90 protein-coding genes and 2 pseudogenes are annotated in these 89,516 nt (G+C 62.9%); 40 read left to right on the top strand and 52 right to left on the bottom strand.

Translation table 11 applies throughout. The annotated features are described in order from the left end of the window. The first annotated feature begins 353 nt into the window (after positions 1-353). Both JQ567_RS26655 and JQ567_RS26660 read left to right on the top strand, forming a co-directional pair. Positions 354-800, top strand: a complete 447-nt coding sequence (locus JQ567_RS26655) for a hypothetical protein (protein ID WP_212441570.1) — start codon at positions 354-356, stop codon at positions 798-800. Next, positions 793-2,025: an HlyD family secretion protein gene (locus tag JQ567_RS26660; RefSeq protein ID WP_212441571.1), complete on the top strand. Its 1,233-nt coding sequence runs from the start codon at positions 793-795 to the stop codon at positions 2,023-2,025. The genes JQ567_RS26655 and JQ567_RS26660 overlap by 8 nt, the downstream gene beginning before the upstream one ends. A 65-nt stretch (positions 2,026-2,090) precedes the next feature. Here the strand turns inward: JQ567_RS26660 and JQ567_RS26665 are convergent, their stop codons facing one another. The 6 genes from JQ567_RS26665 to gatC all read right to left on the bottom strand — a co-directional run bounded on the left by JQ567_RS26665 (position 2,091) and on the right by gatC (position 7,641). Next, complete coding sequence (locus JQ567_RS26665; RefSeq protein WP_212441572.1) at positions 2,091-2,354, bottom strand: hypothetical protein; 264 nt, start codon at positions 2,352-2,354, stop codon at positions 2,091-2,093. A gap of 1,460 nt (positions 2,355-3,814) precedes the next feature. Then, the gene (gene gatB, locus JQ567_RS26670; RefSeq protein WP_212441573.1) at positions 3,815-5,299 is read right to left on the bottom strand and encodes an Asp-tRNA(Asn)/Glu-tRNA(Gln) amidotransferase subunit GatB; all 1,485 of its coding nucleotides are present in this window, start codon (positions 5,297-5,299) and stop codon (positions 3,815-3,817) included. Next, positions 5,296-5,589, bottom strand: a complete 294-nt coding sequence (locus tag JQ567_RS26675; RefSeq protein WP_249165738.1) for a hypothetical protein — start codon at positions 5,587-5,589, stop codon at positions 5,296-5,298. The genes gatB and JQ567_RS26675 overlap by 4 nt, the downstream gene beginning before the upstream one ends. A gap of 2 nt (positions 5,590-5,591) precedes the next feature. Beyond that, positions 5,592-7,067 carry an Asp-tRNA(Asn)/Glu-tRNA(Gln) amidotransferase subunit GatA gene (gatA, locus tag JQ567_RS26680; RefSeq protein WP_212441575.1) on the bottom strand — a complete coding sequence of 492 codons (1,476 nt, stop codon included), beginning with the start codon at positions 7,065-7,067 and terminating at the stop codon, positions 5,592-5,594. Next, a complete protein-coding gene (locus JQ567_RS26685) occupies positions 7,064-7,276 on the bottom strand; it encodes a hypothetical protein (RefSeq protein WP_212388221.1) in 213 nt (70 codons plus the stop codon). Before JQ567_RS26685 ends, gatA begins: the two co-directional genes overlap by 4 nt. Positions 7,277-7,353: 77 nt before the next feature. Next, on the bottom strand, positions 7,354-7,641 hold the full coding sequence (gatC, locus tag JQ567_RS26690; RefSeq protein WP_212441576.1) for an Asp-tRNA(Asn)/Glu-tRNA(Gln) amidotransferase subunit GatC: 288 nt from the start codon (positions 7,639-7,641) through the stop codon (positions 7,354-7,356). Positions 7,642-8,038: 397 nt separating this feature from the next. On the opposite strand from gatC, the gene JQ567_RS26695 reads away from it, so the two are divergent. After that, positions 8,039-8,206 (top strand): hypothetical protein, encoded by a 168-nt coding sequence (locus JQ567_RS26695; RefSeq protein WP_192733686.1) that lies wholly within the window; start codon positions 8,039-8,041, stop codon positions 8,204-8,206. Between the two features lie 105 nt (positions 8,207-8,311). On the opposite strand, the gene JQ567_RS26700 is transcribed toward JQ567_RS26695, so the two are convergent. Together JQ567_RS26700 and JQ567_RS26705 are read right to left on the bottom strand one after the other, a co-directional pair. Next, positions 8,312-8,884, bottom strand: a complete 573-nt coding sequence (locus JQ567_RS26700) for a carboxymuconolactone decarboxylase family protein (protein ID WP_212441577.1) — start codon at positions 8,882-8,884, stop codon at positions 8,312-8,314. A 208-nt stretch (positions 8,885-9,092) separates the two neighbouring features. Next, positions 9,093-10,076 carry a nitronate monooxygenase family protein gene (locus JQ567_RS26705; protein WP_212441578.1) on the bottom strand — a complete coding sequence of 328 codons (984 nt, stop codon included), beginning with the start codon at positions 10,074-10,076 and terminating at the stop codon, positions 9,093-9,095. A gap of 105 nt (positions 10,077-10,181) precedes the next feature. Here JQ567_RS26705 and JQ567_RS26710 point away from each other — a divergent pair, with 105 nt between their 5' ends. Then, positions 10,182-11,063 carry a LysR family transcriptional regulator gene (locus JQ567_RS26710; RefSeq protein WP_212441579.1) on the top strand — a complete coding sequence of 294 codons (882 nt, stop codon included), beginning with the start codon at positions 10,182-10,184 and terminating at the stop codon, positions 11,061-11,063. Here the strand turns inward: JQ567_RS26710 and JQ567_RS38325 are convergent. Next, a pseudogene (locus JQ567_RS38325) lies at positions 11,050-11,261 on the bottom strand (hypothetical protein). The gene JQ567_RS26710 and the pseudogene JQ567_RS38325 sit on opposite strands and share 14 nt — an antisense overlap. A gap of 202 nt (positions 11,262-11,463) precedes the next feature. On the opposite strand from JQ567_RS38325, the gene JQ567_RS26715 reads away from it, so the two are divergent. From JQ567_RS26715 to JQ567_RS26725, 3 genes and pseudogenes are all read left to right on the top strand, one after another. Continuing rightward, positions 11,464-12,399 carry a cyclase family protein gene (locus tag JQ567_RS26715; RefSeq protein ID WP_212441580.1) on the top strand — a complete coding sequence of 312 codons (936 nt, stop codon included), beginning with the start codon at positions 11,464-11,466 and terminating at the stop codon, positions 12,397-12,399. Between the two features lie 91 nt (positions 12,400-12,490). Continuing rightward, positions 12,491-12,973 (top strand): Holliday junction resolvase RuvX, encoded by a 483-nt coding sequence (ruvX, locus tag JQ567_RS26720; protein WP_212441581.1) that lies wholly within the window; start codon positions 12,491-12,493, stop codon positions 12,971-12,973. A 2-nt stretch (positions 12,974-12,975) separates the two neighbouring features. Further along, positions 12,976-13,897, top strand: a pseudogene (locus tag JQ567_RS26725) (AEC family transporter). Between the two features lie 2 nt (positions 13,898-13,899). Here JQ567_RS26725 and JQ567_RS26730 read toward each other — a convergent pair. The 5 genes from JQ567_RS26730 to JQ567_RS26750 all read right to left on the bottom strand — a co-directional run bounded on the left by JQ567_RS26730 (position 13,900) and on the right by JQ567_RS26750 (position 18,830). Beyond that, positions 13,900-14,673 (bottom strand): CPBP family intramembrane glutamic endopeptidase, encoded by a 774-nt coding sequence (locus JQ567_RS26730; protein ID WP_212441582.1) that lies wholly within the window; start codon positions 14,671-14,673, stop codon positions 13,900-13,902. Positions 14,674-14,845: 172 nt separating this feature from the next. Beyond that, positions 14,846-15,526 carry a CPBP family intramembrane glutamic endopeptidase gene (locus JQ567_RS26735; protein ID WP_212441583.1) on the bottom strand — a complete coding sequence of 227 codons (681 nt, stop codon included), beginning with the start codon at positions 15,524-15,526 and terminating at the stop codon, positions 14,846-14,848. A gap of 97 nt (positions 15,527-15,623) precedes the next feature. After that, a complete protein-coding gene (locus JQ567_RS26740; protein ID WP_212441584.1) occupies positions 15,624-16,391 on the bottom strand; it encodes a CPBP family intramembrane glutamic endopeptidase in 768 nt (255 codons plus the stop codon). Between the two features lie 10 nt (positions 16,392-16,401). Beyond that, entirely contained in the window at positions 16,402-18,045 is a 1,644-nt protein-coding gene (locus JQ567_RS26745) for an isovaleryl-CoA dehydrogenase (protein WP_212441585.1), read from the bottom strand. 20 nt (positions 18,046-18,065) lie between these two features. Further along, positions 18,066-18,830, bottom strand: coding sequence for a M15 family metallopeptidase (locus JQ567_RS26750; RefSeq protein WP_212441586.1), 765 nt, complete (start codon positions 18,828-18,830; stop codon positions 18,066-18,068). 141 nt (positions 18,831-18,971) lie between these two features. Between JQ567_RS26750 and JQ567_RS26755 the strand changes: the two genes are divergently transcribed. The 3 genes from JQ567_RS26755 to plsY all read left to right on the top strand — a co-directional run bounded on the left by JQ567_RS26755 (position 18,972) and on the right by plsY (position 21,917). Then, entirely contained in the window at positions 18,972-19,925 is a 954-nt protein-coding gene (locus JQ567_RS26755) for an aspartate carbamoyltransferase catalytic subunit (protein ID WP_192733697.1), read from the top strand. Position 19,926: 1 nt separating this feature from the next. Further along, positions 19,927-21,228, top strand: a complete 1,302-nt coding sequence (locus JQ567_RS26760) for a dihydroorotase (RefSeq protein ID WP_212415171.1) — start codon at positions 19,927-19,929, stop codon at positions 21,226-21,228. Between the two features lie 95 nt (positions 21,229-21,323). Then, a complete protein-coding gene (plsY, locus tag JQ567_RS26765) occupies positions 21,324-21,917 on the top strand; it encodes a glycerol-3-phosphate 1-O-acyltransferase PlsY (RefSeq protein WP_212441587.1) in 594 nt (197 codons plus the stop codon). Between the two features lie 2 nt (positions 21,918-21,919). On the opposite strand, the gene JQ567_RS26770 is transcribed toward plsY, so the two are convergent. Then, a complete protein-coding gene (locus JQ567_RS26770) occupies positions 21,920-23,161 on the bottom strand; it encodes an amidase (protein ID WP_212441588.1) in 1,242 nt (413 codons plus the stop codon). Between the two features lie 129 nt (positions 23,162-23,290). Here JQ567_RS26770 and dprA point away from each other — a divergent pair, with 129 nt between their 5' ends. Beyond that, entirely contained in the window at positions 23,291-24,409 is a 1,119-nt protein-coding gene (dprA, locus tag JQ567_RS26775) for a DNA-processing protein DprA (protein ID WP_212441589.1), read from the top strand. 107 nt (positions 24,410-24,516) lie between these two features. Here dprA and JQ567_RS26780 read toward each other — a convergent pair whose 3' ends face one another. Continuing rightward, positions 24,517-24,918: a helix-turn-helix domain-containing protein gene (locus JQ567_RS26780; RefSeq protein ID WP_212441590.1), complete on the bottom strand. Its 402-nt coding sequence runs from the start codon at positions 24,916-24,918 to the stop codon at positions 24,517-24,519. Between the two features lie 96 nt (positions 24,919-25,014). On the opposite strand from JQ567_RS26780, the gene JQ567_RS26785 reads away from it, so the two are divergent. Continuing rightward, positions 25,015-25,623, top strand: coding sequence for an FMN-dependent NADH-azoreductase (locus JQ567_RS26785; RefSeq protein ID WP_212441591.1), 609 nt, complete (start codon positions 25,015-25,017; stop codon positions 25,621-25,623). A gap of 52 nt (positions 25,624-25,675) precedes the next feature. Here the strand turns inward: JQ567_RS26785 and JQ567_RS26790 are convergent, their stop codons facing one another. Together JQ567_RS26790 and JQ567_RS26795 are read right to left on the bottom strand one after the other, a co-directional pair. Beyond that, positions 25,676-25,816 carry a hypothetical protein gene (locus JQ567_RS26790; RefSeq protein WP_212441645.1) on the bottom strand — a complete coding sequence of 47 codons (141 nt, stop codon included), beginning with the start codon at positions 25,814-25,816 and terminating at the stop codon, positions 25,676-25,678. A 163-nt stretch (positions 25,817-25,979) separates the two neighbouring features. After that, positions 25,980-26,753, bottom strand: coding sequence for a glucose 1-dehydrogenase (locus tag JQ567_RS26795; protein ID WP_212441592.1), 774 nt, complete (start codon positions 26,751-26,753; stop codon positions 25,980-25,982). Between the two features lie 100 nt (positions 26,754-26,853). Here JQ567_RS26795 and JQ567_RS26800 point away from each other — a divergent pair, with 100 nt between their 5' ends. After that, complete coding sequence (locus JQ567_RS26800; RefSeq protein WP_212441593.1) at positions 26,854-27,339, top strand: helix-turn-helix domain-containing protein; 486 nt, start codon at positions 26,854-26,856, stop codon at positions 27,337-27,339. 13 nt (positions 27,340-27,352) lie between these two features. Here JQ567_RS26800 and JQ567_RS26805 read toward each other — a convergent pair whose 3' ends face one another. After that, on the bottom strand, positions 27,353-27,496 hold the full coding sequence (locus JQ567_RS26805; protein ID WP_192733705.1) for a hypothetical protein: 144 nt from the start codon (positions 27,494-27,496) through the stop codon (positions 27,353-27,355). 339 nt (positions 27,497-27,835) lie between these two features. On the opposite strand from JQ567_RS26805, the gene topA reads away from it, so the two are divergent. The 6 genes from topA (at position 27,836) to rpmG (ending at position 36,042) form a co-directional block, all read left to right on the top strand. After that, positions 27,836-30,598, top strand: a complete 2,763-nt coding sequence (topA, locus tag JQ567_RS26810) for a type I DNA topoisomerase (RefSeq protein ID WP_212441594.1) — start codon at positions 27,836-27,838, stop codon at positions 30,596-30,598. Continuing rightward, positions 30,599-32,935 carry a ribonuclease R gene (gene rnr / locus JQ567_RS26815; RefSeq protein WP_212441595.1) on the top strand — a complete coding sequence of 779 codons (2,337 nt, stop codon included), beginning with the start codon at positions 30,599-30,601 and terminating at the stop codon, positions 32,933-32,935. Then, a complete protein-coding gene (locus tag JQ567_RS26820) occupies positions 32,923-33,363 on the top strand; it encodes a DUF983 domain-containing protein (protein ID WP_212415179.1) in 441 nt (146 codons plus the stop codon). The genes rnr and JQ567_RS26820 overlap by 13 nt, the downstream gene beginning before the upstream one ends. Before the next feature lie 100 nt (positions 33,364-33,463). Then, positions 33,464-34,201, top strand: a complete 738-nt coding sequence (locus JQ567_RS26825; protein WP_212441596.1) for an NUDIX domain-containing protein — start codon at positions 33,464-33,466, stop codon at positions 34,199-34,201. A gap of 221 nt (positions 34,202-34,422) precedes the next feature. Continuing rightward, positions 34,423-35,748 (top strand): LLM class flavin-dependent oxidoreductase, encoded by a 1,326-nt coding sequence (locus JQ567_RS26830; protein WP_212441597.1) that lies wholly within the window; start codon positions 34,423-34,425, stop codon positions 35,746-35,748. Between the two features lie 126 nt (positions 35,749-35,874). Next, positions 35,875-36,042: a 50S ribosomal protein L33 gene (rpmG, locus tag JQ567_RS26835; RefSeq protein WP_027537094.1), complete on the top strand. Its 168-nt coding sequence runs from the start codon at positions 35,875-35,877 to the stop codon at positions 36,040-36,042. A 70-nt stretch (positions 36,043-36,112) separates the two neighbouring features. Here the strand turns inward: rpmG and JQ567_RS26840 are convergent, their stop codons facing one another. Then, positions 36,113-37,345, bottom strand: a complete 1,233-nt coding sequence (locus JQ567_RS26840) for an MFS transporter (RefSeq protein WP_212441598.1) — start codon at positions 37,343-37,345, stop codon at positions 36,113-36,115. A 135-nt stretch (positions 37,346-37,480) separates the two neighbouring features. Between JQ567_RS26840 and JQ567_RS26845 the strand changes: the two genes are divergently transcribed. Both JQ567_RS26845 and JQ567_RS26850 read left to right on the top strand, forming a co-directional pair. Continuing rightward, on the top strand, positions 37,481-38,077 hold the full coding sequence (locus tag JQ567_RS26845) for a TetR/AcrR family transcriptional regulator (RefSeq protein WP_212441599.1): 597 nt from the start codon (positions 37,481-37,483) through the stop codon (positions 38,075-38,077). 232 nt (positions 38,078-38,309) lie between these two features. Further along, positions 38,310-39,515 (top strand): serine hydrolase, encoded by a 1,206-nt coding sequence (locus tag JQ567_RS26850; protein ID WP_249165740.1) that lies wholly within the window; start codon positions 38,310-38,312, stop codon positions 39,513-39,515. A gap of 152 nt (positions 39,516-39,667) precedes the next feature. On the opposite strand, the gene JQ567_RS26855 is transcribed toward JQ567_RS26850, so the two are convergent. Both JQ567_RS26855 and JQ567_RS26860 read right to left on the bottom strand, forming a co-directional pair. Further along, positions 39,668-41,044, bottom strand: a complete 1,377-nt coding sequence (locus tag JQ567_RS26855) for a PleD family two-component system response regulator (RefSeq protein WP_212441600.1) — start codon at positions 41,042-41,044, stop codon at positions 39,668-39,670. 15 nt (positions 41,045-41,059) lie between these two features. Continuing rightward, a complete protein-coding gene (locus tag JQ567_RS26860; protein ID WP_027538546.1) occupies positions 41,060-41,425 on the bottom strand; it encodes a response regulator in 366 nt (121 codons plus the stop codon). Positions 41,426-41,657: 232 nt separating this feature from the next. Here JQ567_RS26860 and JQ567_RS26865 point away from each other — a divergent pair, with 232 nt between their 5' ends. The 3 genes from JQ567_RS26865 to JQ567_RS26875 all read left to right on the top strand — a co-directional run bounded on the left by JQ567_RS26865 (position 41,658) and on the right by JQ567_RS26875 (position 43,907). Continuing rightward, positions 41,658-41,957, top strand: coding sequence for a DUF3572 domain-containing protein (locus JQ567_RS26865; RefSeq protein ID WP_212266336.1), 300 nt, complete (start codon positions 41,658-41,660; stop codon positions 41,955-41,957). A gap of 173 nt (positions 41,958-42,130) precedes the next feature. Further along, positions 42,131-43,417 (top strand): DNA polymerase IV, encoded by a 1,287-nt coding sequence (locus tag JQ567_RS26870; protein WP_212441601.1) that lies wholly within the window; start codon positions 42,131-42,133, stop codon positions 43,415-43,417. Between the two features lie 139 nt (positions 43,418-43,556). Continuing rightward, positions 43,557-43,907: a hypothetical protein gene (locus tag JQ567_RS26875; protein WP_212441602.1), complete on the top strand. Its 351-nt coding sequence runs from the start codon at positions 43,557-43,559 to the stop codon at positions 43,905-43,907. A 159-nt stretch (positions 43,908-44,066) separates the two neighbouring features. Here JQ567_RS26875 and JQ567_RS26880 read toward each other — a convergent pair whose 3' ends face one another. From JQ567_RS26880 to JQ567_RS26910, 7 genes are all read right to left on the bottom strand, one after another. Next, positions 44,067-44,360: a GYD domain-containing protein gene (locus JQ567_RS26880; protein WP_212441603.1), complete on the bottom strand. Its 294-nt coding sequence runs from the start codon at positions 44,358-44,360 to the stop codon at positions 44,067-44,069. A gap of 178 nt (positions 44,361-44,538) precedes the next feature. Further along, positions 44,539-45,303 carry a slipin family protein gene (locus JQ567_RS26885; RefSeq protein WP_212441604.1) on the bottom strand — a complete coding sequence of 255 codons (765 nt, stop codon included), beginning with the start codon at positions 45,301-45,303 and terminating at the stop codon, positions 44,539-44,541. Next, positions 45,300-46,706, bottom strand: a complete 1,407-nt coding sequence (locus tag JQ567_RS26890) for a nodulation protein NfeD (protein ID WP_212441605.1) — start codon at positions 46,704-46,706, stop codon at positions 45,300-45,302. Before JQ567_RS26890 ends, JQ567_RS26885 begins: the two co-directional genes overlap by 4 nt. A gap of 97 nt (positions 46,707-46,803) precedes the next feature. Continuing rightward, complete coding sequence (locus JQ567_RS26895) at positions 46,804-47,901, bottom strand: dihydrolipoamide acetyltransferase family protein (RefSeq protein ID WP_212441606.1); 1,098 nt, start codon at positions 47,899-47,901, stop codon at positions 46,804-46,806. 19 nt (positions 47,902-47,920) lie between these two features. Continuing rightward, a complete protein-coding gene (locus JQ567_RS26900) occupies positions 47,921-48,901 on the bottom strand; it encodes an alpha-ketoacid dehydrogenase subunit beta (RefSeq protein ID WP_212441607.1) in 981 nt (326 codons plus the stop codon). Next, the gene (pdhA, locus tag JQ567_RS26905; protein ID WP_212441644.1) at positions 48,894-49,979 is read right to left on the bottom strand and encodes a pyruvate dehydrogenase (acetyl-transferring) E1 component subunit alpha; all 1,086 of its coding nucleotides are present in this window, start codon (positions 49,977-49,979) and stop codon (positions 48,894-48,896) included. The genes JQ567_RS26900 and pdhA overlap by 8 nt, the downstream gene beginning before the upstream one ends. A 464-nt stretch (positions 49,980-50,443) precedes the next feature. Further along, positions 50,444-51,313, bottom strand: coding sequence for a cell envelope integrity EipB family protein (locus JQ567_RS26910; protein WP_212441608.1), 870 nt, complete (start codon positions 51,311-51,313; stop codon positions 50,444-50,446). Between the two features lie 250 nt (positions 51,314-51,563). On the opposite strand from JQ567_RS26910, the gene JQ567_RS26915 reads away from it, so the two are divergent. The 4 genes from JQ567_RS26915 (at position 51,564) to JQ567_RS26930 (ending at position 54,639) form a co-directional block, all read left to right on the top strand. Next, positions 51,564-52,031: a RidA family protein gene (locus JQ567_RS26915; protein ID WP_212441609.1), complete on the top strand. Its 468-nt coding sequence runs from the start codon at positions 51,564-51,566 to the stop codon at positions 52,029-52,031. A gap of 14 nt (positions 52,032-52,045) precedes the next feature. Further along, complete coding sequence (locus JQ567_RS26920; protein ID WP_212441610.1) at positions 52,046-52,792, top strand: glycerophosphodiester phosphodiesterase; 747 nt, start codon at positions 52,046-52,048, stop codon at positions 52,790-52,792. A gap of 126 nt (positions 52,793-52,918) precedes the next feature. Then, the gene (locus tag JQ567_RS26925) at positions 52,919-54,166 is read left to right on the top strand and encodes a GNAT family N-acetyltransferase (protein WP_212441611.1); all 1,248 of its coding nucleotides are present in this window, start codon (positions 52,919-52,921) and stop codon (positions 54,164-54,166) included. A 47-nt stretch (positions 54,167-54,213) separates the two neighbouring features. Further along, positions 54,214-54,639 carry an HIT domain-containing protein gene (locus JQ567_RS26930; RefSeq protein ID WP_212441612.1) on the top strand — a complete coding sequence of 142 codons (426 nt, stop codon included), beginning with the start codon at positions 54,214-54,216 and terminating at the stop codon, positions 54,637-54,639. A 106-nt stretch (positions 54,640-54,745) separates the two neighbouring features. Here the strand turns inward: JQ567_RS26930 and tsaA are convergent, their stop codons facing one another. The 7 genes from tsaA to JQ567_RS26965 all read right to left on the bottom strand — a co-directional run bounded on the left by tsaA (position 54,746) and on the right by JQ567_RS26965 (position 60,145). Next, positions 54,746-55,237 (bottom strand): tRNA (N6-threonylcarbamoyladenosine(37)-N6)-methyltransferase TrmO, encoded by a 492-nt coding sequence (gene tsaA / locus JQ567_RS26935; protein WP_212441613.1) that lies wholly within the window; start codon positions 55,235-55,237, stop codon positions 54,746-54,748. A gap of 3 nt (positions 55,238-55,240) precedes the next feature. Continuing rightward, on the bottom strand, positions 55,241-56,212 hold the full coding sequence (locus tag JQ567_RS26940) for a tripartite tricarboxylate transporter substrate binding protein (RefSeq protein ID WP_212441614.1): 972 nt from the start codon (positions 56,210-56,212) through the stop codon (positions 55,241-55,243). 58 nt (positions 56,213-56,270) lie between these two features. Continuing rightward, positions 56,271-56,627 (bottom strand): AzlD domain-containing protein, encoded by a 357-nt coding sequence (locus JQ567_RS26945; RefSeq protein WP_212441615.1) that lies wholly within the window; start codon positions 56,625-56,627, stop codon positions 56,271-56,273. After that, the gene (locus JQ567_RS26950) at positions 56,624-57,361 is read right to left on the bottom strand and encodes an AzlC family ABC transporter permease (protein ID WP_212441616.1); all 738 of its coding nucleotides are present in this window, start codon (positions 57,359-57,361) and stop codon (positions 56,624-56,626) included. The genes JQ567_RS26945 and JQ567_RS26950 overlap by 4 nt, the downstream gene beginning before the upstream one ends. A 266-nt stretch (positions 57,362-57,627) precedes the next feature. Beyond that, complete coding sequence (locus JQ567_RS26955) at positions 57,628-58,059, bottom strand: nuclear transport factor 2 family protein (protein ID WP_212441617.1); 432 nt, start codon at positions 58,057-58,059, stop codon at positions 57,628-57,630. Between the two features lie 104 nt (positions 58,060-58,163). Next, on the bottom strand, positions 58,164-59,165 hold the full coding sequence (locus tag JQ567_RS26960) for a phosphotransferase (RefSeq protein ID WP_212441618.1): 1,002 nt from the start codon (positions 59,163-59,165) through the stop codon (positions 58,164-58,166). A gap of 32 nt (positions 59,166-59,197) precedes the next feature. Further along, positions 59,198-60,145 (bottom strand): lytic transglycosylase domain-containing protein, encoded by a 948-nt coding sequence (locus tag JQ567_RS26965; RefSeq protein WP_249165744.1) that lies wholly within the window; start codon positions 60,143-60,145, stop codon positions 59,198-59,200. 252 nt (positions 60,146-60,397) lie between these two features. Here JQ567_RS26965 and JQ567_RS26970 point away from each other — a divergent pair, with 252 nt between their 5' ends. Continuing rightward, the gene (locus JQ567_RS26970; RefSeq protein WP_212441620.1) at positions 60,398-60,754 is read left to right on the top strand and encodes a PilZ domain-containing protein; all 357 of its coding nucleotides are present in this window, start codon (positions 60,398-60,400) and stop codon (positions 60,752-60,754) included. Positions 60,755-60,847: 93 nt separating this feature from the next. Here JQ567_RS26970 and clpA read toward each other — a convergent pair whose 3' ends face one another. Both clpA and clpS read right to left on the bottom strand, forming a co-directional pair. Continuing rightward, entirely contained in the window at positions 60,848-63,256 is a 2,409-nt protein-coding gene (gene clpA / locus JQ567_RS26975; RefSeq protein ID WP_212441621.1) for an ATP-dependent Clp protease ATP-binding subunit ClpA, read from the bottom strand. 271 nt (positions 63,257-63,527) lie between these two features. After that, positions 63,528-63,860 carry an ATP-dependent Clp protease adapter ClpS gene (gene clpS, locus JQ567_RS26980; RefSeq protein WP_192733729.1) on the bottom strand — a complete coding sequence of 111 codons (333 nt, stop codon included), beginning with the start codon at positions 63,858-63,860 and terminating at the stop codon, positions 63,528-63,530. A 497-nt stretch (positions 63,861-64,357) separates the two neighbouring features. On the opposite strand from clpS, the gene JQ567_RS26985 reads away from it, so the two are divergent. After that, positions 64,358-65,707, top strand: a complete 1,350-nt coding sequence (locus tag JQ567_RS26985; protein ID WP_212441622.1) for a pilus assembly protein — start codon at positions 64,358-64,360, stop codon at positions 65,705-65,707. Positions 65,708-65,796: 89 nt separating this feature from the next. Here the strand turns inward: JQ567_RS26985 and JQ567_RS26990 are convergent, their stop codons facing one another. Further along, the gene (locus tag JQ567_RS26990) at positions 65,797-66,135 is read right to left on the bottom strand and encodes a phasin family protein (protein WP_212212413.1); all 339 of its coding nucleotides are present in this window, start codon (positions 66,133-66,135) and stop codon (positions 65,797-65,799) included. 401 nt (positions 66,136-66,536) lie between these two features. Here JQ567_RS26990 and JQ567_RS26995 point away from each other — a divergent pair, with 401 nt between their 5' ends. Further along, a complete protein-coding gene (locus JQ567_RS26995) occupies positions 66,537-68,384 on the top strand; it encodes a D-alanyl-D-alanine carboxypeptidase (RefSeq protein WP_212441623.1) in 1,848 nt (615 codons plus the stop codon). A gap of 252 nt (positions 68,385-68,636) precedes the next feature. Here JQ567_RS26995 and JQ567_RS27000 read toward each other — a convergent pair whose 3' ends face one another. From JQ567_RS27000 to JQ567_RS27015, 4 genes are all read right to left on the bottom strand, one after another. Further along, a complete protein-coding gene (locus JQ567_RS27000; protein ID WP_212266224.1) occupies positions 68,637-69,365 on the bottom strand; it encodes a DnaJ domain-containing protein in 729 nt (242 codons plus the stop codon). Between the two features lie 67 nt (positions 69,366-69,432). Next, a complete protein-coding gene (locus tag JQ567_RS27005; protein ID WP_212034909.1) occupies positions 69,433-70,197 on the bottom strand; it encodes a VWA domain-containing protein in 765 nt (254 codons plus the stop codon). 109 nt (positions 70,198-70,306) lie between these two features. After that, complete coding sequence (locus JQ567_RS27010; protein WP_212441624.1) at positions 70,307-71,194, bottom strand: alpha/beta fold hydrolase; 888 nt, start codon at positions 71,192-71,194, stop codon at positions 70,307-70,309. Between the two features lie 318 nt (positions 71,195-71,512). Then, positions 71,513-72,283, bottom strand: coding sequence for a helix-turn-helix transcriptional regulator (locus JQ567_RS27015; RefSeq protein ID WP_212441625.1), 771 nt, complete (start codon positions 72,281-72,283; stop codon positions 71,513-71,515). A 112-nt stretch (positions 72,284-72,395) separates the two neighbouring features. On the opposite strand from JQ567_RS27015, the gene JQ567_RS27020 reads away from it, so the two are divergent. Then, entirely contained in the window at positions 72,396-73,487 is a 1,092-nt protein-coding gene (locus tag JQ567_RS27020) for a zinc-binding alcohol dehydrogenase family protein (protein ID WP_212441626.1), read from the top strand. Positions 73,488-73,525: 38 nt separating this feature from the next. Here the strand turns inward: JQ567_RS27020 and JQ567_RS27025 are convergent, their stop codons facing one another. Then, complete coding sequence (locus JQ567_RS27025) at positions 73,526-74,449, bottom strand: division plane positioning ATPase MipZ (RefSeq protein WP_212441627.1); 924 nt, start codon at positions 74,447-74,449, stop codon at positions 73,526-73,528. A gap of 314 nt (positions 74,450-74,763) precedes the next feature. Here JQ567_RS27025 and panC point away from each other — a divergent pair, with 314 nt between their 5' ends. Further along, positions 74,764-75,615 (top strand): pantoate--beta-alanine ligase, encoded by an 852-nt coding sequence (gene panC / locus JQ567_RS27030; protein ID WP_212441628.1) that lies wholly within the window; start codon positions 74,764-74,766, stop codon positions 75,613-75,615. Positions 75,616-75,619: 4 nt separating this feature from the next. On the opposite strand, the gene JQ567_RS27035 is transcribed toward panC, so the two are convergent. From JQ567_RS27035 to JQ567_RS27050, 4 genes are all read right to left on the bottom strand, one after another. Further along, on the bottom strand, positions 75,620-76,057 hold the full coding sequence (locus JQ567_RS27035; protein ID WP_212441629.1) for a DUF1489 family protein: 438 nt from the start codon (positions 76,055-76,057) through the stop codon (positions 75,620-75,622). Positions 76,058-76,096: 39 nt separating this feature from the next. Next, complete coding sequence (locus tag JQ567_RS27040) at positions 76,097-77,125, bottom strand: hypothetical protein (RefSeq protein ID WP_212441630.1); 1,029 nt, start codon at positions 77,123-77,125, stop codon at positions 76,097-76,099. Positions 77,126-77,348: 223 nt separating this feature from the next. Continuing rightward, a complete protein-coding gene (locus JQ567_RS27045) occupies positions 77,349-77,552 on the bottom strand; it encodes a hypothetical protein (RefSeq protein WP_212441631.1) in 204 nt (67 codons plus the stop codon). A gap of 276 nt (positions 77,553-77,828) precedes the next feature. Continuing rightward, on the bottom strand, positions 77,829-78,485 hold the full coding sequence (locus JQ567_RS27050) for a glutathione S-transferase family protein (protein ID WP_212441632.1): 657 nt from the start codon (positions 78,483-78,485) through the stop codon (positions 77,829-77,831). A 205-nt stretch (positions 78,486-78,690) separates the two neighbouring features. Here JQ567_RS27050 and JQ567_RS27055 point away from each other — a divergent pair, with 205 nt between their 5' ends. Continuing rightward, on the top strand, positions 78,691-79,368 hold the full coding sequence (locus tag JQ567_RS27055; protein WP_212441633.1) for a DUF599 domain-containing protein: 678 nt from the start codon (positions 78,691-78,693) through the stop codon (positions 79,366-79,368). Between the two features lie 923 nt (positions 79,369-80,291). Here JQ567_RS27055 and JQ567_RS27060 read toward each other — a convergent pair. Beyond that, on the bottom strand, positions 80,292-80,780 hold the full coding sequence (locus tag JQ567_RS27060) for a hypothetical protein (protein ID WP_212441634.1): 489 nt from the start codon (positions 80,778-80,780) through the stop codon (positions 80,292-80,294). 434 nt (positions 80,781-81,214) lie between these two features. Between JQ567_RS27060 and JQ567_RS27065 the strand changes: the two genes are divergently transcribed. The 3 genes from JQ567_RS27065 (at position 81,215) to JQ567_RS27075 (ending at position 83,404) form a co-directional block, all read left to right on the top strand. Beyond that, entirely contained in the window at positions 81,215-81,517 is a 303-nt protein-coding gene (locus JQ567_RS27065) for a hypothetical protein (protein WP_212441646.1), read from the top strand. 52 nt (positions 81,518-81,569) lie between these two features. After that, a complete protein-coding gene (locus JQ567_RS27070; RefSeq protein WP_212441635.1) occupies positions 81,570-82,352 on the top strand; it encodes a hypothetical protein in 783 nt (260 codons plus the stop codon). A gap of 125 nt (positions 82,353-82,477) precedes the next feature. Further along, entirely contained in the window at positions 82,478-83,404 is a 927-nt protein-coding gene (locus JQ567_RS27075; RefSeq protein WP_212441636.1) for a catalase family peroxidase, read from the top strand. Positions 83,405-83,428: 24 nt separating this feature from the next. Here JQ567_RS27075 and JQ567_RS27080 read toward each other — a convergent pair whose 3' ends face one another. Next, positions 83,429-84,361 (bottom strand): AraC family transcriptional regulator, encoded by a 933-nt coding sequence (locus JQ567_RS27080; protein WP_212441637.1) that lies wholly within the window; start codon positions 84,359-84,361, stop codon positions 83,429-83,431. Positions 84,362-84,724: 363 nt separating this feature from the next. Here JQ567_RS27080 and JQ567_RS27085 point away from each other — a divergent pair, with 363 nt between their 5' ends. From JQ567_RS27085 to JQ567_RS27095, 3 genes are all read left to right on the top strand, one after another. Continuing rightward, positions 84,725-85,678 carry a helix-turn-helix transcriptional regulator gene (locus tag JQ567_RS27085; RefSeq protein ID WP_212441638.1) on the top strand — a complete coding sequence of 318 codons (954 nt, stop codon included), beginning with the start codon at positions 84,725-84,727 and terminating at the stop codon, positions 85,676-85,678. Positions 85,679-85,764: 86 nt separating this feature from the next. Then, entirely contained in the window at positions 85,765-86,427 is a 663-nt protein-coding gene (locus tag JQ567_RS27090; protein ID WP_212441639.1) for an SDR family oxidoreductase, read from the top strand. A gap of 149 nt (positions 86,428-86,576) precedes the next feature. Then, a complete protein-coding gene (locus JQ567_RS27095; RefSeq protein ID WP_212441640.1) occupies positions 86,577-87,242 on the top strand; it encodes a hypothetical protein in 666 nt (221 codons plus the stop codon). Positions 87,243-87,251: 9 nt separating this feature from the next. Here the strand turns inward: JQ567_RS27095 and JQ567_RS27100 are convergent, their stop codons facing one another. Continuing rightward, positions 87,252-87,929, bottom strand: a complete 678-nt coding sequence (locus JQ567_RS27100; RefSeq protein ID WP_212441641.1) for a nitroreductase — start codon at positions 87,927-87,929, stop codon at positions 87,252-87,254. Positions 87,930-88,054: 125 nt separating this feature from the next. Next, positions 88,055-88,876: a universal stress protein gene (locus tag JQ567_RS27105; protein ID WP_212441642.1), complete on the bottom strand. Its 822-nt coding sequence runs from the start codon at positions 88,874-88,876 to the stop codon at positions 88,055-88,057. Positions 88,877-89,516: the final 640 nt, after the last annotated feature.

Below are 89,516 nucleotides of genomic sequence, written 5' to 3' on the forward strand. Positions count from 1 at the left end.
GCACTTTGTTTTGTGCAAACCGCACGCGAGACCGCGGGTGCAGCGCGCACCCGGTCTTCCCTGCGCCCTCTCATTTCCGAGGGTGAAATTGACGCAAAAACTCAGGCATCTCGTGCCGTGAGAATGTGGACCCATGCCTCACATTGTCTTGAAAGACGATTATTGCAAGTCGAGCGGCTAATTGCGCGTTGCGGAAGACAAGTCAGCATCGAAGCGCGCCACTCGAAACGACAACCCTGCTTGCCAAGTTCCCGCATTATGCAAAGATGGAGCGGCCTGGCCGGGCGCCTATCCATGCCTTCGTTGGTGCATTGCTTGCTATTTTGGCTTGCTCTTTCGGAATGGAGAGTTGCGTGAGCGAATCCCTTCACCCTGCCGCCCCCCATCATCTGCCAGGGTTCATCACGGCGCCGGGCGACACCGATGTCCTGATGGTCGTTGTCGGAATCATCCTGATCGGTGCCGTCGTCGGGGTCGGTAATTTCTATTTGCACCTGCACACGATGCCGGAGCGGATGGCCCACAAATCGCAGAAGCTGCAATTTGAAATCGTGGCCGTGCTGGGCCTGTTGGCGCTGTTTACGCACAACCACTTGTTCTGGGTGATCGGCCTGTTCCTCGCCATGATCGACCTGCCGGATTTCGGTACGCCGCTGCGCAGGATTGCCGGATCGGTCGAAAAGCTGGCCGGCGTTCCGCCTGAACCAGACCCGACCGAGCCGCCTCCTGAAACGGTGAGCCACGGCGCCGGCACGCACGGTGCCCCCGCCCCCAAGAGCGAGGCACAGAGTCATGCTTGAGATCCTCCTCTGCTCGCTCGTGACGATCTTGCCGGACTATCTCTATCGCCGCTACCGGCAGGGAAAGCGCTTCGGCCACGAAATCACGCTCTATTCGGTCTGGTTCGAACTGCGATTTGGCATCATCACCTGCCTGATGCTCACCGTCGCGCTGATCACGATGATCTTCTACTATCATCCGTCGACCACTTCGGCGACGTTGTACTATCGGACCGTCCCGATCATGTCCGAAGTAGCCGGCCGGGTCGCCGAGGTTCACATCGATGTCAGCGCGTCCGTCAAGCAAGGTGAGGTGATTTTCAGGCTTGACAGCTCCAAGCAGGAGGCCGCGCTGCTGACGGCCAAACGCAAGATCGCCGAAGTCGATGCCGCCATGCTGTCGGCGCAGGCCGATGTTCTCAAGGCCGAAGGGCAGATCCTGCAGGCTCAGGGCGATTATCAGCAGGCCACCGACGAGCTGAACACCAAGCGGGAGCTCCAGCAACGCAATCCCGGCATCGTCCCGCAGCGGGACATCGAAAAACTCACAGTGCTGCAGGCCGGCCGGCAGGGCGCGCTTGATGCCGCCAACGCTGCAAAACAATCCGCGGCGGTTCGCGTCACCGCCCTCCTGCCCGCCGAGAAAGCCAGCGCAGAGGCCGCGCTGGCCGAAGCGCAGGTCGATCTGGACAAGACCTTCATTCGTGCAGGGTTCAACGGGCGGGTCGAGCAGTTCGGGCTGAGGCCGGGCGATATCGTCAATCCAATGATACGGACGGCCGGCGTCCTGATTCCGGAGGGCGCGGGACGGATTGCTCTGTCGGCGGGGTTTGGGCAGATCGAGGCTCAGGTCATGAAGGTCGGAATGGTGGCCGAGGCCACCTGCATTTCCAAGCCGTGGACGATCATTCCGATGGTGGTGACCAATGTGCAGGACTACATCGCGGCGGGCCAGTTCAGGGGCGGAGAACAGCTGATCGATGCGCAGAGCACCGTGCGTCCTGGCACCATTCTCGTTTTCATGGAGCCGATCTACAAGGGCGGGCTGGAGGGCGTGACGCCCGGCAGCAGCTGTATCGCCAACGCCTATACCAGCAATCACGAACGGATCGCGTCAGGCAAGCTCAGCGCGTTCAAGAGCTTCGCGTTGCACGTCGTTGACGCCACCGGCCTCGTGCATGCGATTCTGTTGCGGATTCAGGCCCTGCTGCTGCCCATCAAGACGCTGGTGCTGAGCGGGCACTGAGGGTTTGTCCGGATGCTCCCGGTGTCGGGTTAACTGACACCAGGCACTCCAGGCGGCCCGCCGGCTTAGTGCGAGGTCATCCAGGCGCGGGCTTCGCGCTGCGCCGTCGCGATCTCGACATCCGACATCATCTCGGCGACTTCGCGGCGCATCGAGATTGCGTCAGTGCGGCCCTTCAGGGCGGCGAGATTGAACCATTTATGGGCGGCGACCAGGTTGACGACGCCGGAACGGCCGCTCGCCCAGTACAGGCCGCGCTCGAACAGCAGGTCGGGGATTGCGGTTTCCACCGGTGTCGCCGTCTCCAGATCGAAATGTCCCTGAAACATCGTAGTCTCCCCTTTTTATTGTTGCCGCCCTCCCCCGAGCGCGGCCCCTGTCCACTGTCTAACGTCCCGTTATTCCCAACACCGTTTGCCGGCTTGTTGGGATGATCATGGCCCATCAAATTTGAAGGGCAGTTTAAATATCGCGATGAACGGGGTGTAAACGCGAAGCGCCCCGGCGCCGGTGGGGAATCGCAGAAGTGCCTGTGCCGCAGCAACAAGTGAGGATTCGTGAAGACCGGTTTACCCTGCCGCTTCGCAGAACGATAACCATCGTGACGGCTCGAATCTCGCGCGCGCCGTCATCGGCGCGAACGGAGAACCTGGCAGCGCAAGAGTTCCGGTGATGGATCGGCGGGCGCATGGCGCAAACGGCGTGCGGAGGCGCATGACCGCGATCTGCGGCAGCCCGGCGCGGGCCGCGGGCGGTCGGGGCAGTCATGTAAAGGATTTGGAAAGATGGAATGCCGGGCGCCAGGGGCGCGGCGATCGGAACAGGAGGCGTTCCGGGGAACGAGGGCGTCGGCGAACACGTCAGGACCAGATTTCAGTCGGGCTTTGGGCCCGGTGAAATTGCGGAGCAAAGATTCCGCACCGAACGAAGAAAACCTGTTTCTTCTGCCGGACCGGTTTTGGGAAAGCGAACTCTCCCGAAAGTCGATCCAGCCGTTTGACCTGATGTCTCGCCGACACCCTCTTTCGTCGACCAGAGCCATCCGAGTTATGTTTGCCTAGAGAAGCAAACCGTCTGATGGCTCGTGTGACGTGCCGGCATCAAGCCGCCGGCAATTTTTTCAAGACGAAGTTACTTCTTCTTCTTGGCGACCTTGCGGGTCTTCTTCGCAGTCTTCTTCACTGCGCTCTTCGCCTTCTTTGCCTTCTTAGCTTTCTTGGCCATGTTGCCCTCCTAATGTAAGTGAGATGGCTTAGTTCGCTGCGTGCACTCGGGAATCGATGTGCACTACATCCCGAATACACCAACACATTCAAAAAAACAGCGTCCCGCTTAAGGAAGTGTTGACGCAGCAATGTGAGGGCGCGCGCGAAGCTGGTATCGGCGCCACCAAAACACGCCCGTACGACGATGCAAAAAGTGCAGCAACGACCGACATCGGCGTTTGTCAATATTGGAGGAAACGCTTGTATTGCAGATGTTTTCGCGATTCACGCATGTGATGATTAGTGCGCAAACGACGTTATCGCGACTCATCGAGACCGCCCAAAAGCCGCTTGCGCGGACTCTGAGTCGCAAATTTTGGCAATGAAAATATTTTCGTGGATTCAGCGTCCACGTCTCATCGCCGCTCGCCAGAACCGAATTTTTGGACGAATCGCTGCGACCGATTCGCAAGGCCCGTTGTCCGTCGTGACGATGATTTTTGATCCGCGAAGCGCGATCGATGCAAGCTTGTGCGCGTCGATCGCAACGTAGCGACGGCGGAAGCGTCCCGTTACGGGACGCTTCAGATGCCGAGCTTCGCCTTCAAGAGATCGTTGACGGCTTGCGGATTGGCCTTGCCGCCGGACGACTTCATCACCTGGCCGACGAACCAGCCGGCGAGTTGCGGCTTGGCTTTCGCCTGCGCGACCTTGTCCGGGTTGGCGGCGATGATGTCGTCGACGACCTTCTCGATCGCGCTTAAGTCAGTGACCTGCTTCATGCCGCGCGTCTCGACGAGCGCGCGCGGGTCGCCACCTTCCTGCCAGACGATCTCGAACAGGTCCTTTGCGATCTTTCCGGAGATCGTGCCCTCGCCGATCAGGTCGATGATCGCCGCGAGTTGCAGCGCCGACACCGGTGAGCCCGTAATATCACGGCCTTCCTTGTTGAGGCGTCCGAACAGCTCGTTGATCACCCAGTTGGCGGCAAGCTTGCCGTCGCGGGCCTTGTCGGTGAGCCCGGCCAGCACGGCTTCATAGAAGTCCGCGCTCTCGCGCTCGGCCACCAGCACGCTGGCATCATAGGGCGACAGTCCGAAACCTTCGATGAAGCGGATCTTCTTCTGGTCCGGCAATTCCGGCAGTTCGGCCTTCAGGCCGGCGACGTAGGCTTCGCTGAACTCGAGCGGCAGCAGGTCGGGATCGGGGAAGTACCGGTAGTCGTGCGCCTCTTCCTTGGAGCGCATCGAGCGCGTCTCGCCCTTGCCGGGATCGTACAGCCGGGTCTCCTGATCGATGACGCCGCCGTCCTCGATGATTTCGATCTGGCGCCGCGCCTCATACTCGATCGCCTGGCCGATGAAGTTGATCGAGTTCATGTTCTTGATTTCACAGCGGGTGCCGAGCGGCCCGCCGGGCCTGCGCACGGAGACGTTGACGTCGGCGCGCAATGAGCCCTTCTCCATGTCGCCGTCGCAGGTGCCGAGATAGCGCAGGATCGAACGCAGTTTTGTCACATAGGCCTTGGCTTGCTCGGCATCGCGGATGTCGGGTTTGGAGACGATCTCCATCAGCGCGACGCCGCAGCGGTTGAGATCGACAAAGGACTGCGACGGCGCCTGGTCGTGCAGCAACTTGCCGGCGTCCTGCTCCAAATGCAGTCGCTCGATGCCGATGGTGGCGGTCTTGCCGCCCTCGAGCTCGACGATCACCTCGCCCTCGCCGACCACGGGCGACTTGTACTGGCTGATCTGATAGCCCTGCGGCGAATCCGGATAGAAATAGTTCTTGCGGTCGAACACAGAGCGCAGATTGATCTGGGCGTTTAGCCCAAGCCCGGTCCGAACCGCCTGACGAACGCATTCCTCGTTGATGACAGGCAGCATGCCCGGCATCGCGGCATCGACCAGCGAGACATGGGTGTTCGGCTCGCCGCCGAACTCGGTCGAGGCGCCCGAGAACAGTTTTGACTGCGAGGTGACCTGGGCATGGACCTCCAGCCCGATCACCATTTCCCAATCGCCGGTGGCGCCCTTGATCAGTTTGGCCGGTTTGACTGACGCGTTCATGCTTTTCCACTCCCGAGCAGCGCGGACACGATCCGCTCCCATTCGGCTTCCAGAGAATCCTTGGCCACCGGCTGGCCCGCCTGCCGGTACCAATAGCCGGCATTGCCGAGATCACCTTCGACACGATGCAGATAGGCATGCACCCAGGCGGCGTCGCGCGTGTTTTCGTCCTGGACGATCTTGTGGGCCTCGTCCCATTGGCCCTTGGCTGCCCACCACAATGCCGCCAGCGGCGGTTCCAGGCTAGGTGTCGGGGACGTCCCCGACAGGCTGGCGCGGAAGTCGCCCATCGCTACCACCACCGCTCGGGCGTGAAGCGTCCGGCCGCCTGCTCGACCACTTCGCCGAGCGAGAACAGCGTCTCTTCGTCGAAAGGCCGGCCGATCAGTTGCAGGCCGAGCGGCAGCCCCTGCGCATCCTTGCCGGCGGGAACGGCGATGCCCGGCAGTCCCGCCATGTTCACGGTCACCGTGAAGATGTCGTTGAGATACATCTCGACCGGGTCGGCGCCGCCCTTCTCGCCGACGCCGAATGCCGCTGACGGCGTCGCCGGCGTCAGGATCGCGTTGACGCCCTTGGCAAAACAATCCTCAAAGTCCCTCTTGATCAGGGTGCGGACTTTTTGCGCGCGCAAATAATAGGCGTCGTAATAGCCGGCGGAGAGCACATAGGTGCCTATCATGACGCGGCGGCGCACTTCGTCGCCAAAACCTTCGGCGCGGGTGTTCTCGTACATTTCGCCGATGGAGCCGCCGGGCACGCGCAGGCCATAGCGCACGCCGTCGTAGCGCGCCAGGTTAGACGACGCCTCGGCAGGCGCCACGATGTAATAGGCCGGCAGCGCGTATTTGGTGTGCGGCAGCGATATCTCGACGAGCTCCGCGCCAGCCGCCTTCAACCAGGCCGCGCCTTCGGTCCAGAGCTTTTCGACTTCGGCCGGCATGCCGTCGAGGCGGTATTCCTTGGGAATACCGATTTTCATGCCTTTGACGGACTTGCCGATCGCGGCCTCGTAGTCCGGCACCGCGCGATCGACGGAGGTCGTGTCCTTGGGATCGTGACCGGCCATCGAGCGCATCAAGATCGCGCTGTCGCGCACGGTGCGCGCAATGGGCCCTGCCTGATCGAGCGAGGAGGCAAACGCGACGATGCCCCAGCGCGAACAACGGCCATAGGTCGGCTTGACACCGACGGTGGCAGTGAACGCCGCCGGCTGGCGGATCGAACCGCCGGTGTCGGTCGCGGTCGCGCCCATGCAAAGCAGCGCCGCCACCGCGGAAGCCGAGCCGCCCGACGAGCCGCCCGGCACCAGCGAGGTATTGGAGCCTTCGCGCCGCCACGGATTGACCACCGGGCCGAAGCACGAGGTCTCGTTCGAGGAGCCCATCGCGAACTCGTCGTTGTTGAGCTTGCCCAGCATCACGGCGCCGTCGCGCCAGAGCTGCGAAGTGACTGTCGACTCATAGGGCGGCACGAAATTGCCGAGGATTTTCGAGCACGCGGTGGTGCGCACGTCCTTGGTCGCGAACAGATCTTTGATGCCGAGCGGAATGCCGGCCAACGGACCGCCCTCGCCTTTGGCGATCTTGGCGTCGATCGCGCGCGCCATGGCGCGGGCCTTGTCCGGCGTTTCCAGCACGAAGGCATTGAGCGCGCGCGCCGCCTCGATCGCGGCAAGGTGCGCGTCGGTCAGTTCAAGCGAGGTGAAAGACTTGTTAGCGAGGCCATTCCTGGCCTCGGCGATCGTCATCGAAATCAAATCGGTCATTTATTGATCGGGCTGCAGAAGAACGGAGACAGGGTCTTGTCGCTCGCGGGGTCGTCTTGCTTGGGCCGCGTCAGCTCGGACGCCTCGAGCGCGTCGAGCACGGCGTCCATCGCCTTATCGGGATCGGCGACCTTGCCCTGCCGCTCCATCGCGTCGAGATAGTTCATGTAGGCCGCATAAGCCTTTTCATCGTCGCAGAGCATGCACATCGCGGGTCTCTAAGACTCTTTTGTTTGACGCGTTTTCTTCACGCGAACCGGTATCCACTTCGCTCGAAAACACGATGTTACTCGACGACCTTCGGCACCAGAAAGAAATGGTTCATGGTGTCAGGGGCGTTTTTGACCACGTCATCCGCGATCTCGCCGTCGTTGATCACATCAGGACGTTTCTTCATTTCCATCGGGGTCACCGAGGTCATTGGCTCGACGCCGTCGACGTTCACCTCCGAAAGCTGCTCTACGAACGCCAGCATGGCGTTCAGTTCGCCCTGCAGATGGGGAACTTCGGCCTCGGCGACCGCAATTCGCGCAAGATGCGCGATGCGGCGAACGGTAGCGGCATCAACGGACATTAATATAAGGCCTCAATCGGGGATCGCACCCGCCGTATAGCAGAGCCCGCTTTTGCGCCGCAACCACGGGGAACCGCCCCGCCGGCATTTTGGGGCCCAAATACCGCCAAACGGGGCTCAAAGGCCGCATCAAAGTGCCGCCATTGCGGCCCGCGCCGGGAGTCCGGGGTTTCGACAGGGAAAAGCCGCCGACGAAACCATTTAGCGGCCTGACGCAGTCGTTTTGAAACAGTCGCCGCGTGTACTCGGCCATCACCCTGGAGGCCGCGCCATGTGGACAACGGAACACGACAGTGTAACGGAAAGTTGGGATCCTGCTCTGTGGTCGATCGGTGGCGTGCTTGGCGTCGCGATCCTATATCTGGCGTGTCTGGCCTGACGAACGTGAGGCAACGCCATGTCCAAAGCGAAAGAACTTCAGGAAAAAGCCGAGATGTTCGAGCGGCGCGCAGAAAGCGCCACCGATCCCATCTCGCAACGTCACTACAAAGAGATGGCCGCGCATTATCGATCGCTCGCCGTCGAGCACCTGGACGTCGTCAAGCGCGACGAGCCGGCGCATTAGGCACAATAGGCACAATGACCCCGGTAGCCGCCGGACGCTAAGCCAGCGAACTCAGCCTAGCCAACGCCGCGCCCGCAAAACGAACGCCTGATCTGGCTCTCTCGCCTACAAGGGCAGCGTCGGCAGCGCGACCACGTCATCGGTTTCTTCCGGCGGCGTATGTGCGACGTTGAGCACCAACGATACGGTGAGGAAATAGCCGATCAGTCCGGTCAGGTCTACGACCCCGCGCTCGCCCAGCCGTCCCACGGCAATCGCATACGTCGTATCACAGACGCCGCTGTGCGCGAGCAGTTCGTGCGTGAAATCGTAAACCAGCGCTTCGTCCGCATGCATGTCGGTGGGCCTGCGCCCGCAGCGTACGGCCTCGATGGTTTCCGCACTGGTGCCGGCCTTCCGCGCTAGCGGCACGTGCACGAACCACTCGAACTGCTGGGTGCACGCCCGCGCCACTACCAGCATGGCGAATTCCGAAAGCCGGGGCGGAAGGCTGCTGTCGAAGCGAATGTACTCACCTACCCGCTGCAGGCGATCCATCAGAAGCGGGCTTCGCAGCAAGGCGATAAAAGGACCCTTGACCGCCTTCCGCGGTCCCGCGATCAGTGCCTGCGCGGCGGCTCGCTGGGCTTCATCCATCTGCTCCAGTGAAAGGGGCGGCATGCGGTCGGGGTGCAGCATTTTTATCTCGTTTTGAAGGTTGGATGATGTAGCACGAACGCGCGTCGCAAAACCAAGCGTGAGGTTGCTCAGCCCCAGCGCCCGCGCCCGCGCAGCGAGGAGGCTGGATACGGCAATTCACCGTTGAACAGGCTCATGGTCAAGGGTCCAATAATCTGTCCAAGGGTGAACGGTTGCCACACGGTTCTGCTCGCTGAACGTCCATCGATCAGGCACCTAAGGCGGTGGAAGAGTTGCGCCGACCGGCCAATATCTGCTCGGCCTCGGTGACGATCCTGTCAACGATCTCGGCCGCCGGCGGAACATCATGGATCAGTCCGACCGCCTCACCGGCGATGACGGCGGCGATATCGAAGTTTCCGGCGGCTCTCGCGGCGGCATATTCGGCCGCGACCGCGCTGACATTCTGCATCAGTTCGACCTCGCGCCCGATCCAGCGGCGCGCGTGATCATTGATCAGGCAGCGGCCGTTGAACGGCGCCGGCCAGACATTGTTCCGGGAGATATCGAAGATGATGCTCCTGATGCTGCTGCCGCTGGTCGCGTCACAGATACGCTTCTTGGCTTCATCTGCGCCGTCGCATTCCTGGCTGGCATAGAAGCGCGTGCCGAGCAGCACGCCGGACGCCCCCAGCATCATCATCGCCGCCAGCCCGCGGCCGTCACCGATGCCGCCCGCCGCCGCAACCGGCACCCGGCCCGCCACGAGATCGACAATCGCCGGCACGATGTCGATGGTGGTGCGGGAGGCACCGTGTCCGCCGGCCTCGCTGCCTTGCGCAATCAGCAGGTCGGCACCGGCGTCAAGCGCCTGCCGCGCCATGCCCTCGTCCTGCACCTGGCAGATCAGCAGGGCGCCGCTGGATTTGATCTTGGTCGCAAAGGGTTTTGGATCGCCGAACGAGAGCATGATCGCGCGCGGTCGCGGCGCGAGCGCGATGTCGAGCAGCTCAGGCTGCTTTGCCAAGCTCCAGGTGATGAAACCGACGCCGTAAGGAGCGGATATCCGTTTGAGCTTGGCCGTCTCCTGCTCCAGCCAGACCTTGTCGCCATAACCGCCGCCCAGAATGCCAAAGGCGCCGGCGGCGCTGACCGCCTCCGTCAGCCGTGCGCCTGCAATCACATCCATCGGCGCCGACAGGATCGGATGCTGAATACCTAGAAGCGCGGTCAATGACGTTTCGATCGACATAATATTCGCTCCTGATCTGGACAGTCACTGTAGACCTAGATAGCATTCTCGATAAATGATTTATTGAGAATTCTGCCATCTCTAAAATGAAACGGGGGCCGGTCCATGGAATTGAGCGATCTCGTGACGTTTTCGACGGTGGCGCGCCTCGGCGGCATCACCCGCGCCGCGGACGAACTCAACACCGTGCAATCCAACGTCACCCAGCGCGTCAAAGCGCTGGAGACCGAGATCGGCACCGCACTGTTCGAGCGGCATAGCCGCGGCATGACATTGACCGGCGCCGGCCGCCGCCTGCTTCCCTATGCGCAACGAATGGCCGCCTTGTCACGCGAAGCCGTGCTAGCCGCGCGCGACGATGGCGAGCCAAAGGGGCCGTTGTCGATCGGCTCGATGGAGACCACCGCGGCGGTACGGCTGCCTTCCCTGCTCGCCGAATTCCACCGCCGCTTTCCGGCGGTGCGCTTGAGCCTGCGCACCTCGCCGACCGCAGACCTGGTCGCGGCCGTGCTTGACGGATCGCTCGACGGCGCCTTTGTTGCCGGTCCGATCGATCACGCCGACCTCAGTTCGACAATCGCTTTCAGGGAAGAACTCGTGCTGGTGACGTCGAGGCGCTGGGCAAATCTGGCGGCCTTGCGTGCGGGCACGCCAGAATCGGGGCCGACCGCCCTGGTATTCCGCACCGGCTGCAGCTATCGGCAGCGGCTCGAACAGGTGTTTTCCGAGTTCGGCTGGCCGTCTTCGGCGCGGTTCGAGCTCGGCACGCTCGACGGCATGATCGGCTGCGTCGCCGCCGACATGGGCGTCACGCTGCTGCCCCGTGCCGTTGTCGGAAAAAACGAGACCGTCAACATCCACAAGCTGAAGGCCGTTCAGTCTGATGTCGACACCCTCTTCATCCAGCGCCGAAGCGCACATCAATATAGCGCGCTGCAAGGCTTTGCCGCCTGCCTGAACAATAGCGGCGAGGTCATCGCCGCCTGACGTTCCAGCGATGGAGTGCGACGACGGCCCAGATCGCCCCAGCCCGAACGGCCAGGCTCCCTGCAAAAATCCGTAGGCCGAACCGAGCGCACACGCAGCGGCGAAGCCGAAGATATACCAGTGGCTGCGCTCTTCCAGCGCGTAACAGACGAGCATCGCGGTCACGGCGAACAGCCCAAACAATTGCAGTGCATCCATGGCGTAGCCTCATCATGCGGACGTTCCGCTGAATGAAATTTCGTCGCCATATTTCTGCAACAAATCGATTTGCACCGCACACGTGCGGCTTTCCATCGCAGCGCGACCGCCGCTTCAAATATTTTTGGACGCCGCACCCTACTACGTTAGTATGAGGCGCTGACTACCAAAAACCATAACGTCAACTCTGGGAGGATCTGCGATGCGCCACGCATTCGTGCTGTGCTGTTCGGCTGCCTTGTTGGGAACGGTTGGAACGGCAAGCGCTCAAGACTGGACGAAATCGAAATGGGGACCGAACGACGAGATCGGCGCCGCCAATTACATGACCCCGGAGCTCGTTGTGAAGGCGGCCGGCCTCGTCAAGACCGGCAAGACCTACGCGCTTGGCATTCCCGTCGACTCCACAACGCCGGCCTACCCGCCGCGCGCCTTCAAGATCACCGTCGTTCAACCCGGTCAGGCCGGCATCCCGGGCCTCGGCCCCACCAAGACCACCTATAATGACGACATCATCGAAGGCTGGGTCGGCGTCGGCAGCCAACTCGACGGTCTCGGCCATATCGGCGTCGAGCACGTCTATTACAATGGCAACAAGCTCGCCGATTTCGCCGATCCCACTGGACTGAAGAAACTTGGCGTCGAAAAAATCCCGCCGATGGTGGCCCGTGGCGTGCTTCTCGACATGGCCGCTCACTACGGTACGGATGTGGTGAAGGAAGGCACCGCCTTCAACGTCAAGGAGATCGAGGAAGTCGCCAAGAAACAAGGCGTCGAAATCCGTCAGGGCGACGTCGTGATCTTCCACACCGGCTGGCTCAGCCTGATCGGCAAGGACGACAAGCGCTTTGGCGCCGGCGAACCCGGCCTTGGCGTCGAAGGTGCCAAGTACCTCACCGGCAAAGGCGTGGTCGCGGTCGGCGCCGATACCTGGGGGCTCGAAGCGGTCCCGTTCGAGACCAAGAACATCTTCGAGGTGCACCAGATCCTGCTGCCGATGAACGGCACCTACATTCTCGAAAACATGAACACCGCCGACCTCGCCAAGGACAAGGCCTACGAGTTCCTGTTCGTGCTGGGCCAGCCGCGCTTCAAGGGCGGCGTGCAGAGCATGATCAACCCCGTGGCGATCCGCTAACACGATCTCGACGGATGGCGTGGCGTTCCCGCATGGACGCCACGCCGCATCCGGCTTTGCATGTCAGACTAGCTGCGTGTTATGCGGGTCTATGCCCGCCCTCATCCTCCCTCTGATCGAAGCGGTCACGCACTGGCCCGAGCGCGGTGCGCTGATCGGCCTCGATCTCGGCACCAAGACCATCGGCGTCGCAGTTTCCAACGCCGATCGCAGGCTGGCGACCGGCGTTGAAACCATTCAGCGCAAGGCCTTCAAGGCCGACGCGGCGCGGCTGCTTTCCATTGCCGGCGAGCGCAACGCGATCGGCTTCGTGCTCGGTCTGCCCATCAACATGGACGGCAGCGAAGGTCCGCGCGCGCAATCGACCCGCGCCTTTGCGCGCAATTTTTCCAAACTCACAGATCTGGCGATCGGCCTGTGGGATGAACGGCTCTCAACAGCAGCCGTCGAGCGCGAACTGATCGGGATGGACGTCAGCCGGGCCCGCCGCGCCGAAGTGATCGACGAGCATGCCGCGATCTTCATCCTGCAGGGCGCGCTGGACCGGCTCGCGACACTGCGCGGCGAGCGCTGAAGATGGCGGTGGTGGTCGCGGCACTGCTGCCGGTGTTCTTGCTGATCGTGCTCGGCTTCATCCTGAAGCGGACCTTGATGCGGCTGGAGACGCAGTGGCACGGGCTGGAGCGGTTGACCTATTACGTGCTGTTTCCGGTGCTCTTGATCCAGACACTGGTGAAGGCCGACCTCAGCAAGGTCCCGGTCGCAGGTGTCGGCGGCGCGCTGATGCTGTCGGCGCTGCTGATGTCGCTGCTGTGCCTGGCGCTGCGGCCCCTGCTCGCCCGCGGCGCGGTCGACGGACCCGCCTTCACCTCGGTGTTCCAGGGCGCCATCCGCTGGCAGACCTATGTGGCGCTCGCCGTCTCGGGCAGCCTGTTCGGCGATGCCGGACTGGCGCTGGCCTCGGTCGCGATGGTCGCCATCATCCCCTTTCAACGTGTTCAGCGTCAGCGTGCTCGCGCAGTACGCCTCGACCGAAAAACAATCGGTCGGATCCATCGCCATGACGGTCGTGTGCAATCCCCTGATCTGGGCCTGCGCGATGGGGCTCCTGATCAACGTCACCCACCTCCCGCTGCCAAAGCTCTGGCATGACGTCGCCGACGCGCTGGGCCGCTCGTCGCTGGCGATCGGCCTGCTGGTGACCGGCGCCGGCCTGCATCTCAACGGCATGTTCCGCCCGAGCCTTGCGGCGTCGGTCGCGGTGTTCCTCAAGCTGGTGCTGATGCCGGTGATCGCCGTCGCGCTGGCGCTGTGGTTCGGCCTGTCAGGTTCGAACCTGGCGATCGTCACGGCGTGCGCGGCGGTGCCGGCCTCCTCCAGCGCCTATGTGCTGGCCCGGCAGATGGGCGGCGATGCGCCTTTGCTGGCGCAGATCATCACGCTGCAGACCATTTTGGCGGCGATCACGATGCCGATCGCCATCGCATTGGTCGGGTGAGATCAGAAGTACGCAAGTTTCAGGGCGACGTAAGCGAGGACTGCGAGGTTGAAAAAGCCGTGGGTGATCACGGTAAGCCAGGTCGAGCCGCTGCGGCGCCGCAGATGCCCGAAGATCAGACCGACGAGGAAGATCTGGCAAATATAGTACCAGCTATACTGCTGGTGCATCAGCGCCCACAGCGCCGACGACAGCACGATCGTGCCGATCGGACCGAGAAAAGACTGCGACCAGCCGCGATACAGCAGGCCGCGCACCACGAGTTCCTCCGTGACCGGCGCCGCGACGCAGAATCCGATCAACAACAGCCACAACAGCCCAGCGTCTTGCGCGGAGCGGTAGCTGTCGATCACGAATGCAGGCGTCGGGTGTCCCGCGAGAAACGAAAGCAGAAGCCATGCGAGCAGGAATGCCAAAGTTATTGCGAGACCGTGAAGGAGTTCGTCGCGGCTCGGCCAGCGAAGCGCAAGATAGTCCGCAAAGCCTTGCCTTGCGATCCGGATCGCGGCCCAGAGCACGGCAACGACCAAGGCACATGCGGCAATCGTCCCCGCGGCGATGTTGCCGCCTTGAGACGCCAACTCGACGATTTGCGCCTCGGTCATGTCCGGATCGCCGTGCCAGACGAACGCCACGACCATCATCGCCAAATGGCCGAGATTGAACGCGATATAGGCAAGCAACGCGACGACCGCCGAACCCAGGAAATACCAGGTACGGGGCTGACGCGGCGAAACAGGCAAAGCGGGCGGCGCGGAAATCTCGAGCGTTGACATAGGAACCTCCGCGCCTTGGTCGCACCGGCGCGGCGTCAGGTTCGAGGTCGCTATTGCCCGGCCAGCCAGAACGTCTGAATCGTCGTCGCGGTGTTGTTGAGCGCGTGGATCACGATGGTGAGTCAGATGAAGACCGCCTGCCGACCGTCATCGCGTTGGCAACACCCGGACTTTAACGTTGCAGTCCCTCCGCGAAAGAGACGATGGTGTTCAGGGCTGAATGAAGCATTACCGTTAGCCAGGTCGAGTTGCTGCGCCAGCGAATATAGCCGAGTGCGAGGCCCGTCACGAAAATCCAAAACTGGCCGAACCAATGGTATTGGGTGTGTGCTAACGCCCACAAGATTGACGACAGAAGAATGGCTCCGGTCGGACCGAGGATGGATTGCGACCATCCACGAAACATGAAACCACGGACAACAAGCTCTTCCATGACCGGCACTACGATGCAGCTGCCGATCAAGAAGGTCAACAATCCCCAGCCTGCTCGCAAGTAAGGATTTGGCGAAATTTCCGTTGGGCCGACGACAGAAATTGCTACGACCTCAATCACCATGACCGCGGTCATTATGAGCACAGCGCGTAGTGCTTCGTCTGAGCTCGGCCAGTTCAACGCGAGATATTCGCCGAAGTCCCTGTTAGCCAAGCGAATTGCAATCCAAAGCACGGCAGTTGGAAGCAGACCTGCTAGGATGAGTGCCGCCCCATAAGCTTGATACTGAACAGCCGACGTTGTGCCCACCGCATTGTAAGAGCCCAACACGAACCATGCTGTCAGACCGTAAACGGCGTAAGCTATAAGGCCGACTAGCGCCGTTTCCTTGAAATCCCAAGTCCGAAGCGGCGGTGACATGGCAGATCAGGCGCTTTCGAGGCGGGACATGTAGAGACTTTCTACGGCAATTGAGCAGCGAAATGTCAGCTTATGGCCTACCTAACACACGAAACAATTATCCCGCCAGCCAGAAGGTTTGAATTGTCGCCGCCGTGTTGTTGAGACCGTGCAGCACGATCGTCAGCCAGGTCGAACCGGTGCGATAGCGGAAATAGCCGAGCAGCAGGCCGATGGTGAACACTTCACCGAAGAAGAACCAGCTGTACTGCAGGTGCATCGAAGTCCAAACCAGCGACGACAGGAAGATGGCGCCGGGCACCCCCAGGGGCGATTCCGACCAGCCGCGGTAGAGAAAACCGCGCGCCATAACTTCCTCCGAGATCGGTGCTGCGACGCAGAATGCGATCACGAGCAGCCATAGCGCGCCGTCGGCCTGGGCCGATTTCAGCACATCGCCCATAAAGCCCGGCGTCACCTCGCGCCCGAGCGCCCGCGACAGCAAATCCCAGCCGCCGACCAGCACGGCCAGTGCGACGGCGCCGATCAGGAAATTCTGCCACGTGGTCCAGCGCAGCGCGAGATAGTCAACAAATGGCGTGCGCGAGGCGCGCGTCGCGACCCAGGCTGCGAGCAGCACCGCAGGCATTCCCATGATCACGGACAGCGAGATCGTCAGCCCGGCGCCGACGACATGGATCGCTGCCGCGAGATCCCACGAACCTTGCCGCAACACGAAGTAAGCGATGACCACGGCCTGGCCGACGAACATGCCGGCAAAGATGAACAGCCCCCACAGCGCCGTCCCCCAGAACTTCCAGATCCGGGGCGGACGCAGGGCGGGCGCAACGGGAGGGGGCGGTTGCGGGAGGCTGAGGGAATCCATCAACTGACTTTCAGGGCAGCGCCCGTTCCAGCAGACCAGCGACGTCGGCGCTGGCAAGATCGACCGCGCCGTACATGCTGGCGTGATTCCCGGCAAGGCGCGTGGCCGCGAACAATTCGGCATGCCGAGGCGACACCGCGTTGAGCGCCGCGGCGGCTGCGAGCAGCGCCAGTTTTTCGACCGCCAGCCGCGCCACGCGTTCGCTGTCGGGCCGGCGGAACGCTTTGCCGATAAAACCGACCGCCTCGCCGGCCCCCGGCAGGCCCAGCGTTTCACCGGTGAGTTCGTGCAACACGGCGGATGCCGCCTCGGCCTCGCGCGACAGCGCCCGGAGCACGTCGAGGCACATCACATTGCCTGACCCTTCCCAGATCGCGTTGACCGGCGACTCCCGGTAGTGCCGCGCCAAAATCCCCTCCTCGACGTAGCCGTTGCCGCCGAGGCATTCCATCGCCTCATAGAGAAAACCCGGTGCGCTCTTGCAGACCCAGTATTTGATCGCCGGCGTCAGCAGCCGCATATAGGCGGCCTCCTTGGCGTCTGACGGCGCCCGGTCGAACGCCCGGCACAGGCGCATGACCAGCGCGATCGAGGCTTCGACATGCAGCGCCATGTCCGACAGCACGGCCTGCATCAGCGGCTGGTCGGCGAGATGCTTCTGAAACACGCTGCGGTGCCTTGCGTGGTGCAGCGCATGCGCCAGGCCCGAGCGCATCAGGCCGGCGGAGGCAATCGCACAATCCTGCCGCGTCAGCTGCACCATCTGGATGATGGTGCGGATGCCTTTGCCCTCGTCACCGATACGCTCCGCATAGGCGCCCATGAATTCCACTTCTGATGAGGCGTTGGAGCGGTTGCCGAGCTTGTCCTTCAGCCGCTGGAAGCGGATCGCGTTGACGGAACCATCAGGCGCAAAGCGCGGCATGAAGAAACAGCTCAGGCCGCCGCCCGCCTGCGCCAGCACCAGAAACGCGTCGCACATCGGCGCCGACATGAACCATTTGTGGCCGGTGATGCGATAGGCATCGCCGTCGCGCTCGGCGCGCGTCATGTTGGAGCGCACATCCGTGCCGCCCTGCTTCTCGGTCATGCCCATGCCGACCGTCATGCCGCGCTTGGTCCACCACGGCGCAAAGCTCGGATCGTAGGAACGGCTCGCCAGCACCGGCATCACCTTCGCCAGCAGATCCGGCTGCTCGGCTAGCGCCGCCACGGAGGCGCGCGTCATCGTGATCGGGCAGAGATGCCCGGTCTCGACCTGCGCGGCGATGTAGAATTTGGCGGCGCGCACGACTTCCGAAGCACCGCCCGCCGGCCTGCCCTCGGCATTCCAGGTCGAATTGTGCACACCAGCATGGGCCGAGTGGGCCATCAGCTCGTGATAGGCCGGATGAAACTCGACCTCGTCGCGGCGGTTGCCGCGCGAGTCGAACGTCCGCAGCTTCGGGGCGTTCTCATTGGCGGCACGGCCTCGCGCCGCCATCGCCGCCGCCCCCCAATGCTTGCCGAAGTCGGATAGTTCACCGCTCGCCTCGCCACCGCCATTGGCGGCTACCGCCTCAGCCAGCGGCCGGTCGACCGCGAACAGGTCGACATCTTCGAACGGCGGCGACTGGTTGAAGACCTCGTGGGTCGAAAATGATGCCTGGCTCATGGCGGGTCTTGCTCCGGGAATCAATTCCGTCGCGCAATCGGGAAATCATAGGCCTGCCGGCCGACCCCCGGCAGCGAAAAGTGCCACCACTCCTTCGAATAGTTCACAAACCCTTGCCGGGCCATCGCGGCCACCAGCACATTCCGCCATTTCCGCTGCGCCGGCGTGATGGAGGGGGCGGCGGTATGCGATTTGACGTCCGAGCAATCATAGCCGGTACCCATATCGACGCTGCCTTCCGGCGCCCGCGCCTCGGCGGGCGCGGTGCAGTCGGCGTAGGCCTTGGTGGAATCGAACTTCGTGGAATTATCGGCAGTCAATTCGACCAGGGTCAGATCGAGCGCGGCGCCGGTCGAATGTCCGGACCGGGTCGCGATATAGCCCAGACGGAACAAATCGGCCTTGCGGAAGGCCGGGCTAAAGCGGCGTTCGGCTTGCGTCTCCTTGCCGTTCTTCGACCACGCCACCATGTCGGCGACCGCGCGTTCGGGCCGATAGCAGTCGAACATTTTCAACGACAGCTTTTGCCTGGCGAGTTCCTGCTGGATGTTCTTCAGCGCCAGGCCAACCTCGCGCTTCACGACGCATTCGGCGGCGTCATACCCCCTCAGCGGCTTGCCGACAAAGTTGTTCGAGGTGGCGTAGCGCATGTCCTGGATGATGCTGGGATCGATATCGCGCAGGTAGACGAAGCCGCCCGGCAGACCCTGCGCGTTTGCCGTCTGCGGCCCGGACAGGCCAAGACCGGTTAATCCGATCGCTAAAATAACGTGCCATTTATGCATTGGACGCCTTCCCCGCGCGCCGAACGCGGCGCAATTGCGGCAACCCTCTTTACCCTGCGCGGCGACTGACCGGGGGATAACTCGCAAGCCCCCTATTCGCGCTTGCCCCGCTTGGGAAGTCTGCCTATAGCTCTCGTTTTAATGACCCCTGCATCGAAATCGACCTTCGTCCTCGGTCACCGGCATCTGCTGGGAATCGAGGGGCTTTCCGCCGCCGATATTACCGGCCTGCTCGACCTTTCCGAGGAATATGTCGAGCTCAACCGCCAGGTAGACAAAAAGCGCACCAGCTTGCGCGGTCGCACCCAGGTGAACCTGTTCTTCGAGGCCTCGACCCGAACCCAATCCTCGTTCGAACTGGCCGGCAAACGGCTCGGCGCCGACGTCATGAACATGTCGGTATCCTCGTCCTCGATCCGCAAGGGCGAGACGCTGATGGATACCGCCGTCACGCTCAATGCCATGCATCCGGACATCCTGGTGGTGCGCCACCACGCCTCAGGTGCGGTGGAACTTTTGGCGCGCAAGGTTGACGGTTCCGTGATCAATGCCGGCGACGGCAGCCACGAGCATCCGACCCAGGCGCTGCTGGACGCGCTAACGATCCGCCGCAACAAAGGCCGGCTGGAAGGCCTCGTGATCGCGATCTGCGGCGACGTGATGCATTCCCGCGTCGCCCGCTCCAATATCCTGCTGCTCAACACCATGGGCGCCCGCGTCCGCGTGGTGGCGCCCTCCACGCTGTTGCCGCGCGGCATCGAGCGGATGGGCGTCGAGGTGGCGCGCGACATGCGCGAAGGCCTCAACGGCGCCGACATCGTCATGATGCTGCGGCTGCAGCGCGAGCGCATGAACGGCTCGTTCGTGCCGTCGTCCGGCGAATACTTCCACTATTTCGGCCTCGACCAGAAGAAGCTCGCTTACGCCAAACCCGACGCGCTGGTGATGCATCCGGGCCCGATGAACCGCGGCGTGGAGATTGATTCATTCGTGGCGGACGGCGCGCAATCACTGATCCGCGAGCAGGTCGAAATGGGAGTGGCGGTGCGCATGGCGGTGCTTGAAGCACTCGCCCGCAACCTGCCGAACGCCTGACATGCTGACCGATCGCCGCCCCATCCTCCTGGCCAACGCCCGCGTCGTCGACCCCTCGCGCGACTTCGACGGCCCCGGTGACGTCCTGATCGCCGACGGCGTGATCCGCGACTCAAAGCGCGGCATTGGCGCTGCCGGCGTTCCCGAAGGCACCGACATCGTCAATTGCGCCGGCAAGGTCGTCGCCCCCGGGCTGATCGACATGCGCGCCTTTGTCGGCGAGCCCGGCGCCAGCCACCGCGAAACCTTTGCTTCAGCCAGCCAGGCGGCGGCCGCCGGCGGCATCACCACCATCATCTGCCAGCCGGACACCTCGCCGGTGATCGACAATTCGGCCACCGTCGACTTCGTGCTGCGCCGGGCGCGCGACACCGCGATCGTCAATATCCACCCGATGGCGGCGCTGACCAAGGGCATGGGCGGCGAGGAAATGACCGAGATCGGCCTTTTGAAGGCCGCCGGCGCTGTCGCCTTTACCGATGGCGCCCACAGTGTCACCAATGCGCAGGTGATGCGGCGCGCACTGACCTATGCGCGCGATTTCGACGCGCTGATCGTGCACCACACCGAAGACCCCGATCTGGTCGGCGAAGGCGTGATGAACGAGGGCGAGTTCGCTGCAAGGCTCGGCCTGATCGGCATTCCCAATGCCGCCGAGGCGGTGATGCTGGAACGCGACATGCGCCTGGTGGCGCTGACCGGCGGCCGCTATCACGCAGCATCACTGAGCTGCATCGAGTCGCTCGAAATCCTCAAGCGCGCGCGAGACGCGGGACTTGCAGTTTCGGCGTCGGTTTCGATCAACCACGTCACGCTGAACGAAAACGACATCGGTCCCTACCGGACGTTCCTAAAACTGTCGCCGCCGCTGCGCACCGAGGACGACCGTCTGGCGCTGGTCGCGGCCGTGGCCTCCGGCCTGATCGACGTCGTGATGTCCGATCACAATCCGCAGGACGTCGAGGTGAAGCGGCTGCCGTTCGCGGAAGCCGCCGCCGGCGCGGTCGGGCTGCAGACCATGCTGCCGGCGGGCCTGCGGCTGATCCACAATGGCGAGATGGACTTCAAGACCCTGATCCGCGCGATGTCGACGCGCCCGGCCGAGATTTTGGGCCTCCCCGGCGGCTCGCTGCGCGCGGGTTCCCCTGCCGACGTCGTCGTGATCGATGCCGACGTACCCTGGGTGCTCGACCGCGACGACCTCAAATCGCAATGCAAAAATACGCCGTTCGACGAAGCCCGCTTCTCGGGCCGCGTCGTGCGTACTATCGTGGGCGGACGGACGGTCTATGAACATGTCTAATGGAGCGTTTTCAAGCGACGTGGGTACCGGTTCGCGTCAAGAAAACGCGTCAAAAAAAGACGTGCGCGAAATACTCCGCGGCGGGAGCAACGCCGATGTCGTTTGAACCATTCCTCGTTGTTGCGTTTTTCGTGGGCTATTTCTTCGGCTCGATTCCATTCGGGCTGTTGCTGACCAAGTTCGCCGGCACCGAGGATCTGCGCTCGATCGGCTCCGGCAGTATCGGCGCCACCAACGTGCTTCGCACCGGCCGCAAGAGCCTCGCCGCCGGGACGCTGATCGGCGACGCGCTCAAGGGCACGCTCGCGGTCGTCGTCTGCGGCTATTATGGCGGCCCCAACGCCGCGATGCTGGCCGCATTCGGCGCCTTTCTGGGCCATCTCTATCCGGTCTGGCTTAAGTTCAAAGGCGGCAAAGGCGTCGCGACCTATATCGGCGTGCTGATCGGCCTGTTCTGGCCTGCGGCCGTCGTGTTCTGCGTGATGTGGATCGCGACCGCCATCACCACGCGCTACTCGTCGCTGTCGGCATTGATCGCGGCCTTCGCGACGCCGCTGTTCCTGTGGTGGTTCCTCCACCCGGCGCTGGCTTCGCTGTTTGTGGTGATGACGCTATTGCTGTTCTACGCGCACCGCGAAAATATCAAGCGCTTGCAGACCGGAACTGAGAGCCGGATCGGCGCGAAATAATCCTACTTCTGCGCCAGCGCGTCCTCGACGAACCGCGCTGCCGCCAGCGCCTTCGCATCGTCGCCATAGCGCGCGATGACCTGCACGCCCACCGGCAATCCTCCGGCGGCGATGTGCGCGGGAATGTTGACGCAGGGCGTTCCCATCAGCGTCCACAGCCGGTTGTAGCGGGCGTCGCCGGTCGAGCCCAATCCCGCAGGTGCTGCACCCGGGGCTGATATGGCCAGCAGCACGTCGACGTCTTCGAAAACTTTTGCCAGCGCGATTCTGGCCTGACGTGCAACTTGCATCGCCCCGTCATAGGCGGCGGGCGTCATGTCCTTGCTTTCGTCGAGCCGTCCACGCAGGTTCGGCGCGACGGCGTCGTAATGTACGCGGTATTCAAAGGCGAGCGCCTGATGCGCTTCGAATTCCTGCACCGTCGGATGCTGACGCCATGCTTCGGCTACGATCTCCGGCATCGCCAGCATGCGCACGGATGCCCCTGCCCGTTCCGCAGCCTTGGCGGCGATCTGCAGTGCCTCGGCGCCTTCGGCCTCCGGTGCACCGGCAAAGTCCTGGGTCACGACGCCGATGCGCGGCGTCGGTACCGACGCCTGCGGCAGAAATTCATCCCGGCCGGTCATCGCCGCAAGCCCGTGCGCGACGTCACGGACTCCGGCGGCGAACAAACCAACGGTGTCCAGCGTCCACGAATAACACTTCACGCCGACGGTCGGCAGCAAGCGGTAGGACGGCTTGATCGCGGCACAGCCGCAGAACGAGGCCGGCCGGATCACCGAGCCACCGGTCTGCGTGCCCAGCGCCAGCGGGATCATGCCGGCCGCGACCGCCGCCGCCGAACCTGCCGATGATCCACCCGGCGTGTGCGCCGTGTTGCGCGGATTGAGCGTCGCGGTCGGATCTGACGATGCGAACGCCGTCGTCGTGGTCTTGCCGACGATGCTGGCTCCTGCCGCCTTCAGCGCCATCACGACAGCCGCATCCCCGCGCGATCGAAATCCCTTGTAGATCGACGAGCCCATCTCGGTCGGAAAATCAGCGGTATCCATGATGTCCTTGATGCCGACGGCGACGCCGCGCAACGGCCCGGCGTTCTCAGCGCGGATGTTCGGATCATGGCAGACGAAGGCGCCGATCTTGCTCTCCTGCGCGCCGATCGCCTCCAGCGACTGGGCAATCGCGGCATCCGCGGAAAGATCACCCTGCGCGATACGGCGTTGAAGGTCGGCGAGCGAGATCATGGACGTTACTCCTGCGGCGGACCAACGGGTTTTACGGAGCGGACCGGAGCGGGGCAACGCATCGGCGGGCATGGCAGCCGTGAGAACAGGTGTTGATTGCAATCTCCGGTTGGGCAAAGCTGCACCGACATGCACGACCGAACGCCCAGCACGCCCCACCTCACCGATTCCGAGCGGATCGACCGGTTGCGGCTCATTCGCTCCGACAATGTCGGCCCACGCACCTTCGCCTCCCTGCTCCGGCATTTCGGCAGCGCCCGTTCCGCGCTGGAGCGGCTGCCCGATCTGGCGCGGCGTGGCGGCGCATCGGGACCGGGGCGCATCTGCAGCGAGGACGACGCGCGGGGTGAACTCGCGGCTGGCCGAAAGATCGGCGTCGCTCTCGTCGCGCCCGGCGAAGCCGGCTACCCGCCGCGGCTGGCCACGCTGGACGATGCGCCGCCGCTGCTCGGCGTCCGCGGCGCGCCCGAGGTGATGATGCGGCCGATGATTGCGATCGTCGGCTCGCGCAACGCCTCCGGCGCCGGATTGAAATTCGCAGGCCAGATCGCGCGCGACCTCGGCGAAGCCGGCTTTGTCGTTATCTCCGGCTTGGCGCGCGGCATCGACCAGGCCGCGCATCGGGCAACGGTTGCGAGCGGCACGGTTGCGGTGCTGGCCGGTGGCCATGACCGGATCTATCCGCCCGAGCATAAGGACCTGCTGGCCGCATTGCTCGAACATGGCGGCGCGATTTCCGAAATGCCGCTTGGCCATGTGCCCCGCGCCCGCGATTTTCCGCGCCGCAATCGCCTGATCTCCGGCGCGTCGCTCGGCGTCGTCGTGGTCGAAGCCGCCCACCGCTCGGGCTCGCTGATCACGGCGCGGATGGCCGCCGAACAGGGCCGCGAAGTGTTTGCGGTCCCCGGCTCGCCGCTCGATCCCCGCGCCGCCGGCACCAACGATCTGATCAAACAGGGCGCGACGCTCACCACGGAAGCCAGCGACGTCATCAACGCGGTGGCGCCGATCATGGAGCGGCCGGTTGCATTCGGCGCACGCGAGCCAGATGGCGAGCCGCTCGACTTCGACGCTGATACAAGTGAGCGCGCGCGCATCATCGATCTGCTCGGGCCAAGCCCGATCAGCCTCGACGATCTGATCCGGATGTCGGACGCCTCGCCCGCGATCGTCCGGTCCGTGCTGCTTGAGCTCGAACTTGCCGGACGGCTCGAGCGCCACGGCGGCGGGCTGGTGTCGCTGGTTTAAAAGCGCAGTGCCTCTTCGGCAGGGCCGAGACACAAAATCGCGAAAACAACCCCATGCAAAGTAGGATAAGCCACGACTAGCGGTGCTATGATACTTACGCGGCTAGGTTAGCGCTTGTCGTTGCGCGCATCGAAACTGGTGCGCGCGCCCTCGATTTCCGGCAGATGCGCGAACGCCCATTGGCCGAGCGCCTTGACCGGCTCCGCCAACCCGCGGCCAAGATCGGTCAGTTCGTAATCGACCCGCGGCGGTATGGTCGGAAACACCGTGCGCGTGACCAGACCGTCGCGCTCCAGCCCGCGCAGCGTCAGGGTCAGCATCCGCTGCGAGATGCCGCCGATCACGCGCTTGAGTTCGTTGAAGCGCTGCGGCCCGCCGATCAACTGCATGATCACGAACACGCTCCATTTGTCGCCAACCCGGGCCAGCACCGAGGCCACTGCGCGGCAGTCGCCTGACGCATGTGGGTTCGGCGGCAGGGCAGGCACATTGATGTGCTCGGGTCTCATGGATGTGCTCGGGTTTCAAAATTGTGCGTTCTTGCGGGGTTCTAGGACAGTCACTCATATAGCGCCAGTTACAAATCAATACCAAGGGTGACCCAAATGAAACTTCTGCATATCGACTCCAGCGTCCTCGGCCCTCATTCCGTCAGCCGCCAGGTTTCCGCTGCCATCGTGGACCGGCTGCGCCAATCCACCCCCGGCCTCGAGGTCAGCTACCGCGACCTGACCCTGACGCCGCTGGCGCATCTGTCGGGCTCGCACCTCGCGGCCGGCCAGGGCGCCACGCCCGAGGCGTCGCTGCAGCCGGACCTCGCCGCCGGTCAGGCAGTGCTGGAAGAGTTTCTCGCCGCCGATATCGTCGTGCTCGGTGCGCCCATGTACAATTTCACCATTCCGAGCCAGCTCAAGGCCTGGATCGACCGCATCCTGGTCGCTGGCAAGACCTTCAAATACGGCGCACAGGGCGTCGAGGGGCTGGCCGGCAACAAGCGGGTCATCGTCGCGATCTCGCGCGGCGGATTTTACGGCCCCGGCACCCCGGCCGCCGTCGGCGAGCACCTGGAGACCTATTTGCGCTGGGTGTTCGGCTTCATCGGCATCGCCAATCCCGAATTCATCTCCGCCGACGGAATCCAGGTCGGTCCCGAGCATCGCGAAAAAGCCGTCGCCGGCGCGCTGAAAGCCGCGGGAAATCTGAACGCAGCCTGAGTTGATGCGTGAGCGGTTGCCGTCACCAGGCGCGCCACGGCAGCCGCTCCGGTCAGAAGACGCCGTTGATGCGAAGGATGACGACAACCAGGGAGATCAGGAGACCGACACCCGAAAACAGCGCGACTGAAACAAATTGCGCGGTGTCCGAATTTTCGGCCGGGGTCGACGAGATGCCAGTGGTCTTCGGCACGACTGGGCTCACCGGTTCATGGTTGTTTACGAAACGCCTGTCCTCGAAATCTCAAACAGTTACACGCATGGTTCAATGCGCGTTCTGGCTCAGCGCCAATCCGCCGCAGGCAAGAGCCGGCCGGCATCCCGCCGGCCGGCTGCGATATCGCCGGGATATTCGCCTATCCCCGATAGATCGGCGCGCCGCTCGGCGAGGCCGTAGCACCGCCGTCGACGAACAATTCCTGGCCCTGGATATGCGCGGCGTCGTCGGAGGCGAGGAACAGCACCGTCTTCGAAATATGATCGGGTTCGCCGATGCGGCCGAGCGGCGTGGTGGCGCCGATGCGCTTCTCGAACGCCTTCTCGGCTTCGGGCGTCGCCAGTGCCGCGCCCCAGATCGGGGTGCGGATCGCACCCGGCGAGACCACGTTGACGCGGATATTGCGCGGCGACAGTTCGGACGCCATCACCCGCGCCATCGCGCGCACGCCGGCCTTGCTTGCCGCGTAGGCGGAATAGCCGGGGTTGCCGAGCACCGAAATCACCGAGCCGTTCAGGATAATGGAAGCGCCGTCGTTGAGATGCGGCACCGCCGCCTGCACGGTGAAGAACACCGCCGTGATGTTGGTCCGGATCACGCTCTCAAAGGTTTCGAGCGTGGCTGATCCAAGCGGCGTGCCGCCGGCAATGCCGGCATTGGCGAACACGACGTCGAGCTTGCCGAACTTCGCAACCGCTTGCAGAAGCGCGGCTTCGGTCGCGGCGATGTCGGTGGCGTCGGCGACGATCGCGAGCGCGTTCGGCCCGAGTTCCTTGGCGGCCGCCTCCAGCGTCTCCTTGTTGCGTCCGGTGATGGCGACCCGCGCCCCCTCCGCCACGAACAGCTTGGCCGTCGCAAGTCCGATGCCGCTGTTGCCGCCAGTAATGAACGCCGTCTTGTTCGCCAGTCTCACGGGAGCCTCCGATGGTTGCATTATTAAACCAAGTTGCCATCTAGGCCATGTGGTTTTATAATGCAACCACACAAAGCCGTGATCGGCTCCGGAGATGGCCATGGTGAAACGGACGAGCTTCGAGAACGACGATTGCCCGATCGCGCGCTCGCTGGATGCGATCGGCGACTGGTGGTCGCTGCTGATCATCCGCGAGGCGCTGTTCGGCAGCCGCCGCTTCGGCGAATTCCAGAAAAGTCTCGGCCTCGCCAAAAACATCCTCACCGTGCGACTGCGGGCGCTGGTCGATCAAGGCATTCTCAAACTGGCCCCCGCCTCCGACGGCAGCGCCTATCAGGAATACCTTTTGACGCCGAAAGGCCGCGGCGTGTTTCCGATCCTGGTCGCGTTGCGCCAGTGGAGCGAGGAATTCGACGATCGGCCCGAGGAAATCACGACCATCCTGGTCGACAAGGAAAAGGGCCGCCCGGTTCGCAAGCTCGAACTCTATTCGCAAGATGGGCGGCTATTGACCGCGGCAGACACCGCAGTCAAAGCGCGACCCGGTACGAAGCCCGCAACAAAGCTAAAGTCGATTTCGGCCTGAACAGACGCGCCGCCTACGACAGCTTGCGCTTGCTCCGCAGCCGCAGGTGCTCTTGGGCTTCCAGCAGCGCCATCCCGAGCAAATGGCTGAGGACCTCAAGCCGGTGGCGCTCGGCGAGTTTTGTCAATTCGGCAACGGTCTCCGCGATGAAGGCCACGGCCTCGTCGGGGCCGCCCTCCTCACCTGATTCAGCCGCTGGCGATCGCCGATTCCCGCCCGAAGCGGTGCGCTTCCGGCCGCCCCCTGCCTTGCTCAAATAAAATGCACCCAATCCCATACAGTATGGACAAGAAATAACCCCTTTGCGGGCGCAACTCTAGGGCGCATTTCGCAACTTCTTGTATATAAGTTCGGGCGTCCAAGACCCCTTTCTGGCCCCTGCTCATGATCTGTCGATTTGACAGGGGCCGCCTCACCACCCATGTTCGGGTCGAAACGGCGGCCGCGAGTCTCGCGGAACCGGCCTTAATCTTTTCCCGTAAGCTATTGGAATGACATGAATATCGTCATTGTGGAGTCGCCGGCGAAAGCCAAGACGATCAACAAATATTTGGGCGCCTCCTACGAGGTTCTGGCCTCGTTCGGCCATGTTCGCGACCTCCCCGCCAAGAACGGATCGGTCGATCCGGACGCCAATTTTCAGATGATCTGGGAGATCGACCCCAAGGCGGCCGGCCGGCTCAACGACATCGCCAAGGCCCTGAAGGGCGCCGACCGACTGATTCTCGCAACCGACCCTGATCGCGAGGGCGAAGCGATCTCCTGGCACGTGCTCGAAGTCCTGAAAGAGAAACGCGCGATCAAGGATCACAAGATCGAGCGCGTGGTGTTCAACGCCATCACCAAGCAGGCGGTGACCGACGCGATGAAGTCGCCGCGCCAGATCGATGGCGCGCTGGTCGACGCCTATATGGCGCGCCGCGCGCTGGACTATCTGGTCGGCTTCACGCTGTCGCCGGTGTTGTGGCGCAAACTGCCGGGCGCCCGCTCGGCCGGCCGCGTGCAGTCGGTGGCGTTGCGGCTGGTGTGCGACCGCGAACTTGAAATCGAAAAATTCGTGCCCCGCGAATACTGGTCGCTGGTGGCCACATTGACGACGCCGCGCGGCGACACGTTCGAAGCGCGGCTGGTCGGCGCCGACGGCAAGAAGATCCAGCGGCTCGACATCGGCACCGGCGCCGAAGCCGAAGATCTCAAAAAAGCGATCGAGGCCGCCAACTTCACGGTCTCGACCGTCGAAGCCAAGCCCGCCCGCCGCAATCCGCAGGCCCCCTTCACCACCTCGACGCTGCAGCAGGAAGCCAGCCGCAAGCTCGGCTTTGCGCCGGCGCATACGATGCGGATCGCGCAGCGGCTCTATGAAGGCATCGATATCGGCGGCGAGACCACCGGTCTCATCACCTATATGCGTACCGACGGCGTGCAGATCGATGGCTCGGCCATTACCCAGGCGCGCAAGGTGATTGGTGAGGATTACGGCAACGCCTATGTGCCGGAGGCGCCGCGCCAGTATGTCAGCAAGGCCAAGAACGCGCAGGAAGCGCATGAAGCGATCCGCCCAACCGATATGTCGCGCCGTCCGGCCGAAATGCGCCGGCGTCTCGATACCGATCAGGCCAAGCTCTATGAGCTGATCTGGATCCGCACCATCGCGAGCCAGATGGAATCGGCCGAGCTGGAACGCACCACGGTCGACATCGCGGCGAAAGCCGGCTCACGCGTGCTGGACCTGCGCGCCACCGGCCAGGTCGTGAAGTTCGACGGCTTCCTCGCGCTCTATCAGGAAGGCCGCGACGACGACGCCGACGATGAGGACTCGCGCCGCCTCCCCGCGATGAGCGAGGGCGAAGCGCTGAAGCGGCAGGACCTCGCCGTCACCCAGCATTTCACCGAACCGCCGCCACGCTTCTCCGAAGCGTCGCTGGTCAAGCGGATGGAAGAGCTCGGCATCGGCCGTCCCTCGACCTACGCGTCGATCCTCCAGGTCCTCAAGGACCGCGGCTACGTCAAGCTCGACAAGAAGCGGCTGCATGGCGAGGACAAGGGTCGCGTGGTGGTCGCGTTCCTGGAAAACTTCTTCGCGCGCTACGTGGAGTACGACTTCACGGCGGGGCTGGAAGAGCAGCTTGACCGCATCTCCAACAACGAGATTTCCTGGCAGCAGGTGCTGAAGGATTTCTGGACCGGCTTCATCGGCGCGGTCAACGACATCAAGGATTTGCGCGTTGCCGAGGTGCTCGATGCGCTCGACGACATGCTGGGTCCGCACATCTATCCGCCGCGCGCGGATGGCGGCGATGTCAGGCAGTGCCCGACCTGCGGCACCGGCAAGCTCAATCTGAAAGCCGGCAAGTTCGGCGCCTTCGTCGGCTGCTCGAATTATCCGGAATGCCGCTACACTCGGCCGCTCGCGGCCGACAGCGAAGCCAGCGCCGACCGCGTTCTCGGCAAGGACCCCGCAACCGATCTCGACGTCACGGTGAAGGCCGGACGCTTCGGTCCCTACATCCAGCTCGGCGAGCAGAAGGATTATGCCGAGGGCGAAAAGCCGCGGCGCGCCGGCATCCCGAAAAACATGTCGCCCGGCGATATGGAATTGGAACTGGCCCTGAAGCTTCTGTCTTTGCCGCGCGAAATTGGAAAACATCCGGAAACCGGCGAGCCGATCACCGCCGGCATCGGCCGCTTCGGTCCGTTCGTGCGCCACGAAAAGACCTATGCGAGCCTGGAGGCCGGCGACGAGGTGTTCGACATCGGCCTCAATCGCGCCGTGACGCTGATCGCCGAAAAGATACTGAAGGGCCCGAGCGGCCGCCGCTTCGGCGCCGATCCGGGCAAGCCGATCGGCGAGCACCCGAGCCTCGGCGGTGTCGCCGTGAAGAACGGCCGCTACGGCGCCTACGTGACCGCCGGCGGCGTCAACGCCACCATCCCGAGCGACAAGACGCCGGATACGATTACGCTCGCCGAAGCCATTGCACTGATCGACGAACGCGCCGCCAAGGGCGGCGGCAAGCCGAAGCGTGGCGCCAAGAAAGCCGCACCGAAGAAGGCCGCCAAGGCCAAGACGCCCGTTGATCCAGACGCGCCAAAACCCGCCAAGAAGGCCGCGGTGAAGAAGGCTGCGGCGAAGCCGAAATCGGAAGCCGTCAGCAAGGCGCGCGCGCCGGTCGCGTCTGCGGCAAAGACCTCAGCAGCAAAGCCTGCAGCAGCACCCAAAACGCCTGCGAAGAAAAGCGCGGGCAAGGCCCGGGGATAAGTGAAGAGAAAACACGACAATGGCTTTCCGGCCCGGGACGCCATCGTTGCCTTCATCCGTGCGAATCCAGGCAAGATCGGCACCCGCGAGATCGCCCGCGAGTTCGGCCTGAAGAACGCCGACCGCGTCGAGCTGAAGCGAATCCTGCGCGAACTCGCCGACGAAGGCGCGATCGCCAAGCGCGGCCGCAAGGTTCTCGAGCCCGCCGCGTTGCCGCCGACCGTGATGGCCGACATCACCGGCCGCGATACCGACGGCGAACTGCTCGCCACCCCCACCGAATGGGATGAAGAGGAATTCGGCGCGGCGCCGAAGATCCGCATTCATGTTCCGCGTCGTCCGCAACCGGGCACTGCCGCCGGTGTCGGCGACCGCGCGCTGCTGCGCGTCGAGAAGACCAATGAGACCGACGGCACGCCCTATCGCGGGCGCGTCATCAAGATCATCGACCACGCCCGCACCCGCCTGCTCGGTATTTTTCGGAAGCTGCCCGATGGCGGCGGAAGAATGGTGCCGGTCGACAAGAAGCAGGCCGGGCGCGAATTGAACATCGCAAGCTCCGACACCGGCGGCGCCGAGGATGGTGACCTCATCAGCGTCGATCTGGTGCGCACGCGCGGCTACGGGCTGGCGTCGGGCAAGGTAAAGGAGCGGCTCGGTTCGCTCGCGACCGAGAAGGCGGTCAGCCTGATCGCGATCCACGCCCACGACATTCCGCAAGCCTTCACACCATCAGCGTTGCGCGAAGCCGAGGACGCAAAGCCGGCGATACTCAACGGCCGCGAGGACTGGCGCGAGCTGCCGCTCGTGACCATCGATCCCCCCGACGCCAAGGACCATGACGACGCGGTTCATGCCGCCCCCGACGACGATCCGAACAACAAGGGCGGCTATATCGTCCATGTCGCGATCGCCGATGTCGCGTTCTACGTGCGCCCGGGCTCGGCGCTCGATCGCGACGCGCTGACGCGCGGCAATTCGGTGTATTTCCCGGACCGCGTGGTGCCGATGCTGCCCGAGCGCATCTCCAACGATCTGTGCTCACTGGTGCCGGGCGAGCCGCGCGGCGCGCTCGCGGTGCGGATGGTGATCGGCCCTGACGGCCGCAAACGCTCGCACAGTTTTCATCGGGTGCTGATGCGTTCCGCCGCCAAGTTGAACTATGCGCAGGCGCAGGCCGCAATCGACGGCCGGCCCGACGACACCACCGGCCCCCTGCTCGAGCCGATCCTCAAACCGCTCTATGCGGCCTATGCACTGGTAAAGCTGGCGCGCGACGAGCGCGATCCGCTGGATCTCGATTTGCCGGAGCGCAAGATCCTGCTGAAGCCCGACGGCACCGTCGATCGCGTCATCGTGCCGGAGCGGCTCGATGCGCACCGGCTGATCGAAGAGTTCATGATCCTCGCCAACGTCGCCGCCGCCGAAATGCTGGAGAAGAAGGCGCTGCCGCTGATCTACCGCGTGCACGACGAGCCGAGCCAGGAGAAGGTCCACAACCTCCAGGAATTCTTAAAAACGCTCGATCTGCCGTTTGCGAAAGCCGGTGCGTTGCGCCCCGCCCTGTTCAATCGCGTGCTGGGCCAGGTCCGCGGCGAGGACTATGAGCCGCTGGTCAATGAAGTGGTGCTGCGCTCGCAGGCGCAGGCGGAGTATTCTGCGGAGAATTACGGCCATTTCGGCCTCAACCTGCGGCGCTATGCGCATTTCACTTCGCCGATCAGGCGATACGCCGATCTGATCGTACATCGCGCGCTGATCCGCGCGCTCGGCCTCGGCGAAGGCGCGCTGCCGGACACCGAAACGCTGGAAACGCTGAGCGAAGTCGCCGCACAGATATCCGTCACTGAGCGCCGCGCCATGAAGGCCGAACGCGAGACCGCCGACCGGCTGATCGCGCATTTCCTCGCCGACCGCATCGGTGCGACGTTCCAGGGCCGCATTTCCGGCGTCACCCGCGCCGGACTGTTCGTAAAACTCTCCGATACCGGCGCCGACGGGCTGATCCCGATCCGCACACTGGGAACCGAATATTTCAACTATGACGAGACCCGCCATGCGCTCGTCGGCTCACGCAGCGGTGCCATGCACCGGCTGGGGGACGTTGTCGACGTACGTCTGGTAGAAGCAGCACCAGTAGCTGGCGCGTTGCGGTTCGAGTTACTATCTGAAGGCAAGGTCATTCCGCGCGGCAGAAAACAGGGCGGCCGGCGCGAAGGTTCGAAGGCCCCGGTCACGTCATCGAAGACGCGTCCGGGCCGTAGCCCGCATCCGAAGGATCGCAAGGGCAAAGCCACGCCCGGCAAATCGAAGAGAGGCAAGTCATGGAAACGGTGAGCCCCGCGACGACAGTCTGGACCAGGGAATCCGTGAAGGGCGAAAAGCGTGATCTCTGGACCGCGATGAAGCGCGGCTTCATGTGCCGTTGCCCGCGTTGCGGCGAAGGCAAGCTGTTTCGGGCGTTCCTGAAGGTCGACGACCACTGCAAGACCTGCGGGCTCGATTACACGCCGCACCGCGCCGATGATTTGCCGGCCTATCTCGTGATCGTCATCGTCGGCCACATCGTGATACCGGTCGTGCTGTGGGTGGAAACCAATTATTCACCGGCGATCTGGCTGCAAATGGCGATCTACCTGCCCTTCACCTTCCTCTCGTCGCTGTTGCTGCTGCAACCGGTCAAGGGCGCCGTGGTCGGCTTCCAATGGGCGCTGCGCATGCATGGCTTTGACGAAAATGCCCCTAGCGACATTCCTCCCGTCTAGCGTCTTTTTTTGACGCGTTTTCTTCACGCGAACCGGTATCCACTTCGCTCGAAAACGCTATGCCTAAACCAAAAACAACAAGAGACTGAACGGGGATGGAATGACCGAAGCAGCGCCTGCAATCGTCGAAGGAAAAGAAGCCGACCACCATCCCTATTTCCGACCGAAGGATGCCGCGACGCTGATCCTGATCGACCGGAGCGGCGACAAGCCGAAAGTGCTGGTCGGCAAGCGCCACGACAATGTCGTGTTCATGCCCGGCAAATATGTTTTCCCGGGCGGCCGCGTCGATAAATTGGACAATCGCGTTCCCGTCGCCGCCCCCATCACCAGCGAACTCGAAGCCAATCTGCTGAAGGGCAGCCCCAAGATCGCGCCGTCGCGCGCGCGGGCGCTTGCGGTGGCTGCGATCCGCGAGGCCTGCGAGGAGACCGGGCTTTGCCTCGGCCGCAAGGTTGAAAAACCCGTAAAACTCGAAGGCGCCTGGCAGCCGTTCTCGGAAGCCGGCCTGCTGCCCGATCCATCCAGCCTGTTCCTGATCGCACGCGCGATCACCCCGCCCGGCCGCGTCCGCCGTTTCGACACCCGCTTCTTCACCGCTGACGCTTCCGCCATCGCCCACAAGGTCGAGGGCGTGATCCACGCCGATGCCGAACTGGTGGAATTGGTCTGGGTCGAGATCGGCTCAAAACCGCTCGCCGACGCGCACGCCATGACCAAGAACGTGCTCGCCGAACTCGACCGCCGCCTCGCGACGGGGCCGCTGCGCCACGACGCGCCGGTGCCGTTCTTCCATTTCTACGGCGGCAAGATGCAGAAGGACGTGCTGGGGGCGTGATCCCTCGCTCCCTCCCCGTCATTGCGAGGAGCGAAGCAATCCATCTTTCCCCGTGCCGAGGCGTGGATTGCTTCGCTGCGCTCGCAATGACGGTATTGGCGACGTCGAATTGTTCTCCACCGATCCCTAAAATTGCAAAATTCTTCTCGATGCCAGCTGATGGCGTTGCCTTGACTGGCTTCCTATCTGTTCCCCGACAATAACCAGACGGAAACGGGGCGATGGCACAGCGGCAACTCAAGCTCGGCGCATTCATGCGGCCGGTCTCTATCCATACCGGCGCGTGGCGCTATCCCGGGGCCTGGCCGGACGCCAATTTCAATTTCCCGCATATCAAGAAACTGATCCAGAAACTCGAAGCCGGCAAATTCGACGCCTTCTTCATGGCCGACCATCTGGCCGTGCTGAACATGCCGGTCAATGCGCTCAAGCGCAGCCACACCGTGACCTCGTTCGAACCGTTCACGCTGCTGTCGGCGCTGGCCGGCGCCACCGAACATATCGGCCTGATCGCGACCGGTTCGACCACGTTCGACGAGCCCTATCATGTCGCGCGCCGTTTCGCTTCGCTCGATCACATCAGCAACGGGCGTGCGGGGTGGAATATCGTCACCACCTCCAATCCGGACGCCGCGCTGAATTTCGGGCTCGACGATCACATGGAGCATGCCGAACGCTACAAGCGCGCGCGCGAATTCTATGACGTGGTCACCGGCCTGTGGGATTCCTTTGCCGACGACGCCTTCGTGCGCGACGTCGAATCCGGGCTCTATTTCGATCCCGCCAAAATGCACGTGCTCAACCACAAGGGAAAATATCTGAGCGTGCGCGGTCCCCTCAACATCGCGCGTCCCGTGCAGGGCTGGCCGCTGATCGTGCAGGCCGGTGCCTCCGACGACGGCCGGCAGCTGGCCGCAGAGACCGCGGAAGCCGTGTTCACCGGCGGCGGCTCTCTCGCCGATGCCCAAAAACTCTACGCCGACATCAAGGGCCGGATGGAAAAGATCGGCCGTAACCCCGAGCATCTCGTCATCCTGCCCGGCGCGTTTGTCGTGGTCGGCGACAGCGTCGATGAGGCAAAAGAGAAACGCGCAAAGCTCGACAGCATGGTGCATTACGACAGCGCCATCGCTTCGCTGTCGGTTCAGCTCGGCACCGACGCCTCCGGTTTCGATCCCGACGGACAATTGCCTGACATCCCCGAGACCAATGCCAGCAAGAGCGGCCGCCAGCGTCTGGTCGATGTCGCCGCGCGCGACAAGCTGACCGTGCGCCAACTCGCCCAGCGCGTCGGCGGCTACGGCGGGCTCTCCTTCGTCGGCACGCCGGTGACGATCGCCGACCAAATGGAGGAGTGGCTGACCAGCCGCGGCAGCGACGGTTTCAACATCATGTTCCCGTTCCTGCCCGCCGGCCTCGACGATTTCGTCGACAAGGTGGTGCCGGAACTGCAAAAGCGCGGGATTTTCCGCAAGGAGTATGAAGGCCGGACCCTGCGGGAGAATTTGGGGCTGCCGAGGCCGAAAAACCGGTTCTTTGAGGGTTAATTACCCGGTTTCATGCAGGTTTCCAGCCTAGAAACCTTGACTTTGGGCGATCAGAAGCTAGGTTGCCCGGCAAATGCGGGCCGATTTGGCCGGCACCCGATTTTCACACATCAAGGGTTCTGAACAATGGCCAAAGCGGTCACCATCAAGGTCAAGCTCGTTTCCACCGCGGACACCGGCTTCTATTACGTCGCCAAGAAGAATTCGCGCACCATGACCGACAAGCTGGTTAAGAAGAAGTACGACCCGGTCGCGCGCAAGCACGTCGAGTTCAAGGAATCGAAGATCAAGTAACGTCGCAAGCCATTGCAGACGGATTTGAACGGGGCCCTTCGGGCCCCGTTTTGATTCTACATCTGATCGATTACGCCGTTTGCATCTGCGGCGGCCGGCTCGGCCTGATCAGCGCGAACGCGACCTGGATGATTCCGCCGGCCAGGCCCAGCGCGACGCCGATCCGCCAGGCCATGGTGTAGGAGCCGAGCTGGTCGTAGATCAGCCCTCCCCCATAAGCGCCGAGGAACGAGCCGATCTGGTGGCTCATGAAGGCGAGACCCTGAATCATCGCCTGCCATTTCAGGCCGAACATTTCGGCGACGGCGCCCGCGACCAGCGGGCCGACGCCCATCCAGAGGAATCCCATGATCGCGCCGAACAACAGCGTAGTCGCCGGCGTTGCCGGCAGCATGAAGTACCAGGCGAGCGCGATCGAACGGAAGATGTAGATGCCGCCGAGCAGTGCCAGCTTGTTCCAGCGCTGGCCGGCCCAGCCGAAGAACAGGCTGCCCAGCACGTTGAAGCCGCCGATCATGCCGAGCGTCTGCGCGCTCAACATCGGATCGAGGCCGCAGATCAAAAGATAGGACGGCAGATGCGTGGTGAGAAACACGAGCTGCATGCCGCAGACGAAATAGGCGCAGGTCATCACCACGAACGAGGCGTTGCCGAACGCGATCTTTGCGGCGGTTGAGGCCGAAGCGTCGCCGATGTCGTCGGCGGCCTTGGGCGGCAGCGGGATTTTGTCGGCCCTGCCCGCGTACCAGGCCGCCGGCAGCATGAACAGCGACAGGATCACAAAGCCGGCGACGCCGGCGCGCCAGCCAAACCCCTCATTCAACATCTGCCCGATCGGCGCCGACACCAATGCGCCGAGCGATCCCGCCGCCGAGACCATGCCCATTACGGTGCTGCGCACGGTGGCCGGCACCGCGCGCGCCGCCACCGACATCGCAATCGCATTGGCCGTGCAGGCCAGCGAGAAACCGATCAACACACCCGCGCCGATCAGGATCGGGATCATCCCCTGCGCGGTCGCCATCAGGGCAAGGCCCACGATGTACAGCAGCGAGCCCACGATCATGATCGGGCGGAAGCCGTAGCGCACCGTCAAGGCGCCGGCGACCGGCTGCAGGAATCCCCAGGCGAGGTTTTGCACGGCCAGGGCCAAGGTGAAATCCGACACCGAAATGCCGATGTCCTTCGTCAGCGGCTGCATGAAAATACCAAAACTCTGCCGCAGGCCCATGCTCAGGGTCAGCATCACCGAGGCGCCGATCAGGATGGGGAGTGTTGGACGCAGGATTTGCAGCAGGGTCATTGTTTTTATTCTCCCTAGCGGCCGCGATGCGAAAGCCGCGTCCTGCGTTTGCGGTCTGATTTATATTACACAGACCTGTGTAATAGGGCTATAAGGGGCGTCTACTGTCAAGGTTGAAGGATACCGCGCGCACGCATGGCACCCCTGCCCGCCAAACCGGCGATGAAGGACCGGATTCTCGAAACCGCGGATAGGCTGTTCTATCTGCAGGGGATTCGTGCGGTCGGCGTCGATACCATCGCGGCCGAAATCGGCATCAGCAAGCGCACGCTATACAACCACTTCCCCTCCAAGGATGCGTTGATATCGGCCTATCTGGCACGCCGCTTCGTGCAGCCTCGGCCGTCAGACAAGTCACCCGTCGATCAGATTCTCGACACCTTCGATGCGCTGGAGCGGCGCTTTGCAGCCAGGGATTTTCGCGGTTGCCCGTTCGTCAACGCGGTGGCCGAACTCGGCGGCGAGGATAAATCCGTCCGCAAGATCGCAATCGCATTCAAGGAAAGCCGCCGTCTGTGGTTTCGCGATCTGCTGGTGCAGCTCGGCGCCGCCGACCCGGAAGGCCTTGCGACGCAGCTAGCGTTGCTGGTCGACGGCTCGATCGCGCAGGATCTGGTGCGCAACGATCCGGCGATGGCGCGCGCGGCGAAGGCAGCCGCAACGGTACTGCTGGCGAATGCGGGAGTGCAGGTCGGTGGCGCCGCGCAAAAGCCGCAAGTCAAAACACGTTGAGATCATCACTCTCCATCGTCGTCCCTGCGACCCGTCTCCGCCAAGGCTTCGCCGAGGTTGAGATATGAGGCCTGCCGAAGCTTTAGCGAAGGCGGTACGCAGGGACCCATACGCCGTGGCCTTTCAATAAGGCGATGTGGTAGCTACCCTGTGCTGCAAGCAGCGCCGGTGGTTATGGGTCCCTGCGTTCGCAGGGACGACAAAGAAGAAAAAATGCAAAAAGGGAAACACCATGGAAGACTTGACGGTGACCGCCAAGGGTTACGACTTCAAACCGGCCCACGCGGCCATGCAGCGCTATATCGACGGCAATCTGCTGTCCGGCATCTCCTGGGCGGTGATGGTCGGCCGCGATCTGGTGGATGTCAACTGCGTCGGCTGGGCCGACAAGGAAGCGCAGACGCCGCTACGGCCCGACCATATTTTCCGGATTTTTTCCAACACCAAGCTGATCACTTCCTGCGCCGCATTGTTGCTGTTCGAGGAAGGTAAATTCCGGCTCGATGATCCGATCGAAAAATTTATTCCGCAGCTTGGAAATCGAAAAATATTGCGCCCTGGCGCAACCTCGCTCGATGACACGGAGCCGGCGAAGGGATCGATCACCATCCGGCAACTGCTCAGCCACAGCTCCGGCCTGAGCTACGGCTTCTTCGATCCCGGCACCACGATCTTCAAGGCGCTCAACGAGCGCGGCGTCCACAATCCCATGACGACGCTGGCCCAGATGGTCGATGTGCTGGCGGACCTGCCGTTGATCTATCACCCGGGGACGTCCTGGGAATACTCGCTTGCCATCGACGTGGTGGCACGGCTGGTGGAAGTCATCAGCGGCCAAAGCTTCGACAGGTTCATCCAGGCGCGCATTCTCGATCCGCTCGGCATGGTCGATACGGGCTTTGTCGTGCCGGAAAAGGATCATGGAAGGCTGGTCGCGTACTACGCCGGCGCAGATATGATGGAGCCGATGAAGCCGGGCCTCACCCGCACCGATAACGCGCCCTTCCCCGGCGCCTATCTGCGGCCCATTGCGAGGCTCAATGGCGGCGGCGGCCTGGTCTCAACGATGCCCGACATGGTCGCGTTGATCCGAAGCCTGCTGCCTGGCGACCGAACGCTGCTCAAGCCGGAGACCATTGCGCAGATGATGACCAACCAGCTGCCGGACGGCCAGTGGATCCGCTTCGCCCTGATGGGCGAACAGGTCGGCAAGGCGCACACGCTGGCCGGTGGCCTGATCGTAAACCCGACGCCGTTCGACCATCCCGATGCTTCGGGCGAGCTTTATTGGGGCGGCGTCGCCGGCACGCAATGGTGGATTTCGCCGCGACATAATTTGGCCGGCGTGATGATGGCGCAGCGGCAGATGGCCTTCGTCCACCCGTTCTCGTTCGAATTCAAACGGCTGGCGTATGACGCGGTGAAGCGCGGGCGGTAGCAAGACTGCGACCAATACAAATGCTGTCATCACCCCGCGCATGCGGGTGATCCAGTATTTCAGAGACGTTAGCGATTGAATCGAGAAGCCGCGGCGTACTGGATCACCCGCATGCGCGGGTGATGACACCGAGCTAAGTGGAACGCCAACGCTTACGCCGCCGCCGAAACCACCACACGGTTGCGTCCATCGTGTTTGGCGCGGTACAGCGCCGTGTCGGCGCGCTTCAGCACGTCGGCGACCGGCTCACCCTTGCGCTCCAGCGTCGATAGCCCGATCGAGACCGTGACCTCGATGCGCTTGGTGCCCTTGGCGATGGCGAAAGTCTCGCTCACGATCGAACGGCGGAGCCGCTCCGCCACCATGCCTGCCACATGCAGGTCGGTTTCCGGCATCACGATGACGAACTCCTCGCCGCCATAGCGGCAGGCGAGATCGATGCCGCGGATCGACTTGCGGATGCGCACCGCGAATTCGCGCAGCACGTCGTCGCCGCCGTCATGGCCGTAATTGTCGTTGATGGCCTTGAAGAAATCGATGTCGAGGATCATCAGCGCCAGCGGCTTGCCGCGGCTCGAGGCCTGCTCGGCAAGCGTCGCCAGATGGCTCTCCATGTAGCGGCGGTTATGCAAGCCGGTCAGCGCGTCGGTGATCGCCATTTCGATCGAGTTCTGCACGTTGTCGCGCAGATGATCGGTATAGCGGCGCCTGCGGATCTGGGTGCGCGCGCGCGCCAAAAGTTCGTTCTTGTCGACCGGGCGCAGCAGATAGTCGTTGACGCCGATCTCGAGCCCGCGGAGCAGCCGCGCATTGTTGTCGGCATCAGAGATCGCCAGTATCGGCACCTGACGGGTCCGCTCCAGCGAGCGCGCCTGGCTGCACAGCCGCAAGCCGTCGTAGTTTTCGAGGCTGAGCGAGACGATCAGCAGATCGTAATTGCCTTCGGCGGCATGAAACAGCGCTTCGGCCGGATTGGCCTCGACATCGACGGTGTGCTCGGCGGAAAGCAGCGGCGCCAGCCGCTCGTAGGATGACGGGCGGTCGTCGACCAGCAGGATGCGCCCGCCAACGCCTTTGTCGGCCACGGCGGTGCGCTCGGGCGCTTCCATGCCGATTTCCAGCGAGGTGATGGCGCGCATGCGCAGTTCATCGGTCATCATCTTCAGCCGCGTCAGCGAGCGCACGCGCGCGATCAGCACGACGTCGGACACCGGCTTGGTCAGGAAATCGTCGGCGCCGGCCTCAAGGCCCCGCACGCGGTCGGACGGGCTGTCGAGCGCGGTGATGATCACCACCGGAATGAAATGCGTGGCCGGGTTGGACTTCAGCCGGCGGCAGACCTCAAAACCGTCCATGTCGGGCATCATGACGTCGAGCAGGATGATGTCGCATTCGGCGCGCGAACAGACATCCAGCGCCTCGGCGCCGTTGGTGGCGGTCAGCACATCGAAATACTCGGCCGACAGACGGGCTTCCAACAGCTTGACGTTGGCGGGAACATCATCGACGACCAGGATACGCGCAGACATCGAAACTCACTCCCACTACCCAATAAAACGCCGTACTGTCTCAATAAACTTGCCGACCGAAATTGGTTTGGACAAATACGCCTCGCAGCCGCCTTCGCGGATGCGTTCCTCGTCGCCCTTCATGGCGAATGCCGTCACCGCGACCACCGGTATCGCGCGCAGTTCCGGATCGTCCTTGATCCAGCGCGTCACCTCGAGACCCGACACCTGCGGCAGCTGAATATCCATCAGGATCAGATCGGGGCGCAGCTTACGAACGAGATCCAGTGCCTCGAAGCCATTGCTGGTGCCGGAGGTCTGATAGCCATGCGCTTCCAACAGGTCGCGAAAGAGCTTCATGTTGAGCTCGTTGTCCTCCACGATCAGGACGGTTTTGGCCATCCCGTCCCTCCCTTATCCCAGGATACAGGCCCGGCCTTTGGGTGCTTCCGCACCGCCTTTCCGGGCTTGTCGAAAAGTGAAATCAAACTAGCGCCAGATTCGCTCTAACCCGTTAAATCCAGGTGCCATCTTTTCGCGAAGCGGTTTCACTTGCTTGAACACATTCCGCAGACTCGGGCATGATGGCCGTCAAACTAGAGACCATAAGTTAACGGAAAGGCAAACCCATCTGTTGAAAAAGCCTGTTCACAACCCCCGGGAAGTAGCTGAAATCGTTGCGGTTCAGGCGCTGTCCTTCATTGCGTCCGATCCGGAGCGGCTGGGCCTGTTTCTGGCCGAGAGCGGAATCGGCCCGGAGACGCTCCGGACGGCCGCCGCCGACCCGCAATTTCTGGCCAGCGTGCTGGATTTCGTGATGCGCGATGACGCAACCGTGAAGGCGTTTGCCGCCGCCTCCGAGCTCCATCCGACCAACATCGCCGCCGCCCGTCAGGTGCTGGGCGACCCGCATTGGGAGCGCGACGTGCCGTGAGCGCACTGGCGCAGGCACCAGTGCGGCGAATTTGAAGTTCCTACCAGACTCGCGGTAACCTCTTCGTAGGAACTTCAAATTCATCAGCCGCACTGGCAAAAATAATGTTGCTGGTGCTCCTTATCATTCCGCAGTTCGCATAGGTGGTGCGGCAAATGCGTGCGAACTGCGGAATGGGAGCACCAGTCGGTCCGCACTGTTTTTGCCGGGATTGCCTCGGCGACCTCGACATCAAGGCCAGGCGATGCGGCGAATGCGGCTCCCCTCGCCTGGTTCGCCACCCTTCGTTGCCGGCGCTGGCGATGGCGCATATCGATTGTGACGCGTTCTACGCGACGGTGGAGAAGCGCGACAACCCGGAACTTGCCGACAAGCCGGTCATCATCGGCGGCGGCAAGCGCGGCGTGGTGTCGGCCGCCTGCTACATCTCGCGGACGTTTGGCGTGCGCTCGGCGATGCCGATGTTCAAGGCGCTGGCGCTCTGTCCCGCGGCGACAGTGATTCGGCCGGACATGGCCAAATATGTCCGGGTCGGCCGCGAGGTGCGCCACGCCATGCAGACGCTGACGCCGCTGGTCGAGCCGCTGTCGATCGACGAGGCGTTTCTCGACCTTTCCGGCACCCAGCGCGTCCACGGCATGATCCCGGCCAAGGTGCTGGCGCGCTTTGCCCGTGACGTCGAGCGCGACATCGGCATCACGGTCTCCGTCGGCCTGTCCTGCAACAAGTTCCTCGCCAAGATCGCCTCCGATCTCGACAAGCCGCGCGGCTTTGCCGCCCTCGACCAGGCCGAAGCCCGCGAGATGCTGGCGGACAAGCCGGTCGGCTTCATATATGGCGTCGGCCCCGCGACCCAGGAAAAGCTGCTGCAGCGCGGCTTTCGCACCATCGCGGACCTGCAGCGCGCCGACGAGGTCGATCTGATGAAGCAGTTCGCCAGCGAAGGCCGAAGGCTGTGGCGGCTGGCGCGCGGCATCGACGACCGCCTGGTGGTACCCGATCGCGGCGCCAAGACCATTTCGAACGAGACCACCTTCGATAATGACATCCGCGATTTCGCGACGCTGGAGCGGACGCTGTGGCGGCTGTCGGAGAAGGTGTCGTCGCGCCTCAAAAGCAGCAACCTTTCCGGATTGACCATCACGCTGAAATTGAAGACCGCCGATTTCAGGCAGCGCACCCGCTCGCAATCGATCCAGGCGCCGACGCAACTGGCGGCAAAGATCTTTGCGGTGTCCCGCGAATTGCTGGCGAAGGAGATCGACGGCACCGCCTTTCGCCTGATGGGTACCGGCGTCAGCGCGCTGCGCGCAGGCTCGCAGGCCGACGACACCGACATGCTGGATCGCCGCTCGGCCCATGCGGAGCGCGCGATGGATGATCTGCGCAAGAAGTTCGGCAATTCCGCGGTAATCAAGGGCATTGCGTATAGGGGGCCGGAAAAAGACGAGCCCGAGTGACCCCCATCCCACGAAAAAATTACTCAATTGTCCGGTCTGGAACCCGCAAGGCATAATTAGATTTCTATCAAGTCTCCAACCTGTGGGGGCTCATAAGTCCGGATACTTTCGACGACCCCTACGCAAAAAGGAGCGGAAGATGGCCTCTTTAAAGCGGGAGTTGCATCGGCAGGTCAAAGGCCCGGAAATCACGGAACTGGATTTCTGGAACCTGGTCTTCGACACTGACACCAAGCGCTTGTACGTCGAACATGAGTGGACCTACCTGGATTCGCGTATCCGCGGGACGGCGGACTATCGAACGGACGTCATGGATATCGCGGCGTATCTGACGCAGGGCGGTCAAACCGCGGGCCATCGTGAACTCTGGCGGTTGCTGCGAGGGATCTTCAAGGAACAGTTCGATCCCGAGGAGTATGACCGCGAGGCACCCCTTTCGGGGCCAGCGCCCGCTCAGGAGGTCGAGCAGAAGACACGAAGTCATCCTTGACGCAGATCATGACGAGGGCTTCGTCACCCGCGCCGGCGCATTTCCGGGCATGGCGCGTTCGTTGCGTAATATAAAGACGGCGAATGGTTCAAAGGTGGAAATGACGCGAAGGCCAAGCCAAGCCTCGGCTTGACGGATGGTCGAACTGCGCAGCGGCCGTCAGAGCATCTTGCCGACAACCTTGGTCATGTCCGCCGCCGAGAAGGCACGCAACGACTCGGTGCGAACATTGCCCAGGGCGCCAAGACTCAGGCTAAGCGTCATCGCGGAAAACTCGTCCGGCGCCTCGAGGACTGTCACAACATCATATCGTCCCTGCGTCCAGAACAGCTCCTTTACGGTGACCCCGAAGGTCGCGGCCAATTTCTCGAAAGCCTCTGCCCGCTTCAGTGAGTCCTTGGCGGCGCGGATTCCCTGGTCGGTGAAGTTGCCAAGCACGACATAGGTTGCCATCGTGGCTCTCCCTTGTTGGCGGATTCAGCCGAGCTTTCTAACCGATTGTTCGGCTGCATCGATAGATCAGCGCTCCGCTGTTGACCCGTCGGGCGGCATCACGCGATTTGCTTGTTGCCGGCAATGATCCAGCTGGCGTTGTTGCCCAAGTCACGTTGCCTAAGTCACGTTGCCTAAGTCACGTTGCTTCGTTCCGCCGCGCGGCCAGATGGCCGAGCAAGTCCATCGGCAGCGGAAAGACCACGGTCGATGATCGCTCACCGGCAATGTCGTGCAGCGCCGCAAAATAGCGCAACTGCATCGCCTGTGGCTCCCGCGCGAGCGTTCGGCCGGCCTCGACGAGTTTCTCGGCGGCTTGCTGCTCGCCCATCGCATTGATCACTTTGGCGCGCCGCAACCGCTCCGCCTCGGCCTGCTTGGCAATCGCGCGCACCATGGTTTCATTGAGATCGATGTCCTTGATCTCGACGGTGGTGACCTTGATGCCCCAGACGTCGGTTTGCTGATCGAGTATCTCCTGGACATCGGCATTGAGTCGGTCCCGTTCGGCGAGCATCTCGTCCAGTTCGTGCTTGCCGAGCACCGAGCGCAGCGTGGTCTGCGCAAGCTGGCTGGTCGCGGCCATGAAATCGCCGACCTTGATGATCGCGCGCTCGGGATCGATGATGCGAAAGTAAAGAACGGCATTGACCTTGACCGAAACGTTGTCGCGCGAAATCACGTCCTGAGGCGGTACGACCTGTACCATCACCCTGAGATCGACCTTCACCATCTGCTGCACGACCGGGATCAGGATGATCAATCCCGGGCCCTTCACACCAGTGAAGCGGCCGAGCGTGAACACGACGCCGCGCTCGTATTCGCGCAGGATGCGAATGGCCGAGAACAGAAACATGATCGCGACCACCGCGAGTATCCCATAGGTCAAATAATCAAGCATCATGACGTACCTCCCTGGCGGGCGGTCAGCACCGGCGGGCGCCGTACCACCAGCGTCAAATCGACGACGTTGGCCACCTCGACCACCTCTCCGGGCTTGAAGGGTTCGGTGCCGCGCGCCTGCCAGCGCTCACCCTGGGTGATGACGTGGCCTTTGCTCTCGGACCAGTCGAGGATTTCGGCGGAAAGGCCGCGCATGGCTTGCGCGCCGAGCCGTACGGGGCCTTTTCGGGCACGTCGAAGCGAACCGAGAACAACCAGGATCAGGCCGATGAAGATCGTCGCTGCGACGCCGATTACCGACCATGACAGCCGGAATCCGGGCTCTTCGAACTCGAACAGCATCACTGCTCCGAGCACGAATGCGATGATCCCGCCGAGACCGAGAACCACAGTCGGGTTGAAGGCTTCGATGACCAGAAGCGTAATCCCTAACAGGATCAGGCCGAGGCCCGCATAGTTGATGGGCAGCATATTGAGCGCATAAAGGCCCAACAGCAGACAGATCGTTCCGATCACCCCGGGCGCGACTGCGCCGGGTGAGGAAAGCTCGAAAATCAGACCGTAGATGCCGACCAGCATGAGAATGAAGGCGACGTTGGGATTGGTGATCACCCCCAGAAATCTTGAGATCCATCCGGGATCGATCGCTTCACGCCCGGCATCCCTGGTCGCCAACTGTCGTGTCTCGCCACCCGCAACCTCGACCGTGCGACCATTGATCTGCCTGAGCAAGTCGGTTTGGTCGCGCGCGATGAGGTCGATGACATTCGCCTGCAATGCGGCATTGGCGGACAGGCTGGCGGCCTCCCGCACCGCCTTCTCCGCCCAGTCGGCATTGCGGCCGCGCATCTCGGCAAGACTGCGGATCAAGGCAACAGCGTCGTTCGTCGCCTTCGCCGCCATGGCATCCTTCGTCTTCGGCTGCTGGTCGCCGCCCTCCTTCTTGTCCTTATCGCTCTTGTCAGGGGTAGCGTCCGGCAGACCCGGCAGCGGGCCGCCGATCTGCACCGGCGTCGCCGCTCCGAGATTGGTGCCCGGAGCCATCGCCGCGATATGCGTGGCGTAGAGGATATAGGTCCCGGCGCTGGCCGCATGGGCTCCGGAAGGCGCAACGTAACCGACGACCGGAACGCGCGACGCCAGCACGTCTGCGACAATCTCGCGCATGCTGGTTGAGAGACCGCCCGGTGTATTGATGCGCAGAACGACGACCTCGGCATGTCGTTCGCCTGCCTTGGTCAGAGCATCCTTCACATAACGCGCCGTTGCTGGCCCGATCGCTCCGTCGACCGAGACGGTCAGCGCAAGCCTGCCGTTGTTCTCCCCCGCTGAGGCGACAAGGGGCGAGACAACCAGAGCTACGGCTGCAGCGGCCGCAACAAGAGTCGTGTGTACGGTTTGCACAGCAAGGACTCCTTATCGAGATGATATGGGGGTGTCCTCGTCCAATCTCAATATACCCGGGGCGCGAGTCATGTGGACGCCCCTGCACGCAGCCGTCCTACCAAACCCGCTCGAGATCCGATTTGAGTGCTACCAGGAAGCGAGCGGCTTCGCCGCCTGTCACGACGCGATGGTCGAAGGTAAGCGACAGCGGCAGTACGCGCCTCACCGCTGGCTGGCCCAAATGCGCGACCACCCTTTGGGCAATCCGGCCGGCGCCGATGATCGCCACTTGCGGCGGTACGACGATCAGGTTGGCGAACCGGCCTCCGATCATGCCAAAGTTCGACAGCGTAATGGTCGCGCCGCGCAGTTCGCCAGGAGGTATTGAGCGCGCTACTGCGTCAGCTCGCATCCGGTCGAGCCCGGCTCGCAAATCCGATGCGTCCCGCTCTGCGACATTGCGCAAGACTGGAACGATCAACCCGCCCCCGGTATCAACGGCGATGCCGAGGTCGACGCGCTCGATCAGACGCCGTTCTCCCGCGCCGGCATTGTACCAGGCATTGAGCGCAGGCTCCGCCTTGCAGGCGGCAGCGATCGCGCGCACCAGGCGGATGGTCGCGTCCTCGCCCTTTCGCCAATCGTCGATATCGGCGTCATCGGTGACGCTGGCAGGGACGATCTCGGCATGAGCTGCCGTCATGCGTTGGGCCATCGCGCGCCGCAAACCGCGCAGGGGCTCGGCGGGCCCGGTATGGGACAAGGTCTTGGCAGCTCGTTCCACATCCGCACGCGTGATGAAGCCGCCGGGTCCGGTGGCTTCGACAAGCTCGATATCGACGTCGAGCTTGCGCGCGAGCGCACGCACCGCCGGAAACACCTGGGCTTTCTGTACAGCGGCTGGCCCGGAAGGTGCCGCTGCCGCCGGCGGCTCGCTGGTGCCGAGTTCGCCGACAATTGTGCCGGTGTCTTGCTCGGGGCCTTCGGCAAACTCGACGAGCGGCGCGCCTACCTTCACCACGTCTCCCTTGGCGCCAAACAGATGCAGGATACGTCCGCTCGACGGTGACGGCACCTCGACGACGGCCTTGTCAGTCTCGACGGAAACCAGCGGCTGATCGGTGACGACGTGATCGCCTTCGTTGACATACCAGCTCACGATCTCCACCTCTTCGAGGCCCTCTCCGAGATCCGGCAATACGAACTGGCGCATGGGACAAGTCCGCTGCAAGTCAACTGAACTGGCACGCCTGGCGCGCGGCCGTCGCGATACGATCAACCGACGGCATGAATTTCTGCTCAAGCCGCGCCATCGGAATGACCGTGTCGTAGCCGGTGACGCGGGCCACGGGCGCGAGCAGAGAAGTCAGGCCGCGTTCGGCGATCAGCGCGGCGATCTCGGCTCCGAATCCGCCGGTCCGCGTCGCCTCGTGCACGATGACGCAACGCCCGGTCTTTGCGACCGAACCGAGCACCGTGACTTCATCGTAGGGCTTGAGCGTGGCGAGATCGATGACCTCGGCGGCGATGCCCTCCACAGCCAGCGCGTCGGCAGCCGCCATGGTTTCCTTCAGCATCGCGCCCCAGCTGATCAGCGTGACGTCGCGGCCTTCCCGCAGGACAAAGGCGACATCCAGCGGCAAGGCTTCACCGTTGTCTTCCACCTCGCCTTTCGCCGCGCGGTAGATGCGGGTCGGCTCCAGGAACACCACCGGATCGGGATCGCGGATCGCGGCGAGGAGCAGTCCATATGCGCGTTCCGGCGACGAAGGAATGACAACGCGCAAGCCGGGGATATGGGCGAGCATCGCCTCGGTGCTTTCGGAATGATGCTCGGGCGCGCGAATGCCGGCGCCATGCGGCGTGCGTAGAACCATTGGACAGGTGAGCCGTCCCTGGGTGCGGTTGCGGATCCGGGAGGCGTGGTTCACCAGTTGATCGATGCAGGGATACAGAAATCCCATAAACTGGATCTCGCCGACGGGCTTCAACCCCTGCGCCGCCATTCCGACGCAGAGCCCGCTGATCAGAAGCTCGGCAAGCGGCGTATCAAGGACGCGCTCCGGGCCGAACCGCTTTTGCAACCCGACGGTCGCGCGGAAAACGCCGCCATTGAGGCCGACATCTTCGCCAAGCACGACCACATCAGGATCATCCTCCATCGCGCGGGCGAGCGCCAGATTGATGGCTTCGACCAGCGTCATCTCAGACATCGCCCTCTCCCGCGAGTTCGTGGCGCTGCGCGGCATAGACCCCGGGTAGATCGGCATAGAGATGATCGAACATGGTTTCGGGCCCGCGTGGCAGGGTTGCCAGATAGCGTTCGACCGCGGCCTCGACCTGCTCGTGGCACTCAACGGCGAGCTGCTCCTCGTCCGCTTTGCTCCACATTTTCTGGCCGGCAAGAAAGGCTCTCAATCGCGCAATCGGCTCTTCTTTCCAGCGCGCCTGGACTTCTTCCTCCGGACGGTAGCGTGATGCGTCGTCAGAGGTCGTGTGATCGCCGAGCCGATAGGTGAGCGCCTCGATGAAGCGTGGCCCTAGGCCGTCGCGGGCTGCGGCAACGGCCTCTTCAGCCGCCGCGCGCACCGCCACCACGTCGCTCCCATCCACCTGCTCGCCAATGAACCCGGCAGCGATAGCCTTCTGCGCCAGGGTTTCGGAACCGGTCTGCAGCCGTAACGGTACGGATATGGCCCATTGATTGTTGGTGGCGACGAACACGACCGGCAATTTGTGCACGCCGGCAAAATTCATCGCTTCGTAGACGTCACCCTTCGAGGTGGCGCCATCGCCGAACATGCATACGGCGACACGCGGCTCCTTGCGCAGCTTGAAGGCATAGGCAACACCCGCGGCATGCGGCGCCTGCGATCCCACGGGAACGCAAAACGGGAAATCCTCGACCGGTCCGGAGAAGTGATTGCCCCGCTCGTCGCCGCCCCAAAACAGCAGAATCTCCTCCAGCTTGACACCGCGCCAGATCAGCGCGCCATTGTCCCGATAGGAGGGCAGCAGCACGTCTTCCCCCCGCATCGCACCGGCTATGCCAACGGACACAGCCTCCTGGCCGAGCGAAACGGCATAGGTCCCTAGCCGGCCGGTGCGCTGCAGTGCAACGGCCTTTCGATCAAAGATGCGAAGCAGCACCATCGCACGATAGAGCGAGACGAGCAGGTTTGCATCGGAGGCGAACGCAGGGAGCGGCCTGTTTATCGAGCCGTCTGGCGCGATATAGTTGCGGTGGCGCACCTCAAAGCGCGCGACCACCGGGAGCCCTCCGTCTGCCATTTTTTTACTGGCCACGTCCTCGCTCCTGGAGCGGTTCTGCCTCCCACAATTCGTAATTGGTGCTGGGCCGGAACAATACAAGATGGGTGCGCCTCATCGCACACGACCGTTGTTGCACCGCGGGCTCGCGGGGATCGGCCTTTACCACCGTGGAAACGGCACCGCGTCGGTGGTATATCGAGCCATGACAAATGGTCAGGTTGTCCTCGTAACAACTGAACCGTTGGGAGGCGGTTCACCTGTTCGCTCGGTCTACTATGTGGCTGAACAGGATCCGGCAAAGGCCGAGGCAATTATCGCCGGAATGATGGCCCCGAACGAAAGGGTCGAAGCCTGGGGAGCGCTTCCGGAGCCAGCTGTCAAAGCGCTCGGATTGAAGCCCGGCGACTTCACGCGCGGATGACATCGAGCGTCCCAAGCGCGTGGGCGAAGTCTCCGGGGTTCGTACCGGCTGGACGGTCCCGTCACTTACACGGCTTGGAATCCCTGACGTCAAACTTCCCCATCGCGCCTGAAATGACAAAGTCATTGTAATCCAGCATCAGCGCGCGCGAGACGCCGTTCTCGAACAGCTCGAACGACATCGCATAGACCGGCGTCTGCTCGCCGTCCTTGGCCTTGGCGTCGCGGTCGTAATAGCTCACCGTGACCGGCCATCGCGTCAGCGACTTCATCTGGTCATTCGCGGTGGAGGGATCGGGCGACGCGATGGTCTTGGTGCCGGGAATCGGCTGCCCGATCACCGACAGCGTGTTGTAGACCTTCTCGCCATTATCAGAGCCGTCATAGACCATCAGTTCCAGCACCGACTTGCCTTCGCGGGCAGCCGCAATGATGAGCTGGATCTGCTCGGTCGGGAACACGATCTTGCCTTCGAGGTTGAACGTCTTCGCCACCGGCTGTTTCAACTTGACCGTGATGTGATCACCGGTCCGCTCGGCGACGCCGTCGACCGGGGCGGAATCCGTATCGTTCATCCGCGTGTCGATCTTGAAGCGGTAGCTCTTGCCTGCCGCATCCTCCCAGGAGGTCGAGCGCAAATCGCTGAGCGTCAGCTTGCCCTCGCCGCTGTCGAGCTCTGACACCTGCCTGAATTCGGACGTGTAGCCCTCGCAGGCGCTGCCGGAGAAATTGTAGAGGATGCGCCCGCGCGCGCCGCTGATGGCGTTGGAGCCGCGCGACTTGACCAGGTTGAGTTCGTAGAGCGCCTGATGGGCAAGGAATGGCCCGCTTGCGGCTGACAGCGCTGGCCCGGCCTGGAAAACCGATCCTGTTGCAACGGCTGCGATTGTCAGCACCCAAGCACGAGGCGGAATCCGGAACGGTCGAGCCATGTGTTCTCCTTGTGAAGCGGAAGATTCGATACATTACTGTCGGCTCTATTGCGTCGCAACTAGGGCGGTGTCACGAAATCGTAGGAATTTGACGCCGGAATGCCACGTTTTCCGGCCTGTTTCTCGCAAATTACCGCCGCTTGCGGGTGTCCTCCTCCAATCCGCCCTCGCTTGCAACCTCGGACGTGATGCGCGAAACAATGCGGACCTGAAAAGGTTCAGGTGTGGTCAATTCAAACGGGGACGAAACATGGCGGGTACGGTCGAACAGAAGCTGGCGGCACAAGGTATCACCTTGCCTGAGCCCCGCGCCGCCATGGCGAACTATGTCGGCTTCGTCCGCACCGGAAACCTGCTGTTCGTCTCCGGCCAGGTTTGCGCCAATGCCGAAGGCAAGCTGATCGCCAAGGGCAAGCTCGGCGCCGGCGTCACCACCGAACAGGGCTATGCCGCCGCACAGGGTTGCGCGATTAATCTGCTGGCGCAGATCAAGGCCGCGCTCGGGGATCTCGACAAGGTGGTGCGCGTGGTCCGGCTCGGCGGCTTCGTCAACTCGGCGCCGGATTATTTCGACGGGCCGAAGGTGCTCAACGGCGCGTCCGACCTGATGGTCACGGCCTTCGGCGACAAGGGCCGCCATGCCCGCACCACCGTCGGCGTCTCTTCCCTTCCCTCCGATGCAGCGGTCGAAGTCGACGGTGTGTTCGAGGTATCCTGAAAAGGAAGCGCGCGATGCGTGCGCCTGACTGGCTGACCGCGCGGCCGGTGGCCCACCGCGGTCTGCATGATGCCGCGCGCGGCATCCTCGAGAACATGCCGGGCGCGGTGCAAGCGGCGATCGCGGGAAATTTTTCGATCGAAGTCGATATCCAGCTCAGCGCGGATGGCGAGGCGATGGTGCATCACGACAATGCGCTCGGTCGCCTCACCGAGGGTTCGGGCGCGTTGCTCGGCAAGACCGCCGCCGAACTGAAGGCGGTCAAATTCAAGAACACGCCGGAGCGGATGATGTCGCTCGGCGACCTCTGCGCGCTGGTCGACGGCCGTGTGCCGCTGGTGATCGAGGTCAAGAGCCATTTTGACGGCGACCGCAGACTGGTGGGGCGGATGGCCGAGGTGCTCGCCACCTATTCCGGACCCGCGGTCGGCATGTCGTTCGACCCGGAACAGGTGCTGGCGCTGCGCGGGCTGATCCCCTCGCTTCCCCGCGGCATCGTCGCCGAGCGCGAATATACCGAGGACGAATGGCCGGAAGCCTCACCGGCACAGCGCCGGGGCATGACCCATCTTCGGCACGCCTTCCGCACCCGGCCGCATTTCGTCGCCTATTGGGTCAACGAACTGCCGGCGGCCGCGCCCTGGATCGCCCGCAACATTTTCGGCCTGCCGCTACTGACCTGGACCGTGCGCACGCCGGACCAGCGCGCCAGCGCCGCCCGCTATGCCGACCAGATGATCTTTGAGGGCTTTGTTCCCTAAGACTCCCCGCCGGGAACCTGATCCGCGCCGCACGGCCTTGAAGTCGCGCGTGCAATGCACGATCTTTCCGGATGTTGGTCACCATCGCGATGGCTGATCGCAGTGTGGGACCGGTCCGAATTCTCGATGGCGTCATCCGAAATCACCCTCGAAGCCGTCCCCTCCGCCAGCGATATCCCGGCTGCGGAATGGGATGCCTGCGCCAATCCGAAGGCCGATCCGAACAGCCTCGAAAACCTCGACACGCTGGCTTCACCCGGCGCGTCAGGTGATTCGTGCCTCGATTCAAGAGTTGGCTATAACCCGTTCGTTTCACATGCCTTTTTTGCCGCTGCCGAGGCCTCCGGCTCGGCCTGCGCCCGCACGGGCTGGGGTCCACGGCATCTCCTCGCCCGGCTCGATGGCGGCATCGCCGGCATCGTGCCCTGCTATCTGAAATCGCATTCGCAGGGCGAATACGTCTTCGACCGCGGCTGGGCGGATGCCTATGAGCGCGCCGGCGGCCGCTATTATCCAAAACTGCAGGCCTCGGTGCCGTTTACGCCGGCCACCGGGCCGCGGCTCTTGATCCGCGGCGACGTCGACCACGAGCGCATCGGCACGGCGCTGGCCAGCGGGCTAATGGCGCTGTGCAACGCCACCAACGCCTCTTCCGTGCACGTGACGTTTGCCCGCGAGGCGGAAGCGAAGTTTCTCGGCGCCCAGGGATTCCTGCAGCGCACCGACCAGCAGTTCCACTGGCACAATGACGGCTACAAGACCTTTGACGACTTCCTGGGATCGCTGAACTCCCGCCACCGCAAGGCGATCAAGCGCGAGCGCCGCGAGGCCGTGTCCGCCGGCATCACCATCCACCGCCTGACCGGCAGTGACATCACCGAGGAAGCCTGGGACGCCTTCTTTGCGTTCTACATGGAGACCGGTTCGCGCAAATGGGGCCGGCCCTACCTCACGCGAAAATTCTTCTCGCTGATCGGCGAGAGCATGAGCCGGGACGTGATGCTGGTGATGGCGCGGCGGGGCGGCCGCTGGATCGCCGGCGCCATCAATTTCATCGGCTCCGACACCCTGTTCGGCCGCAATTGGGGCGCGGTCGAACATCATCCGTTCCTGCATTTCGAGGTCTGCTATTATCAGGCCATCGAGTTTGCGATCGAGCGCGGCCTGAAAACGGTGGAAGCCGGCGCGCAGGGCGAGCACAAGCTGGCGCGCGGATATCTGCCGCAGACGACCTATTCGGCGCATTACATCGCCGATCCCGACCTGCGCCGGGCGATCGCCGACTACCTGAAGCGCGAACGCGCTTACGTTGCCGAGGTCGGGCGGGAACTCACCGAGGCGGGGCCGTTCCGCAAGGGCGCCGACGAGGCTTGACCGCAAAGATACCGACGTGAGATTGGGACGAAACCGAGGGAGCCGCCATGTCCGCCTACGACCCCAACAACATCTTCGCAAAGATCCTGCGCGGCGAGTTCCCCTGCCACAAGGTCTATGAGGACGAGCATGTGTTCGCCTTCCTCGACATCATGCCGCGCTCACCCGGCCATACGCTGGTGATCCCCAAGGCCGCTGCCCGCAACGTCCTCGACGTCACGCCCGACGACTACGCCCATGTCGCCCGCGGCGCCCACAAGATCGCGGCCGCCGCGATGAAGGCGTTCAAGGCCGACGGCATCACCATCCAGCAATTCAACGAACCCGCGGGCGGACAGGTCGTCTTCCACCTCCACATGCACGTGCTGCCACGCCACGAGGGCGTCGCCATGCTGCCGCCCGCGAGCCGCAAGGAAGACGTCAAGGTGCTGGAAGACAACGCGACCAAGCTGATCGCGGCGTTGAAGGGGTAGCGCGCGGCTCCGCTTCGTCATTGCGAGCGAAGCGAAGCAATCCATCCTTCGGCATGCGAGGTGACAATGGATTGCTTCGCTGCGCTCGCAATGACGGAGAAACCAGCTACTCCGTCTCGAAATCGCCCGGCTGCGGCGGCGCCAGCGGCGTGAACTCGCAGCGATCTGGCTTGAGGTCGATCAGCGGCGTCTCGTCGAGGCAATCGAGGCCGCGCACCAGCACGACGTTGCCCTCGACGCCGACCAGCTTGACGATCGAGGTGCCGATCGGATTGGGCCGCACCGGCGTGCGGAGCGAGAATGCGCCGCGCGTGTTGCCGTTGTTCTTCGGGCTTTGCAGCACGAGGTCACGTCGCGACTGGTGCAGCCAGTAGATCACTTCGAGATTGGAATAAAAGTCGACGCCCTTGATCGCGGGCACCCAGGGCTCGAAAATCTCCAGCCGGCAGACCGGGCCGTCGTGACGCCCCTGCCGCGGGGTTTCCAGCCGCGATTTCCAGGGCGTGCGGATGCGCCCGATGAAGACAAGGCCGGCGTCGCGCGCCGGCGGCATATCGACGGCGAGCTCGCCTTCGCGGATTTCACTTTCCCGAACCATATTCTAATCCAGTGAGATGTTGAGGGCCTTGATCACGCCCGCCCAGCGCGCGCTGTCGGTTGAGATGAACTGGTCGATCTCGACCTGGCTGCGCGGACGCAGCGGCGGAAAGCCGACCTTCTCCAGCGAGGCGCGGAACGCATCGTCGGCCAGCGCCTTGTCGAGGCTGGCGGTGATTTTTCGCGCGATCTGATCAGGCAGTTTTGACGATGCTGAAACGCCGTACCAGACGCTGACGCCGTAGTCGGGATAGCCGCTTTCCGCCATGGTCGGCACGTCGGGCAAATCTGCGATGCGTTGCGCGGAGCTGACCGCGAGCGCCCGCAGCAACCCGCCCTTCACCGGCGGCAGCGCGGTGCCGAGGGTGTCGAACATCAACTGGATATTGCCCGATATCAGATCGGTCAGCGCAGGGCCCGCGCCCTTGTAGGCGACATGAACCATGTCGACGCCGGCCATCTGCTTGAACATCTCGCCGGCGAGATGAATGGTGCCGCCGGTGCCGGCCGATCCGAAATTGAGCTTGCCGGGATTCTGCTTGGCGTAAGCCACGAACTCCGCGACCGTCTTGGCCGGCACGGAAGGATGAACCTCCATGACCACGGGCAGATCGGTGATCAGCGCCAGCATCCGGAAATCCCGCTGCGGATCATAGGGCAGCTTCTTGTACAGCATCGGATTGAGCACGAAGATCGATGCGGCCGTGAAGAACAGCGTGTAGCCGTCGGGCTCGGCCCGCGCCGCGGCCTCGGCGCCGATCGCGCCCTGCGCGCCGGCCTTGTTCTCGATCACCACCGGCTGCTTCAGGTCGCGGCTGAGATATTCGCCGACCATGCGGCCGAGCACGTCGGTCGGGCCGCCCGCCGCATATGGCACGATCAGCTTGATCGCACGGGTCGGATATTCGGCTGCCTGCCCTTGCGGCGCAGCCAGAACGAGGCCGCAAGCGAGGGCCGTCAATGCGCGCCAATTCATGTCGTTTCCCTGCATTTTTTGCGTTGCCGGACACTATCCGATTATGCGGCGGCTGCAATCAACCGAGCCACCATTTTCCCGCCACCATCGCGACCTCGCCCGAAACGACGCCGGCGAAGATCGAGCGCCGCGTCAGCATGAACACCGCAAAGCCCGCGGCGACGGCGCCGTAGCGCAGCCAGTCCGGCACGCTCGCCAGCGCGCCCGGCGGCTGCACCAGGATCTGCGCGATGACGCCGGCGAGGATCGCGGTCGCCACCGCCCTCACCCAGATCAGCGCTTCCGAGCCCTCGTCGACGCCGCCGCCGAGCCAGAGCCCGAGCATGCGCCAGACCTCGTTGGGCAGGAAACCCGCGATGACAAGCACCAGCAGCGCCTGCGGGTCACCCCAAAAGTTTGCGAGCCAATCGCTCATGCGCGCGCCCGCCACCAGTGCGCGCCGTAAGCGATGGTGCCCGCGCTGATGCCGCTAATGAGGATGTCGACGCCGGTGTTCAGCGTTGCGACGAGCGGATACAGCGCGAGCCCGAGCACCAGCGCCAGCACGTCAGAAATCTGCCGGCAGTTGCGCGCGGTGGAAAGCAGGAACGCCAGCGGCGTCAGCATCAGGATCGCGGCCGCAAACAGCTGCGGCAGGTTGGCAGCCAGGCCGTAACCGACCGTGGTCGCGACCAGACAGACGAAGAGAAGTCCGCAGCCGAGCCCATGCGTGAATGCGATGCGCCGCTCGCGTGGCACCAGCGGCAACAGCCGGTGGCACTCGACCCACAGCGTGACGGCAATGAAATGCGCCGCGAGCACCAGATGACGACGCTTGGTGCCGGGTGTCCGCATGGTCGGCAGCACCGACACCACCATCGGAAACAGCCTGATGGCGCTGACGGCAACCGCGATCGCGGCCTGCACCACCGTTGCCCCGGAGCCAAGCGTCGTAATCAGGATGATCTGCGCCGGGCCCGCCCAGACCAGAACCGTGCTGCCGAGCACCCACCCCAGGCTGAAATGGCTGTCATGCGCCAGCGCACCGATGCCAAGATAGGTCGCAAACAGCACCAGCGTCAAAACCGTCGTCGCAACCGAGCGCATCCCCAATGCGAAGGCGCGCAACGGGCTTTGCCATGTCACAGAGTCGAGCGGAGGGAGCGCCACGTATAGCCGGCCGGGGGTGAATCCTGTCGGGCATAACGGCGGTGAAACAAGGCGGCGTCAAGCGAGACCCGCCTCAGGGCTGGCATGCATGGGCTGAGCGCAGACAGCGCTCCACCGTCATTGCGAGCCACCGGGTCGCGCGAATGCGCGCCCGATGACAGGCTCCGCGAAGCAATCCATCTCGCAGCGAAAAGATGGATTGCTTCGTCGCTGCGCTCCTCGCAATGACGAAAGTGGGAGGGCTACCCGTTTCACGGCCCCGGCTTCTACGACGCCGCCATCTGCCTCACGGCGTCATCGTAATTGCCCAGCACGCGCTCCTCCAGATCGGTATCGCAATATTCGACCACCTCGGCGATCTTGTCGCCGCGAAACTTGAACACGAAGCAGTACTCATTGTTGTAGCGCTGGCCGCGCTTGGTCTGGACGTCGCCGCGCACTTCGGCCACCACGTAATCGCCTTCTGCGACCAGATTGATGGCGTGCGCCCGATACTCGGTCGCGAACAGCGCAAACAGCGGTTTCAGCAGCTTGGTGCGAACCTCTTCCTGACCAGAGAAGCGTTTCGACCAGCTGCTGTGGCCCGGAAAGCGCCAGACATAGTCGGGGTGCACGGACGCGCCGAACACGCTGCGATCGCCGGTCTCCAGCGCCTGATAGATGCGCCGGATGGTGTCCTTGTTCTCGATGGTTCCCATTTGAAGTCTCCGTTGGAGGTGCAACTGACATGCCCGAGACGCGGTCTATTCGTCTAATCGATCGATTGTATAATCGTCATTCGCCCAGTGAATTTCGGCCGCGGCTACACCGCGGCCTCGAGCTTCGGCGCAGCAACACCGGACAGGAATGACGCCAGATACATCTTGCCGGCGATGTGCTTGGTCTCTGCTGCACCACGCTTGAGCCGTCCTTCGTCGATCGCGAGCCGGAACTGCTCTGGAGTTGGCGCGGAAAGATCGGCGTCATCCTTCACCCATGACGTCGCAGCAGAGGCGCTTAGCATGACGCCTGCATAGAAAAGGTGGGTGAGCGCGCGGACCGGCGCCAACCGGGCACGAAGCACCTCGTCGGGCGCGCGGCCGAACCAGGCCTTGAGCATCACATCCTCCAACTCCCGGGAATGTGCGAATTGATCGAGCACGATCGCCGCATCGACGAGGGGATCGTTGCGACAGGCTGATTCCCAATCGATCAGCCAGAGCCGTTCGCCGTCGAACAGGATGTTGTTCGGGGTGGGATCGTTGTGGCTGGAGACCAGCCTGGACGCGCCTGCGTCGTAGGCTTCCCGGAGCAGTTCGAGACGCTCCACATGCGCATCAAGCACGCCGGCGGCAAACAGACCGGTCCGGCGCACATGCGCAAACAGGCGCGCGACGATGTCGCCATAGTTGACGTAATAAGGGAAGACCGGAGTGGCCTGCACCCGCGAGAACAGCTCTCCCAGCGCCAGCGCCAGTGCGGGCGGCCCGCCCGGATAGGTTTTCAGCGGCTTGTGCTCAATGAAGTCGATCACCACGATGCGGGCCGCCTCGTCGAGATAACGGATGGCAGGGGCAATCCCCGCCTCCGTCGCGATGCGCATCGAGACATATTGGTGCGGATTGCGCAGCGGGCTTGGCTCGCCCTCGATCCGCAACAAATAGCGCCGTTGGCCTACTTCGACACGATAGACCGATGCCGTCGTCGCCCCACCTGTCATCGCCGTGATCGCGCCGACCGCAGTGGAGCCAAAAGCGGCAGCGAGCGCTGAGCGCGCGGTCTCGCGATGGGCTATCGAGAACACGTCGAAACCGTCTTTGCTCATGAATGTTCCTTGCTGCGCGCCAAGGCGGTCGGTCACCCCGGCACGCCCCTGTTTCGCAGCACAAAGCACGCCCCGCCGGCTCGGCGGATGCGGTTGCAGAGATCATCGGCCGCAGGCCGCGTGTCCGCGCCGATCCGCACCTGGTAGAACAGGCTGCTGCCGCGGGTGCGTAGCCGCGCGCTGAGGAGGCTCGGGTCCTGGTCGCCGATCACGGCACTCAGTCGCTTCATCGCGCGCGCATACATGGCCAGCGCCTTGTCGCGGTTGAAGCCGGCAGCGAGCTGCACACCCCACAATTTCGCGGCAGAGAGCGTGATGCGCTGTTCGAGGCCCGTCACGAAGGGATTGGGGGCGCGCTTGAGCAAGGCCATCAGTTCGCGGCAACTGGAGGCTGGTGCGGCTTCCGGCATCTTGCCGTTCCGTCCTGCGGTTGCCCACTCCTCGACCGTTGAGCCGGTGATGGCGACGACATAGTTGCGGGTTTCCTGCGGCATGTATCCCGTGCCGGCGAGCCATTCCTGCACCCGCCTCGGGCCAGCATTATACGCCGCCGCCGCGAGGCCGAGATTGCCGAACTGGTCGCGCAACTCGCTGAGGAATTCGGCGGATTTCGGCAATGCCTGCACGGGATCGAAGGGATCGAGCAGCCGCCGCTCGTTCGCGGTTCCCGGCATGAACTGCGCAATGCCCTGCGCGCGCTGGCCGCTCCTGGTCACCGGTCCCACCGCATCGGATTGAAAGCGGCTCTCCTGCCAGATCACGCGCGCGAAGAATTCCAGCGGCAGGTTTGCCGCCCTCGCCGCCGATTCGACCATCAGACAAAGCGCCTCGCGCGTATCGCTCTCGCGCGCGGTCTCCTTGGGCTTCTCTGCAGCTGGCGCGTCCGGCTGTTTCGCAGGTTCCTCGACGCCCGGCCGCGCGGGATCGGTCGGCGCGGATGGCGCGTCCTGGGCGATAGCCTGCGCAAGCAACGCCAGCATCGCCAGCAGGCTCAACCCGGCGCGGAGACCCTGACCTGTTCGCATTGCCGTCTGATTTCCACCGAAGGTACTTAATAGCGGCCCGGCGCTGTCGGTTCCAGAGCGCGGCGTAACCATGTTTGGGCCTCCGAAGGCCCTGAATCGCCGCCGTCGCGGCCGATGTTGGTTTACGTTAACGCCGCTTTTTGCCGGCCAAAGGCTTTCGCGGCCGATAAAGCGGCGTAAAAGTCTTCCTTTGATTGGGAGATATCGATGCAGGACCGACGCGAAAACGCGCGCGACAAGGTGATTTACGGCGGCATCGCGGAAATCGGCGAGAACGGCGCGAGCCGCGAGTGCATCGTTCGCAACATCTCCGACAAGGGCGCCAGCGTCGAATTCAGCAATACTGCCGACCTTCCCAGGGAACAGATCTCGCTTCGCATCGCACGGAAAGGCCGCTCCTTCCTCGCCAAGGTGGTGTGGTGGCGCGATAATTTCGTCGGCCTCGCCTTCAGTGGCGAAACTCCTGCCGCGCCCGTCTCCGATCTGGAGGAGCGGCTGCGCAAGAGCGAAATCAAGAAGCGGCAGCTTCAGCGCCGCATCAACGAGCTGCTCGGCGAACGCTGACCCGTCCTGTAGATACAGCCCAGCAAGAAGCCGGCGGTCACCCGCCGGCTTCTTCAATTCATAACGATCAGAGCCGCTCAGACTTAGAGCAGCTCAGACCTTGACCAGCGGCCCCCGCGAGGCCGGCCCATTGGAGCCGCCCCCGCCTCCCGATTTCGGCTTCCGCGGCGTGGCGCGCTTGCGCGCGCCGGGCAGCTTCTCCGGCTTCGGCGTCACCGGTCCTTCGACGAACTCGAAGCCGATCTTGTCCTTGCCTTCCGCCTCGTCCTTGACCAGCACGACGCGGACATGGCCGCCACCCTTCAGCCGGCCGAACAGCACTTCATCGGCCAACGGCTTCTTGATGTGCTCCTGGATGACCCGCGCCATCGGACGCGCGCCCATCTGTTCGTCGTAACCATGTTCAATCAGCCAGGCCTTGGCGGGCTCCGACAATTCGATGGTGACGTCGCGATCGGCCAGCTGCGCCTCGAGCTGGAGCACGAACTTCTCGACCACCATGCCGATGACATCGGCATTGAGATGGGCGAACGAGACGATGGCATCGAGGCGGTTGCGGAATTCCGGCGCGAACTGCCGGTTGATCGCTTCGTGGTCGTCGCCTTCCCGCTTGCTGCGCGTGAAGCCGAAGGCCTGGCGCGCGAGGTCGGCCGCACCCGCATTGGTGGTCATGATCAGGATCACGTTGCGGAAATTGACCTGCTTGCCGTTGTGATCGGTGAGCCGGCCATGATCCATGATCTGCAGCAGCACGTTGTAGAGATCCGGATGCGCCTTCTCGATTTCGTCAAGCAGCACCACGCAATGCGGATGCTGGTCCACGCCGTCGGTGAGCAGGCCGCCCTGGTCGAAGCCGACATAGCCCGGAGGGGCGCCGATCAGGCGCGACACCGTGTGCCGCTCCATATATTCGGACATGTCGAAGCGGATGAGCTCGACGCCGAGCGACGCCGCGAGCTGTTTTGCCACTTCGGTCTTGCCGACGCCGGTCGGACCGGAGAACAGGTAGGAGCCGATCGGCTTCTCCGGCTCGCGCAGGCCGGCACGCGCCAGCTTGATCGACGCCGACAGCGCGTCGATCGCCTTGTCCTGGCCGAACACCACGCGCTTCAGGGTCTGCTCGAGATGCTTGAGCACCTCGGCATCGTCCTTCGATACGCTCTTGGGCGGAATCCGCGCCATGGTCGCGATCGTGGTCTCGATCTCCTTGATGCCGATGGTCTTCTTGCGCTTGTTCTCGGCCACCAGCATCTGCGCCGCGCCCGACTCGTCGATCACGTCGATCGCCTTGTCCGGCAGCTTGCGGTCGTGGATGTAGCGCGACGACAATTGCACCGCGGCCTCGATCGCCTCGTTGGTGTATTTCAGCCGGTGGTAGTCCTCGAAATAGGGCTTCAGGCCCTTGAGGATCGCGATGGCGTCTTCCACCGTCGGCTCGTTGACGTCGATCTTCTGGAACCGGCGCACCAGCGCGCGATCCTTTTCGAAATGCTGGCGGTATTCCTTGTAGGTGGTCGAGCCCATGCAGCGGATCGTGCCCGATGCCAGCGCCGGCTTGAGCAGATTGGACGCATCCATCGCGCCGCCGGAGGTGGCGCCGGCGCCGATCACGGTGTGGATCTCGTCGATGAACAGGATCGCGTTCGGATGCGCCTCCAGTTCCTTCAAAACCTGTTTGAGCCTCTCCTCAAAATCGCCGCGATAGCGCGTGCCCGCGAGCAGCGTACCCATGTCGAGCGAGAACACGGTCGCCGCGGCGAGCACTTCGGGCACTTCCGAGTCGACGATGCGCTTGGCAAGGCCTTCGGCGATCGCGGTCTTGCCGACGCCGGCTTCGCCGACGAACAGCGGATTGTTCTTCTGCCGGCGGCACAGCACCTGGATCGCCCGGTTGATTTCGGAATTGCGTCCGATGACCGGATCGATCTTGCCGTCGCGCGCCTTCTTGTTGAGGTTGACGCAGTAGGTATCGAGCGCCTCGCCCTTTTTCTTGGCGTCCTCGTTGCCCTTGGTCTCGGTCTCCTCGTCGACGCCGCGAACCGGACGCGCTTCGGAAACGCCGGGACGCTTGGCAATGCCATGGCTGATGTAATTGACCGCGTCATACCGCGTCATGTCCTGCTCCTGCAGGAAATAGGCGGCGTGGCTTTCGCGCTCCGCGAAGATCGCGATCAGTACGTTGGCGCCGGTCACTTCTTCGCGACCGGACGACTGGACGTGAATCACCGCGCGCTGGATCACGCGCTGGAAACCGGCGGTCGGCTTGGCGTCGTCGGCTCCGTCCGTCACCAGATTTTCGAATTCGGTCTCGAGATAATTGACGAGGCTGGTGCGCAGCTTGTCGAGATCGACGCTGCAGGCACGCATGACCGCGGCAGCATCCGAGTCATCGATCAGCGACAACAGCAGGTGTTCGAGCGTCGCGTATTGATGATGCCGCTCGTTTGCAATCGCCAGCGCACGATGCAGGGATTGTTCAAGGCTTTGGGAAAAAGTTGGCATTCGCGTCCTCTGTGGCCCCCGGTCATCATGATCGCCATTACCCGGTCAGGCAACAACAACCTTCGTCGTCCCGTGTCATATAGTTACGCACGATCGTGGCGAAAGACAGGTTCCGTGAACAGTGGTTTTTCTCTAAACTTTCGCACCACCGCGATACGAGAACCAACCCGAAAAACTACTGGGTTGCCGCCTGCTTCCTCCAGGGCGGAACAATGCAAGACCCGTTCCTTTTAGCCGGTCGCCTTTTAGCCGGTCGAGGCTGGTGCAGCGGCTATTTCTTTTCCATCACGCATTGCAAGGGATGCTGATGCTTGCGTGCAAAATCCATCACCTGCGTCACTTTGGTCTCGGCGATTTCGTAGGTGAACACGCCGCACTCACCGATACCGTGGTGATGGACATGAAGCATGATCTTGGTGGCGGCTTCCGCGTCCTTCTGGAAGAACTTCTCCAGCACATGAACCACGAACTCCATCGGCGTGTAATCGTCGTTCAGGATCAGGACACGATAGAGATTCGGACGCTTGGTCTTCGGCTTGACCTTGGTGATGACCGAGGTCGACGGACCGTTCGTCCCCGCATTGCGGTTTTCGTCATTGCTCATCCGGGGAGCAGAGACGGCTGTCGCGGCCGGTGCGGACGAATAGGCTTTGGAGTTCAACTGCAACATGGCTCAGGCGTTCGACATTCCCATGGGAAACCGGACAGCGCATCGTCGCACGCTCGCGAAGGCCCCAAGACGACCACCACAAGGTACCCAGCAACGCTTTCCAGATCGCCGCTCCCGGTCCGATCCAGCGGCGGATCGGCTATTGGAATATGGGTCCAGTTGCAGACCACCGCAAGCGCATCAACGCTGCCCTGCCGCGCCCGCAACCGGCCCCGAATCCCGGTCCGGCAATCCAGGCAAGGTTAATCGTTTCTGTCGGATTTGACAAAGGAAGGCCCCTGCCCGTTTAGCGGTCCTTGAGCATAGGCGGCAGTTCTGGCCGCCGGTTTCCCGATACATGGGCTTTGACCCGTTTTTGCGGGAACCAGTTTACCACCTGTTTAGCCGCCCAGGCCGAAATACCGCTAGAAACCACTATTTCGGTGAGAGCCATGCTCAATACTGCCATTTTCAGTCGGGTGCGTACGGCCGCCGGGCGTTTTGCCAAGGCCGATCAGGGCAACATCGCGGTTCTGTTTGCCATCGCCGCCGTCCCGATCCTCAGCTTCGTCGGCGCCGCGATCGACTATACCCGTGCCAACAGCGCCCGGTCGTCGATGCAGGCTGCCATGGATTCCACCGCCCTGATGGTGGCGAAAGACCTGTCGGACGGAACCATCAAGGCCTCGGACATCAACACCAAGGCACAAGCCTATTTCAAGGCACTCTACACCAATACCGACGCCAGAGGCGTTTCAGTCACCGCGGAATATACCGCCAACACCGGCAAGGGCTCGACCATCAAGATCATTGGCTCCGGCAACGTGCCGACGGAGTTCATGAAGGTCGCCGGCTTCCCGCAAATCGGCTTCGACACCAGTTCAACCTCGCTCTGGGGCAACGTGCGCATGCGGGTGGCGCTTGCGCTCGACGTCACCGGATCGATGAACAGTGACGGCAAAATGACGGCGATGAAGCCGGCCGCAAAGGCCCTGATCGACCAGATCGGCGCCCTCGCCAAGAACACGGGCGACGTCTACATCTCGGTCGTTCCCTTCGCCAAGGACGTCAACGTCGGTGCCAGCAACTACGAACAGTCGTGGATCAACTGGTCGGAGTGGGAAGGCGACAATGGAAAGTGCAGCCAGAAGGACTACAAGGACAAAACCTCCTGCGAGACTGCCGGCAAGACCTGGACGGTCGCCGATCACACCAAGTGGAACGGCTGCGTGACCGACCGTGACCAGGACTACGACACCAAGAACACGACGCCGACTTCCGATCCCGCAACCAAGTTTTACGCCGAGCAATACAATGCCTGCCCCGCACAGTTGCTGCCTCTGACGACCGACTTCGCCTCCGCCAAATCCAAGATCGACTCGCTGACCCCGAACGGCGGCACCAACCAGCCGATCGGCATCGCCTGGGGATGGCAGTCCCTGACCCAGGGCGCGCCGCTCAACGCTCCGGCGGAGGATCCCAATTACGAATACAAGAAGGTGCTGATCGTGATGTCCGACGGTCTGAACACGCAGGATCGCTGGCCGTCATACGGCAACGGCCAATACCAATACAACGGCGCCATCGACGCCCGCCAGCGCATCCAGTGCGACAACATCAAGGCCAACGGCGTCATCATCTACACGATGCACGTCAACACCAACGGCGATCCGACCTCCTCCGTCCTGCAGTACTGCGCCAGCGGCTCGGACAAGTTCTCCACCGTGACGTCCTCGAGCCAGATCGCGACGGCGTTTAGCGCGATCGGCACGTCGCTCTCCAGGCTGCGCGTCGCGAAATAACCGCCGCCGCAACCGGCGCGAACAAAGCAAACGAAAAAAGCCCGGCCGTAACGGCCGGGCTTTTTGTTTTGGAAGGTTTGGCGCAGTGATTAGTGCGTGGCGGGAGCGAACTTCGCGACCAGGCCTTCGTAGGGCTTGAAGGTCTGCTTGGCCAGATCGGTATAGAGGCCGGCAATCTTCTGCGACTCGGCGACAAAGGTCTCGTAGGACGAGCGGGCGAATTCGGTCTGGGCTTCGATCGCCTTGTCCACCGACTTCACGCCGGACAGCTTTTCAACAAACGACTTGGTGTCTTCGAACGACTTCTTGGCGTAGTCGCCATAGGCGGTCGCAATCGCCTGAACACCGCTCTGCAGGTTGCTCGCGGACGCGGCGACCGTTTCGAGATGCTCTTTTCCGTAGCTCTGAATGTCTTCAACCTTGACCATCTTGGAGTCCTTTCCCAGACTGAATGTAATTAATCGCCGGGAGGTCCCGGCTCCCTGACCACCCCTCCCTTATAGTGCACCGCACAATGGCTGTCAAGGAATCTTGTGCGTCGCACAAATATCGACGATTAGCGCCAAACACCGGAGTGTTACGCAACGGTTACTTAACCTTTTGGAAACTCGCGCCGCCTAACCTGATTCCCGGACGTGTTCGCCTTCCGACAGACAGATTGAAAGCTGTTTGTGAACAACACCTTAGCTAGAACAGCGACCTGATCGGCCTGCCGGGCCCCAATTGCAACCTGGCTAAGCGCTTCGAACAGGGAAGCGTCACCGGGCCGATGGGCACAATTTCGCCTCACGAACCGGTGATCAAGACAGAAATTGGGACGGGGAAGTAAATGCTTCGTACAACCTTAGCTTCCTCGCGCACGTTGCGAGTTTGCGTTCTCGGGCTGGTCACTCTCACCACTGCAGTCATCTACACCAGCGACAGCGCAGAAGCCCGCCGCTACCGCCAACGCCACCATGCCCGGCACCACGCCGCCGTGTCGAGCTATAGCCCGCAATTCGCTTCCATCATCGTCGACGGCAATTCCGGCGCCACGCTCTCCTCCAACAATCCCGACGCCCTCCGTCGTCCGGCCTCGCTGACCAAGATCATGACGCTCTACCTGCTCTTTGAGCAGCTCGATCGCGGCAAGCTGAAGCTGGATTCCGAACTGGAAGTGTCCTCGTATGCTTCCCAACAGGCGCCGACCAAACTCGGCCTGAAGCCCGGCCAGACCATCAAGGTCGAAGACGCCATCAAGGGACTGGTGACGCGCTCCGCCAACGACGCCTCCGTCGTGATCGCGGAAGCCATTGCCGGCGATGAAGATGAATTCGCCAAGCTGATGACGCGCAAGGCGCGCGCGCTCGGCATGACCAAGACGGTCTATCGCAACGCCAACGGCCTGCCGAACGACGAACAGCTCACGACCGCGCGCGATCAGGCAACGCTGGGCCGCGCGATCCAGGAACGCTTTCCGCGCTACTATCGCTACTTCGCGACCAGCGTATTCAACTATCGCGGCCAGGCGATCCGCAACCACAATCGCCTGCTCGGCAATGTCGAAGGCGTCGATGGCATCAAGACCGGCTACACCCGCGCGTCGGGCTTCAATCTTGTCAGCTCGATGCGGCGCGGCAACCGCCATCTGATCGGCGTGGTGCTTGGCGGCCGCAGCGGCGGATCGCGCGACGCCACCATGCGCACTTTGCTCGCGGAAAACCTCGACAAGGGTGCGACCATCCGCACCGCCGCCGCCATCACCGAACGCAATTCCGCTGAGGCCAGTGTCGAGGTGGCCGAAGTCGCCAGCACGCCGCGCCCGACCGAGGCGGTCCAGGCCAACAACGCCGTCGCGGCCTCCGAGCCCAGCATGGCCGCAATGCAGGCGACGCGCAGCGTTGCCCCGGCCAAGCCCTCGCTGATGGCCGCAGCCGCAGCCGCCCTGCCGGCGCCGCAACCGAAACCCGAACAGTCCAAGTTCGCGGCGCAGGCCAAACCCGAACCGGCCCCGCTGACCAGCGGTGTGATTCAGACCCAGGCGATATCGGCGATCCCCGGCTCGGCCGAACCGATGAAGCCGGTCAAGGTCAAGACGGTTCAGGTCAAAGCCGGCGCGATGAAGCTGGCTTCCGCCAGCCCGTCCCAGCCTGTTGCCCCGCCGATCACCAGCGCGATTGCGCCCTCCCGCCCGGAAGTGGCGGAGACCTCCAGCGCCGTCGTGGCGCGGGCTGAGCCGAGACCTGAATCCATCAAGGCTGAGGTGGCCAGGCCCGAAGTGGCCCGTGCCGAACTGCCGCCGCAGCCCGCCAATCACGGTACCGGGCATGGCGTCCTCGGCGTGCTGCCCGCCTCCAGCGTGCCGTCTGCCCCCGCACAGGCACTCGCCTATGTCCAGCCACAGACCGTCCAGCAGAACGGCGCCATCAGGCCCGCGGCCACCGTTACCCACACCGGCTGGATCATCCAGGTCGGCGCGCTGGAAAGCGAAAGCGAAGCCCGCGCCCGCCTCGATCAGGCGCGCAATCAGGCCCGTGGCCTGCTCGGCAAGGCCGATTCCTTCACCGAGCCGGTCGTTGCCAAGGATAATCGCAAGCTGTTCCGCGCCCGCTTCGCCGGCCTCGAGCGCGATCAGGCCGAGGCGGTCTGCAAGACGCTGAAGCGCGCCGACATCTCCTGCATCACCGTTCGTAACTGACCCATTTCTCTCTGGTTCGCAAAGCCGGCGCCGCAAGCGCCGGCTTTGTTGTTTCCAGAGCACAGTTGCAGACGCCGTTCGGTCGTTGGCGGCAAATCGAACCTGCGCAAACTTCTCGTCAAGAATTTACGGTTAAGTTTTCCGGAATGAAGGATCGACCACGCCGGAAAACGGCGGGCGACACGGGGCATCAACCAGAGAATAGGGCAGCGGCAGCTCTCGGTTTGTAGCGTTTGGTAGCGTTTGCCGGAGTTAGCTGAGATGCGCGCGAAGCAGAGTATCCTTGGCCTCGTTTACACGGGCGGCGAGGTACGTCGAGCCCCCCTGGTCGGGATGCAGTTTCTTCATCAGGGCGCGGTGCGCCCGGCTGATGTCGTCACGCCCCGCCCCCGGCTGCAGGCCAAGGATCTGATAGGCCTCCTCGTCCGTCATTTTGCCGCTCGGCGGCGCGCGGCGCTGCCCCCCTGCCGCGTCGCCCTGCGCGTTCTGACGCCAGGCGGGAAACCGGCGGTCCAGATAGCTTTCAAGTAACGCGACGCTCTCGGCGTCGAAGCCGGACATGATCGTCGTCAGCTGCGCCAGGTCGAACTCGTCGAGCGATCGGCCGGCATAGGGCCCGTCGACGATCTGGCCCGACAGGGCGCCGCTGTCGTGATCGAGGCTCATGTCGAGAAACTGCGATCGCACCCGCGAGGTCTGTCCGGGCGAGCGCTGCGTGCCACCGCCGAAGATCCCGCCGATATTGCTGAAGCCCGACGGGCCGAACGGCGACCAGCCGAGCAGTCCCGCTCCGAAGATGCCGAGCGGGATCGCCACCGCCAGTTCGCCCCTGAGCCCGGTGAAGGCCGCGACCGCCAGCGCGATGATGCCGCCGCCGATCTTGAGCAGCCGCGCAAGCACGACCGGATTGGCTGCACGAAACATCTGCAGCAGCAAATAAAGCAGGACAACGGCGACGACACCGGCGATCAGGGTTGGCATGGGCCCAATATAGTCGCCCCGGCGGCAAAAAGCATGGCGATCCGCACCTGACGCACCAAGCTGGCGATCATTTCATCTGGCCGATCAGCTTGGCCGCGCCGCTTCCGGTCTTCGACAGCCGCAGCAGTGCTTCGCGTCCGCCGGCGGCATAGGCCGCGGCAGCTCGCAACAGCTCGCGCAACTGGGCCGCGGCGCCGGGATCGAACCTGCACCACGCCCCGCCGGTGAGGCGCGCGATCTCACGGAACGCGTGCTCGGCCGCAACGTCGTGGCCTTCCTGGAACATGAACACGGGCACCTTGAGCAGGCCGAGTTCACCGGCCTTGGCGCAGAGGTCGTCGACCGACTCTTCCATGGCGTCGCCGACGAACACCACGGCGCGCACGGCGGAAGCGACCGCCTCGCGGCGGGCTTCCGAGAGCACCTTGCCGATCTGGGTATTGCCGCCCTGGCAATCGATCTTGGTCATCAATTTAGCGAGTTGCGCCGAGTCGGAGATCCATCCCGTTGCGCGGCATTCATTGAGGCCGCGGTAGTAGACCAGGCGAATGTCGAGGCTACCGAGCGACGCCGCTTCGCGAAACATATCGGCCTGCAGCGCGCAGGCCATGTCCCAGGTCGGTTGCCGGCTCATGGTGGCGTCGAGCGCGAACACCAGCCTGCCCTTCGCGCCGGTCCGGTGCGGCGACATGGCGCGAGCCTTGGCAACAAAGGCGGCGATGTCTTCGGCCGCCGAGGGCCGGGCTTCCGGCAACGGAGAGCTGCGCGATTGAGGTTTTTGCGCCGAGAAGACGTCGGCGGGAGATTTCGGTTTGGTGGGTTCGCCGGCCATGAGCGCTCGCAATTGCAGCAGGCTCTATGTGGGGCTGACTATACAGGGCGTCAATGCGCCCGGTCGTGATCCGCCGGGATCAGGCAGCGGAGCGTTAACAGCGGAGCCGTTAGTTGGTCGCCGACTTGTTGGTCGTTGCCGGGTTGCTGGCCAGCGGCACCGGTCCCGGATTGCTCACGAGCGGATCCGGCACCTTGGTCGGCACCGGCTTCAGCACGCTGCTGTCGGTGTTGTCCGCGATGAACTTGTCGAGCATCGTCTGGATCGACGACTTTGCCGCATCGGGCCCGGTATCGCGCATATCGTTGTGCTGGTAGCCGGTGTTCACGACCGTAATACCGGCCTTCTCGCACTGGTCGTCATCCGGCACGACGCCCGGATCCGGCTTGAACTGCGTGTCCTTCGAACGGAACGACAGGATCTTGAACTTGCCGTCGGTCAGGAACGGCACGCGCAGATTGTCCAGCGTCACTACCTTCTTGATCTCGTCGGGATATTGCTTGGCGAAATACATCGAGATATCGCCGCCCATCGAGTGCCCCACCATGGTCACCCTGGCGTAGTCGGCGTTGGGCAGGACCCTCTTCATTTCCTCGATGGCAAAATGGATGTTGGCGACGCCGCGCTGAATTTGCGGCAGACGGCCGACATAGAGTTCGCCGACCTTGGTCACCATCGGCGGATCGGTCGGCAGATCATGCTGCGGGCTGACCGCAAGATAGCCACGCGCGGCGAACGCGTTGGAGAGGAACGAATACTCGGTATGCTTGACGGTGTTGCCGTGATTGATGATCGCAACCGGCAGCGTGATCATGCCGGCATTGGCCTGCATTTCCTTGTCGCGCCGAACGGCGATATTGACCGCAACCAGACGATTGTCCCGCGCCGGGTCATGGAATGCGATGGTCTCGTGACGGATCGCCCACTTGCTCGCGGTAAAATACGCGACCGCAACCAGTACGGTAAGTGAAAGCAGAACGGCAATTCCACGTTTCATCGGCGTCCTCGGGGCCCCGGCAGGGGCTATGTTCGGTCTCGAGACTCTTCGGCCTCGTTCTTGATGATATATGTCACAGCGGCGTGACATAAAGTCCAAATGTTGTGAATTGACCGCCTGATCGTTGTGCGATGCACCCATCCATTGTGCAGCTGCTCACTACCCGGCGATCATCTCCTATTTGCCTATATACGACGGCCCCAACCAAGCTTCGGTTCGACCGGTCGATAAAAGTCTAATGAAAACGGTATTGTAGGCAGTTCGTTCCTTTATTTCGCACGCCGCGTCTGCCCCGGAAATCCCGGAAAACCACTGGATTCAGCCCGCGGAATAGATGATCAGCTTCAGCGCCGGATCGTCATTGGCCTGAAAGCTCGCATATTCCAGCTTCAGCCGCCCCTTCCTCGGATGGCTCAGGGATTTCTGGCCGGCTGAGACGCCGCCAATATCATGGGCCTCCCACCAGCCCGAAAATTCAGGACAGCCCTGCCGCAGCCGCGCAAGCAGTTCCTGGAACGCGGGATCGCCGGCCCACAAATCATGCGTGGCGCGGAATTGCGCCACGATGCGCCGCGCCTCTTCCTCCCATGAAGCGCCGAATAACTTTCGCGTCGCGCGGTTGGTCAGCACGGTGAGGAGAATGTTGCGGTCGCCTTCCGGCAGGCGGCTGAACGCAAAGATCTCATCCGCGGCCGCGTTCCAGGCCAGAATGTCCCAGCGGCGGCCCGTGACATAGGCCGGCAAATTGAGCCGCTCGACGGTGCGCCGGACCGCAGGCGGTACGGTTTCGGGGGCGAAGGCGCGGCGGTCGGCATTCTGCGTCAGCGCCCGCAGATGCTTGTGCTCGGCCTTGCCGAGCCGCAGCGCGCGGGCCAGCGCGTCGATCGTGGTCGCCGACGGACTGACCGTGCGCCCCTGTTCGAGCCGGATGTACCAGTCGACGCCGATGCCTGCGAGTTCGGCAACTTCTTCGCGCCGTAAGCCGGGCGTTCGCCGCCGCCGCCCGATCGGCAGGCCGACCGCCTTTGGCGTCAGCTTTTCCCGCCGCGAGCGCAGAAAATCGCCGAGTTCGCTTTGCCTGGGATTCATGGGCCTGCACTTCGCCAGCGGGGGGATCATTTAATCCTAGGATAATACCAGGTCTTGTTGGGAAATGAAGGGTTGCGAAAATGGGCTCCTCGTTGCGAAAGGATGCCCCATCATGAAAGCCGCCGTCTTGAAACAATTCGGATCGCCGCTCGCGATCGAAACCCTGCCCGATCCCATCCTCGGCACCGGCGAAGTGATCGTCGACGTGATGGCGAGCCGGGTTCTCGCCTATGCCAATGAAGTCCTGAGCGGCGAACGCAAATACCTGCTGGAATTGCCTGTGGTGCCCGGTCCCGGCGCGATCGGCCGCGTCCGCGCCACCGGCCCGGATGCGACCCATCTGGCCAAGGGCGACTGGGTCTATTGCGATCCGACGGTGCGTTCGCGCGATGATGCGCTTGCCCCCGACATCGCGCTGCAGGGCCTGACCGCCGGCAGCGACGGCGGTCTGCGGCTGCAGCGATACTTTCACGATGGCGCATGGGCCGGACAAATGCGGGTGCCGACGGAAAACGCCGCACGTATCGGCAGCATTGCCGAAGCGGACGCCGCACGCTGGTGCGCGCTGGGTACGCTGCTGGTGCCGTATGGCGGCTTCCTCGCCGCCCAATTGCAGGCCGGAGAGACCGTATTGGTCAACGGCGCCACCGGCAGCTTTGGCAGCGCGGCGGTGGCCGTCGCGCTGGGCATGGGCGCGGCTTGTGTCATCGCAACCGGCCGCAACGAAAAGGCGCTGGCCGATCTCGTGCGCCGGTTCGGCCCACGCGTCCGTATTGTTCCGATGCGCGGCGAGGAGGAAGACGACCGCAAGCGAATCCTGCAAGCCGCCGCGGGCGGAATCGACTGCGTGCTGGACATCCTGCCGCCTGCGGCCAACGCGATGCAGGTACGGACCGCCATCCTCGCGGTGCGGCCTTACGGACGCGTGGTGCTGATGGGCGGCGTCGGCATGCTCGGCGGCGCCGGCCTCGACCTGCCCTATTCATGGGTGATGCGGAACTGCATCACGCTTCGCGGCCAATGGATGTACCCGCCGCACGCGGCACATTTGATGGTCGGGCTTATTCGCGCAGGCCTGGTCAGCCTGGATCAATTCGAGATCACGGCGTTTGCGCTCGACGACGCCAATGCAGCGGTGGCGCATGCCGCAAGCAACAGCAGTCCGTTCCGCATGACGGTGATCGAGCCGCCAAGATCACGCTGAGGCCGCGGCGATCAGGCGCCGAGGATCGAGAGCCTTGATCAGGCGCCGAGGATGTCGTGGACCTCGAGCGGCTTGTCGACCTGGCTGAACCATTCGGCCCGGTTGGCGGCCCTCCGCCGGCCGCGCTCGTCGAGCGGCAGCTTCAACTGGCGGAGCAGGCTCGTCACCTCCTCGCGCGCCGTCACATGGCCCATGCTCGGCCGCGTGCCGAGGGTGGCCTCATCGATGTCGTCGAGCGCGGTCAGCCCGCGCGGGAAGAATTCGCGGTAGACCACCCGCTCGGCAAGGCCGTCGATCGAACGAAAGCCCAGCCGCAACGACAGATCCTTCAGACTGTCGGCGACGAGCTGCTTGTTGCGCGAGCCGATCATCGACAGCCGGTTGCGCACCACGATCCAGTCGGTCGAAGCGCCGTCGAGCTGGCGGCGCTTGCGCCTGGTGTCGCGCACCATCTCGGCATAGTGGCTTTCGCCGGTCACCGAATAGGTGGCGGGGTCAACGGTGCCGAGCACGTCGAAATCGAGGAAGCTGTCATTGATCGGCGTCACCAGCGTATCGGCCATCGAATGGGCCAGGCGCATCAGATAGGAATCCGACCCCGGCGTATCGATGACGATGAAGTCGAAGGCGCGCTCGATGGAACTCACCGCTTCCATGAATTGCTGGAACTCGGAATTCTCGTTGTCGGCGATCTGCATCGTCTCGCCGAGCTTGATGCAAAAGTGGACGGGAATTTCGAGATCGAGACCGGTGCGGCGGGCCCACGCGGTGCGGTTGCCGATGTACCGGGTGAAGCTCTGCTGGCGGCAGTCGAGGTCGATGGTGGCGACACGCTGACCGGCTTTCATCAGGGCGACAGCGATATGCAGCGCGGTGGTGGATTTACCCGAACCGCCCTTCTCGTTGCCGAGCACGACGACGTGCGCCGAGCCGGATTGCCCCTGACTAGTCTGTAACAACATGACTCGACCCCTGTTGATATCTTCAAATCACGCGCAGCTGCGGTCAAGCGAAATGCGCGATAACGATTTTAAATCGTTGTCGGCCTGCCTTAATCATGAATCCACTTGGCGTTGTCGCGCTGCCTGTGATCGAGCGCACGCTCGGCACGCGCCGATCGCAGCGGCCGTGCATGACCCATGCAGCTACGCCGGGCTGCCTCGATTGGTTGCACTGGCTGATCACCTTCCGGCCTTATAAGGTCGGCGCGCCCGCCCAGAGGTCGCGGCGAGCAGCCCCCTCACCCCCAAAACATCGTGCAAGAGATCGAGCCCAGATGCCGCGAAGCCCCATGGTCGTCCGTACCGTCCCCGCATTGCGCCGCGCCCTTGATGGCCTTCGCGCCAGAAAGGCCACGGTCGCGCTGGTGCCAACCATGGGAGCGCTCCATGACGGCCATGTGTCGCTGGTTCGGCTCGCCAAACGCCGCGCACAGAAAGTGGTCGTCTCGATCTTCGTTAATCCGACCCAGTTCGCGCCAACGGAGGATTTCGGCTCCTACCCGCGCACCTGGAAGTCCGACGTCGCCAGGCTCGCGGCCGAGAAGGTCGACCTGATCTGGAATCCGGACGTCAAGGCGATGTATCCGCAAGGCTTCGCCACCCGGATCGTGCCCGAAGGTCCGGCCACCGCCGGGCTGGAAGATCGCTTCCGCCCGCACTTCTTCGGCGGCGTCGCCACCGTGGTCGGCAAGCTGTTCACCCAATGCCGGCCGGATGTCGCGATCTTCGGCGAAAAGGACTTTCAGCAATTGCGGGTGGTGACGCAGATGGCGCGCGATCTCGATCTCGGCGTCAAGGTGATCGGATCGCGCACGGTTCGGGAACGCGACGGGCTGGCGATGTCCTCGCGCAACGTCTACCTCGCGCCCGAACAGCGCCAGGCGGCGCCCGAGCTCTATCGCGCGATGAAGCAAAGCGCGGGGCGCCTGCGCGCCGGCGAGCCCGTCGACGCCGTCATGCAGGCCGGCGCCGAGGCGATCACAATAGCCGGTTTTGCGCTGGACTATTTCGAGGTGCGCCACGCCGAAACGCTGGCGCCGATCGCCTCGCTCAAGCAGGGTCCGATGCGGATGCTGGTCGCCGCCAAGATCGGAACCACGCGGTTGATCGACAATATCGCCGTGTAGCCCGCTACAGCAGCCCGAGGTCGCGCAGTTCGCGCCGCATCGGCTCCGGCATCGACGCCACGACCGCGGCGGACTTGCCGAGATCGGCCGGCGCGCCGTCCTCGGTCAGATAGCGCCAGCCCTGGAACGGGCGCATCGGCCGCGGCGAGACTGATATGACCTTGGGCTGCATCACCAGGCGGCACCGTCCGATACCGTCCTTGTCGCGGAACGGCTCGATCGCGATCAGCTTTTCGCGCGCCGCGATCTCTCCCTTGATCACCCAGTAGAGCGAACCGCCGGCAAGCAGTTCCTCGTCGCGTTTCGGCGTCATCCGGGTGACGTGGATATGGCGGAGCGGCAAACCCTTTTTCCTGGCGGTTGCCATCCGTTCGGCAACCCAGCCCTTGAGTTCTTTGACCGACTCGCAGCCAACGGCGAGCTTGATGAGATGAAGCGGCATGGATCCGGGTTTAGCGGGCCCCGCGCCGTTTGAAAACGATCATTCGTTGGCGGGCGCGGCAGCTGTGGATGACACCGTCGGTGCTCCCGGTGCCCCCGGTGCCGGCGACAGCTGAACCGGCGCGGCCGGTGTCCGCTTCGGCGCCGGTGGTTGTTTTTTGGCGGCCGCCAGTGCTGGTGACGCTGTTGCGGTCGGTGTGGCTGGTGCGGCGGTAGTTGGTGCTGCTGCGGCCGGGGCCGGGCGCGGTGAAGCCGGTGGACTGGCAGCAGCTGGCGCCGGCGCGGCACGAGCGGCGGGCGGCTCCGGGTTCATGATGCTGATGGGCGGGGTATTGGCCGCGCTCGGGAACTCGGCATTGGTGGGTTTACCGGTAGGCATCGACGGCGGCAGGCCCGCGAGCAGCCCCGGGGTCGTCGCAGCCAGGGGCGGCGCGTTCCATGACGGCGCATAGCGCGTGATCAGGTTCTCGTAGAGGCGCTCGTCCATATTGGCGACGACCTGGCGCTTGTCGGCCAGCGCGGCGAATGCCGCGCATGCAGCCGGCGTGCAATGGTCGCGCGCCATCAGCACATAGGCCATCAGCCCGTAGCGGTCGCGCTCGACGGCGCGGCGCAGCGCCTGCAGATCGGAACTCGTCGCTTTGTCGGCTGTGGCAGCATCGCCGAACCCGGTCAGGCGGGAGATCTGGGACGCCGCGTAAGTGACCGCGGCAGCGACCGAGTCGGCGGACCCGAACAGCGTCTTCTCGCAGGCGTTGAGGACGGCATCGCCGGCGAGATCGTCGATACAAGAGAGCTGCGGCAACGCTGCACTGACCGAAGCCACCCGGGTCCCAGCGGACGAGACCCCGCCATCCGGCCCGAAGCTGCGGATGGTCGCGGCGACAGCGACGACGATCGCCAGCAGCGTCATGACCGTCAGCACGCCATTGGCCACGGATTTCTCCGCGCGCAGCAGCGTGATCAGAACGATGATTCCCAAAAATCCCGCCGCGGCCAGCGTCAGCCACATCGGAAAAGTCGGTATGCGCCAGATCTGATCCAGCGAAGCAGCCCAGTCCCAGCTCATGCGCGGTGTCCCTCACGCAGCATAACGCGATCAGCGTAAGCGAATGCGTGTTTGGCCGCACTCACTTCCGACAGAATGGTCCTGCGAACGGGGCCTTTTGACGGCGAGCGATATGGAACCGCGTCAGCCGCCGGCTTGCGCACAGCTTCAGGAGACCGCAAGCGGCTCGGGAGACCGCAAGCGGCTCAGGAGACCGCAAGCCGCTCGGGAGACCGTGAACTGCTCAGGAGACCGCGAGCTGGCTTTCCTTGGCTACCCGTTCGAAGGCTTCGGTCGAGCTTTTGATGCGATACTGGCAGTCGTCGCCGTCGGTCGGAAGCAGCCGGATCACCTCATAGGTGCCGGTGGCGGCCGGTCGGGCAACGTTGCTGGCAGTGAAATAGACAGTCTCTCCAACGGTGAACTTGTGCTTCAACGCCCTCTCCATACGCAAGATTGTCGGCGGCGCTTAGTTGTCCCGCTAGCGATCGGCCGACTTGAGAACCCTGCGTCAACCTAGCACACCACAGCCCCAAAAAGCCAGCACCATCGAGCCATGCCAGACACGCATATTTTGCAGACATTTCAGCGTGTTATATGCCAGTTTGGGGGAATTTGCATAGCCGCTATTCCGGCCCGCAATGGCCCCTCGCCCGGCCCCATGCGGCAGCCAGGGCGGGTGCGGTTCAGGGGCTTGTGGAACCGGATGGGCTAAACGCCCGCCTCAGATCGCCTCGAGCCGGTCGATCAGCATCGTTTCGGCCAGCCCGTCGCGGGTCCACTCCTGGAACGCCGGCAGCGCGTCCATCGCATCGACATAGTGCTGCGCCTCGCTAGCCACCGGAATCGCATAGGTGCGGAAGCGATGCACGACCGGTGCGAACATCGCGTCCGCGCCGGAGAACGCGCCGAACAGGAACGGCCCCGCTTTGCCATAGCGCTGATGGCACTCGGCCCAGATCGCCTGGACCCGCGCCACATTGGCCTGCGCGTCTTCCGACAGGGCCACGGCGCGGATCGGGCGGTGCAGATTCATGCCGCATTCGTTGCGCAGCGCCATGAAGCCCGAATGCATCTCCGCCGAGATCGAACGCGCATGCGCGCGGGCCGCGCGGTCTTCCGGCCACAGCTTCGCTTGCGGGAATTTTTCGGCGAGATATTCGATGATCGACAGCGAATCCCACACCGTGACGTCGCCGTCGACCAGCGCCGGCACTTTTCCCGCATCGCTGAAGCTCAGGATGCGTTGCTTGTCGGCCGGGTTGTCCGTGTACAAGGGAATCACGACCTCCTCGAACGGAATGTTGTTGGCGCGCAGCGCCAGCCACGGCCGCATCGACCATGACGAATAATTCTTGTTGCCGATGACCAGTTTCAACATTTCAAGGGAATCCTGTTGGGATCGCCATCATGGCATAGTGCGCCGCAACCGTTCAACCTGTACATCTAGAGCGTTTTCCAGCGAAGTGGACACCGGTTCGCGTCCCAAGAAAACGCGTCAAATCAAGAATCCAGAGCCCCGTTCCGATTCCATCGGAACGGAAATGGCTCTGGCGTGACCAAGCGACGACGACGGGGAATGCAGCATGACCGGATATTGGGTCGATATATCAGCCATCACGTTCTTCGTCGTGGAGTGGACGGTCTATGCCTTCACCCTCGAACGTACCGCCTACGGTCGGGACAGCCTGTCCGCCCGCATGCATATCTATCGCGAGGTCTGGATACGAAACCTGCTCGATCGCGAAACCCGCATGGTCGACATGCAGATCATGGCTTCGCTGCAGAACGGCACCGCGTTCTTTGCCTCCAGCAGCCTGATCGCGATCGGCGGCGGGCTGGCCTTGCTGCGCGCCACCAACGACGCATTGGCGGTGCTTGCTGCGCTGCCGATCGATCTCAGCCCCTCGCCGGCCCTGTGGGAAATCAAATGCGTGGGCTTGATCCTGATTTTTACCTACGCCTTCTTCAAATTCTCCTGGGCCTACCGCCTGTTCAACTATGTCGCCATCCTGCTCGGCGCGATGCCGCCGGCCTCGGAAAAAGGCACGCCCGAGGCAGAAGCGCACGTCATCCGCACCACGCGATTGTTCGAATCCGCCGGCCAGCATTTTAATCGCGGCCAGCGCTCGTTTTTCTTTGCGCTCGGCTATCTCGGCTGGTTCGTCAGTCCATGGGTGTTGTTCGTCACGACAGCGATGGTCGTGATCGTCACCTGGCGGCGGCAGTTCGCGTCCAATGCGTGGAAGGCGATGGGGAGCTGAGGGGAATGAGGACTCTCTCCACGTCATTGCGAGCGAAGCGAAGCAATCCATACTTTCTTCATGCTGCATAATGGATTGCTTCGTCGCATTGCTCCTCGCAATGACGGTCACAGAGCGGCTGCGCCCAATGCTGTCATCCCCGCGTAGGCGGGGATCCAGTACGCCGCGGCTTCTCGACTCAATCATCGTTGTCTCTGGAATACTGGGTCACCCGCCTTCGCGGGTGACGACACCTGAATATGTGTTAGCGATCTCGCGACGCATTGCGCCCGAGCTTTGACAGAAATTTCCTTGCCCCCGAAATCCAGAGGGCGCAGGGAATGCCGGATGCGCGCTGCACCCGCGATCTCGTGTGCGAATTGTGCAAACAAAGCTGCACACGAGCATACAGGGCAGCGGAGGCAATCCGACATTCCCTGCGCAATGGCTTTACGGCTTACTTCGTGCTCTCCTCGGTCGGGCCGAGCTCGTTGTCACCGTCGCCGCGCTGATGTTGCCACCTGCGCGACTTGACGCCAGCATCGGGGCGTCGGGACCACACGACTTCACCGTACGCCTTTGTTGCGCGCGTCAATCGCAACATCGGCGTCCACCGCGACCCGCCCAACGTTCGTGACGATGGCCAACGCCCCTCTGGATAGGACGGGATGGGCATAGATATGCCCCCGATTTGGCTTCTGGAAAAGCGAAATATTTTTTGTTTCAGGGCTTGCATGATTTCTGTAAATCGGAAGTGATTTGCCCGTCGGGTTGATTTGTCGCATGCGGCTCGCGAGATTTCGCTTGCGCGGAGAGAGCGACGCAGTTGGCGCTTACCAAGATGTCGTTCGTGCGCGGCACGAGCGAGATGAGCGATGTGGTCCGCACCGAGGACCACAGCGATCTCGTTGCAAAATCTCGGCTCGGAGATGACGGACCCCAGGTCAAGCGTATGTCGGTGTCGGCCGGTAACGCCGGATCACGCCGATGATCACGACGACAAAGAACGCGAGCACGACGACCTGAACGATGGAGCTTGGCGCCAGCGTACGCAGCGCCGGCAGCTTCAAGAAGGATTGGATCACCAGCACGAATACGTTGAGATAAAGCGAGACCAGCGCGGTTAGTGCGTAGATCCAGCGCCACGCACCGGCGAGCTTCATGCCGTAAAGCGCAAAACAGGCGATCGCCAGCAGTACCAGCGAGAGAATGCCGATCACATGGCCCGGCGACAGCTTCTCGAACAGCAGCGGTGAGAACAGAAACCCTGAAGCACTGGTCAGGATGGTGAATGCAAGGAAGATCGCAGTGAGGCCCGGCATCCGCTTCGAGCCAAGCATCCCGAACATCACGATCAGGCCCGCCACGATTGCAATCAGGCTGATGATCACGTGGACCATCGTGAACGTCGCCAAGCTCATACCCAGTATCATGATGCGTCTCCGAAGAGTTGCTGGGCGGAATTCGGCCTCGCGTTTTTGTAGAAGATCTGGACGCATTTTTTGGTGGTGACTGTGGTCATCGGATCCATCCGTTGAGTAGAAGAAATCAAAACCTCTGTTTCTTTGGCGACCTCTAGCGAACCGGGTGCGCCGCTGCCCCAGAGCGATTGACGTGCTTGTAGCGAGATTGCTGTTAACGTGCGCGCCGTCGCGGCTGCTTTCCTGGAAGGCACGGCAGAAGTGGATGCGCGACAGCCGGAAGAGCGGAAGCCAGGGCAGCCAGAACCTGCAGACCTCAAGCGATTGGCGGAGGCGCAGGCGTTAGCAGCAATCGTTCTACAGGTACGGCAATCGCTCTGGCGCAGCCGCCGCTCTGATCCGCTAGATCATCACCGTGCCCACATCCAACCGGACGGAGAAAAAAGATGATCTGGAAAAGCATCGTCACCCCCCGTGCGACCGCACCGGCTTCTGCGCGCTGGTCCGCAATGTCTGGTTTTGCACGCAAGACGGCTGAAACCGTCTCCGACTTCGCCAACGTCGTTCACAACCTGGTTATGGACGTCCGCGATAGCTACCGGCCCGAGCTGCATTACATGCGTGGCCCCGGCCCGAAATGGCGCGCCAAGCATCAGCCCTGGCTAAGCTTCGATTCTGAAGTTGCTGGGCAGCACAAGCTGTCGCCGGTGCATACAAGCCGTCGTAACACGGCTAACCCCACCCGATAGCTGGCCGAGGTTACGGATCATGCGCGTTCGCTGGCCCACCACCCGAGCTTGGATGTTTCTCAGCGCCGCTACCGGTTACGTCGCTTTGCTCGGGCTGGTAGCCATGCTGGGTGGGTCGGCGCATGCCGCCGTTGCCCTTGAAGAACGCAAATTGCCGATGCGGTTCAGCTGGGTCGCTTGCCAGCCGAATTGCCGAGGCTGGGTCAGCGCAGTCGGCATCGTCACCGCCGAGACTCCAAGGCATTTCGACGATTTCGCGCGCGATCGTCCGCTCAAGGGCGAAACTGTTGTGCTGGACTCCAGCGGCGGCTCGGTCAACGACTCGATCGCGCTCGGACGGCGGTTCCGGGAGCTTGGAATGGTGACCACCGTCGGGGCGACCCACCGCGCGCACGGCGAGCGTGCCAACGTGTCGCCGGAGGCTTACTGCGAGTCCATGTGCGTTTTCCTGCTGCTGTCGGGCAAGTCGCGCTACGTGCCGGAACAGGCGCATGTCCGCGTGCATCAGATCTGGATGGGCGACCGCGCTGATAATGCACGGGCCGCGAGCTACAGCGCAGATGATCTCATGATCGTTGAGCGCGATATCGGACGTCTCGCCAAATACACCTTCGACATGGGCGGCACGGGTGATCTGCTGGAACTCTCGCTGAACGTGCCGCCATGGGAAGATTTACATGAACTGTCTCGGGAGGAGTTGCGGCTGACCAATCTCATCACTACCGACAAGGTTGCTCAGCTTGGCAGCCCCAACGCAGCGGTGGTCGAGCTGACGCCCAAGTCGGTACAGGGACGCTTCGTAACCACTGCGGCGGCTTCGGCTGGGCAGCAGTAGCGGGTAGTCCTCCCGACGAGCAGGAATTCGCGCGTTAGCAGCAATCGCTCTGCAAGTAGCTCAATCGCGCTGGCGCAGCAGCACGTCTGGTTCGCTAAACCATTGCGGTGTCCACGCAAACGCCATTGTCCCAATTCCCGACCGGGGCCGCCACGCCGGCCTCGATCGTCGATGCGCTGAAAACAGAAACCGGTCATTCACCAAACGTACGGGCGAGCTTTGCAAAGGGCCGATGCGTCCGCGGCACCTATATCCCCTCGGATCAGGCGGAGGAAATTACGAGATCCCTGAGCTTCACGAGACCATCGCGCGTGCTGGCGCGCTTCTCGGTGGGCGGCGGCAATCCCAAGGTGGCGGATGCCGACAACCTTGTGCTGCGCGGCTTCAGTTTCAGGCTCGGGGACGTTGACCAGCGCTCGGACATTCTCACGCAAAGCGCTCCGGTTCATTATGCGAGGACGCTCGACCAGATGTTGGCGTTCCTCAAGGCGCGCATTCCGGGACCGGACGGAAGGCCGGATCTGGAGAACGTCAAGGCATTCTCCGTCGCCAATCCTGAAACGCTGCATCAGGCAAACTACATCGCTGCGCATCCGCCGCCCGGGAGCTTTGCCGGCACGACCTATTGGGGCGTGCACTCCTTTCCCGCAACGAATTCAAGAGACGAGACGCGGTTCATCAAGTTCAAGATCGTTCCGGTCGGCGGAAGCGTTACGCTGACCGAGGATGAGGCCAAGATGAAGCCTGCCGACTTCCTGCACGAGGATCTCGAAAACCGGATCCCTGCACGCGAAATCCGCTTCAGCGTGATGGCGCTGCTCGACCGTCCCGGCGATCCCACCATGGACGTAACGATCCGATGGCCTAACGAGGACCGTCGCGAAGCCGTGCGGCTGGGAACGATCGTCATCACGCGTATCGAGCCAAACGAAGCGTGCGATGCTTTCATGTTCGATCCAGCGAATCTCGCTGAAGGTATCGGGCATCCGCCGGACGAGATATTTGCGGCACGCCACGCCGCCTGCACCATCTCATTCGCCAAACGCCGCTGAATGGAGATGCCTGGCCTACCGGGGTCATGCCTCGCCCTCGGGAACGCCATGCACTTCGCGGCGCCACGCCCCCGGGCTGGCTCCCACGAAGGAAGAAAACACCCTCGTAAAGTGGCTTTGATTAGCGAAACCGGCCGATATCGCAATCTCCGACAGCGGCAGGTCACGGACGGCCATCAACTGCTTGGCCGCCTTGACGCGCTGACGAAGCAGCCACTGGTGCGGCGGCAGGCCGGTAGACTTGCGAAACGCGCGTGAAAAATGGCTGACGGAGAGGTCAAACTCGGCGGCGATTTGTTGCAACGAAAGAGTTCCACCAAGGTCGGACGCGAGCCTTTCGCTGACGCGCTTGACTTGCCAAGGCGGAAGGCCGCCGCGGGCCCGTTCGGCGCTGCGCCGCAATCCGCCATAGGTCTGCGCGACGTGCGCAGTGAGCGCGAGCATCGTGTGATCGACAAAAAGCTGATTGGCTTGGTCCGCCCGATGCAATGCTTCCAGCAGCAACGCACCGAGGTGACGGACCACCGCGTCGTCATGGGCGACACCGAGCTCACCGGCGAGTTCACCGACGCGAGGCGCGCGGGAATGCTCCGTGAGGCGATCGAGAGCCGAGCGCGGAATATAGAAATGGAGGGAGTGGAACGGTTTGTCGATGACGTATCGTGGATCGCGTTTGAGATCGTACAGATACGTAGTGCCCGCCCTGACATCCGCTTTCGTGATGCACTTGCCGCGCTCCCAGAGCTCGCAGTCCGGATAGTCGCGAAGTTTGAGGCTGACAAGAAAGGCATCCTCGAGAGTGAATGAGCCCGAAAGACCCGGCGCGGGATTGTCATCCCGCGTCTCCGTGACGGCGATTTCGGCGCTGCGCAGTGAACGCGTGACCAGCATGGGCGGCACCTGCTTCAGGCGCAGGAACTGCCTGTACATCTGTCCGAAAGCGCCGGCCTGTGTCATTGGGATCGACCTCATCGGTGAAGTCGGACTGGTATCGCTCGCCCGCGATGTAGTTGAACATTATCTGATATCGGCGCCCGATCGTCCAGTTCCCTCGCGGAATTGCCGGCACACCAAAGCCCAAAAACGTGCTCAAGAATGTCAGCGCTATTGTCCGTCCGTGACACGCCGCGCAGCATTTTGTGGTGTGCCTCCTTCGACATCAGCAAACCGCCGCTTGACCGCGACTTTGGTCGCACGCAGGCGGCTTGGAGCAGGTTTAGGCAAAACATGCCCGCTTTGGGATAGACCCGGACCTGCCCAGCGCCTAGAAGGCGTGCCGAACGTTCAATCAAGGTGCCCCTCAACGGCGAGGAAAGGCCCATGAGCAAGCAGACTTTGCGCGTTCCTTCGCAAGAACATCAGCCCGACACTTCCCGCGCGCAGCAGCCCGATTTGCCGATCGGCGAGCCTCCTCACGCCGACGCGGAAATGACGCGTGTGCTCAAGACGGCGCCACTGCGCATGGCTGCAGACTCATCCAACGGCGCGATCACCTTCTGGAGGCATGATCCCCTGCACGACGTGGTCCGGCCCATGGCCGATCACGTCATCATGACTTTTCCCGCCGAGCCGGTGCGGTTCGAGCGCCGCGACGGGAAAGCGCGTGTGAACGGAATGACACGTCCCGGGACCTTGACGGTCATTCCGGCTGGTTCAACCTCACGATGGGACATCTACCAGCCCTTGAGTGTCCTTCAGCTCTATCTCCCGCAGGCAACGCTCACTCGGGTCGCCCGCGAAGCCGGCACAACCACTGCCGGCGACCTTGTGGAGCGAACTGCGCATCCTGACCCCATTACATCCCGGTTGCTGCTGAGCGCGGCCGACGCCCTGGAAGGCTGCGCGGCGCTGGATACGCTGTTCAGACACCAGCTGACGGATCTTCTGGCTACACGCCTGCTCGCGGCGCACGCCGGTTTACCTGCAACGGTCCAGCCGGTCATGGGCGGGCTGTCGCCCAAGGTGCTGGGTCGCGCCATCGAACGCCTGCGTTCGGACAGCGATGCGGACCTATCGCTTGCCGCGCTGGCTGCGGATGCGGGCCTGTCGCGCTTCCACTTCTGCCGCGCCTTCAAGGAAAGCACCGGGCTCTCGCCGCATGCCTGGCTGCGCCAGCACCGGCTCGAGCAGGCTATGAACATGCTGCGCGACACCAACACGTCGGTCGTCACGGTCGCAGCCGCGCTCGGCTATTCCTCCCAGACCGCATTCGCCGCGGCGTTCAGAAAGCTGACCGGTGAAACTCCGAGTGACTGGCGAAGACGCATGCGGTGAACACATTCTTCACCGCCGCTAGCTTGGTGAATGACAAGCGTACTGCTTACCGCCGATTTCAAGTTCAGCTCGAAGGGTAACAGGCGATGAAGACATTTCTTTGCATCGGAGCGGGCCCGGGAATCGGTTTCGCGACCGCCGAACGCTTTGCCAAAGAGCGTTTCCAGGTGGTTTTGGCCGCTCGGAGCGTTGCCAAGACGCAAGGGCTGGCCGAAAGGCTAATATCAAAAGGGTACACGGCTCACGCTCGCAAGGTGGACTCCAGCGATTCGAAGAGCGTCGCGGAACTGGTCGCTGAAGTTCAGAAGCAGCACGGCTCAGTCGACGTCCTGCACTACAACGCCGCATCCATGCGCAAGGCGACCCTCTCCGAACAGCCCCGCGACAGCTTCAACGATGATCTCGCCGTGAACATTGGAGGTGCGCTCGCCGCCGCGCAGGCGGTCGCCCCGAAGATGGAAGAGCAAAAGTCTGGTGCGATCCTGCTGACGGGAGGTGGCTTCGCGCTCGCTCCCAGCCCGGACTTTCTCTCGATCAGCATCGGCAAGGCCGGCATTCGCGCTTTGGCTCACGGACTTTTCGAACCGTTCCGAGAAAAGGGGATTCACGTCGCGACAGTAACTGTCTGCACTTTCGTTGCCCCGGAATCGAAGGAGGCCTCATCGGTGGCCGAACAATTCTGGCGTCTCTACAGCCAGCCGAAGGACTCCTGGACCGTCGAAGCGAACTACGCCCCCGAATTACGGTGACAGTGCACTAATGCCCTGCAGCTAGCGTCAGCCCGTAGATGGCGTAACGGGCCCTGCTGGAGCAGCGATTGAACTTTCAAGCTGTGACGAGCGACAGACGACAACGGATGATAGTGGGTTGGGATGGCCAACCGCATAACGGACTACCCATGCGTCTTCTTTCGCTCTTCCTTTTGGTGTTTGCGAGCTCCGCGTCTGCGCAACCCGCGCCTGCCGTCGACTGCAACGCGATCAAGAACTCCACGGTTCCCGTCGAGTTGGCCTATCATGGTCTGGACGGGACGAGGAAAGTCGTTCAGGCCTATCGAGGCACATCGGGCGGTAACGTCGTCTGGATTCGGGAGATACCGCCGTCGACCCGCCCAACCCCACCCGTTTTCGTGACGAAGGCAATTTATGTCGATGGAACCCTCGCATCGTCGGAGTGGTGGACGACTTATGTCGGCAAGTATTCGCATCGTACCGCGAAATATGCGGCCGATGGACTGCCCAGGAATTTTGATCGTCGATCGGACGTGACTTACACGATGCACACGCTAACAACGGACGGTGAGAATACCACCGAGGAGAAAACCAGCACGACCTCCTACAGATTCAGATCAGAAGGAACAACCGCGGTTGGATCCTGTGTTCTCCAGGTGATCCGTGGCGAGAGCGAAAACACCAACGATGCCGGCCGCACCCGCCGTACCTTTCAACTCTACTTTCCCGAACTGCAGATATCCGCCACGGCAACCGATGCGGAGCCCATTGTGGATGGTCTCAGCACGGTTCTTTCCGAGATCAAGCCGGTAAACGCCCGCAGGGCGGATTGAGCTGCCCGCCTAATTCTCGAAACCGACGAACACCGTGGCTTCCTCGACAGACTTTCGTTCGGACACGACCGCATTTGCCGGGAAACTTTCATCCGGCCAGCCCAGCGCGATACTTTTCATGATGACCTGATCGTCGGCTATCCCGGCGTGCTCGCGCACCACGGGCGATTGCATGATGCCCTGACTGTTGATCACGGCGCCCAGCCCGCGAGACCAGGCGGCATTGACCAGCGCGGTCGCCACGGCGCCGCAATCGAAGGGCGTATCGTCGCTACCGTCAAGCACGCGGTCATAAGTCACGATCACGCATACAGGCGCGTCGAATTGACGGAAGCCGCGCAATACCCAGTCCTGGCGCCTATCCTTGTCATCGCGCGCGATCCCCATGGCGGAGAATAATTGCTTGGCGACTCCGACCTGCCTGTCGCGGTGCGGACCTGCAAAGGCCTGACCGGTGCGGAACTCGCGCGACTGAGGTATGCCCGCCACCATCCGTTCCGTGTTGCCGGCGCGGATCCGATCCAGCGGTTCGCCGGTGATGACATAGAAATTCCAGGGCTGGGTGTTCATCGACGACGGAGCGCGCATCGCCAGACCGATGATTTCCGCAATCAGCTCCTTGGGTACTGGATCGGGCTTGTAACCGCGGATACTTCGGCGACCGAGAATAACGTCATCAAACTGCATTGGTCTAAGATTCCCCAGATGGCTCCTGAACTGGCCCGGATTTTCGCGGTTTCTTCGCCTCGGCGCAAGATGGAGGTAGACCGCCGTACGGCGGTGCTCGCGCGAAGCGAGTCTTGCAGATCCGATCAATGCGACATCAATGTCGGTTTGGTCATCGAGGCAAGCATACCACGCGTCGTCCCACCAAGAATAAATTCCCGCAGCCGGGAATGCCCGTACCCGCCCATGACAATGAGGTCGGCACCTGTATCGGCTGCATATGACAGGATTGCATTGTAAACATCGATCTTGCTGACGGGGATGCGATCAATCGTGGCGCTTACTCCGTGACGGGTCAGATGGGTCGCGATATCCGCACCCGGAAGGTCTGCGCTTTTGGCGCTCTGAGTGTCCGCAACAACAATACTCGTCGTGCCGGAGCGGATAAGAAACGGCATGGCATCGGCGACCGCTCGGGCGGCTGCCCGGCTGCCATCCCAGCACACCATGACACGATCGAGTTTGAGGCGCTCCTTCTGAATAAAAGGTACGACGAGCACCGGCCTTCCGGATTCGAACAGCGCTGCCTCAAGGACGATATTCGTGGTTCGATGATCCCGGTCCCCTTCAAATTGGCCAATGACGGAAAGATCGAATCGTCTTGCGATATGCGCAAACTGGGTTGGTCCGTCGCGCCCGTCAGTTTCAATTCTGCGTGTTTCGGCTGAAACGCCGGCGCGACGCGTCGCCTCGTCAAACGCGGTGGCCACGGACTCTGCGCGTTCGTGAGCTTCAGCTTGCTGGGCTCGAATAAAGTTAGCGGACAGGTCAATGCCACCGACCACTGCCGGATAGAAGGCCGTCCCCATGATGTGTGCGCCGAATGTTTCCGCAACCGACAGGGCGTAATTGGAAACGCCATCTTGCGATGTACCGTAAGACAGGTTGACAAGAATATCTTTGATCATGGGTCTGCCTCCAGTTAGGTGATCGCGTATCTACGCTAATTCCAGTGCCCATCTTTATCCCGGCGGCGCACCATTCCCGTGTCCAGGGAGCTGCGTGCCGATTCGAGTAACAGGGCAAACGGGTCCACGCTGCATGCCATCGAGACATTCCTCATCCGGCCGTCACCAGATGGCGGTCAGGCTGAGACTTCAAGCGATCGTGCCAGCAGTTGATGAAATCACGATCGGTCATCCGTTCCCAGGCTGCAAACGAGATCACCAACATACGGAACGGAAGTTCGATTTGATCGCTCTGTCTCCATGAGTGCAATGTGACTAAACGTATCAGTGCCGATCGCCTGCATTGATTCCTCGTGTCGTACGCGACATTGCCAAAATGAAAAATGCATTGCTCAAACTCAAAATGGCATCTTTGCCTTCCGTATTTTTGGATTATTTCAGTATTTCCAGTTTCACGAATCGTAATCGCGCTCGGGCTTGGTGTTCTCCCGGAAGTATATGATTATGCGCACAGAGCTCACACTGGACGCCCGGGATTACGGTGGGGACTACTGTGACAGTGCTGGACTGCACCCCTGGAACGAGACACGATAATTTCTGTGACAGGCATTTCGAGGATGACCTGTGGCAGCAAAAGGAA

Source organism: Bradyrhizobium sp. AUGA SZCCT0431 (assembly GCF_018131065.1).
Lineage (GTDB): Bacteria > Pseudomonadota > Alphaproteobacteria > Rhizobiales > Xanthobacteraceae > Bradyrhizobium.

What these genes read in the sequence shown, in the direction of transcription:
- JQ567_RS26915 (WP_212441609.1), top strand. Translation starts at nt 51,564, where the DNA reads ATGGCGGGTACGGTCGAACAGAAGCTGGCGGCACAAGGTATCACCTTG.
- JQ567_RS26925 (WP_212441611.1), top strand. Translation starts at nt 52,919, where the DNA reads ATGGCGTCATCCGAAATCACCCTCGAAGCCGTCCCCTCCGCCAGCGAT.
- JQ567_RS27090 (WP_212441639.1), top strand. Translation starts at nt 85,765, where the DNA reads ATGAAGACATTTCTTTGCATCGGAGCGGGCCCGGGAATCGGTTTCGCG.
- JQ567_RS26770 (WP_212441588.1), bottom strand. Translation starts at nt 23,161, where the DNA reads ATGATCTCGCTCGCCGACCTTCAACGCCGTATCGCGCAGGGTGATCTT.
- JQ567_RS26870 (WP_212441601.1), top strand. Translation starts at nt 42,131, where the DNA reads ATGGGAGCACCAGTCGGTCCGCACTGTTTTTGCCGGGATTGCCTCGGC.
- JQ567_RS26910 (WP_212441608.1), bottom strand. Translation starts at nt 51,313, where the DNA reads ATGGCTCGACCGTTCCGGATTCCGCCTCGTGCTTGGGTGCTGACAATC.
- gatB (WP_212441573.1), bottom strand. Translation starts at nt 5,299, where the DNA reads ATGAACGCGTCAGTCAAACCGGCCAAACTGATCAAGGGCGCCACCGGC.
- JQ567_RS27055 (WP_212441633.1), top strand. Translation starts at nt 78,691, where the DNA reads ATGACCGGATATTGGGTCGATATATCAGCCATCACGTTCTTCGTCGTG.
- JQ567_RS26740 (WP_212441584.1), bottom strand. Translation starts at nt 16,391, where the DNA reads ATGGATTCCCTCAGCCTCCCGCAACCGCCCCCTCCCGTTGCGCCCGCC.
- JQ567_RS26885 (WP_212441604.1), bottom strand. Translation starts at nt 45,303, where the DNA reads ATGATGCTTGATTATTTGACCTATGGGATACTCGCGGTGGTCGCGATC.
- JQ567_RS26840 (WP_212441598.1), bottom strand. Translation starts at nt 37,345, where the DNA reads ATGACCCTGCTGCAAATCCTGCGTCCAACACTCCCCATCCTGATCGGC.
- JQ567_RS26955 (WP_212441617.1), bottom strand. Translation starts at nt 58,059, where the DNA reads ATGGGAACCATCGAGAACAAGGACACCATCCGGCGCATCTATCAGGCG.
- JQ567_RS26855 (WP_212441600.1), bottom strand. Translation starts at nt 41,044, where the DNA reads ATGTCTGCGCGTATCCTGGTCGTCGATGATGTTCCCGCCAACGTCAAG.
- JQ567_RS26900 (WP_212441607.1), bottom strand. Translation starts at nt 48,901, where the DNA reads ATGTCTGAGATGACGCTGGTCGAAGCCATCAATCTGGCGCTCGCCCGC.
- dprA (WP_212441589.1), top strand. Translation starts at nt 23,291, where the DNA reads ATGCACGACCGAACGCCCAGCACGCCCCACCTCACCGATTCCGAGCGG.
- JQ567_RS26760 (WP_212415171.1), top strand. Translation starts at nt 19,927, where the DNA reads ATGCTGACCGATCGCCGCCCCATCCTCCTGGCCAACGCCCGCGTCGTC.
- JQ567_RS26985 (WP_212441622.1), top strand. Translation starts at nt 64,358, where the DNA reads ATGCTCAATACTGCCATTTTCAGTCGGGTGCGTACGGCCGCCGGGCGT.
- JQ567_RS26755 (WP_192733697.1), top strand. Translation starts at nt 18,972, where the DNA reads ATGACCCCTGCATCGAAATCGACCTTCGTCCTCGGTCACCGGCATCTG.
- JQ567_RS26850 (WP_249165740.1), top strand. Translation starts at nt 38,310, where the DNA reads ATGGAAGACTTGACGGTGACCGCCAAGGGTTACGACTTCAAACCGGCC.
- JQ567_RS26990 (WP_212212413.1), bottom strand. Translation starts at nt 66,135, where the DNA reads ATGGTCAAGGTTGAAGACATTCAGAGCTACGGAAAAGAGCATCTCGAA.
- JQ567_RS27025 (WP_212441627.1), bottom strand. Translation starts at nt 74,449, where the DNA reads ATGTTGTTACAGACTAGTCAGGGGCAATCCGGCTCGGCGCACGTCGTC.
- JQ567_RS26845 (WP_212441599.1), top strand. Translation starts at nt 37,481, where the DNA reads ATGGCACCCCTGCCCGCCAAACCGGCGATGAAGGACCGGATTCTCGAA.
- JQ567_RS27040 (WP_212441630.1), bottom strand. Translation starts at nt 77,125, where the DNA reads ATGAGCTGGGACTGGGCTGCTTCGCTGGATCAGATCTGGCGCATACCG.
- JQ567_RS26660 (WP_212441571.1), top strand. Translation starts at nt 793, where the DNA reads ATGCTTGAGATCCTCCTCTGCTCGCTCGTGACGATCTTGCCGGACTAT.
- JQ567_RS26880 (WP_212441603.1), bottom strand. Translation starts at nt 44,360, where the DNA reads ATGGCAACCTATGTCGTGCTTGGCAACTTCACCGACCAGGGAATCCGC.
- JQ567_RS27010 (WP_212441624.1), bottom strand. Translation starts at nt 71,194, where the DNA reads ATGAAACGTGGAATTGCCGTTCTGCTTTCACTTACCGTACTGGTTGCG.
- JQ567_RS27045 (WP_212441631.1), bottom strand. Translation starts at nt 77,552, where the DNA reads ATGGAGAGGGCGTTGAAGCACAAGTTCACCGTTGGAGAGACTGTCTAT.
- JQ567_RS26665 (WP_212441572.1), bottom strand. Translation starts at nt 2,354, where the DNA reads ATGTTTCAGGGACATTTCGATCTGGAGACGGCGACACCGGTGGAAACC.
- JQ567_RS27095 (WP_212441640.1), top strand. Translation starts at nt 86,577, where the DNA reads ATGCGTCTTCTTTCGCTCTTCCTTTTGGTGTTTGCGAGCTCCGCGTCT.
- clpA (WP_212441621.1), bottom strand. Translation starts at nt 63,256, where the DNA reads ATGCCAACTTTTTCCCAAAGCCTTGAACAATCCCTGCATCGTGCGCTG.
- JQ567_RS27080 (WP_212441637.1), bottom strand. Translation starts at nt 84,361, where the DNA reads ATGACACAGGCCGGCGCTTTCGGACAGATGTACAGGCAGTTCCTGCGC.
- JQ567_RS26745 (WP_212441585.1), bottom strand. Translation starts at nt 18,045, where the DNA reads ATGAGCCAGGCATCATTTTCGACCCACGAGGTCTTCAACCAGTCGCCG.
- JQ567_RS26785 (WP_212441591.1), top strand. Translation starts at nt 25,015, where the DNA reads ATGAAACTTCTGCATATCGACTCCAGCGTCCTCGGCCCTCATTCCGTC.
- JQ567_RS26965 (WP_249165744.1), bottom strand. Translation starts at nt 60,145, where the DNA reads ATGCTGGCGTTGCTTGCGCAGGCTATCGCCCAGGACGCGCCATCCGCG.
- JQ567_RS26825 (WP_212441596.1), top strand. Translation starts at nt 33,464, where the DNA reads ATGACCGAAGCAGCGCCTGCAATCGTCGAAGGAAAAGAAGCCGACCAC.
- JQ567_RS27100 (WP_212441641.1), bottom strand. Translation starts at nt 87,929, where the DNA reads ATGCAGTTTGATGACGTTATTCTCGGTCGCCGAAGTATCCGCGGTTAC.
- JQ567_RS27085 (WP_212441638.1), top strand. Translation starts at nt 84,725, where the DNA reads ATGAGCAAGCAGACTTTGCGCGTTCCTTCGCAAGAACATCAGCCCGAC.
- JQ567_RS27065 (WP_212441646.1), top strand. Translation starts at nt 81,215, where the DNA reads ATGATCTGGAAAAGCATCGTCACCCCCCGTGCGACCGCACCGGCTTCT.
- JQ567_RS27070 (WP_212441635.1), top strand. Translation starts at nt 81,570, where the DNA reads ATGTTTCTCAGCGCCGCTACCGGTTACGTCGCTTTGCTCGGGCTGGTA.
- JQ567_RS26820 (WP_212415179.1), top strand. Translation starts at nt 32,923, where the DNA reads ATGGAAACGGTGAGCCCCGCGACGACAGTCTGGACCAGGGAATCCGTG.
- JQ567_RS26715 (WP_212441580.1), top strand. Translation starts at nt 11,464, where the DNA reads ATGCGCCACGCATTCGTGCTGTGCTGTTCGGCTGCCTTGTTGGGAACG.
- ruvX (WP_212441581.1), top strand. Translation starts at nt 12,491, where the DNA reads ATGCCCGCCCTCATCCTCCCTCTGATCGAAGCGGTCACGCACTGGCCC.
- JQ567_RS26960 (WP_212441618.1), bottom strand. Translation starts at nt 59,165, where the DNA reads ATGAGCAAAGACGGTTTCGACGTGTTCTCGATAGCCCATCGCGAGACC.
- panC (WP_212441628.1), top strand. Translation starts at nt 74,764, where the DNA reads ATGCCGCGAAGCCCCATGGTCGTCCGTACCGTCCCCGCATTGCGCCGC.
- JQ567_RS26830 (WP_212441597.1), top strand. Translation starts at nt 34,423, where the DNA reads ATGGCACAGCGGCAACTCAAGCTCGGCGCATTCATGCGGCCGGTCTCT.
- JQ567_RS26930 (WP_212441612.1), top strand. Translation starts at nt 54,214, where the DNA reads ATGTCCGCCTACGACCCCAACAACATCTTCGCAAAGATCCTGCGCGGC.
- JQ567_RS27105 (WP_212441642.1), bottom strand. Translation starts at nt 88,876, where the DNA reads ATGATCAAAGATATTCTTGTCAACCTGTCTTACGGTACATCGCAAGAT.
- JQ567_RS26710 (WP_212441579.1), top strand. Translation starts at nt 10,182, where the DNA reads ATGGAATTGAGCGATCTCGTGACGTTTTCGACGGTGGCGCGCCTCGGC.
- JQ567_RS27020 (WP_212441626.1), top strand. Translation starts at nt 72,396, where the DNA reads ATGAAAGCCGCCGTCTTGAAACAATTCGGATCGCCGCTCGCGATCGAA.
- JQ567_RS26995 (WP_212441623.1), top strand. Translation starts at nt 66,537, where the DNA reads ATGCTTCGTACAACCTTAGCTTCCTCGCGCACGTTGCGAGTTTGCGTT.
- clpS (WP_192733729.1), bottom strand. Translation starts at nt 63,860, where the DNA reads ATGAGCAATGACGAAAACCGCAATGCGGGGACGAACGGTCCGTCGACC.
- pdhA (WP_212441644.1), bottom strand. Translation starts at nt 49,979, where the DNA reads ATGGCAGACGGAGGGCTCCCGGTGGTCGCGCGCTTTGAGGTGCGCCAC.
- JQ567_RS26700 (WP_212441577.1), bottom strand. Translation starts at nt 8,884, where the DNA reads ATGCTGCACCCCGACCGCATGCCGCCCCTTTCACTGGAGCAGATGGAT.
- JQ567_RS26920 (WP_212441610.1), top strand. Translation starts at nt 52,046, where the DNA reads ATGCGTGCGCCTGACTGGCTGACCGCGCGGCCGGTGGCCCACCGCGGT.
- JQ567_RS26970 (WP_212441620.1), top strand. Translation starts at nt 60,398, where the DNA reads ATGCAGGACCGACGCGAAAACGCGCGCGACAAGGTGATTTACGGCGGC.
- JQ567_RS27000 (WP_212266224.1), bottom strand. Translation starts at nt 69,365, where the DNA reads ATGCCAACCCTGATCGCCGGTGTCGTCGCCGTTGTCCTGCTTTATTTG.
- JQ567_RS26685 (WP_212388221.1), bottom strand. Translation starts at nt 7,276, where the DNA reads ATGTGCATGCTCTGCGACGATGAAAAGGCTTATGCGGCCTACATGAAC.
- JQ567_RS27050 (WP_212441632.1), bottom strand. Translation starts at nt 78,485, where the DNA reads ATGTTGAAACTGGTCATCGGCAACAAGAATTATTCGTCATGGTCGATG.
- JQ567_RS26695 (WP_192733686.1), top strand. Translation starts at nt 8,039, where the DNA reads ATGTCCAAAGCGAAAGAACTTCAGGAAAAAGCCGAGATGTTCGAGCGG.
- JQ567_RS26675 (WP_249165738.1), bottom strand. Translation starts at nt 5,589, where the DNA reads ATGGGCGACTTCCGCGCCAGCCTGTCGGGGACGTCCCCGACACCTAGC.
- JQ567_RS26780 (WP_212441590.1), bottom strand. Translation starts at nt 24,918, where the DNA reads ATGAGACCCGAGCACATCAATGTGCCTGCCCTGCCGCCGAACCCACAT.
- JQ567_RS26875 (WP_212441602.1), top strand. Translation starts at nt 43,557, where the DNA reads ATGGCCTCTTTAAAGCGGGAGTTGCATCGGCAGGTCAAAGGCCCGGAA.
- JQ567_RS27005 (WP_212034909.1), bottom strand. Translation starts at nt 70,197, where the DNA reads ATGGCCGGCGAACCCACCAAACCGAAATCTCCCGCCGACGTCTTCTCG.
- JQ567_RS27035 (WP_212441629.1), bottom strand. Translation starts at nt 76,057, where the DNA reads ATGCCGCTTCATCTCATCAAGCTCGCCGTTGGCTGCGAGTCGGTCAAA.
- gatA (WP_212441575.1), bottom strand. Translation starts at nt 7,067, where the DNA reads ATGACCGATTTGATTTCGATGACGATCGCCGAGGCCAGGAATGGCCTC.
- plsY (WP_212441587.1), top strand. Translation starts at nt 21,324, where the DNA reads ATGTCGTTTGAACCATTCCTCGTTGTTGCGTTTTTCGTGGGCTATTTC.
- gatC (WP_212441576.1), bottom strand. Translation starts at nt 7,641, where the DNA reads ATGTCCGTTGATGCCGCTACCGTTCGCCGCATCGCGCATCTTGCGCGA.
- JQ567_RS26895 (WP_212441606.1), bottom strand. Translation starts at nt 47,901, where the DNA reads ATGCGCCAGTTCGTATTGCCGGATCTCGGAGAGGGCCTCGAAGAGGTG.
- JQ567_RS27060 (WP_212441634.1), bottom strand. Translation starts at nt 80,780, where the DNA reads ATGATACTGGGTATGAGCTTGGCGACGTTCACGATGGTCCACGTGATC.
- JQ567_RS26750 (WP_212441586.1), bottom strand. Translation starts at nt 18,830, where the DNA reads ATGCATAAATGGCACGTTATTTTAGCGATCGGATTAACCGGTCTTGGC.
- JQ567_RS26800 (WP_212441593.1), top strand. Translation starts at nt 26,854, where the DNA reads ATGGTGAAACGGACGAGCTTCGAGAACGACGATTGCCCGATCGCGCGC.
- JQ567_RS27015 (WP_212441625.1), bottom strand. Translation starts at nt 72,283, where the DNA reads ATGAATCCCAGGCAAAGCGAACTCGGCGATTTTCTGCGCTCGCGGCGG.
- JQ567_RS26735 (WP_212441583.1), bottom strand. Translation starts at nt 15,526, where the DNA reads ATGTCACCGCCGCTTCGGACTTGGGATTTCAAGGAAACGGCGCTAGTC.
- JQ567_RS26945 (WP_212441615.1), bottom strand. Translation starts at nt 56,627, where the DNA reads ATGAGCGATTGGCTCGCAAACTTTTGGGGTGACCCGCAGGCGCTGCTG.
- JQ567_RS26730 (WP_212441582.1), bottom strand. Translation starts at nt 14,673, where the DNA reads ATGTCAACGCTCGAGATTTCCGCGCCGCCCGCTTTGCCTGTTTCGCCG.
- rpmG (WP_027537094.1), top strand. Translation starts at nt 35,875, where the DNA reads ATGGCCAAAGCGGTCACCATCAAGGTCAAGCTCGTTTCCACCGCGGAC.
- JQ567_RS26860 (WP_027538546.1), bottom strand. Translation starts at nt 41,425, where the DNA reads ATGGCCAAAACCGTCCTGATCGTGGAGGACAACGAGCTCAACATGAAG.
- topA (WP_212441594.1), top strand. Translation starts at nt 27,836, where the DNA reads ATGAATATCGTCATTGTGGAGTCGCCGGCGAAAGCCAAGACGATCAAC.
- JQ567_RS26705 (WP_212441578.1), bottom strand. Translation starts at nt 10,076, where the DNA reads ATGTCGATCGAAACGTCATTGACCGCGCTTCTAGGTATTCAGCATCCG.
- JQ567_RS26940 (WP_212441614.1), bottom strand. Translation starts at nt 56,212, where the DNA reads ATGAATTGGCGCGCATTGACGGCCCTCGCTTGCGGCCTCGTTCTGGCT.
- tsaA (WP_212441613.1), bottom strand. Translation starts at nt 55,237, where the DNA reads ATGGTTCGGGAAAGTGAAATCCGCGAAGGCGAGCTCGCCGTCGATATG.